Source organism: Segatella bryantii (assembly GCF_022024215.1).
GTDB lineage: Bacteria > Bacteroidota > Bacteroidia > Bacteroidales > Bacteroidaceae > Prevotella > Prevotella bryantii.
In genome coordinates this window covers 1,661,886-1,777,228 of the sequence record NZ_CP091798.1, presented here as the reverse complement: position 1 = coordinate 1,777,228, position 115,343 = coordinate 1,661,886, and the positions used below count along the sequence as shown (strand labels likewise).

The window sequence follows — 115,343 nt, the reverse complement described above, 5'->3', positions numbered from 1 at the left end:
GTACACGTGGACAGCGTTCGTGGCATCCTTCGTCCCACCAGCAGTTTTTAAAGGTAACCCGAAGCTTATCTGTATCTTCATTAGCATTCTTATCGCTGTTACCAATCAGGTTACAGTTACGATGGTCGTCAGAGCCACCTGAACCATTAGCCAAAGGCTCTATCAAATAGCGGAAACGTGTCCAAGATATACATACTTTATCTGCACCATTAACCACATCAAGATTACCGTCTACACCATCTTGAATGTCGCAATGGTCTATCCATACATTAGTGGCACCATCTACGGTAATATTGTCATTACCATCGATATCGTAAGCTCCTGCACTCTTAAATGTAAGATTGCGAAGGATGATATTGTTACCTTTTATAGTAAGAATTCCCGTTTTGCTCTTATCAGTTCTGTTCGTATTCACAAGAGCAGAACCTGGAAGTCCATAAATAGTCTTATTGCTTGTATTGAGAGAATATGATCCGCTAAAACTGATTTCCCCTTTTACGTAAATTGTCTTGTTTGTGGTAACTTTACAAGCATTTACAAATTCTGTATAATTTGTTACTGTTATTGGATTTTCATCATTGCTACCGGTTACACTAGCACCCCATCCTAAAGGCTTTCCGTCGTCATATGCATTTGATATGGTTTGCGCTTGAATATGCAAGGCACTAAAAAGAAGTGCCATAGCAGATAAAAGTAGTTTGTTCATCATCTAATTATTGTTTTCTATTTTTTTATCCTTGGTTGCAAAGTTACATGATTTTGTTGGGTTTTATATGATAAGAAAAGTTAAAAATAAATAGAGCCGAGTGATATTCGTTTTTTGTATTGATAGAGAAACTTCATGTTGGCTTGTGATAGGTATAAAAACAACGGCCTCTATTCCTGGTAGGAAGAGAAACCGTTGTGTAAATTGGTTATTAAGAGATTTAATTCGTCTATTCTAAATTTACTTCAAGATAGACTTCTTACCATTCTTAATGACTACACCCTTGAAGTCCTTAGAAACCTTTTGACCAGCAAGATTGTATGTTGGAGCATCTTTAGCAGCTGCTTCAGCCTTTACAGTAGAGATACCTGTCTTAACACCACCATTAATCTTTACGTTATGAATCAACATCTGTTTGTTATTAGAGATGCCATAAACATATACACGAACAGTGATACCGTATGCATCCTCTGGAACATTAGTTATTGGGATAGTAAAGTGGGTAACACAATTTTCACCATTAAATTTCTTTGAACCATCATTGCGATCTGGGCGATAACCCGCATCGTTTGTTGTAGCCCATGTTTCATCTGTTACACCATTCCAGTGACCACCTATACCTTCTGGGTTAGTACCGCCACCTTCGCCATCAACTGCATCAGCATTTTCAGGAGTGATTAACCATGTCGTAGCACCTAACTGAGGGTCATCGTTGTAAAAGACCGCTGCATTTACCATAGCACCATCTGTTCCTATTTTGGTTGCATCAAATTCAATACTCTCTACATCGAGAAGATCTTTAGTATTAACGGTTTCTGCATAGAAGTCTATGTACATTGCTTCTTCATCACTGGCAGCACTTGCCAAATTTCGATTAGCATCTGGAGTTACCATTTTACTGTCAGCTCCCGCAACTTGCGCATTGGTAGGTTGAATTTTGATGTAACCTGTAGAACCATCGCCGATCCAGTTTACATTGTTTCCCGTTTTGTCCTTGTGAGCTACATCTACTCCATTATACGAAAGACCTTTGCCTAGTACTGGAGCTTTGGTTTGAATACCGGCAGAAGTTACGATGGCATCGGGTACTGTTACAGCATCTTTAGCGGATACCATAGTCCATTCCACTTGTGCATTAGCCGTAAGGCTGGCAGCTAATAACGTTGCAAAAAGTAAACTTTTCTTCATAATTTTTGTGTTTTAACAGGTTAATAATTTATTTATTTGCCGCCACACATCAGTGGTGGCGGCATTTTTTTTGTTTTTAATCGGCTTTGTAACCAGGGTTCTGATCCTCGTTAGTTAAAGCGTCATTCAAATTGATTTCACCTACAGGGAATGGACGATACCATTTGTATTGGCCATCAGAACCAACAAAGTTATTTTTATCCAAACCATTGTATTCAACATTGTAGTTGATCAATCTCTTCGTACGACGGAGGTCAATCCAGCGATAGAACTCACCACAAAGTTCACGTGCACGTTCATCCAAGATAACATCCACAGGATCTAGATTGGTTACGTAAGGCACATTGTCTATACCACTACCAGTGTTGATAGAATTAGTAGTACCATCAGAATAATGACGTTTGTAAGAGGCAAAACTACTGAGAGTTTCAGCACCAGATCGTGCACGTACCACATTGACATATTCAAGAGCCTTAGACTCATTGCCAGCCATGTAGTAAGCTTCTGCACCAAGAAGATAGGTTTCGGTTAAGTGAGCCAAAACAATATCGTGGAATGATACTTTACTTGTTCCGTGACGTGTAGCTGTGTAGTCGTCAAATTTTCGAACGCAAAGAGAAGTTCCTGTGGTCGTGCGGCTAGTCTTATAACTTTGTGTACCTGTTTTATAAGTGATCTTGCCAGTTCTCTTGTTAACTGTAGCAGAAATAAAGACGCAAGGATCAGAAGAACTATATACCTTAGCCTGTGCATGGGTAGCATCTGAGTTGACATAGTTTTGAAGAGCAGCCTCGCTCAAGTCAGAATACCATGCTGGATAGTAACCATAAATGGTATCATTTGCAGCATTGTTAGTATAGAACTTCTTATATTCCATTCTCTGTTCAACCATGAATGTACCTTCAAAACGTTCGTCACCAGGTTCAAAGAGATAGAGCAGACGCTCACTTGCAGGATAAATACTGTTGGTATATTTGGTTAAACCTTTACCTCCATTACCGCTATCATCATTGTAGTAATTACTGAAGTAAGCATCCTGGCGGTTACCATCGGTTGTTTCATCTTGACCTGTAATGCCACGTGTATACTTGATTGCGAAGAGGATATCATTATTGTCTTCATTAGCTAAGTTCCACATGTTGCTAAAAGTCATTACTGGCTTCTGCCCGTTGATAGCCTTATCAGCATAGGCTGCTGCTTTCTCAAAGTAGCTCTTGTTGGTAACTTTTACATTAGAACCATCAGCATCAGCCGTTGTACCACAGTCCCAGCCCCATGCTAAGTATGTTTTAGCCAAAAGGTTGTAAACGAAGCGCATTGAAACTTTGCCTGTGTGATCATCTGTAGGGAGAATATTGTTTTTCTCAACTTCTTCAAGTAACCCCGTAATATACTGATAAGTAGAATCTATGCTTGCACGAGGAAAGCTGGTTTGAATACTAGCGATATATTTGTCAGAAATAGGGACACCACCAAACTGTTGAGACAACAAATAGTAATAGAAAGCTTTAAGCGCCTTAGCTTCTTCCAATCGCTTAGCTACATTTGTACCAGCAGCATTCGAATAATTAAGAACGGTGTTACATTGCTGGATACCATCATAGCAATGGCTGTAGAAACTTTGGCAATCACTATTCTCATCACTTAGGTCTTTGTAAAGGGACAGAGCTGTAGAAGCGTAGCCCGAACGGCCTTCTGTGTAAAGGTCTGTACCACTTAAGAATAGATTTTGGTCGCCATCAAAGATAGCACGAAGCTTGTAATAAGGGGCTGTTGCCAAATTCTCAAAACCATCGGCAGTAGAGAAGTATTTGTCAGCATCAATATTTGATTTGTTCTCTGCGTCAAGAAAATCTTTGCCACAACTTGTCAGCATCAAACCTCCTGCTATCGCGAGAACAGGTAATAATATATTCTTTTTCATGATTCTTTATCTCAATTAGATTAGAATTTAACACTTGCACCAAACTGGTAAGTAACAGTACTAGGGCCACCTGTTGACAAACTAGAACTTGCCCACTCTGGATCAAAGCCTTTATAATCTGAACCCCATACGAATGGGTTTGTGATATTGACATAGAGGCGTAAAGAGCGGATAACCTTAGACTTTTGGAGTACACTCTTAGGGAAAGTATAACCTAAGGAAATGTTTTTAACTTTCCAATAGCTGGCATCGACAATCTGATATGGTGTACCACTACTATTCGCTGTCTTCATACTGCTCATAGAAGATGTACCACTTTTCGCATTGCTACCCATTAAATATGTACCAGCTCCTGCATTAGTATCACTTTGATTAGTAGGGAATGGGAAACTACCATAGTGAGTTGTCTCTTGGTAAACTTCGTTGATACGATTGCCATCTTCATCGAAATCACAGCTTAGCAAAGTTCCTGCAGGGATGTAATAGTCAATGTTGATGTGCTGCATACCACGGTCACCATAGTTACAATACTGATTATAGAATGGAGAGTAAACCTGATAGTTCTGCTTGGTGTATATAGAGAACGAGAAATCCCAGTTCTTATAGCTTAACGTAGAACTAATGCTACCTGTCCATGACGGATTACTCTTGCCGACAATCGTCTTATCTTTAGAGCTGATAGCACCATCACCATTCAAATCATCAATGATAGGCATACCTTCACCCCAGCCATAGCAAGCATAGTAGTAATCGCGGCTAACTACACTTTGTCCCGGTGTAAAGCCTTTGTCTATAGCTATCTGAGTGTTAGGCACAGTCATCGTCTTATCGCTAACGATGCCACTCCATCTATAGTTATACAAGGCATTGATTGATTCTCCTACAAAGAAACTATTCTCTATATCATTCTCTTTTCCTCCATTCACCTCTAGAATCTTATTCTTGTTGGTTGAGAAATTAAATGATGTTGTCCAGTTCCAGTCCTTATTCTGAATATTAACGGTTGTCAAAGAAGCCTCGAAACCGGTATTTCGAACTTTACCACGGTTATCAATTACGGTTGCACCACCAGCTTCGTAAACCAACTGACGGCTCATCAACAAATCTTTAGATGTACGGTTATAGAAATCTAAGGTTCCTGATATTCTACCATTAAGAAAACCAAAGTCTAAACCAACATCAAATTCAGAGGTCTTTTCCCATGTCAAGTTTTTGTTGACGATAGCACTAGGATAATATACATTGTTACCTGTACCATCAGAGAATCCATAGAATGCAGAACCACCAGAAGCAACAACGTAGGTAGGGTAATTAGTACCTTGTGTATAATTGTTACCTGTTACACCATAACTTAAACGGAATTTCAAGTTATGCAACCAATTTTTGGTATTTTTCATCCAAGGCTCTTCTGAAATTCGCCAGCCAAAAGCAGCTGAAGGGAAAGTTCCCCAACGATGACCGTCTGCAAAGCGTGAAGAACCATCAGTACGGATAGTACCTGTGAAAAGGTATCTGTCTTTGTAACTATAGTTTAAACGAGCTGCAAATGACTGCATGGTCCATTCTGTATAGCCTGAAGTTGGAAGAACTACCGTTTCACTAGTGGCAGAGCCGAGGTTATACCAAAGTTCTTGTGCAGGAACTTTGTATACATTTGCGTCGTAAGTCTCTTGTGTAAACTTACTTGCACTGTATAGTCCCATTACACCGATTTTATGATCACCCCATGTATGGTTGTAGTCTATTTGATTATCCCATGTCCACTGGAATTTGTTCTTATTCTCGGCATATGCGTGGTTTTCTGTAGTTTCAGAAGTGCCTCTAACAGTAGAAGGAACACCTTCATATTTTCCATTGCGAGAGTGTGTGTAGCTTGGTGAGAATGTGGTCTTAAATGTAAGATCCTTGATCGGGTGAATTTGCAAGTAGAGGTTAGCCAGAACCTGATAAGTCTTGGTATTATAATTTGTATTCTCTAAGTCAAGCAATGGGTTTGCTGTAGAAGTAAACTGGTCACCACTTGTACCTAAGGCTGCAGCCATACCTGGGTTTACGATGATATCACCATTATCGTCGTAGGCTCTACACAATGTATTTAAACGGAAAGCCTGGCTGATAGCGTTGTCTGCAATCGTGTTGTTGTTCGTGTAGGCACCATTGAAATTAACACCAGCACTCAACCAATTATTAAGTTTTGAGTCAATAGCACCCTTTAGATTAAAACGTTCCATTTCATCCTTTTGGTAGATACCCTTTTCATTCTGGTAACCTCCACCAAAGTGATAACTTACATTTCCACTAGCACCACTAACAGATAGGAAGTGATTCTGCTGAGCACCAGTACGGAGGAATAGATCTCTCCAGTTGGTTTCTTGACCATTAGCGATAACACTCTTTACATATGACTCATCCATTGTTTGTCCGGTCAAGAAAGCTGTCTTATAATTACCGTCTGTGATGCTCCAATAATTTTGTGCGCCATAAGTACCTAAGGTAGTACCACCTTTTTCTGTCATGGCATTTTCATATCTAAGCATACGATATTGAGCAAATTCAGAACCAGACATGAAATCAGGCATACGTGTGGTCTTGGTTATACCATAGTATCCTTCATAACTTATAGTTGGCTTCAGATTCTTAGCACCTTCGCTCTGGGCACCCTTAGTTGTTACGATAACAACACCGTTAGTAGCACGTGATCCATAAATAGCTGTGGAAGAAGCATCTTTCAAAATATCAATACGCTCAATATCTTGAGGATTTAAAAAGTCGATGTTATCTGTAATGATACCGTCTACAACATAAAGAGGAGTTTTGTTACTACCTAAAGTTGACTTTCCACGAATCTCGATATCAAAACCTCCACCGGCACGGCTACTATTCTGGGTGATGTTTACACCAGGAGTTGCTCCTTGAAGGTTTTCGATAATTGAAGTGGCACCTTTAGCATTCAATTTCTCTGTACCAACAGATGAAATGGAACCTGTAAGGTCGCTTTTTTTCATGGTACCATAACCAACCACAACGACTTCATTTAAAGTCTCATTGTCTTCTTTTAATGTAAAAACAAAATTGGTCTGATTTCCTACTGTTACGGTTTGGTTTTTATAACCCACGTAACTTACGGTAATTTTGCTGGAAGGCTTTGCATTAGGAATGGAAAAGTTACCATCAATATCAGTAATGGCGGCAGGTTTACCGTCCATATTGATAGTTACACCAATCATTGGTTCGCCCTGTGCATCCTTGACAGTACCCTTAAGTGTGCTCTGTGCATAAGAAGCAACGCTTGCAATACTTAAACATAAAGCCATAGAGGCTCTTCTTTTGTTAAGATACATAAACGTTTGTTTTAGTTATTCTTGTTATTAAATTATTATAGTTCTGATTTCAAAGGTTTACTAGGATTTTTTTGATTGTCCTATATTGGATTAGATTATTTTTGTTAAGCAAATGTACCTATAATATTTATAATAAGGGATAATTTTCATTTTAAATTTATATATTTTAACACATTCGATTCTTTTTTCTTTAGATAAATGCTATAAAACATATAAATAACTTTGATTTTTGATTTTTTTGAGTGGTTAAGTGTATAAAAAACATTAAATGGACTATTCTAATGAGAATAATCCATTTAATGTTTTTATATCATAAAATTATTTACATGGAATCCACTTGGTATCTTGATGGAATACGTTTTCTAATGTGATAGCAGTAGCTTGTTTTTTGGTCAGTTGGCGAGACCATGTAGCTCTTGCTTTTGGATTTGCTCCTTCACCAAAATTGTTATATTCCTGATAGCGTGCTGTTGTTTCATTGGCTTTGTTGCTCCAATTATTCCAGCCAACAGGACGAATATGCTTACCTAATTCGCAATTCATAAATAGAGTGTATGCATAAGGTCTCCATGGTCTTCCCAAATAAACTTGGTCTACTCCTTCTGCAGCTATGAGCTTGCAGTGGTTAAAGATGTAGCCATAAGCCTGATCGGCTGGGGTAGAGGCTGCTGTAACATAACTATTAATCTTGCTTTTAATCGTACAGTTCTCGAACCATGCTGTGCTAGGACCAAAGATAAAGTCTGTAGTACCTTCTATATAGCAGTCTTTAAAATAAAGTCTAGTTCCTGCAACACCAGTATAAATAGTATCTTGGTGACCGAGGAAACGACAATTGGTAAATACCAAATAATCACCTTCTGTATGGAGAGAAACGGCTTGACCTAGTCGGGCTGAGTTATTCTCAATCGTTATATTCTTTAATGTAATGTGACTGCCTTCTATTTTGAGAGTATAGGTACGGAAAGTTCCCATTGGTTTACCTGTATCTAAACGCTTAATATTAGCATGGTCATCATAAGTAATAATCGTGTTTTCGGCATCTTCACCACAAATTTCGATATTTGTGAGCCATGAAGGAATAATTAGTTTTTCCTTGTATGTGCCTTTTTTAACATAAATTACTTTGTGATAATCCATGAATGCGCGACATACTTCGATAGCATCATCAATATTTCGGAATTCGCATGTTCCGTCTCTTGACACAAATAGTGTGTCGGGATTGTCATACTTGTTTGCTGCATGTAGCTGTAGGGTCGCTAAAGTAGCAACCATTAGTAGAAGTATTTTTTTCATTTGTTTGTATAGGTAAATTAGATAATTTTTTATTCTATCTGCTGCACTTCTTGAATACCATTAATTTTCTTCAAGTTATCTATGAGTATATTGACATCTTTACGGTCGTGCACACGAAGTTCTATCTTACCATCGAAAATCCCTTGGTCGCTATTGATGTTTAATTGATGAATGTTTACACCGAATCGGTTGCTGATAACCTGAGCAACATCTAATACCATACCGGTACGGTCGATACCCTTAATTTCGATAGTGGCATCAAAGAAGAGAATGCGATGCATGTCCCACTTAGCATCTATGATTCGCGGACCATAGCTGGCTTTGAGTTTTGCAGCTATGTGGCATGAGCGTTTATGAATTTCAATGTGGTTGCGATTGTCAATATATCCAAGAATGTCGTCTCCAGGAATAGCATGACAACAGCTAGGGGTGATAAATTGCTCAATATTGTCTTCGTTTATATATATTGGTTTCTTTTTATTGAAATTCTTTCCAACAGTGAATTGTTCCTTTTTGCGGACTATTGTATCGGTATTATTTTTTGTCTTAAGGAAAGGTACAAATTTCCTCCAGCCTTTAGAGTTGTTTCCTTCGTTTTGTGGTTTTCTCTTTAAAATCTTACTATCTTCTTGACCGAGAATGATGGTATGATTCCCTAAAGCCAGGAAGAATGCTTCAGGCTTTTGTATTTCGTGTAAATCGAGAAGCGTGTCGAGAATAGAACTGCTTAATTCTAAGTTTTCTTTTTTTATCCAGTCATTAAGAACCTGTTCTCCTTTTTTCTCGATTTCTTTGTTTTCGTGACGAAGAATAGATGCAATCTTGGTACGTGCTTTAGCTGTTGTTACAAAGTTAATCCATGAAGGTTGTACGTGCTGGCTGTTACTTGTGAGAATTTCAACTTGATCACCGCTATTCAATTTATGACTTAATGGTACCAACTTATGGTTTACCTTAGCTCCAATACAGTGACTTCCTAAGTCTGTGTGAATCGAGAAGGCAAAATCGAGTGCTGTACAACCTGCAGGCATTGTTTTGATTTCACCTTTTGGAGTAAATACAAATATTTCAGAAGCAAAAAGGTTGAGTTTGATAGAGTCGAGAAAATCCATAGCATCAGGCTGTGGATTATCGAGTATTTCGCGAATCGTATGGAGCCAGTCGTTTAACTCGCTCTCGTCTTCAGAATATTCTTCTCCCTCTTTATATTTCCAGTGAGCAGCCAAACCTTGCTCTGCCACTTCATCCATGCGGTCACTTCGTATCTGTACTTCTATCCATCGACCCTGTTTGCTCATTAAGGTACAATGTAGAGCTTGATAGCCGTTGGCTTTTGGATGGTTAAGCCAATCGCGAAGGCGGTCGGGATGGCTCTTATAAATCTTAGTTAGGGCTACATATATGTTGAAACATTCGTTTATTTCTTCAGTTCTTTTATTAGGCTCGAAGATTACACGAACTGCTAAAATGTCATATATTTCGTCGAAACTGATATGCTTGTTTTGCATCTTATTCCAAATGGAATAAGGACTCTTGACGCGCTCTTTGATGGAGTATTTTATACCCATTTGGTCGAGTTCGGTGCGGATAGGGTCTGTGAAACACTTAAACAGAAAATCACGTTGTTTTTCGGTGTCAGCTAGCTTCTTTTCGATATTGGCATATTCTTGGGGATGGTCGTATCGGAAGCTTAGGTCTTCCAATTCTGTCTTAATCTTGTTGAGACCAAGTCGATTAGCCAAAGGGGCATAAATATAAAGCGTTTCACCTGCAATCTTATATTGCTTGTTAGCGGGTTGAGATTCCAGAGTGCGCATATTGTGAAGACGATCACAGATTTTGATTAAAATCACACGAATGTCACTACTCATAGTAAGCAGTAACTTCTTGAAATTCTCAGCCTGAGCAGAAGCTTTATCTCCAAAAATACCACCGCTGATTTTAGTAAGTCCATCTACAATCATGGCTATTTTAGGACCAAAGATATTTTCCATATCCTCTACGGTGTAATCTGTATCCTCAACAACATCGTGAAGAAGAGCTGCCGAGATACTTGTAGAGCCTAATCCCATTTCTTCACAAGCAATTTGGGCAACAGCGATAGGATGCATAATATAAGGCTCCCCAGAAAGTCTTCTGACTCCCTTATGTGCTTGACGTGCAAAATTGAAAGCTTTTGTTATTACTTCTACTTTCTTACGGTGACGAGATGCTAGATAATTGTTTAATAATCGTTGAAAGGCATCGTTGATCATCTTATCATCAGCAGCTTCTCTTTCTTGTTCTGATAATTTCTGCTCATCCATATCTTGGTCCCTCCTGTAAATGCTTCTTGGTTAGTTAGATATTATTTTACTCTTATTTTCTTTCCTGCTCGAATGCTATTACCGCTTATTCCATTTAGTTTTTTCAATTTTTTGACGGTAGTTCCATTACGTTCTGCTATTTCGGAAAGGGTATCACCATTTTTGATAGTTACATTTTTGCTTCTATTCTTCTTGCTCTTTTTTTCAGATTTTCTAGAAGAACGATGCGACATTCTTTTATTTGATGAATAATGATTTCTAGTTCGATTTGTAGTGGCTTCTTCTTTGTCCTTTATATCTACTATATCGCGTTTGAGGAAAAGTTCATCTGCTTTATATGCAAAGATAGAGTCCTGTTTGTCGATAAATGTTCCAATAAGATTGCTTGGTAGTCGAATAGACATAGGCTCAGAATAGCCATTAATAACATCTTTTCGATATTGTGGATTAAGTGAGCGTAATTGATCTTCATCGATACCGAGAACATTTGAAATCTGCTCGAAATGTACATTTTGATTTACGACTACGGTATCTGTCTTAACAGGTAGATCTGTTAACATTGGACAGATGTTATGGTCGCAGTAATAGTTCATGATATAGTTGGCAGCAATGAATGCAGGAACATAACCTCTTGTTTCTTTAGGTAAATATGGGTAAATGCTCCAATAATCAGCTTTTCCACTGCGGTGGATGGCCTTGTTGATTTTGTCAGGTCCACAGTTATAGGCAGCAATAACTAGATTCCAATCATCAAAGATTTTATAGAGATCACTCAGATAATGAGCTGCAGCATACGATGCTTTAACAGGGTCACGTCGTTCATCAATCAGAGAGTTAATTTCCAAGCCATATCGTTTACCTGTCCCTATCATGAATTGCCATAAGCCAGTTGCTCCAACTCTTGACACTGCATTAGGATTAAGAGCTGATTCGATTACAGGAAGATATTTTAATTCCAAAGGTAGATTGTATGCTTCGAGAGCTTCTTCGAAAATAGGAATGTAGAAGTTGGATGCTCCTAACATATAGCTTACGCTTTTACGTAGATCGTTACTATATTTATCGATGAATTTCTGTACTACGTTGTTATATGGCATCTCAATAATGGTTGGCATTTTTTTCAACCTATCGATAAATACTTCTTGCGGAAATGATGGGTTATAGTTTTTCATTTGACAAGATGTATCTGGCTTTAAATAGGTCTTTACATTATAAACGTGTATAAGGCTATCCAAAGCTAAATCCATGCCCTCTGGCAGGTCTATATCTTCTTCGTCACCGTTTTGATTAGTAACGGTAATGTATTGTTTATTTTGATTTTCGGTCTGAGCATACATCACGCAGCTACTACCTACTAAAAGGATGACCATAAATAAAGCTAATCTTTTCATTCTTATTTCTCTTCTTCTTATTTTAAATATTAATGTTTAAAAATTAAGTGAACATGAAAATCCAAATCCAGAACTTTGAAATGGATTTCTGTATAATGAGTTGTTAATAACAGTAGGCTGAATGTGTAAACTAAGATCTTTAGAGATATCAAAGTCAGATAAAGAAGCGTCTACGTATGCATCAATAATAGATAAAGCATAGACTCCTATAAGTACGAATGTGCTCATATCTCTCCATCTACGATAACGATCTTTTCGTTTACGAAACAATTCTTGATATTGCGTTTTGTTGTTGTCGTCTATAGTTACACCAAGATGCAAAAATTGATTATAGCTTTCTGTATTAGGATCAGAATCCATAATATCCATGTAAGCTTTACTATAATCATCGTACATTTGGCCATTCCATGACATGGCATATATACAGCCAACTACGCCACCATAAAATATGGGTAATTTCCAATATTTACGGTTATATATTTGTCCTGCACCTGGCAAAACGATAGAAAGCCAAAGTGCGCGTTTTACATCTGGCTTCCAAGTATTCCAATCACGTTTGTTTTTGGATTTTTTTTCTAGATTTTGCAATTCAAGACTATCCTTATGGGTTAGGATAGAATTTGCTGGAATCATAGCAGTATCTTCCAGGATAGGATCTACTGATTCTACCTTGATATCTTGAGCATTTCCTACAAACGGGAAAAGACACAGAGATACGAATGCAATGATATGTGATAATTTCTTCACAGAATTAATTCTCTTTGAGTTTGTCAAAAACGTTCATCAGACGTTCCAAGTCATCTTCACTTTCAAATGGTATGCTAATTTTACCTTTTCCTTTAGCATTACAGGTCATATTGACTTTTGCATTTAAAAAGCTTGATAATCTTTTCTTTAGCATTATGAATTCTTCAGGCAACTGAGTCTTGCTGACAATCTTTTTTTTGCCACTTTCTATATCTTCACCGCTTTTTAGTTGCTGAACGAGTTCCTCAACCTTGCGTACAGAGTAACCGTTTTTTTGGATTTCTTTAAACAGTTTAATCTGAAGAGATGGACTCTCTAAAGCCAAAAGAGCACGAGCATGTCCCATGTCGATTTCTTTTTTCTGTAGCGCCATCTGTACCTGTGCAGGAAGTTTCAGTAAACGCAGATAATTTGCAATAGCTGCTCGGCTTTTGCCAACACGCTCTGCAACTTTCTCTTGGGTCATATTGCTATTCTCCAATAGGTGCTCGTATGCTAATGCTATCTCGATAGAGTTTAAATCTTCACGCTGAATGTTCTCTACAAGTGCCATTTCCATTACACCTTCATCGCTAATCGTGCGAATGTAAGCTGGAATGGCCTTTAGGCCAGCAAGCTGTGAAGCTCTCCAACGGCGTTCTCCTGCTATAATTTGAAAGCGGTTTTCTGCTACTTGGCGTAATGTAATCGGTTGGATAATTCCAATGGCTTTAATACTATCAGCTAATTCGATCAATGCATCCTGGTCAAATTCGCGTCGAGGTTGGTTAGGGTTATTCTCGATTTGTTCGATTGGAATTTCATTAATCGTAGAACTACCTTGAGTTCTTACGTTTTCGGTAGAAATTAGGGCATCAAGTCCCCTTCCTAAAGCATTATTTTTAGCTGTCGTATTATATTTCTTATGAACTGCCATTATTTTAAAAGAAAATTGAGATTGAATTATTTCCAATTAGAATTCTTGTTGATGATTTCTTTAGCCAGTGCAAGATGGTTTTTGCTACCAGTAGAATCTGCGTCGTATAAAATAACAGGAAGACCATGACTTGGACTTTCACTGAGCTTTACATTACGCTGAATGACACTCTTAAATACTAATTCTTGGAAATGGCGTTTTACCTCATCATAAATTTGATTAGCCAAACGAAGTCGACTATCGTACATGGTTAGCAGAAATCCTTCTATTTCTAATTTCGGATTTAATTTGCTCTTAATGATTTTGATGGTATTGAGCAATTTACTGATACCCTCAAGTGCAAAGTATTCGCACTGTACCGGAATGATGACGGAGTCTGCTGCTGTCAGACAGTTTACGGTAATCAAACCTAATGATGGTGAACAATCAATTAGTATATAGTCGTATTCATCGCGGATAGGGGCGAGTAATTTACGAATAACTTTTTCGCGGTCTTCAATATTAAGCATTTCAATTTCTGCACCAACAAGAGCAATATGACTTGGAATGATATCAAGTCCGTCTATATCGGTAGTATAAATGGCTTCGTGAACATCTGCATGGTCAATAATACATTCGTAAAGCGAACAGTCTACTTCTTTGATGTCGACACCTAGTCCACTAGAGGCATTTGCCTGAGGATCTGCATCAACAACAAGTACTGTCTTCTCTAATGTAGCTAGAGAAGCTGCTAAGTTAATCGTCGTAGTTGTTTTACCTACACCACCTTTTTGGTTAGCTAATGCTATAATTTTTCCCATTGATATAAGCTTTTGGTCCTGTTCGTAACAGGCTATTTGATGGCAAAGATACATATTTTAAACGAGAAAGGCTACGTTTAAACCATTTTTTAGTATTTTTGCACCGAAAAGATATTAAATTTATGAATAATCGACCTTTTATCTTAATTTCAAATGATGATGGTTATCATGCCAATGGTATAAAGACTCTTGTAAAAATTCTGTCGCCTATTGCTGATTTGTTAGTATGTGCTCCGGAAGCAGCTCGCTCTGGTTTTTCATGTGGTTTCTCAGCAACGGATTATTTGCGATTGAAGCGTCGTCATAATATGGGCGATATTGAGGTTTGGTCATGTACAGGAACACCGGTAGATTGCGTAAAAATTGCCCTTAGTGAGTTATGTAAGGACCGTTTGCCTGATCTCATTATTGGTGGTATCAATCATGGAGATAACTCGTCAACTAATAATCATTATTCAGGAACAATGGGTATAGCTAAAGAGGGATGTATGAAATATATACCTTCTATTGCTTTCTCAAGTTGTAACTATAATGAGAGTGCAGACTTAATGCCTTTGTCAGAATATATTATCAAAATTATTAATAAGGTTTTGAAGGAAGGTTTGCCAAAAGGTACATGCTTGAATGTAAATTTCCCATCGAATCCTCCTTTTAAGGGCGTGAAAGCTTGTCGTATGACTTGGGGGCGTTGGGTTAATGAAATTCAGAAAAATCATCATCCTCGTGGTTATGACTATTATTGGGTAGTAGGTGAGTATGTTAATGATGAACCTGAAGCTCAAGATTCTGATCAGTGGGCTGTGAACCATGGTTATGTCGCTATCACACCGACAAAAATAGATGTAACTGACTACGAATTTAAAGAACAGTTGGACAAGTGGAACTTATAATATGAAATATTATATCATTGTAGGTGAAGCAAGTGGCGACCTTCATGCATCACGCTTAATGCATTCATTGAAAGAATTTGATTCGCAAGCTGAATTCAGATTTTTTGGAGGTGACAAAATGTCATATGAAGGGGGGTATCGGGTAAAACATTATCGTGAACTTGCTTATATGGGATTTATACCTGTTTTGCTGCATCTGAAAACCATATTCAAAAATATGAGTATGTGTAAGAAGGATATTGTGGCTTGGAAACCAGATGTCGTTATCTTGGTAGATTATCCCGGTTTTAATCTGAATATTGCCAAGTTTGTACATAAAAACACTAAGATTCCTGTTTATTATTATATTTCACCTAAAATATGGGCCTGGAAAGAGTGGCGTATTCGCAGCATCAAACGCGATGTTAAGGAGATGTTTTCGATATTGCCTTTTGAAGTTCCTTTTTATGAAAAAAAATATAAGTATCCGATACATTATGTAGGTAATCCTACTGCTGAAGAAGTGGCTTATTTTCGAAATAATTATCATGATACATTCAAGATGTTTTGTGATAAATATAATTTGGATGCAACAAAACCTATAATCGCTTTATTGGCAGGTAGTAGATTGCAGGAAATCAAGGATAACTTGCCTGCAATGATAGAAGCTGCAGATCATTTTGAAGATTATCAGTTGGTTTTGGCAGGTGCTCCTTCTGTAGACGATAAGTATTATGAGTCTTTTCTGAAAGATTCAAGGGTAAAGTTGATAAAAAACCAAACTTATGCTTTGTTATCACATGCCAAGGCAGCTCTAGTTACGAGTGGTACTGCTACTTTGGAAACAGCTTTGTTTGATGTTCCGCAAGTTGTTTGTTATGAAACACCGGTCCCAAAAATAATTCGTTTTGCTTTTAATCACATCATTAAAGTGAAATATATATCTTTGGTGAATTTGATAGCTGACAGTGAAATTGTACAAGAACTTTTGGCTGATCGTTTTTCCGTAGATGATATCATCATGGAGTTGCGAAAAATCCTTCCTGGTCGTCCTGAAAGAGAAGTAATGTTGAAAGAGTATGAAGAAATTCATCGCAGGTTGGGTAATTCGGTTGCTCCAGAAAATGCAGCACGTATTATGACAGAGTTGTTGATGGGTAGTAATAACTCGAATATTCCTCAATAAGAAAAGGGTTGTCATCAGGAAAATGACAACCCTTTTCTTATTGAGGAATAATATTTTTAGAAAAGCTGTAGGGTATATAAATATACTACTGCAGCTGGAATAGCCATAAGAGAAGAATCGAATCGGTCTAACATTCCACCATGTCCAGGAAGAATATTACCGCTATCTTTAATACCTAAGGTCCGTTTAAATAAACTTTCTACTAAATCACCCCAAGTACCAAAGAAAACTACAATCAGCCCTAATCCCATCCATTCTAAAATATTTAGTGAATGCTGTAATTCTCCAAAGTTAGCATAATAGCCCAATATTCCTGCAGCTATCAGGACAAATATACCGCCGCCTATGCTGCCTTCCCAACTTTTAGCAGGACTTATTCGTGGAAAGAGTTTGTGCTTGCCAAAAAGTGAACCACTACAGTATGCACCTGTGTCGTTAATCCAAAGGAAGACAAAGATAGATAGTGGGAGTAATGTGTCGAAATGTACGCTGCCATCCTCATTTGTTTCGAATGCCACAATGTTAATCATAGCAAACGGAAGAGCTATATACATTTGTGATAGCATGGTGTAAGCCCAGTCATTAATGGCATCTTGGTTCTTGAAATACAATTCACTGATAAATAGATAAATGATAGTCAATAAATAGGGTACAAAGACAATAAAGTTATTGACCAAGCCAATTCTCCAACCTGCTACGGCTAAAAAGAAGTAAACGCCTGCTATTGTAGAGATAAATTGGTTAGTTGTTACACCATGTTTAGCATTTATCAGACCTGTAAATTCCCAAATTGTCATTCCTGTTATCAGTGCAAACAGTAAAATCATGGCTTGTGGATCTAAAAATCCACAAACCATAATGGCTACATAGAATACACCAGTGATAGCTCTTATAATGAGGTTCTTCTGTTTATCACTCATTGCTTTCTATTTTTATTACTCTTTATTAGCTTTATGTTCTTCAGTTTGATCTTCTGAACTTTGTTCGTTAGCAGACTGATTTTTTGTATTTTTTTCATGCTCTTCTATCGCTTTCTGAACTTCAGGAAGTTGTTTTACAGCATCATCAACTTCGGGAGTTTCATCTGCCATGATTTCTTGAGAACGGCTCAACCAAGGACGCTTTCCAAAGATGGCTTCTACATCTTCTGCCATAATGACTTCACGCTTGATAAGAAGTTCTGCCAACTGGTTATGTCCCTCTTTGTGCTCGGTCAGTATCTGTTTAGCACGCTGGTATTGCTCGTTAACCATTTTCATAACTTCTTCATCAATAATCTTGGCTGTCGTTTCAGAGTATGGTTTCTGAAATTGATATTCATTATTGTTATAATAACAAATATTTGGTAGCTTGTCGCTCATTCCGGCATAGGCAATCATACCATAAGCACTTTTGGTAGCGCGTTCCAAATCATTCATGGCGCCTGTAGAAATATGACCTGTGAATAACTCTTCCGCTGCACGACCACCCATAAGAGAGCACATTTCATCGAGCATTTGCTCTTTTGTGGTAATTTGACGTTCCTCAGGAAGATACCATGCGGCTCCAAGGGCTTGTCCACGTGGTACAATACTAACCTTTATCAATGGATTAGCATATTGACAGAACCATGATATTGTAGCATGTCCAGCTTCATGAAGTGCAATGGTTCGTTTTTCTTCTGCTGTCATAACTTTCGTCTTTTTCTCAAGACCTCCAATGATACGATCTACAGCATCAAGAAAATCTTGCTTGCCAACAAATTTATGGTCATGACGAGCTGCTATGAGGGCGGCTTCATTGCATACGTTAGCAATATCAGCTCCAGAGAAACCTGGTGTTTGGCGTGACAATAAGTCTATATCGACAGATTTATCAACTTTAATTGGTTTTAAATGTACATTGAATATTGCTTTACGCTCATTCAAGTCAGGAAGATCCACGTGAATTTCTCTGTCAAAGCGACCAGCGCGTAGCAGTGCCTTGTCAAGCATATCAACACGGTTTGTTGCTGCAAGAATAATGACACCACTATTTGTACCGAAACCATCCATTTCAGTGAGTAGGGCATTCAATGTATTTTCACGTTCATCATTTCCACCCATAGCTGGATTTTTGCTACGTGCGCGACCGACAGCATCAATTTCATCTATGAAAATGATGCAAGGTGCTTTCTCCTTAGCTTGACGGAATAGGTCTCTTACTCGACTAGCGCCAACACCTACAAACATTTCTACAAAGTCAGAACCACTCATAGAGAAGAATGGAACTCCAGCCTCGCCAGCTACGGCTTTAGCTAAAAGAGTTTTACCAGTTCCTGGAGGTCCTACTAAAAGTGCGCCTTTTGGAATTTTACCACCTAAATCCGTATATTTTTTTGGATTCTTGAGAAACTCAACAATTTCTTCGACTTCCTGTTTGGCACCTTCTTGTCCGGCTACATCTTTGAATGTGATGCCAAGGTCATTACCCTTTTCATACATTTTGGCTTTACTCTTACCTACGTTGAATACGCCGCCAGGACCGCCATTTCCGCTTCCGCCTCCCATTCTTCTTGCAAACCACCATATAAAGATGATAAAGAATATTAGTGGAGAGAAATTGAATAAGAAAGTCCAAATGTCGTTTCCTTTTTCATTTTTATAGGCAAAATCATGTAGCTTGCCAGCTTTCTGTTGTGTAGAAAGATATTTCTCTAGTTCATCAACTGAACCAAATTCGACACTGACGTATGGGTTTGTGCCAACTTGTTTGGCACTCATATTAAATACATCTCGAATATTTTTAGGATTGACAAACATTTTTAGAGTATTATCTTCCTTATTGATAATGACTCTACTTGCATATCCTTTTTCGATATATTGCTTAAATCGAGTATAGCCAGCTTCTTGAGTTGCACTGCCTCCGAGTGCGTTTCCGCCACCGGTCATGAATAAAGCAATGAGAGCAACTAAGATAATGCCATAGATCCAATTCATGTTGAATCTTGGCATTTTCGGCTGATTGTCGTTGTTTCCGTTGTTGTTCAGACTGTTATTGTCCATAAATTCAATTTTTTAATAGATATCTGGTATTCTTGTTAATTTGGCATCTTCCCAAAGGTCCTCCAGATTATAGAACTCCCGCGTTTCTGGCAAAAAGATGTGGACGAGTATATCCGCAAAGTCGATGGCTACCCATTGATTGGTACCGAGCCCTACGACGTTAATTGGCTTCTCGTTATTCTTATTGCGAGCAAATTCACCTACAGATTCTGCAATTGCCTCTACTTGTGAAGGAGAATTACCCTGACAGATTACGAAGTACTGAGCGATGCTTCCGTCAATATGAGATAAATCTGCAATAACTATGCCAGATCCTTTTTTTTCTTGGATACCTTCTACAATCGTGTTCACTAACTGTTGGGTAGATTCTTTTACTGTGTTCATTAAAAATTATTTCTTTTTAATTATAAATTACATTTTGTTGATAACGATGGCAAAGTTAGTGCAATTCGGGTGAAATACAAAATATATAAGGTACAAAAACCTGTGTAAATCGAGATAATTACATATTTTTTAGAAAAAAGCACAAAAATGTTTTGGTAGTTTCAAAAAATGTTGTACCTTTGCAAACGCAATTAAGGAAAGCTAAATTGCTCTTGAAATTGGGATATGGTGTAATGGTAACACTACAGATTCTGGTCCTGTCATTTCTGGTTCGAGTCCGGATATCCCAACTGTTTGATTCTATATGTATCAAATTTTCATAATAGAATACTAAAAGGGCTTATTTTCCGATTGTACGGAAGCCTTTTAAAAGGTAAATTTAATTGGGATATGGTGTAATGGTAACACTACAGATTCTGGTCCTGTCATTTCTGGTTCGAGTCCGGATATCCCAACATTTAGATGCAATTCGATATTCGAGTTGCATTTTTTTGTTTTTGTCTTTTTGGCATAAGATTTGCATATACTATTGACATGACAAATGGACAATTTTAAGTATTAATCAATAGATTAGATTTTATGGCAATTGGAAAATGGATAGGTGGTTTGCTAGGTTTTGCTTCTGGTGGTGTACTAGGAGCTTTGGCAGGCTTTGCCTTAGGTTCACTCTTTGATAGTGGTATTGATGCTGTTAATTCCGGTCAGCATTCCTCTTTTGATGGAGATCGCCAGGGAAGAGGGTATGGAGGTGATCATGGGCAAAGTCAGCGTTTCAGATCAAATTCATATCAACGTCAATATAATAGTTTTTATAATGAGGAACGTAATTCTTTTCTCTTTTCTTTGCTAGTTTTAGCTTCTTATATTATTAAGGCTGATGGCAAGGTAATGCATTCTGAAATGGAGTTTGTTCGAAAATTTTTGCGTTCCAATTTTGGAGAATCTGCCGTTGTTCAGGGGCAGGAGATTCTTTATAAACTCTTCGAAAAACAAAAGGAAATAGGTTGGGAAGAGTATCGAACGGTTATTCAAGATTCAGGTCGGCAAATTGCTTCATCGATGCCTTATGAACAGCGATTGCAATTACTTCATTTCTTAGCAATGATAGCTCAAGCAGATGGGATAGTTCATCCTAGCGAAGTGAGTTCACTTAAAGAAGTAGCGCAAGCTATGGAGATTCCTGTTTCCGAAATAGATGCTATGTTAAATTTGCGTGACGCAAGTTCTAATCTAGATGCAGCTTATAAAGTGATGGGTGTAAGTCCTTCGGCAACCGATGCAGAGGTAAAAGCTGCATATCGCAAACAAGCTCTACAAAATCATCCTGATAGGGTTGCTTCTTTGGGTGAGGATATACGTAAAGCAGCTGAAAAGAAATTTCAGGAAATTAATGCAGCTAAAGAAACAATATGGAAGGCTAGGGGATTGTCATAATTGCAACATGAATAGTTACTATATAAAATGAAGATGGGATGTGCATAAAATTGTACATCCCATCTTTATTTTATAGATCTTTATTGCTTATTTTTGTTTGTTTTGGGCATCGATAGCTTTGATTTTAGCCTTAACAAGATCCATCTCATCTTTTAATTTCTGAATTTTGCGATTCATTTCATCAATTAGACTGTTACCTTTTTTGCTAGACACATTCAAGAAACCTAAGTTATTTTCGTAGGTGTTTATTTCCTGTTTGAGTCCTTCGTAGCGGCGCATTAGTCGTCCGCGTTCGTTATCTAATGTGTTTAGACCGCGTTCAGCAGCATTTTGAATTTTATCCTTAAAGTTATCGAGACGGCGTTTAGCAATTGACACATGTAAATCTTTATATAGTTTATCCAAAATGTCATGATATGCTTTATAAATTTTATCCTTCTCTTTGAAAGGTACATGGCCAACGGTATTGTACTCTTCTACAAGCTTTTGTACAGTATCTTGAATATCTTCATCGGTTTTTTCGCTTAGAGCTTTTAACTTGGCGATTATTTTTTTCTTTTTGTTCAAGTTTTCATGCTCTTCGTTATGTACATCAGCATTTGCAGCTTTACGAGCTTCGAAGAAATGATTACAAGCTGTTGTAAATTCTTCCCATAGTTGATCGCCCAATTTCTTAGGAACGACACCGATATTTTTCCATTCTTTTTGAAGTTCAACCAATTTCTGAGAAGTCTTTTTCCATTCTTTACTGTCAGTTAGAGCCTTTGCTTGTTCTACCAAAGCCTTCTTTTTTTCAGTATTAACAGAATATGTTTCTTTGAGTTCTTTGAAGTATTCTGCTTTTTTAGTAAAGAATTGGTCACAGGCAGCACGGAAACGTTCGAAGATTTTTACATTCATCTTCTGAGGTGCAAAACCGATAGTTTTCCATTCTGTCTGGATATTTTTAATTTCCTCTGTTTGTTTTTCCCATTCTGATGCTTTTTTGTACTCAGCGTTAGCGATAGCCTCTGTTTTTTCGCAGAGAGCAGTCTTTTTTATCAAGTTATCTTCCTCTTTAGCTCTGAGATCCTCGAAATGCTGTTGATGCTTTTTATTGATTACTGTAGACGCTTGTTTGAAGCGAGTCCATATTTCATCGCGCAAATCTTTAGCAACAGGACCTGTTTCACGAAATTCTTGATGAAGTTCTTGTAATTGATGGAATGCGCTGATAATGTCCTCTTCGTTAGCTAAAGCTTCTGCTTTGACACAAATAGCTGTTTTGATTTCAAGATTTTTTTTGAAATCATACTCTCTGGACTCTCTGTTTAAGTTGAGCAAATCATAGAATTGTTCAACATAAAGCTGATAGTTGCGCCAAAGCTCATTATTTTTTTCAGCGGGAACAGCTTTGATTTCTTTCCAATCTTGCTGTAATTTTTTGAAGTCATTATATGATTTGTTGGCTTCATCAGGTGATGTAGCCATAGCTTTAATTTTCTCAATGATTTCAAGCTTTTTTTGGTAATTGGCCTCTTTTTCAGCTTCGATTTGTTCGTGAATCTTAGCTCGCTTCTCTTTGATAATCTGCATTTCAGCCTTGAAAATCTCCTCATCTTCATCTGGAAGAATCTGGTAATTCTCAGGTGCGCCACCATTTTCAAGATAAGCTTTCATATCAGCATCTCTTTCGGCTATATGAAGTTTATAGAACGAAGTCTTAAGATAATCTATTTCATCTTTTTTAGGATTTTCATCACTATGGGCAATTTCTTTTACTCTTGCGAGTATCTCCTTTTTGTCCTTGTAACTTTTATGAGTTGCCTTTTGGGAATTTTCGCTGCAAGTATCTTTGTCGGAAACTTTTTCAGCAGTATCGACTTGAGTGGTTGTCTCTTGGACAGCCTTCTCTTCTTCATTAATGCCCTGAGTAAGAGCGTTTTCTTGAGAGTCCATCATTTCACTATTTTTAGTTTATGATTCGGTTTTCCAACATGGTAGTAAGCAATGTTAGGTTAACAACCGGTTTATACTTCACTACCTTTTATAATTTTATAATTAAGTTGCAAACTTAAATAAATTTATTGTAAATACCTAATTTTAGAGGTTTTTTTTACGAATTAAACTTAAAGTAGTCGTTTAAATCTCAAAATAAACCATGTAACACCAGACACGAGGATAGAAATTACCAGTGCGATAATAAACCCAAAATTGTTATGCTCCATTCCATTTTCCAGATTCATACCAAATAGACTAGCTATAAGTGTCGGGAACATCATGATAATACTAATGGATGTTAAGGTACGCATGGTGGTGTTCATATTGTTATTGATGATGCTGGAGTAGGTATCCATAGTTGACTCGAGAATATCAGAGTAGATACTTGTTGTTTCTCTTGCCTGTGTCATCTCAATATTTACATCTTCGATCAAGTCTGCATCTAATTCATCTACTTGTAATTTAAATTTCAGCTTAGACAAAAGATTTTCATTGCCTCGGATAGAAGTGATGAAATAGGTAAGTGAGTCCTGAAGTCGGCTCAAGCCAATAAGACTTTCATTATTGACATCATGATCTAAATTACGTTTTGATTTATCAATAAGTGAATTTATTTGCTTCAAGCGTTTTAGATACCAAACTGCAGATGATAGAAATAATCTGAAAATCATATCGACATAGTCTGTAAATCCTTCGCCTCGTTTTTGCTGATAGCTTACAAAGTCTATCATCATATTGGTTTCATAGAAGCATACCGTAATTGTGATATCATGTTTGTGTATGATACCAAGAGGAACCGTTGTGTATGGAGTACGAGAACGAATTTCCTTAACATATGGGATACGGAGAATAATTAGCATCCATCCGTCATCGTATTCATAACGGGCACGCTCATCAGTATCGCTTATGTCGGAAAGGAAATAGTCAGGAATGTGATATTCGTCTTCAAGCATTCGCTGATCTTCTTCGGTTGGACAAGTGACTTGTATCCAGCAATTAGGTTCCCACTCCTTGAGGGGACTTAATTTTTTATTAATATTCCAAAATGTTTTCATTGTGCTAATCTCCAGCATTAAAAAAGGAATGGGGATTAGCATTAAGCTGAATCCTCACGCCTATAATGTGAATGTTTCCGCGTGATAATCGTCCATATTGGTTACTAAAACTTTGATTTCGCGTGCAAAAGTACGAAATATATTTGAAAAAATAGTGAATTAATTGTGTTTTTTTAGAGGCTATCAATAAATAAAGTTCTTCGGTAGACTAGTATTTTTACTATCACTGAAGAACTTTATTTATTGATAAGTATCTGGTTTATAAAGGATAAACCGATATTAAACTTCTATTAAGCGTTAGGAATTTCAGCAAGAACTTCTTTGATTAATTCCCAGAACAATGCTACGCTCGAGATGAGGCATCTTTCGTTTGTAGTGTGAGGGCTTCGAATAGTAGGGCCCATAGAAACAATGTCAAGTCCAGGGTATTTGTCAAGTATTACAGAACATTCCAGTCCTGCGTGGTCTACTTTGATTACTGGTTCTTCATTATTTTGTTTCTTATACAGTTTCTTTAGCAAGTTCAAAATCTCGCTATCGGTATTTGGATCCCAACCACCATAGCTGCCACTTAATGTAACCTTCATTCCTGCCATGCTAAAACAACTTTCAAGTGATGTCGCGATATAATCTTTCATGCTTTCAGATGATGAACGAGCTAGAATCTTGAAAGCCGCTTTACCATCTGCGATATTGACAATGGCAAGGTTAGATGAAGTCTCTACGACCTCTGGAATTGCTGGAATCATTCGTACTACCCCATTAGGGCATGCATAAATGGCATCAATCAGATTGTCTTGTATTTCGACAGGAGTGATGTTCGCAGGACATTCTACATCCTCGGCATAAAACTCAATAGAATTTTCTATACCTTGGTATTCGTGTTCAAATCTATTTTTCCACTCCTCAACTAATTCTATTAATTTGTTAGTTTTATCAGCAGGAAGAGTAAGGACAGTTTCTGCTTTAAAAGGAATCGCATTTCGCATATTGCCTCCATTCCATGTTGCAAGTCTTGCCTGGCACTCACTGATTGCTTCACGTACAAAGCGTACCATTAGTTTGTTGGCATTAGCTCTTCCTTCGTTAATTTCAAGACCAGAATGTCCTCCCTTCAAACCTTTTATGGTGAGTTTGATAGCCTTGTCACCTTCGTTAGTAGTAACCTCCTTATATCCCAATTCAGCTGTTACATCGATGCCACCAGCACTACCAATTACGAAATTACCCCAAGTCTCTGAGTCTAGATTGAGTAAAATGTGGCCTTTCAGTTCTCCTGTTGGTAAATCATTGGCACCAAACATACCAGTCTCTTCATCAGCGGTTATTAATGCTTCTATAGGGCCATGCTGTAATTCTTTACTCTCCATAATAGCCATTATAATAGCGACACCGAGGCCATCATCAGCGCCTAAAGTTGTATCTTTTGCTTTAACCCAATCGCCATCAATATAAGTTTGAATAGGATCTGTTTCAAAGTTATGTTTGCTTGTTGGAGCCTTCTGAGGAACCATATCCATGTGAGCTTGAAGAATAATTCCCTTCTTGTTTTCCATACCAGGAGTAGCTGGTTTATACATATAAATATTATTGCCAGCATCTTTATAGGCTTCTATGCCAATATTTTTGGCAAAATCAAGTAAAAACTGCTGAACTTTTTCCATATGTCCTGATGGACGAGGAATTTGAGTCAGTGCATCAAAGTTACGCCAGATTTCTTCTGGTTTTAAATTTTTAATCTCGCTCATAAACTTCTATGAATTAATTTATAGTTTTGATGAATGATAAATGGAGCCAACTGTATATGCCCAATACTGCGACTAGTAATGTTTGAACGCTATGTACAATGAGTACAAAATAAAGAGCATCTGTAGCTTGAATACCATATAATATTAGCATAGTCTTGACAGCAAAATGCCAAGGGCCAGCCCCATTAGGCGTAGGAACGATAACAGCAATACTTCCAACTATAAAGGTAACCATTGCGCACGAAATACTCAAGTGTGAAGTAGCTTCAAAACAAAAAAAGGTAAGGTAATAGTGCAGAAAATAACTGCCCCATATGGCCAAACTATAAAAAATAAAAAGTGGTACATTTCTAACACTCTTGAGTGATGTTATGCCTTGCCATATTCCGTTAAAAGTATTTTTTACTTTATTATAAATTGAGAGACGGCTGACTAGATAAAGTCCCATGATAATAACAGCTAATCCACAGATGGCTGTGACAATGTATCCTGTAGTAGTGAATTTGTTAAAAACACTGTCCATACTGGTTCCTGTTTTGTTAAAAAAAGTTTTGAAAACAGAAATCTCAGCAATGATTGTAATTGCTGTTAATAACATGACTATGAGAGAGTCGACACCTCGTTCGGTAACAACAGTTCCTATCGCTTTAGAGAAAGAAACATTATCTTTTTTCTTAAGAACGCCACAGCGAGCAAATTCTCCTATTCTAGGTATAATTAGACTTACAGCATAAGATAAGAAAATGGAATCAATACAAACCGAAGTGCGCGGTTGCTCATTGACAGGTTCCAGTGTTTGTTTCCATCGCCATCCTCGAAACATTTGGGCAAGAATTCCAAAAGGGAAAGAAAGTAGCATCCACGTCCAATTCATTTCATGGAAAAGTACCTGTTCCACCTTTTTAAAGTCAAAATCGCAGTACATCCAGTACAATATCGCTCCACCTAATAGAAGAGATAATGCAACTTTGAAAATATTGTTAGCTATATTTCTTGTATTCATGATTAATAGATGCAAAGGTATAGAAAAAAAATTATCTACTCCTATCTTTTTTATTCTTTTTTGAGTGTGTATCGCCAATATCTCATAAAAAAAGTGTATCTTTGCACACCGTTTGCGCTATATAGGAAATTGTACGCATAGACAAATAGTACGTAGAATTCAATTATGAAATAAGGTAAAAAGGTAATGAGACAGCTTAAAATCAGTAAGAGTATCACTAACCGTTCTAGTGAGGCTTTGGATAAGTATCTAGCGGAGATTAGTCATGAACCAATGATTAATATCGATCAAGAGATAGAACTTGCCCAGGCTATTCGTAAAGGTGGACGTGCCGGTGAGCGAGCAAAGGATAAACTTGTTAAGGCTAATCTTCGCTTCGTAGTTTCTGTAGCTAAGCAGTATCAGCATCAGGGTTTGTCATTGACAGACTTGATAGATGAAGGTAATATAGGATTGGTTAAGGCAGCCGAGAAATTTGATGAAACTCGTGGTTTCAAGTTCATCTCGTATGCAGTTTGGTGGATTCGTCAAAGTATCCTTCAGGCTATAGCTGAGCAAAGTCGCATCGTTCGACTTCCATTGAATCAAGTTGGAGCTTTGTCTAAGATCAACGCTACTATCAGTAAGTTTGAGCAAGATAATCAACGTCGTCCTAGTATTCAGGAAATTTCACGTCTTACTGGTATTGAAGAGGAAAAGATTGAGCAGAGTATTAAGGCAGATAATCATCATACCAGTATAGATGCTCCTTTCCAGGATGGTGAAGAGAATAGTATGGTGGATATTATGGCAAGTGGTGAGGATACACGTACTGACCGTCAGGTTGATCACGATAGTATGGCTCAGGAATTGCATTCTGTTCTCAAAAACGTTTTGAAGGATCGTGAAATTAAAATACTTTGCGAATGCTATGGTATTGGCTGTCATGAAAAAGGATTAGAAGAAATTGGTGATAGAATGGGACTTACCCGTGAGCGCGTTCGTCAAATCCGCGAAAAAAGTATCCTTAAACTTAGAGAAGCAGGTTGCTCTAAGGTGCTAATGAAGTATCTTGGTTAATAGTTGAATACTCATAAAACCTAAAGAGGCACATCTAAAAAGTTAGATGTGCCTCTTTGAGTTTATGATGCCTTATATTATATGAAAAGCATTCCGATTTGAAAGAATAGGGCAGAAATAATCCAGGCGAGACCTGTGGTATAACCTGCAGTGAAAAGCGCCCATTTCCATGAACCCGTTTCTGCTTTTATAGCCGCAATAGTAGCAAGACATGGGAAATAAAGCAATACAAATATCAGATAGCTATAGGCCGTAAGTGATGCTACTGATTCTGCTATTTCTGGAGAAGTTCCACTATTTTTAATATCGTTGACAATATGTTGATGTAACTTACTATATTTTTCGGAATCTCCACTATAACTGTCATCATCAGCGAAACTATCGTCGTCAGAATAGAGAACTCCCATGGTGCTTGCAACGATTTCTTTAGCACCGACACCAGCTACAAGTCCAACATCTAATTTCCAATTGAAATTTTGTGGTGAGAAAATCGGTTCTATTGCGTGACCAATCTGTCCGATATAGCTTTGTTCTTCCTGTTGCATTCTGCTAAGTTTGTCTTGGTGTGGAAAATACTCTAGGCACCATACAATGATACTCGCAACGAGAATGATACCACCCATTTTTTTAAGATATTGTTTACCTTTCTCCCAGGTATGTCTTCCAATAGCCTTCCATGTAGGGAAGCGATATGGTGGAAGTTCCATTACAAACGGAGTATCTTCTCCTTTCACAACAAACTTAGTAAATAGTTTACTCATGATAATCGCCAGCACGATGCCAATGGCATAAAGTGAAGCCATGACTAATGAGCGATACTGAATGGCAAAGAATGTACCAATGATCATAATGTAGATAGGAAGGCGTGCAGAGCAACTCATCATTGGTAATATAAGCATTGTCACGAGTCGTGATCGTCTGCTTTCTATTGTTCTGGTAGCCATTATAGCAGGTACATTACATCCGAATCCCATAATAAGAGGAATAAATGACTTGCCGTGCAGGCCCATCTTATGCATAAGTCGGTCCATCATAAAGGCTGCACGGGCCATATAGCCTGAATCTTCCATAAACGAGATAAAGAAGTATAGAATGAGGATTTGTGGTAGGAATACGATAACAGCTCCCACACCTCCAATAATTCCATCAACTAGCAACGCTTTTATCGGTCCTTCTGCCATGTTGGCAGATATCGTTTCGCCCAACCAAGCTACACCTGCATCAATCCAGTCCATTGGATATTGACCAAGCACGAAGGTAGCCTCAAACATGAGCCATATTAAAAAGAGAAATATCGGAAAACCTAAATATTTGTGAGTGATGATAGCATCAAGAAGATGAGTCATCTGATAGGTATCTTTTTTCTTTCCAGTCTCATACGCAGCTTCAGAAAGAGCACCATGTATGAATCCATATTTTGCATCCATGATAGCTGTTTCGCTGTCATCTCCGGTTTCCTCTTTCACTCGTTCTGCAGCTTCGTTTCTGTGAGTTAGAATTTCCTCGGCATCTGGAAGTTGTGATATGTATTGTTCTACTTCACGGTCTTTTTCTAGGAGTTTAATGGCCAGATATCGAGTAGAGTAACGATGTCTTAGATTGTCTTCTGCCTTGAGATGTTCCTGTATGTCTGCGATACCATTTTCAATTTCGTGACCATGATTAATATGGATATGTCGGTAGTGTGGATCAACACCTTCTTGCATCTCGTATGTCTTAATGACTTCGTGGAAAAGTTCTTCTACACCCATGCCTGAATGAAAGGAAGTTGGTACCATTGGTATCCCAAATAATTCTCCGAGTTTGTCTGCATTTACGATATCTCCGCGTTTTTCAACTTCATCATACATGTTTAGTGCGCATACCATACGGATGTGCATATCGATGAGTTGTGTCGTAAGGTACAGGTTTCTTTCAAGATTTGAAGTATCAATGACATTGATAACGATATCTGGAGTCTTTTCTACAAGCTGCTTACGAACATAAAGTTCTTCAGGACTGTAGGCTGATAAGGAATAGGTTCCCGGTAAATCAACTAAGTTGAAGGTATATCCTTCAAATTCTGCATGTGCAGTTTTGGCATCGACTGTAACACCGGAATAGTTGCCTACTCGTTCATGTGAACCTGAAGCATAATTAAACAGTGACGTCTTTCCACAGTTTGGATTTCCAACAAGGGCCACATTGATAATACGGTGACGTTTATCAGCTTCTTCAGCCATGAATTGATGTTCAGCCTGTAGTGGCTTCTCATCAGCATCATTAATATTATCCTCAATGCAACTTAGTTTTTCTTCTACGTCAGTTGCTCTTAAATTTTTAGCTTCTTCTAAAGATACTATTTCTATTAAGTCGGCTTCACTATGACGTAGTGAAACCTCATAACCCATAATTTTATATTTTACAGGATCTTTTAAAGGGGCATTAAGTAGAACTTCGATTTCTTTTCCTTTAATAAATCCCATCTCGATGATCCTTTTTCGGAAACCGCCATGTCCTAATACCTTAACGATAACACCTTTTTCTCCTGTTTTTAGTGCTGAAAGTTTCATTTTATTCTGTTTATTTTTTGCAAAGATACAAGAAATAAATGGCAACCGAGTTGCCAAATTTGCCTGTTTTTGCAAAATACCTAAATCTTATTAGCTGTTAGTGAATAATAATAAAATTATGTAAGAATACTCGTAATTCTGATACCTACAAATGATGATATGTACCAATAGATTAGCTATTCTTGTACCTTAAAATAAGAGGTTAATACTTCTTTAGCAGTTTCATCTGTATTATCAAAATCCTTGATGATAACGCCATGCTCCAAGAGTACAATTCGGTTACAGATATCAGTAGTATGCTGCAGATTATGGCTAGATACTAAAATGGTTGCATTTGTTCTGTAGCAATAATTCTTGAGCATCACTTTTAATAAGTTTTGACTTGATGGATCGAGAAAATTGAATGGCTCATCCAAAATCAGAATTTTAGGCAGGTTGAGCATGGCAGATAGAATTCCGATTTTTTGTTTATTGCCAGCAGAAAATTCACGGATGAGTTTGTTGGTTCCAAATATTTCTTCATTAGTGAATTTATCTTTGTATTCCTGTAAAAAGTCGGGCAGTATATATTTATGATTGCCTAGTTTACAGATAAATTCAAAAAGCTCTTCGGTAGTTAAAAAATCGATAAGAAATCCTTCGTCAATATAGGCTCCTATCCAATTTTTCCATTCCTCAGAAGTTGCAGGATTTATGGCATGATTTGACTCATCCATATAGCTGATATTGCCTTCATCTGCTGACAGTAAATCTAACATCAGACGAAATAATGTAGTCTTGCCTGCGCCATTATTTCCCACTAATCCTACGATTTGACCTTGGGGTATAGAAAATTCGGGGATATTGACAACTGTCTTATCCCCGAATTTCTTAATGAGATGATTTATGGTTATATTCATCTTCTTATTTTTTACTCTGCGATATTGCTACCGTGGCAATTTTTGAACTTCTTTCCGCTTCCACAAGGGCAGAGATCATTTGGACGTGGAGTCTTTTCTGCACGATAAGGAGTATGATTTATTTCATTAGCACCTTCTCGTGTGTCTTGGCTCATGGCAGCTTGCTGAGCTTCACGATTCAAGCGTTCCTGTTCCTCCTCAATATTTACTTTCTGCTCATTGTATCGCTGACTGTGTTCTTCTGGTGTAGCTTCCTGAACTTGATCAGCAGGCTGCATCTCAGGAATTTGGCCACGCATCAGAATAGTAGCAATTCGTGTATTCATTTCATCAATCATGGCATCCCATACCTTAACACTTTCGAGTTTAAAGATCAACAACGGATCTTTTTGTTCGTAAGATGCATTTTGTACAGAGTGTCTGAGTTCATCAAGTTTACGTAAGTTATCTTTCCACTCTTCATCGATAATATGAAGCATGATAACTTTTTCAAACTGTTTCACCACGCTCTTTGCTTCAGTGTCATAGGCTGTTTTTAGATGACATGGAATTTGGTACATACGTTTGCCATCTGTGATAGGCACCATGATTCTTTCATACAGTTGGCCTTGGTTTTCATAAACTTGTTTAATGATAGGCCAAGCTACGCTTTGAATACGGTCTGTCTTGCGTTTGAAATCAGCCATAGCAGCCTGGAACGCACGTTCGCAAAGGTCGTTCTTGCTGGTATTTTCAAATTCATTCTGATCAAATGGTATTTCCATTGAGAGAACCTTGTAGAACTCTTCTTTAGCACCAATGAAATCATTGTTAGTAACAATATTGAGTACACGGTCCCAAATGACGTTAGTAATATCCATACCAATACGTTCACCCATCAAAGCGTGGCGACGCTTCTCATAGATGATGGTACGCTGCTTATTCATAACGTCATCATATTCGAGCAGATGCTTGCGAATACCGAAGTTATTTTCTTCTACCTTCTTCTGTGCACGCTCTATACTCTTGCTAATCATAGGACTCTCGATACGTTCACCATCTTCAAAACCAAGGCGGTCCATCACTTTAGCAATACGATCACTTGCAAACAGACGCATAAGTTTATCTTCGAGAGATACATAGAATACAGAAGAACCTGGGTCACCCTGACGACCTGCACGACCACGAAGCTGTCGGTCAACACGACGACTTTCATGACGTTCTGTACCAATAATTGCCAAACCACCTGCAGCTTTCACTTCAGGGGTAAGTTTAATATCGGTACCACGACCAGCCATATTGGTAGCAATTGTTACTACACCCTTACCGTTAATGCAACGACCTGCTTCTGCTACAATCTGAGCCTCCTTTTGATGGAGTTTAGCATTCAATACGTTGTGAGGAATGTTTCTCATCTTCAACATCTTGCTCAACAACTCACTGATTTCTACAGAAGTTGTACCGACGAGAACTGGTCTTCCTGCATTTCGCATTAACTCTACTTCATCGATAACTGCTTTATACTTTTCGCGTTGTGTTTTGTAAACGCGGTCATCGAGGTCATGTCTGAGGATAGGGCGGTTTGTTGGAATTTCAACTACATCCAATTTATAGATATCCCAGAATTCACCGGCTTCTGTACTAGCTGTACCGGTCATACCTGAGAGCTTATGATACATACGGAAATAATTCTGTAATGTAATTGAAGCGAAAGTTTGGGTAGCAGCTTCTACCTTTACATGCTCTTTAGCCTCAATAGCCTGATGTAAACCATCGCTCCAGCGACGACCTTCCATGATACGTCCGGTTTGCTCGTCTACGATTTTGATTTCGCCATCCATCACGACATATTCATCATTGTTGGTGAACATGGTATAAGCCTTGAGTAACTGCTGCAAGGTATGGACACGTTCACTCTGAATAGCGTAGTGATTCAGTAAATCGTCTTTTTTATCTAAACGCTCTTGGTCAGAGAGAGTCTTATTTGCTTCCAAATCAGAAAGTTCTGATGTAATATCAGGCAATACGAATAATTCTTTGTCGTTTACCTGTTTTGCCAACCACTCTGTACCTTTATCGGTAAGGTCAGCACTATTCATCTTTTCATCTACAACGAAATACAGAGGTTCGATGGCTTTCGGCATCTCACGATTGTTATTAGCCATGTAGTATTCTTCCGTTTTGAGCATTCCTGCCTTGATTCCTTCCTCTGAAAGATATTTAATCAAAGGCTTGTTCTTTGGCAGTGCTTTGTACGAACGGTAAAGACTCAGGAATCCTTCTTCTAAGAGTTTCTGATTGTTATTCTTGGCACCTTCAGCAATCTTCTGTTTTGCTTCTGCCAAAAGCTCTGTTGCCTGCTTACGCTGTACTTCGTAAAGTCTTTCTACTAATGGCTGATATTCTTCAAACATCTGAACATCACCCTTTGGTACAGGACCAGAAATAATAAGTGGAGTACGCGCATCGTCAATCAATACAGAGTCAACCTCGTCGACAATGGCATAATTATGTTCTCTCTGTACCAGATCATCAGGGCTGATTGCCATGTTGTCACGAAGGTAGTCGAAACCAAACTCGTTGTTAGTACCGAATGTGATATCTGCCTGGTAGGCTTTACGACGTTCAGGTGAGTTAGGACGATGTTTATCAATGCAGTCTACAGAAAGACCATTGAATTCATAAAGAGGGCCCATCCATTCTGAGTCACGCTTTGCCAAATAGTCGTTAACGGTTACCATGTGCACACCATTGCCGGTTAGCGCATTCAGGAATACTGCTGTTGTAGCCACGAGGGTCTTACCTTCACCAGTTGCCATTTCGGCTATCTTACCCTGATGTAGTACCACACCACCGAAGAGCTGTACATCATAGTGAACCATTTCCCATTTTATTTTGTTGCCACCGGCAGTCCAAGTATTGTGGTAAATAGCTTTATCACCATCGATAGTTACAAAGTCTTTAGCTGGGTCGCTTGCTAGTTCACGGTCGAAATCTGTGGCTGTTACTACAGTCTCTTCATTCTCAGTGAAACGGCGTGCTGTATCTTTAACAATGCTGAATGCTACAGGTAAAACTTCATTGAGAGCATCCTCATATTTCTGTAATTCTTCTTCATGAAGTTTGTCAATCTGATTAAAGATAACTTCACGTTCATCAATAGGAGTATCTTCAATCTTAGCACGAAGTTCTGCTATTTGGTCGCGCTGCTCTTTACCAGCGTCTTGTACGTATTTTTGTATTTCTTTGGTCTTGGCACGTAATTCATCGTTGCTTAATTTCTGAATATCAGCGTATGCAGCTTTGACCTTTTCTACGATAGGTTGAATGGTTTTCATGTCTCGGCTTGACTTGTTGCCAAAGAGAGAGACGAGGAATTTATTAAAATTCATTTTATGTTATGTTTTATTTTTGTTCGTGATGATTAAATTGATTGCAAAAATACAAAAAAATATTGTATTCTTGGCTTGATTACCTATTTAAAAGCAAACATATTCCATTTGTGCTTGCTTTTATGCAGTAGGTCCACGAATAAAAATAGTATAGAAGTATCCTTTTTCACATTTTGCGTAGGAAGGAATTTCTATTTTTGCCGAAACTGAAACAAGTCTTGGCGAAGTGATATCGGTAAATATGCATGCATTACTGAAGGTTGTTTGTTTGATATGTTCCTCTTCTGATGCTTCTTTGATTGCTTTGATAACTGACAAAATGTCTTGTTCCAAAGCTTTGGCTTCTGGTTGTAGTAATGCTTCCTGAAAAGACATATCAGCCATCGCAAGTTTTAGCGCAGATTCGTATTTCTGTGCTTCCACTCCTGTTGCTGCTAAAACTACCAGCAGTACTGTGATATATCTATTCATCGGTTATATTTTAAATTAAATATAATTCTGAATAGCAAAGATAATGCCAAAATAATAATTCCTGGCTGGTAAGTTTGTATAAATGCGCCGATAAGCATCAATACAAGGCATATTCCGTAAAATATAGAATATCGAATAGCCCATTTACTCCATGCTCTTTTTTGTAATGATTTGATAACGGACCACCCAAATGCTAAAACAAGTGGATTGAACATCAATATCTGTAAATTACATTGTACCGTTGGATGTTTAGAGAAAAGCATGGCAAACAATACAATTCCTACAATTCCTGTGGCGAAATAGAAAAAAATATCCAGAGCCCATATTTTTTTACCAGTACGGTATTCATATAGGGAAATTACTACGGTGAAGATAAATAGTAGGGCGAAACAAACGGTTGGCGTTAGTATGTAGCCCGAATTTTCAGTTTTATCTTGTTTGGATATTAGCCAGGATGTAGATTCTACCAGGGGCATTTTCTGATTTTGTAGAGAATCAAAATGGCCTGTTAATTGTATGTGATTCCAGTCGTTGGATAGATTTTCCGGGAGAAATTGATATTCTGATTGTGAAATGTCAAAATCTGCAGAAACGCCAAGCAGTAAATCTTCACCAAACTGAGTCCATGGTGAGGATGCATTCCATTTATGAATCTCTTTACGATAAGTAGAAGGTATGTATGCCATACCTTTTACGTCTTCCTGTCTGTTAATGTGATCAAGTATGATATCCCTTGCCTTAGTAGTACAATTGTTGAAAAAAAAGTTATATCGGTAAGTGATATTTTCAGGTCTGCTATTTTCTTGTATAGCCTGTAATATTTCCCATTTTTCTTTACGAGACAACTGTAGTTTCTGTTGTTTTATCCATCTTCCTTCGTGTTGATACTGCCAAATGAAATCTGACATATCTTGTATCCCCATGGTATAGTCTGTCTGTCCCAGAATAAATCGTAAGATAAAGTTTGGCTGAGAAAACGAGAACATTCCATAGTTGATGGCGAGGTCTTGTTGGCGCGCTTTGTCATGGATACGAAGAGCTGTGTGTCCGAACATGGAATAACTTTCCTGTCCTGGTCCACATGTTAGCAGACAGATGTCTACGGAATCCATAGAGCCCAAATCATAGTCACTCTGAGCATTTACATGTGTTGTTACCGATAATGTAAATACCAGTAAAAAGGTTCTTAAAATATATTTAAAAAGTTTCACGATGCAAAAATAACTTATATTTCTGACTTAACGTGCACAAATCTCGTTTTTTTTCAATACTTTTGCAACTTGATATTTCGAAACCTATTAAATATGAAAAAAATAGCAGTTGCTGCTCTTTTTGCAGTGATGACAATGTCTGGTTATGCCCAGAGTGGTACAAACTCACCTTATAGTCAATACGGATTAGGTGTGCTTAGTGAACAATCTAATGGCTTCAATCGTGGTATGAACGGTTTAGCCCTCGGATTTCGTGAGCACAATCAAGTGAATTATCTCAATCCGGCTTCTTATTCAGCCATAGACTCTCTGTCTTTTATTTTTGACATGGGTGTTTCTGGTCAAATCACTAATTTTAAAGAGGGTAATACTAAGGTAAATGCCAATAATGCAGATTTTGAGTATGCTGTGGGTGGCTTTCGTGTAGCTCGTCATGTCGGAATGGCTTTTGGTATTGTTCCTTTTACTAATATAGGTTATAATTATGCTAGTACCAATAATTTAGTTACGTCCTCAGCTCCAACATCTTCTGCTGCAACTACATATACCAATACGTTGTCTGGTGACGGTGGTGTACATGAAGTGTTTTTAGGCGCAGGATGGCAACCTTTGAAAGGCTTTTCTTTTGGTGCTAATATTGGATATATATGGGGTAGTCTTAATCGGTCAGTTGTTACATCATATTCTGATGCTTATGTTAAGTCACTTGCGCGTTATTATACTGCAGATGTTCGTAGTGTTCACTTCAATGTAGGTGTGCAATATACACAGCATCTGAATAAAAAAGATGAGATGACATTAGGTCTTACCTATTCTTTAGGTAATAAGATGACAGGTGATGCGGTTATGCAGGATATTTCTACAGATCCTCAGAGTAGTCAGTCTGATACTACTTCTTATTCTATAGGTGATGCTTATCGTATTCCTCATATGTTTGGAGTTGGTATCATGTACAATCATGCTAACCAGTTGAAAGTGGGTGCTGATTATTCATTCCAGAAGTGGTCAGGTATCTTATATCCAACTTATGTTAGTAGTAACGGGCAGCGTGATTACGTTCTGCGTGATGGCGTATACCAGAATCGCCATAAGTTTACATTAGGTGGCGAGTATTGTTATGGTGAATACGATCGTCGTTTCCTTCGCCGTGTGAAGTATCGTTTGGGTGTTAGTTATGCAACACCTTATTATAAGATAAATGGTCAGGATGGTCCTAAGGAGTATTCTGTAAGTGCAGGTTTTGGTATTCCTATTATCAACAGTATCAATAATCGCTCTATTTTGAATATTAGTGGCCAGTTTGTTCGTACAGAAGCTACAGGCATGATTAAGGAAAATACTTTCCGTATCAATATAGGCTTGACATTTAATGAGCGTTGGTTTGCTAAGTGGAAAGTAGAATAATTGTTCTTAAAAACCATATATAAGGAATGAGAAAAATTGTTCTGGGATTATTTACTTTGGTTTTATTTGCCATGACAGCCTGTCAGGAGCAAGTGGAACATACGGCTCCGGCTATATTGCCAAGCGATTCTGCTGCGATGATGAGCTCTTATGGGGTTAATACTCTTATTTCCGATTCAGGAGTTATCAAGTATCGTATTGTCACAGAGGAATGGATTGTGAATACTAATCTTCATCCTTCTCGTTGGATATTCAACAAAGGATTGTTCCTGGAGCAATTTGATGAGAAATTTCATGTGAATTCGTATATTCAAGCCGATTCGGCCATGTATTATGATCAGGATAAGTTGTGGCATTTGCGTGGTCGAGTTAAAATCTTGACCAAGGATGGATTGAGGTTTGCTAGTGAAGAGTTATACTGGGATGAGATGAAGCATGAAATCTATTCTTATACTTTTTCACGTTTAGTTACGCCAGAACGCACCCTGCAGGGTACCTATTTTAGAAGTGACGAACGTATGACCAAATATACTGTGAGCAATTCTCGTGGCTCTTTCGAAAGAGGAGACATGGAAAACAGTGGTACAGACTCTGTACGCAGTGCACCAGATACAGTCAAAGAGCGTATTCGCCCTCAAGCATTGCCACAGCGTAAAAATGAATCTATACCTTTAACACGTTAAATGACAGACCCGATAGACATACCAATTATAATAGGTATATTATTAACTATGATATTGTCTGCATTCTTTAGTGGAATGGAGATAGCCTTTGTTTCGTCCAACCGAATGTTGGTCGAGATGGATAAAGAGAAGAATGGTTTTTCGCAAAAGATGCTTTCTATGTTTTATAAGCATCCTAATGGTTTTGTGTCAACCATGCTTGTTGGTAATAATATTGTTCTCGTATTATATGGTATCTTTTTCGCTCAAATATTTGATCAAACGTTATTTAGGTCTTTTACGCCAGAGACAAAAGTACTCTTAGATACAGTTTTTTCTACTTTGGTTATTTTGTTTACGGGCGAATTCGTACCCAAGACTTTGTTCAAAAGTAATCCTAATCGTCTGCTTACCGTGTTTGCCCCATTGGCCTATTTGTTTTATATCGTCTTGTGGCCACTCAGTAAATTTTCAACATTAATCAGTAAATGCCTTTTGCGTATATTAGGTATCAGGGTAGACGAGGGATATGATGAAGAAGAATTTTCGAAAGTCGATTTAGATTATCTGGTTCAATCAAGTATCGAGCATGCAAAAAGTGAGAGCGATATCGAAGATGAAGTAAAAATATTTCAGAATGCTCTTGAGTTTACTGACTGTAAAGTAAGAGATTGCATGGTTCCCCGTACAGAAGTGAATGCAGTGGTAGATACCTGTAGTCTAGACGACTTGCGTCAGAAATTTATAGAGAGTGGAAATAGTAAAATAATAGTTTATCATGATGATATAGATCATATTATAGGCTATATTCATTCTTCTGAATTGTTTCGTAACCCAGAGAATTGGGTAGATCATGTACGTACGATGCCATTTGTTCCTGAGACCATGGCAGCACAGAAACTGTTACATACTTTCTTGCAAAATAAGAAAACTCTGGGTGTTGTCGTTGATGAATTTGGAGGAACAAGCGGTATCGTTTCTTTGGAAGATATTGTTGAAGAAATTTTTGGAGACATTGAGGATGAGCACGATACATCTAACTTGATTGCTAAGAAGTTAAATGACCATGAATTCTTGTTATCTGCTCGTATGGAGATAGATAAAGTAAATGAAATGTTTAACTTAGATTTGCCCGAAAGTGACGATTATATGACGGTAGGTGGATTGATACTTGCAGTGTATAAAAGTTTCCCTAAGGTAAACGATGTCGTACGTGTAGGTCAGTACGAATTTAAAATCCTTAAGAATACCATGACAAAGATAGAGTTAGTGCGCTTGAATGTGGCCGTAAAAAACTAATTTTTAGTGTTTTAATGCACTAGTTTGATAAACTTTTAGTATTTTTGTAGCCGTTTAGTATGAAAAAACAAATAAAAATATAGAAAAACAACAAAAAATGGCAGCTTTAGGAACAATTAGAAAGAGAGGCGTCATTCTGATATGCATTATCGGTTTTGGCCTTTTTGCCTTCATCGCTGAAGAAGCTTTCCGTTCTTGTGAGTCTAGCAAGAATGACCAGCGCCAGCAGGTAGGTGAAGTGCTCGGTGAAAAAATTAGTGTTACTGATTTTCAGAAACTCGTTGACGAGTACACTGAGGTTATCAAAATGCAGCAGGGAACTGATAATCTTCCTGAGGAGCAGATGAATCAGGTGAAAGACATGGTATGGAATACATACGTACAGTCTAAGCTCGTAGAGAATGAGGCAAAAGAATTAGGTCTTACTGTTACTGATGGTGAGTTGCAGAACATTCTGAACGAGGGTACTAACCCAATGCTTTTGCAGACTCCATTTGTTAATCAGCAGACAGGTCGTTTCGATGCTAGTTCTTTGAAGAAATTCTTGGCAGATTATAAGTCTAATCAGAGTGCTCAGAATCCTCAGATGGCAGAGCAGTATCAGAAGATTTATAACTATTGGACATTTATTGAGAAGACACTTCGCCAGCAGACTCTTGCTCAGAAGTATCAGAATCTTTTGGCTCACTGCTTCATCTCTAATCCTGTAGAAGCTAAGATGGCTTTCAAGGAGGAAAATGAAGAGAGTTCTATTCAGTTGGCTTCTTTCCCTTACAGCGACATTCAGGATGCTAAGATAAAGGTAGAAGAGAGTGATATGAAGGCTAAGTATGAGGAGATGAAGGCTCGCTTTAAGCAGGCTATTGAGAGTCGTGATGTAAAATATATCGATGTTCAGGTTAAGGCTTCATCTTCAGATCGTCTAGCTCTTCAGAAGCAATTCGCTGATTTCCAGAAGAAACTTGCTGCTGCTGAAGATCCTACAGAGATTCTTCATAAGAGTGGTACTTCAGTTAACTATCTTGGTATTCCTGTTGCGAAAGATGCTTTCCCTACCGATATTGCAGCTCAGCTCGATTCTATGGCTGTAGGTTCTACATCAGCTGTTAAAGCTAATGCTCAGGACAACACTTTGAATATTATTAAGCTTATTGCAAAGCAGGAGTTACCAGATTCTATCCAGTTCCGTGCTATCCAGGTTTCAGGTGCTACTCCAGAAGCTGCTCACAAGACAGCAGACTCTATTTATACAGCACTTCAGGGTGGTGCAGAATTTGAAGCTTTGGCAAAGAAATATGGTCAGACAGGTGAAAAAACTTGGATGACAACCAAGCAGTATCAGTTTGCTCCAAGTATGGATAAGGATACGAAGACATATATTTCAGCTTTGAATAATGCAGCTGTAAACAGCTATGAGAATATTGCTCTTGGTCAGGGTAACGTTATCCTTCAGGTCGTTGATAAGAAAGGTATGATTAATAAGTATACTGCAGCAGTTATCAAGAAGACCATTGATTTCTCTCAGGATACTTATCGTGCAGCATATAACAAGATTTCTAGTTTTGTATCAGCAAACCAGAATGGTGAAGATTTGTTGAAGAATGCAGCTAAGAACGGTTATACCGTACAGGAAGCTAATGATATGACAACTTCACTTCATTATGTAGCTAATATCCATTCTACACGCGATGCTTTGAAGTGGGTATTTGATGCAGATGAAAAGGAAGAATCTCCACTTTACGAGTGTGGTGACAATGATCATCTCCTTGTCATGGTACTTAACAAGATTCATCGTGCCGGTTATCGTGATTTGAGCGATCCTCAGGTTCGTGAAATGGTTAAGGCTGAAGTTATCAAGGATAAGAAGGCAGAGCAGATTATAGCTAAGGTTAAGGGTGTGAAGAGCATTGCAGCAGCTAAAGCTAAGGGTGCTAAGGTAGCTCCTGTTAATCAGGTAACATTTGCAGCCCCAGTATTCATTGCTTCTGTAGGTGCAAGCGAACCAGCTCTTTCTGGTGCAGTCTCAGCTACTGCTAAGGGTAAATTCGTTAGCCATCCAGTAAAGGGTAATGCTGGTGTTTACCTCTTCCAAGTAACCAACAAGACAAACCGTCCTGTTAAGTTTGATGAGAAGGCTATGGAGCAGAAGCTTCGTCAGCGTGCTATGCAGTATGCTGGTAACTTTATGAACGAGCTTTATCTCAATGCTAAAGTTGTAGATAATCGTTATTTGTTCTTCTAATAGATTAGAACATTATACTAGATACACAAAAAATCCCTCGATGTAGTAAGCATCGGGGGATTTTTTTGTACCTTTGCAAAAACAAAAAGAAATGTATGAAGCTAGTCAAGCCTAAAAAAAATCTCGGTCAGCACTTTTTGACTGATCTTAATATTGCTAAGGCGATTGCAGACACCGTAGATGCCTGTCCTGATATTCCTGTTCTCGAGGTAGGTCCTGGAATGGGTGTACTTACTCAGTATCTTAAGACCAAAGACCGAAAGGTGCGTGTTGTTGAAATTGACTCTGAATCAGTAGCCTTCCTTCATGAGAATTTCTCATTTATGAGTGAGGATATTTTGGGAGAAGACTTCCTGCGTATGGACTTAAATAAGGTATTTGATGGTCAGCCTTTTGTACTTACCGGAAATTATCCTTATGATATCTCATCTCAGATCTTCTTTAAGATGCTCGATAATAAAGAACTCATACCATGCTGTACAGGTATGATTCAGCGAGAGGTGGCTCTGCGCATAGCCTCTCAGCCGGGTAATAAAGCTTATGGTATTCTCTCTGTATTGATACAGGCATGGTATAATGTGGAATATCTTTTCACGGTCGATGAAAACGTGTTCAATCCGCCACCAAAGGTCAAGAGCGCTGTTATTCGTATGACACGTAATGATGTCATGGACTTGGGGTGTGATGAGAAACTTTTCAAGCGTTTGGTTAAGACCGTGTTCAATCAGCGTCGTAAGATGCTTCGTGTGAGCATGAAGCAGATGTTTCCTGGAGTAAAGGCCAGTGAGGAATTTATGACAGGAGAGCTTATGACCAAGCGCCCTGAACAATTGTCAATTCAGCAATTTATAGAACTAACTAATCTGACTGAAGCAGAATTAATCAAAGTCGGACTTATACAGAAATAATGGAAACAAAATTAGAGAAATACAACCTCATGTTGAAACAGGCTACTGCTCTGATTGAAGGCGAAAGAGAGTTGTTGCCTATATTGTGTAATGTTAGTGCACTAATGGCACAGACATTTCCAGAAACATATTTTTGGGCAGGATTTTATCTTGTGAAGGGAGAGGAACTGCTTCTAGGTCCATTTCAAGGAACAGTAGCATGTGTACACATCAAGAAAGGCAAAGGTGTCTGTGGAACAGCTTGGGCTAAAGCAGAGACTATTATTGTGCCTGATGTAGAAGAATTCCCAGGTCATATCGCTTGTAGCAGCCTTTCTAGAAGTGAAATCGTTGTGCCTATTAAGGTAGACGGTAATGTAGTAGCTGTAATTGATATAGACAGTAAAGAACTGGAGTCTTTTGATCAAGAAGACCAGGCTGGGCTAGAGCAATTAGCAGATCTGCTGGCTGCTCAAATTAAAAAAGCAGAATTTTCTTGCTTATTTACAAATTAATCTATATTTTTGTATAATAGAAATTTTTAAAAAATTATGATAGACGTAAAACAGACATTAAAGGATGCTGAGAGCAAGATGCAGAAGGCATCTAACTTCTTGGCAGAAGAGTTGGCACGTGTTCGCGCAGGTCGTGCTAATGTAGCCATTCTTGACGGTGTAAGAGTAGAATCTTATGGACAGATGGTTCCTCTTAATCAAGTAGCTAACGTTCAGGTATCTGATGCCCGTACCATCACTATTCGTCCTTGGGATCGCAAGCAGATTCGTGATATCGAGAAAGGTATTATTGATTCTGAAGTTGGTGTAACACCAGAAAACAATGGCGAAATGGTTATTTTGCGCCTTCCACAGCCTACTGAGGAGCGTCGTAAAGAGCTTGTTAAGCAGTGTAACAAGATTGGTGAGCAGACCAAAGTACAGATTCGCAATATCCGTGCTGACATCAAAGACAAACTAAAGAAGGCTGTAAAAGATGGTCTTTCTGAGGATTTGGAAAAGGATGCAGAAACAGATTTGCAGAAGACTCATGATAAGTTTATCAAGGATGTTGATGCAATCCTCGCTGACAAACAGAAAGAAATCATGACAGTGTAATCTTTCAGCGTAGTGAAAGGACTTGTTATCAAAAATACCGGTAGTTGGTATACGGTAAAGGCTGACAACGGCAAGATTATCGAAAGTAAGATAAAAGGTAATTTCCGATTGAAAGGTATTCGTTCTACCAATCCCGTTGCTGTAGGCGATAGGGTTGAGTTGATTACTAATCAAGAGGGTACAGCCTTTATTTCTGCTATAGAAGACCGTAAGAATTATATTATTCGTAAGGCTTCTAACCTGTCTAAGCAAAGTCATATTTTGGCAGCTAATCTAGATCAGGCCTTTCTGATAGTTACCATCAGTCATCCGCAGACTTCTACAACATTTATTGATCGCTTTCTTGCAGGTGCTGAGGCTTATCGTATACCTGTAGTTTTGGTATTCAATAAGCATGATGTACTCGATGAAGATGAGGTCCGCTATGAGGGCATGATGGTTAATCTATATGAAACGATAGGTTATCAATGCAAAGTTATTTGTGCGAAAACGGGTGAAGGAGTCGACGAGTTGCGCCAAATGCTGCAAGGCAAAATAACCTTGTTTAGTGGTAATAGTGGGGTAGGAAAGTCTACGCTTATTAATCAACTGTTGCCTGATGCCCATCTGAGAACATCAGAAATTAGTGAAGCTCACGATGCAGGAATGCATACTACAACCTTTAGTGAGATGCTCGAATTTCCTGGAGGTGGGTATGTCATTGATACACCGGGTATCAAGGGGTTTGGAACTTTCGATATCGAAAAAGAAGAACTTACAAGTTATTTCAAAGAAATATTCGAATTTTCGAAAGATTGTAAATTCTCAAATTGCACCCATACTCATGAACCTGGTTGTGCTGTGATCAGGGCTGTAGAAGATCATTACATATCTGCTAGCCGGTATCAATCTTATCTCTCGATGTTGGAAGATAAAGACGAGAATAAATATAGAGAAGCTTTTTAAGGCTTCTCTTTTTTGTTTTTGTGATTGGGTTGTCTTCTGCAACATTCGGTACAGTTGTTTACCGAATAATATTTGGGATATAAGTAAAATATCTCAAATGAGATGACTTGTTTATTAGGTCATTTAGAATTTGGTAAAAAGCTAATCGATTCTTTGTCGTAATTTATATTATTTGTTTGATAAATGGCAGCGCTTAGCTTTTATGGAGTAAAGGGTATGTTTTTGTTCTGTAAAGAGTATACTTATGCTCACTAAAGAGTATACTTATGCTCACTAAAGAGTATACTTATGCTCAGTAACTAATCAAATAAAATGAAGAGATGTCTTTTTCCAAAGTTTTTTGGGCTGGCACTTCGCCTTCGTACACATCCATGGGCTTCTTGTTACCAATGTTCATGTGTGGCCGGACGTTGTTGTTGAAGTCAATCATTGAACCTATTTCGCATTCTGTTATGGAAGATGCTTCATCAGTTTGCTCACATACATACTGCGGGTTTATTAACCTTGAATATGGTCAAATACAGTTGATTTATTAAAATATGCGATAAAAGAAGGTGAAAAAGGCATATAACTTAACATACTTACCCTTATTTTGAAACATTTTATACCTTTTGTATAGGTTTTGTTTTCGTAATTTTGTCTTGTAAAACCGTAAACAATCTCTATAATAATCTCCTAACCGCTATACGGAAAGAAAAGACGAATTGACAAAGAGATACCATGAACGATAATTTTTAATAACTAAATTCTATGAAAAAAGCAATGCTAATTTTGATGGCAATGATATGGTCGTTTGCCTCAAGTCTTAGCGCTAAGACTGTTACCGGATCAGTCGTGTCAGCTTCGGACCACGAACCACTGATTGGAGCAACGGTTAAAGTGCAAGGAACGCAAGCCGGTACTGTCACCGATCTTGATGGTAATTTTTCTATTGAAGCTAATGATGGACAAACACTTATTGTCAGTTATATTGGCTTTGTCACTCGACACGTCAAAGTAACAGGCAATCATTTACGCATCGTTTTAGAGGATGAAGCAAACTCACTCGAAGGTGTGGTTGTTATTGGCTACGGTGTTCAGAAAAAGAAACTGGTTACTGGTGCCAATATTGATATCAAGGGTGATGACATCGCCAAGTTAAACACCTCTAATCCTCTCCAGGCACTTCAAGGTCAGACTCCAGGTATGAGTATTATTTCGCAATCTGGTCAGCCTGGAAGTGGATTAAAGGTAAATATCCGTGGTATGGGTACTATAGGTAACTCTGATCCATTATATATCGTTGATGGTATTCGAGGTGATATCGCCAGCTTGAATCCTTCCGATATCGAGAGTATCGATGTGCTTAAAGATGCTGCATCTGCAGCTATTTATGGTGCACAGTCTGCTAATGGTGTAGTGCTGATTACGACCAAAAGCGGTAAGGAAGGGCGTGCTGTCGTTAGCTTTGACGGTTATGTAGGATGGCAGAATAAGGCTCGTTCTATCGATATGCTTAATGCTCAAGAATATAAGGAGATTATGGACGAACAGGCTATCAACTCTGGAAAGAATCCATATGACTGGAGTAGTCTGGTAGATACCTATAATGATGATGGTAGTCTAAAACAATATGGAATATACGATACTGCTGGCAATCTTATCGATACAGACTGGGTGAACCAGATGTTTAAGAGCAATGCCAAAACTGAATCTTATAATGTTGGTGTAACGGGTGGTGTAGCCAATTCTGGAACCTATGCCGTATCTTTAGGCTATATGGACCAGGAAGGTATTGTAGGCGGTAAAGATGTAAGTAATTATGAGCGTTACAATTTCCGTGTTAACTCAGATTGGTTAGTAAAAAAATATCTCAGAGTAGGCGAGCAGATAAGTTATATTTATACCAAGACAAAGGGTATTATGGTGGGCAATGCCTATAATAATTCATTGAGAGCTGCATTTAACACCTCACCATTTACTCCAGTTTACAGTGATAATACTTACTATGATTCACCTTATAATGCGACTGACAAGAGTGCATGGATTAATTCTGATGGTAACCCTTATGGTTTGATGATGACCAATACTAATAATCAGACCAATGCCTCTCGCCTTACAGCTAATGCCTATGCCGAACTGGAATTGATTAAAAACTTGAAATTCCGCACTACCTTGGGTTATGAGAACTATACCTCTAATTATCGTAGTTTTACTCCTCTTTATCATTTCAGTATTTACAGTTTTAATGATACCAAAACGAGTGTAAGTCAGAATTCAAGCACGAACCAGCAAATTACTTGGACTAATACCTTAACCTATGACTGGAAATTAGGCGAGCACAGTTTTAATGCCCTTTTAGGTATGGAGAGCTGGCGTTTTGAAGGAGTCGGAGTTGGAGCAGGAAATGCTTATTTGAAGAGTGGTTTTGAAGATTGGACCCATGCTTATGTAAGCAATGGTACAGCTACCAATGCTGATGATGGTTTGAGTGCCAGTGGTTCTCCTTCCGTTAACCAGCGTACACTGTCTTATTTCGGTCGTCTTGGTTGGAACTATAAAGAGACTTACATGGTTAATGCTACTCTTCGTGCCGATTCTTCTTCACGTTTTGCCAAGGGGCATCGCACGGGTTGGTTCCCATCTATCAGTGCCGGTTGGATTTTGTCAAACGAGAAATTCTGGAAACCGATATCTTCTGTAGTCGATTACTTTAAATTCCGTGCAAGTTGGGGTCAGGTAGGTAACCAGAATATCGGTGAACTGATGTGGGTATCTCCGATTACTACCTCTGATGCCTATTATAATTTTGGCACAACCTTAGGCGCCGAAGGGCAATCTGCATATTATGGTGCCTACGAAAGCCGTCTGGCCAACCCAGAGATTAAGTGGGAAACCTCAGAACAGTGGGATTTGGGTTTTGATGCACAGCTTCTCAAGGGTAAGTTGAATGTTAATTTTGACTGGTATAACAAGACCACCAAAGACTGGCTTGTTATGGCTCCGATACTCGCCACAGCAGGTACTGGTGCTCCTTATATAAATGGAGGTGATGTAAAGAATACTGGTGTAGAACTCGGTTTGAGTTGGAATGATAATATTGGTAAAGATTTTCATTATTATGTAAATGTAAATGGTGCTTATAACCATAACGAAGTCGGTAATATTCCGACAGCAGACGGTATTATCCATGGTACAGATGGTAATGGACAACTCTATGATAATTCGACAGAATTCTATCGTGCAGAAAACGGACATGCTATCGGTTATTTCTGGGGCTATAAGACAGCTGGAATATTTCAGAATCAGCAAGATATCGATGATTGGATTGCTGCGGGAAATGGTGTTCTCCAAGGTTCATCAGTAGCGCCAGGTGATGTGAAATATTATGATGTAAACCATGATGGTAAGATCAATGATGAAGATAAGGTAGACTTGGGTAATGGTATGCCAGACTTTACTTATGGTTTTTCTTTAGGCTTTGACTGGAAGGGTCTCGATTTCTCCATTCAAGCTAATGGTATGGTAGGAAACGATATCGTACAGAGCTATCGTAATGTTGGTAATAAGACCTCGAATTATACTTCTGCCATTTTGCAGCGCTGGACAGGTGAGGGTACATCCAATAAGTATCCACGTGTAACCGAGAGCAATATTAACTGGCAATTCTCAGACCTCTTTATTCAGGATGGCAGTTTCCTGAGAATCAGCACCATTACGTTGGGCTATGATTTTGCAAAGCTGCTCCATCAGAAGTGGTTCTCTCAGGCTCGTCTCTACTTCCAAGTTCAGAATGCAGTTACCTTTACCAAGTATGACGGTATGGACCCTGAAATCGGATATGGCGTAAACAGCTGGGCATCAGGTGTAGACTTGGGTTATTATCCACGTCCACGTACTTGCCTTGTCGGTGTAAATCTTAAGTTCTAATATTAATGGAGGAAACCAAATGAAAACAAATCATATTATAATAGCTGCAATGGGATTTCTGTCTTTAGGTAGTCTCACTTCGTGCAGTGACAGTTGGCTGGATGTGGATTCCAAAACAGAGTCAAATTCTGGCAACTATTATAAATCACAGGAAGATGGTCTACGCGCTCTATATGCTTGCTATGATGGCTGGCAGCGTACTGTAAGTGACGGACCAACATTTACTCTATATCAGTTAACAGAAACCATGAGTGATGAGTGTTTTGGCGGAACAGGAAACAACGATGGTCGTAATACGCAGATTATCGATCGTTTTGACATGAACCAGTCACCATCGTATACGAATATGCACAATCAGTTATGGACTTCTTATTATACAGCTATATTCCGCTGTAATGAGCTGATTGATAAGTCAGAAGGTATAACATGGACTGATGAAAAACTCAGAGATCAATATTTAGGTGAGGCTTACGCTCTTCGAGCCTTTTGTTATTTCGATTTGCTGCGTATTTGGGAGAATGTACCACTTGTCATACATGCCACTAGTGAAAACGTGCCTCAGGCTACACCCGATTCGGTTTATGCTCAATGTATCAGCGATCTGAAGCAGGCTATCAGTATGATTCCTGCCAATGCATATCCAAAGTCTGAAGCTGCTACTAACGATGGTCATGTTACCAAATATGCGGCAGAGGCCATATTGGCACGTTTATATTTGTTCTATGATGGTTATTACAACAATAATCAGGGGGGTAGTGTAGTCGGCATGCTTACCAAGCAAGAGGCTCTTGCTGCTTGTGAGGATATTATTAACAGCGGTGAGTTTGCTTTGATACCTCGATTCAAGGATTTGTGGCCAGCTTCTAGTGATACCAAGAATTACGAAGGTAATTGGGTTAATACAGCAAGTACATACGCAGGTAATGGCAATGCTGAGACTGTACTCTCTATGAAATTCAATTATACAGCCGATTATAATGGTAATAATGACGGTAACCGTTTTATCGTAATGAGTGGCCTGCGTACCGGAAGTTGTGTATATGAGCGATACGGTCAGGGATGGGGAGCTATGACCGTGAATACCAAACTTGCTTCTGCTTATGGTCCAGGCGATTCGCGCCGACAGGCTTCTATCATAGACTGTGCGTCATTAGATGGCTATGAAGACAACTATATCAGCGACCAGCGTGAATACACAGGTTATGCGATCAAGAAGTATACACCGCTGAGTAAGTATCAGAATGGAAACCTTACGCACTATACAGATGGAGATGCTGCCGGTGATTTCCAGATTTCTCAGTATCAAGACTGGGTACTCGTGCGTTATGCTGATGTACTGCTGATGGCTGCAGAATTGGGCAGTACTAATGCCGAGACTTATTTTGACGAAGTACGTAAACGTGCCTATACAGACGATGAAGGTAATCTGAGCAGCAATTACATCGATCTCTCTGCTACTCGAGAAAATATCTGGAATGAACGAAAGAAAGAATTCGCTTTTGAGGGTATCCGATATTGGGATGAACTGCGCCAGGGACTTGAAACAGCAGCAAGTCAGATAGCAGAAAGCAATACGACTGTGCTCAGCGGTGGTGTAAAGGACAATATTGTTATCACTACCCAGAATGTCATTAAGAAGCGTGGCTTCTGTCAGATACCACTTGAGCAGATTACACTCAGTAATAATGTGCTGAAGCAAAATCAAGGTTGGTAATCATGACATCACGTAATAATCAAATACGATTTTAGAATCTAAGACAATGAAAATAACGAAATATATATATTCGCTCCTGGCCGTTGTCATGATGGCTTTCATGACAGGGTGTTCACCAGATGAATACGCATTGGGCGAAAAAGATTTATCATCAGATGATTTGGTTGAAGGTATTGCCTATACCATCACACACGATAGTAATAACCCGAACATTATCTATCTGAAGAGTTTGTTACCAAGTAACTATGCGGTTACCTTTGATACTCCTCAGGGACGATTCCAGGCTAATTCGGCTACGTTGAAGATTCCTTTTAATGGTGAGTATCAAGCTCGTATCGGTGTCACTACCCGTGGAGGTTTCCTTTGGGGGCCTTACGCCGATTTCACAGTGGAAGACTTTTGCTCTGAGTTTGTAGACGATCCGCTGTGGACTTATATCAGTGGTGGAGTAGGTGAGTCGAAGACGTGGAAACTCGATATAGATGCCAATGCTCTTACCAGGCATTCAGATCTTTGGGCAGGTCCGTTAGGTTTCTGGGGTGTAGATGATGACTGGAGCACCTGTTTCCTTGGTCAGACTGCAAGTGCTGGTGACCACTGGAACTGGACTCCTGATATTGCTGGTAACGGATGGGTAATGACAGCCATGGATTATGGTTATATGACCTTCGATCTTATTGGTGGTGCTCATGTCACAGTGCATAATAACGAGACTGGCGAAGAGTGGAGAGGTACCTATATGCTCGACACCGACAATCATACCATCACTTTGTCAGATGCAGAACTTCTTCACAACTCCGGTCATGATGGTGTTGTTACCAACTGGAGCAAGAGTCTGAAGCTGATGGGCTTGGATGATGACCGTCTGCAGATAGCTGCACTTCGTGATAATTCATCAGAAGGACCATGTCTGCTTTGTTACAATTTCTGTTCTCAGGATTACTGGGATAACTGGAAACCTGTTGTTGACGAGACACCAGTAACTCCTACTTTAATGGAAGGCTGGAGAAGTTTGATACAGAATCCTACCAATCGCGAGATAACCTTTAAGTTGGCAGAGGATGGCGATGAAGATGGTTTTGCCTTCGGCTATTGCAATCTGGATGGTAGTGTGAAAGACGCAACTCTTTCTGCAAACGATGGTATAGAAGATGCTACTTTAGTACTTTATTATGGTGGTACAGATGCTACCAATACTTATACCTACACGGCTCCTGATGGTAGTGCCATAACGGGTACTTACACTTTGGATGATAATGGTATCTTTACATTCAGCAATGGATTGGGCAATACAAGTCTTGGTGCTAACTATAATATGAGTACCAATGCTGATAATACACTACGTATCATGTCTGTAACCAAAGACGACTATACAGGGGCGCTCAAGAGCGTATGGTTAGGTAAGCAGTGTATTGATGACCAGGGTAACCTCTTCCAATATCAGGGCTATCACTGGAAAGCTCAGACTGCAGGAGCAGCCGTGAAGAAATATAAGGGTGTCTTAAACTATTTCAGTACAGGTTTTGCCGTTACTTTGACCAGTTCTGATGTCTTTATTACGGGAGATGGCGACTACACCTTCACCATCAATGGTGCAAACAGTGAGCCTTATGGTATTTATCTGGATATTGCCAAGCTCTATGCAGATAATAACAATTGCGATGTTATAATCAAGAGCATCAAGGTAGATGGTAATGAGATTTCATTTGATGATGCCACTATCGACCGTGGTACAGCCGACGGAGACCATTCTACAGTTCGTCGTTATATCGTTAATCCATGGGGTAAAACCGCCGATGAAGCATCGAAGTTTAGCTTTACAAGCAGTATCGAGGTAACAGTACATGTAACTTATGATACCGGTGAAAATAAGATGGAACCTACTGAGGCTGGTGCTAAACGTAATTAGTAATAACTTTAATATTCTGACATGATGAAATTTAGATATATAGCAGGTGGACTGCTTCTGGCAGGATGTACAATCACACTATCGGGTTGTAGTGATGATGATGAGTACAGTGCAGCCACGGGTAATATTATTACTACGATAGAAACAGGTGATGCTGTAGTCACAGCTGTTTCTGCAGAGTTAAAGGGAAAGGTGTTGGATCTTTCCAAGCAAAACTCTGATGCATATAGTGTAGGTGTGGTATATGGTGAAAATCCTGATCCTACTACAGCTGGCACCAAAACAGCTGGCAGTATTGATTCTACGGGTACAGTTACCACTCAGTTGAAGGGTCTTACCAAAGGTCATACCTACTATTATTCTACCTATGCCACATTGCAAGGCATAGTGACTAAGTATGGTGAGGTGAAGAGTTTTGTGGCGACAGATGCCAAGATAGCGACCATTGGTGCTACTGATATTACTGCGACCAAAGCTACACTTGGTGCTCAGACCCAGGGACTTGACGGTATCATGATAGAAGGCGAGAGTGAGATGAACTATGGTTTTAAGATTTCTACAGATAAGGCTCATCTAAGCGATGGATATGATTATCCTATCGTAGCCTCTTCTAATCATGTCAGTAAGTCTGTACAGGGTTTGTTGCCAGGCACAACCTATTATTATACATCCTACTTCCAGTTGGGCGATGGTTATGTATATGGTGATACCCTGAGCTTTACCACAGCTCAACAAGAGATGCCTTATGTAGATTTAGGGTTATCTGTACTTTGGGCGCAGTATAACTTAGGTGCTGAGGCTGAAGAAGAGTCAGGTGCACACCTTGGTTATGGCGATTTAACTGGCAGCAATGTCAGTACCTATCTTACAGACTATTCTGTAGCCACTGATATAGCAGGAACAGACCAGGACATTCTGCATCAGATAGATATTGATGGAGATGCACTCATGCAGAGTGCACTTCCTACCCAAGAACAGATGGCAGAACTCGTATCAGGAACCACTCAGAAGGAAGAAACGGTAAATGGTGTTAACGGTGTTCGTTTCACGTCAAAGTCTAACGGCAACAGTATCTTTATCCCTTATGGTGGTTATCGTGACGGACAGTCTATAGTAGGAGAGGGTGCTCAGGGCTTGTTATGGTCGGGCTCTATTTATGCTCCTGCTACTGATTACAGTCAGACTCTTAACATTACCAATGGGGCAGCATCAACAGGAGTTTCCAAGCGTTCTTTGGGCTTGGCTATCCGTTCAGTCCGCAGGTCTCCAGAGTTATCGGTCGATAATAGCAAACTGGTTATTGGCGATTTGGAGAATAATGGCAGAATTCGTGTCGAAATTTATAATCAGTATGGTAGTACCGCTAATCATCCAGGTATTACTCCTTCTATGATTAAGTTTTCTAAGAACATGGCTATTACTTTCACCATCAAGGGTCTTCATGATAACTATAAGAATGGTACTAATGATGGTCATAGCAATATTGCGGGTTTGGAATACGCTTCAGCAAGCTGGAGCCCAAGCCGTTGGAGTAGCTTGACGGGTGACAAGTATGATGCAAATGTTACAGGTGATGGAACTTATACCGTATGGATGGAAACGAGTTCTGCTGCAGAAGGAGCTGCTGTATTCTGTGTAGACATCAATAATCTGGCAAACGACGTGGCAGATGTTTCTAAGGTGAGTGTTGAGATTAATAGCATTAAGTTTGATATAGATCCACTTTATGTTATGGACTATTCGAATACGGTATTTGTTAACAAGGATAATGATAACACTAATGGTCGTATTGAAATATACAACGAATATGGTTCAACAAAGAGTGCCGGTGTAAATGCTTCTTCACTGTCTTTTGAAGGCAATATGATAGTAAACTTTACGATTACAGGTATTGATGGTAATCTCAAGCCAAATGCTTCAAACGCATATCGTACAGAACTCTCTTATGCAGCAGCAAGCTGGAGCCCTTCTTACTGGGGTGGCTCTGAGTTTGGACGTGCTACCGTTACAGGCGATGGAACCTACGAAGTGTTTGCTACACTCAATGCGCATGCAGAAGGAGCAGTGGTATGGACCATCGAACTCTATGATCTCTGGAAAGATCTCATCGATCCAACTCAGGTTAGTGTTAAGATTAATAGCGTTACTTGCCCAGGTATAAGCAAGTAGCGATGAAAGAAAGGGAAGTATGATGAAAAAAAGATTATCTATAGTATCTATGCTAGTCATGGTTTTTACCATGATTAGCTTGGTATCATGTTCAAAAGAAGAGACGATAAGTGGCGGAGGTATTTCGACTTCGTTTCAAGTGTCTAAGTCTGCTCTGCAATTTTCAAAAACAGGCGGAGAGACGTATCTATATGTTGAATCGCCTACGCAGCCAGTCGTATTATCCGATCAGAGTTGGCTTGTGGTTTCGCAGGATTTATCTAATTCTGCCCGTGTGTATAAGTATAAGGTTGCTGCTGCTGCCAATACTGATACAAATGATCGCACGGCATCTATCAGTGTATCATCAGGTAGTGAACAGATTACAGTTCCTGTCAACCAAGTATCTACCGAGGGGTTAATTATCGAGACAGCCAGTTTTGAAGTTTCTGCTGATGGCGGATCTATCACGGTTAAACTCAAGGCCAATGGAGGATATGATGTAACTACACCTTCGTGGATAGCTCAGGCTGATAATTCTACGCGTGCCAATATGCAGGATTATGAAGAGGTATTTACGATAGAGGCTAATATATCACCTTTGGCGCGTACAGCCCAGATATCATTTACAAGAGGTGATATTGTAGAGTCTGTTACTGTAAACCAGGCTGCAGGGCAGGTAGAGGCCAATATGGACCGCACAGCCAAAGAGTTGGCCAAGGCCATGTATCCAGGATGGAATCTTGGTAATACCATGGAAGCTGGTGATGTGGCCAATAATTTCACCAATGCAGGTGGATTAGGGGCTGAAACGGCATGGCAGTCTACCCAGACTACGAAAGCCTTAATCGATTTTGTTAAAGCTCAAGGGTTTAAGAGTGTTCGTATTCCTACCTCTTGGGTAATGGGTCATATTACTGATGCTGAAAATATGACGATAGACCCCGCATGGCTTGCCCGTGTCAAGGAAATTGTAGATTATTGTATCTCTGATGGTCTTTATGTATTTATCAATGATCACTGGGATGGTGGCTGGATCGAGGTAGAGGGTTTCAGTAAGACAAGTAGTTCTTATGAAGCTGTTGATGAGACGATTATTGCAGATAAAGTGAATAAGCTCAAGAAGTTGTGGACCAATATTGCCACATATTTTAAAGATTATAATGAGTATCTCATGTTTGCCGGTCTTAACGAACCTTTCCAGGAATATAGTTTGTTTAGTACTCGTCATAGTGAGCTGACTCCAATTTTGGAGCGTTATAATCAGGCCTTTGTAGATGCTGTCCGTGCTACGGGTGGTAATAATGCCAAGCGTGTACTTATCGTTCAAGGACCTTCTACTAATATCAGTTCTACCGTAAACTATTTTAATATGCCAACGGATACAGAGAATGGTAAACTAATGGTAGAGGTACATTATTATGAACCATGGGATTTTTGTGGTAGTAATGCTACTAAAGACTGGAATGCCGATGCTTCAGTGAAGACGTCTTTTGAGAGTTTGAAGACGAAGTTTGTAGATCATAATATTCCAGTAGTTATCGGTGAATACGGTGCTAACTGGCAGGAAAATACCGAAAGTCATAATGATGCAATTCGTCGTTACTTTAAGTCTGTAGTAGAGAATGCTGGTAATTGTGGTATCGTTCCGTTTGCATGGGATATTAATGTAGTCAGTTACCCTAATATGTCTATTATTAACCGTACCGGATTGTCTGTGTGGAATACGCCTGCAATGACTGGTATTACAGAGGGTGTTGCTGCAGCTCAGTGGCCCTATTAATCGGGAAGATATCAGGTAGAAATATTCCGACGATTCAAGTATAGGATAAATTAGAAAAAGCTGTGAGAGGGTATACTACTTTTTCACAGCTTTCGTTATGTATATAATAGTTTTTGCTATGTAACGTTCCTCAAGAATATGAAGATGTACAATGTATATAAATTTCTTCTAAGTAGTGTTATTTTTTGGTGGCTTTATCGTGCAGTCACCCTAATCGCCCCGTATTAAAGTCTGATTATCAGCCTTCTTCCACAGATACGATTGTTACTCATCAGACTTGTCCGGTGGAAGCCTTTCATGGGGTATCAGTCAGTCATGTATCGACAGTAGATATAGAGGTTGGTCCGGCATGCGATGTACAAGTAGAAGGAATTCAGTCGGTGGTTAATCAGAATAGTAGTCAGGTAACCGATGGTGTACTACATATAGGCTATCTGCAGCAGAACGATAAACAGCGTAGACAGATGCACGTCAGAATCAAAGCTCCTGCATTGGATGAAATTTGTGTATGTGATGCAGGACAAGTGTTGGTGCATGGCAAACCTCTCGTTGGTAAATCACTTCGAGTAAACCTGTCTAGTGTGAATGTAGCCCATTTGAATGCCTGTATGCAAATGCACGAGATCGTTGGTGATGTTAACGATGTCATGTTTACCAATTTACATGTAGATTGTCATCGGCTATTTTTATCAGCAAAGCGCGCAGAACATATTCAGTTGAGAGGGAAAACTCACTATTATCATTTCGATGGTGATCATAAGCGAGTTGACACCCAACAGTTGCATCAATCCTAACTACCATGGTTTAAAATTGTATAGTTTTATTTTTTTGTTTAATATATTTATTTTATTTTTGTAGAGAAAAATATTTTCATTGCATCTTGAAGAAGTAACCAGGAATAACCATGAATAAACGTTTAAGAATTTTTCTTATTATAGTATGGATGATTTTGCAGAATATGCCAGTATGCGCTCTTTTGCAGGATATGCAGTTTCATACCTTGGAAAGTCGTGATGGATTGAGTAATTCTCAGGTTAATGATATATTGAAAGATCACAATGGGTTTATGTGGTTTGCCACTCAGTCTGGTTTAGACCGTTATGACGGTTTTCGATTTAAGAACTTCTTTTTTGACAGCAACGACAAAAGATCTCTTCCTAATAACTTTGTAGACGGTATTCAGCAAGATGCAGAAGATAATTTATGGGTGCATACCTCTATGGGATATTGTATCTATGATTACATGACAGAGACCTTTGATGTTCATATCGATGTTTGGATGCAGAAGCATGGTATGAAGAAGGATTATCCTGACAAAGTATATATCGACAGTCAGAAGAATATGTGGTTTTCTATCTACGGCAAAGGGGTATATTTCTATCATGCCAAGACGGGTAAACATGTTTATTTCTCCCAGGGAGGTTCTGGCGTAAGAGTGATACCCAAAGGAGAAATAACCAGTATGCAAGATGTGAACGGCAGACTGATAGCCGTTTATAAGGACGGAACATTGATGTCTATTGATGGTTTGCTTGGGCGAGTCAAGTGGATTAAGCGTTATCCAAGTCTGCATCTCAAGAATCATGCGGGATATAAATTAATCGTAGACAAGCATAGCAATTATTGGGTAATAGCAGACGATATCACCTTTGTCTATAGTGCTCAGGATAAAAAGTGGTATGAAGGATGCAATACATACCTGATATCCAAAGGCATCAAGATAGGCCGTGAGAATATTTTAGTGCACGATGTACAAGAAGATGATTATGGACGTACCTGGATTGCAACAGACCATCAGGGCTTATTTGTTATCGACTGGAAAACATCTACCTTCTCTAATTATACTTACCAGAGAAACCAGCAGGGTTGTGTACCTGATAACACATTACATAAGATTTATATAGATAATTTAGGTTCTGTATGGTTGGGAGCCTATAAGAATGGTGTCGGTTTTTATTCACCACATTCATCCTTATTCTCTACAATTTATTTAGGTGATATCTGCACGATATGTGAGGATAAAAATGGAGTGTTATGGTGTGGAACCAATGATAAAGGTATTGTGGCTTACAATCGAGTAACGGGTACAGTTCAGAATTTTTCTTCTTCGATTACCGGTTTGGGTTCTGAAGTAATCGTCAGTTCTTTGATGGCTTCAGACGGTTCTATGTATTTTGGCACTTATAATGGTGGTATGGTGAGATATAGCCATGGACAGTGGAAAGTATTTCGTTCACGGAAGGGGAGTGGTGGATTATCAAACGATAATGTGTGGTGTTTAGAAGAAGACCAGCGCGGAAATGTTATTATCGGAACATTGGGTGGAGGTGTGCAGGTATATAACCCGAAGACAGACCAGTTTACTACTTATAATACCGACAATAGTGAACTTCCATCAAACTATGTTTTTGATCTTTGCCTCATGCAAAATGGGCAGATACTTATAGGCCATTCCCTTCATTATTCGATATTTAACGTAGCCAAAGGAAAGTTTACGAATATCAAGAGTACATCAGATGGTCGCTCATTCTTGAGTCCCTCTGTTACAAGTATTATCGAGGATAGTCGTGGTATGATATGGATGGCTACTCCGTCGGGCGTTACGATGTATCATCCTCTTCATAATCAGCTCGAAGTAGTCAATGGAAAGAGTAATCATCATGGTACAGGTTGTTCGGTTATAGAAGATTTACAGCATCGTGTCTGGGTGGTCTATGATCATCAGATTACTTGTGTTACCCCATCAGCAGGTCGTCATGGTTATGAATTATCCAGCATATCGTATAGCTCGTTAGATGGTTTACAGACCCGACAGTTTAATGAGCGCTCGGTACTGATTACTCGTAATGGAGAGATTGTTGTGGGTGGCCAGGATGGTATCAATATCATTCAACCAAAGAGAATCAATTCTAAAAAAAGTAACCCTAAGGTTATCTTTAGCGGACTTATTCTTTTGGGGCATCCGTTGTCGGTTGGTGAAAAATTTAATGGGCGTGTTGTCTTGAGCGAAATACTTGATAAGTCGCGTAAGGTAGAGTTGCAGAGCAATGAGAGCGACTTTACTATTCTCTTGGCATCCAACGAAGTGACTTTGCCATCGCGTAGCCGATTCTTATATCGTCTGAATAAGGGGGCAGAGGAATGGTTGATGACACCAGAAGATAAGCCAAGTATTACCTTTACGAACCTATCTTATGGGCACTATATCCTTGAGATAAAGGTGGTCAATGCTGATGGTACCATCAGCGATAACGTGAGCCAACTGGAGATTGTAGTAGAGCCTCCGTTCTATCTTTCTATCTGGGCTATTCTGTGTTATGTCGTCTTGTTGATTTTAGGATTCCTCTATTATCGTAATCATGAACGAAGCGTACAACAGGCTGCCTTTAGAGAACGTCGTTTAGAGGAAAATGCACTCAAGGATAAGCAGTTGAACGAGCTGAAACTTAATTTCTTTACCAATATCAGCCATGAACTTCGTACTCCGTTGACTCTGATAATATCGCCATTGGCTTCTATGATCAAGAAGGAGGAAGATGAAGACAAGCGCTATAAGCTAAAGCTCATTCATCGTAATGCTGAGCGACTGCTTACCCTGGTGAATCAGATATTAGACTTCCGTAAGTTGGATAAGAATAAGGAAACATTAAATTTGCTCAGTGGCGATATCGTTTCGTTTATTAAGAATATCTGCGATTCTTTCGACTCACTGGGCAATGACAGTATCCAGTTGTCTTTTTACTCTGCCGAACCGCAGCTTATCATGGAATTTGATTCCGATAAGATTAATAAATCTATCAATAATTTATTGAGTAACGCTTATAAATTTACCCCTGACGGAGGTCTTGTATCAGTTCAGCTTCATGTTATGAAGCGTGGCGATGGCGAACAGGATACTCTAGAAATTCGTGTATCCGACACCGGTAAAGGTATCAGCGACGAGGATAAAAACAAGATATTCAATAGTTTCTATCAAGTGAATGGAACAGAGATGAAACCTACCGGTGGAAGTGGTATCGGTCTGAATATTACCAAGCGCTACGTTGAGATGCACGATGGTACTATTCATGTAGAAGATAATCCGGTAGGTGGTTCTATCTTTGTCATCCAGTTGCCTGTACGCTTGCCCGAAGACATGTCAGACAGTTTGCAAGATACGATGATATCGAGTGTGGCAGAGCCTGTGGAACATATCAAGGTAGAAACTCCTCAGGTGCAGTTATCCCATAAGCCCGTAGTATTACTTGTTGATGACAGTGACGATTTCCGGGAATTTATGCGTGAGGAATTGTCAGATCATTATGAAGTCGTAGAGGCTGAGAATGGTAAGGTAGCTTTGGAAAAGATAGCAGAGCATAGACCGCATATTATCCTCAGTGATGTCATGATGCCTGTTATGGACGGTAATGAGTTCTGTCGACTGTTGAAGGGTAATCCTGCAACCGCTAATATCCCCGTTATTATGTTGACAGCCCGACTCACGATGCTACAGAAAATAGAAGGCTTGGAGCATGGTGCAGATGATTATATCACCAAACCATTCAGCATGGATTTGCTCAGACTCCGTATGGCTAATCTCATGACGTGGGCCAGTCGTCAGAATCATCATACTAAGGGAAATGGCGATATGGAAGCGATAGGAGCAGATGCGATATCGACACCTTGTATCTCTGAATCAGATCGTAAACTTCTGACCAAAGTAGACCGATATATTCATGACCATCTGGATGATCCGGATTTATCCGTAGAAGTATTGAGTCAGGAAGTGGCGATGTCTCGTGTACAGTTGTATAAGCGAATGGTACCTCTTACGGGTAGTACTCCTTCAGAATACATTAGAGCCAAACGATTGGAAGCTGCAGAAAAACTCTTGTTAAAGGGAGAACTTACCGTTAGCGAAATAGCATATCATACAGGGTTTAATAATCCACGATATTTTTCGAAATATTTTGCCGAAGCCTACGGACAGACTCCTTCACAGTACAAGAAACACCGCGGAAATTAACATTTCATACCTTTATTGGAAACATATTATCATACTATAAATTACAATTAGTAGTACCTTTGTACCGCTAATATTTTAATGAAAACAATGAAAATAACCCGAACAATCTTATCTACCATTTTATCTATGAGTGCATCAGCTGCCTTGGCTGCAGGCTACACTCAGAATGGTAATTTTATCACAGTACAATTACAGCATCATGTAGACCATGGCCCCTCTTTCGTTCGTCTTCAGGTTGTAAGCGACCATATTATCAGGGTAGAGTCTACAGCAGAGCAAGCATTTCCACAGAAGAATAGTCTGATGATCGTTCCTCAGCGTCCGTTTACCCATTATCAGGTATCAGAAGAGAATGGTATCGTTATGGTGAAAACAGATAAAGTACTTGCCAAGTTGGACGAGGCTACCGGTAGGGTAGCTTTCTACAGTGCTGATGGAACGAAACAGTATCTTGCAGAAGATGCTAAGCAGGGTAAGTCCTTTACTCCTTTTACAGTACCGGAGCGTGAGATAGGTGTGGGTAAACTGACTGAAGCGCAGCGAAATGGATGGACGTGGCAGGCTGTCTTCGATAGTCCTAAGGATGAGGCCTTCTATGGTTTAGGTCAGCATCAGAGTGAAGAGCTCAATATGAAAGGCAAGAACGAAGACCTATTTCAGTATAATACCAAGATTAGTGTTCCGTTTGTTGTGAGCAATAAGAATTACGGTATACTATGGGATAGTTACAGTTATTGTCGTTTTGGTAATCCGAATGATTATCTGCAGCTTCATCGTGCCTTTACGCTATATAATAAAGATGGAGTAAAGGGTAGTCTTACGGGTACCTATACCGATAGCGAAGGTAAGACGCTGGTACGACAGGAAGACAGTATCTATTTTGAAAATTCAGAGACGATAGGCCATCTTCCTCAAGGTTTCAAACTGAAAGGAGCTCATGTTACCTATGAAGGCTACTTAGAATCGCCGGTCGATAACTTATACCGCTTTATCCTTTACTATGCGGGTTATATGAAGGTATATATTGATGGTAAGGAAGTGGTAGCAGAGCGTTGGCGTACAGCCTGGAACCCTAACTCTTTCAAGTTTGAGGCTCCATTAAAGCAGGGTAAACGTTCCAAGATACTCATCGATTGGTATCCTGACGGTGATGTGTCTTATTGTGGACTTCGTGCTGCTGTGCCTCAGAGTGAAGAGGAACAGAGCAAACTGCGTATTTGGAGTGAGATGAGTCGTGATATGGATTATTACTTTATTGCCGGTGATAATCTCGACCAAGTCATCTCTGGATATCGTACCCTTACGGGCAAAGCCCAAGTCTATCCTAAGTGGGCTTTAGGCTACTGGCAGAGTCGTGAGCGGTATAAGACATCGGGCGAAATGGAGGATGTATTGAGTGAATTCCGCAAGCGCCATATCCCGATAGACAATATCGTACAAGACTGGAATTATTGGAAACTTGACAGTTGGGGGTCTCATGAGTTTGAGAAAAGTCGCTATCCTCATCCTCAGGCGATGCTCGATAGTATTCATGCCATGCACGGCCGTTTTATGATCAGTGTATGGCCTAAGTTCTATTGTTCTACCAAGAACTATCAAGAGCTCGATGCTCATGGTTGGATATATCATCAGGCTGTAAAAGACAGCATCTATGACTGGCTCGGCTTTATGGGTTCTTTCTATGATGCCTATGCACCGGGTGCCCGTAAGATGTTCTGGCGCCAGATGGATGAAAATCTTTACACGAAATATCATTATGGTGTAGACTCCTGGTGGATGGATGCCTCAGAGCCAAATGTGCGCGACTGTACTCCGATGTGGTATCGCAAGGCTCTTAGCGGCCCTACTTATTTAGGCTCTTCTACAGAATATTTTAATGCATATAGTATCGTTAATGCCGATGCCATCTATCATGGACAGCGTAGTGTTAAGCCTGATACCCGTGTATTCCTGCTTACCCGAAGTGGTTTTGCTGGTCTTCAGCGTTATAGTACAGCTTCGTGGAGTGGAGATATCGCTTGCCGATGGGAGGATATGCGTGCTCAGATGACGGCCGGACTTAACTACTGTCTTGCCGGTCTGCCGATCTGGGGTATGGACCAGGGCGGTTTTACACCAGAAGACCGTTATGGGGCAGTGTGGTACTCCGGTCAGAAGGATGATAGCAAGAATGCAGACCTGAAAGAGTGGCGTGAACTGCAGACCCGCTGGAGCCAGTTTGGTGCCTTTGTACCTTTGTATCGTGCCCACGGACAAGTGCTCTATCGTGAACCTTGGAACATAGCGCCCGACAATCATCCTGCTTACAAGTCTATCGTATACTATGACCGATTGCGTTATCGCCTGATGCCGTATATCTACAGTCTCAATGGAGCCATCCATTTCAAAGATTATACGATGATGCGTGCCTTGGTTATGGATTATGGTCAGGATACTCAGGTACTGGATATCAAAGACCAGTGGATGTTTGGTCCAGCCCTGATGGCATGCCCAGTCAGTCAGTATGGTGCTCGTAGTCGCCAGGTATATCTGCCAAAGCAAAACGGCTGGTATGATCTTTATACCAACACGTATTATGATGGTGGACAGACGATTACAGCCGATGCTCCATACGAGCGTATCCCTGTCTTTGTACCGGCAGGTGCCATTTTGCCATACGGTCCACAGATGGAATGGTCTGACCAGAAGAAGGCTTCAGAGATTACCCTCTATGTCTATGCCGGTAAAAACGGTCAGTTTACCCTCTATGAAGATGAAGGTACCAACTATAACTATGAGAAGGGCAAGTATGCCACTATCGATTTCAGCTACGATGATGCAGCCAAGCAGCTTACGATAAGTGACCGCAAGGGCGATTTCTACGGTATGTTGAAGAATCGTACCTTTAAGATAGTATACTGTGTGCCAGGCCAGAAAGTTGCTTTCAACTTGGATAAAGCCATCGGTAAGGTCGTTAAGTATACAGGCAAAACAGTAACGGTCAAGTTATAATATCCTTTTTCCTATGACCGAATGATCAGTCTTGTTACCAGGCTACGGCTCTTATTACCACAGTCTGGTAACAGCATTACCACATACTGGTAATAACATTACCACATACTGGTAATAACATTACCACATACAGGTAACAAGCATTACCACACCGAAAAAACAGGCAAGTATGAAGAAAGCATTCTTATCTATCATCATGTCCCTGGTCGTATCTTCAGAGTTACAGGCACGGACATGCCAGCTGTTTGATAACGACTGGCTTTTTGTTTTGGGCGATTCAGTCCAGATGTCGCAAACCGGTTATCACGATGGCTATTGGCGTAAACTCGCCTTGCCACACGACTGGGCGATAGAAGGCGATTTCCATGCCGAAAACAAGTCGGGTGCCAGTGGCGGAGCCTTACCGGGTGGAGTGGGATGGTATCGTAAGCATTTCAGTATACCGGCGGTAGGCACGCAGCGATATTTTCTGGAGTTTGACGGTGTCTATATGAATTCCACCGTATGGATAAATGGTCATCAGATGGGAACCCGTCCGTATGGTTACAGCTCTTTCGAATACGATATCACACCTTATCTCAATAGGGGTGGCGATAATGTAGTGGCTGTGCGTGTAGACAACAGCGACCAGCCCAATAGCCGATGGTACAGCGGTTGTGGCATCTACCGCCATGTATGGCTTAGGTCCACTTCCTCTTTGCATATTTCACATTGGGGGGTGCATGTGCAGACCACGCCCAAGGGAGAGGTCGTCGTAGATGTCAGCGTAGCAGACGAAGCCCGTGAGGGAGTACGTCCGGTTATCCGCCATGTCATCTATGATGCTTCGGGTAAAGTCGTGACTCAACAAGAACAGAAAGCCACTACCCAGAAGTTAAGAGTAAAGCATCCACATCTCTGGTCTATAGACCATCCATACCTCTATCAGGTAAAATCACAACTTATCGTAGGCAGGCAAGTGATAGACGAGGTGACCACACAGACAGGCTTCCGCGATAGCAAGTTTGATGCCAAGACCGGCTACTGGCTTAACGGCAAGAACATCAAGATCAATGGTGTCTGCCTGCATCATGATTTAGGGTGTCTGGGAGCAGCCCTAAATGAAGACGCCCTGCATCGTGAATTGCAGAAGATGAAGCGTATGGGAGCCAATGCCATACGATGCAGTCATAATCCCCCTTCGCCAGAACTCTTAGCCATGTGCGACAGTATGGGACTACTGGTAGCAGATGAGAGCTTTGATATGTGGCGTCGCAAGAAGACCAAGAACGATTATGCCCGTTTCTTTGATGACTGGCATGAGCGAGATTTGGCAGATATGGTGAAGCGCGACCGTAATCACCCTTGTATTATCATGTGGAGTATCGGCAATGAAGTACTCGAACAGTGGTCGTCGGCCGATGCCGATACACTCACCTTGGAGCAAGCTAATCTTATACTCAATGCCGGTCACGACCAGTCGCTTCTGGCCAATGGCAAAGAGATGACCCCCAATGCCCTCCTTACGCAGCATTTAGCGAATATCGTACGCCGACTGGATACTACACGGCCGATAACAGCAGGATGTAATGAGCCGGCGCCCAATAACCACCTCTTTAAGAGCGGAGCCCTCGATATTATCGGTTTCAATTACCACCATCAATGGATCAAAGATGTACCTAAGCATTTTCCGGGAAAGCCCTTCCTCTTGAGTGAGAGTGTCAGTGCATTGCAGTCGCGCGATTATTACATGATGCCGTCCGACAGTATCTATCAGGCACCGGTAGAGTGGTGGCTGCCTTATACCGACCCCTCGTTTATGTGCAGTGCATACGATAACATGCATGCATCGTGGAGCTCTACCCATGAGCAGACTTGGGATATCGTGAAGCATACCCCTTATGTATCCGGACAGTTTATATGGACCGGTTTCGACTATATCGGCGAACCTACTCCGTATGGTTTTCCTGCCCGCAGCAGTTATTTCGGCATCGTAGACCTGGCAGGTTTCCCGAAGGATGTATATTATATGTATCAGAGTGAGTGGACCGACAAGCCTGTGCTCCATCTGTTTCCTTATTGGAACTGGATAGAAGGCCAGACGATAGATATGTGGTGCTATTACAATCAGGCCGATGAGGTAGAACTCTTTGTGAATGGCAAAAGCCAGGGTATAAGAAACAAGGCCGAACACGAATATCATGCGATGTGGCGAGTAGTGTACGAACCTGGCGAAGTGAAGGTAGTAGCCCGAAAGAATGGTAAAGTGATAGGTCAGGAGACACATAACACTCCGGGCTTGCCAAGTGAGATAAGACTCAAGGTAGATTATGACGGCCGAAAGGAGAACGCACGTGCCTCTGGCGATGTAAAGCATCTCGTATATGTTGAGGCTGATATCACCGACGCCCAGGGCACGGTGGTAACCAATGCAGACCGTCTCATCTATTTCGAGGCACAAGGAGCAGAAATCGTAGGAGTAGACAATGGTCAGCAAACCTCTATGGAGCGATTTAAAGACACCAAGCGAACCACCTTTCATGGCAAATGTATCGTGGTGTTGCAACCTAAGTCAGCCCAATTCAGCCTTCAGGCTAAAGCCGTAGGACTAAAGGGAACCCGTTTATGACAGGTTCCTTTTTTTTTGGCGATGTCCCCATAAGTATAAAATCCATATTTTATTAATAAATAATTTATTTGTCAGAACCGAAAAAAATAGCTACCTTCGCAACCGAAAATTAAAAGCAATCTTAAAAGTGCATATCGTAATTGCAGGAAATATCGGCAGTGGCAAGACGACACTGACCAAACTTCTGGCTCAACATTATGGTTGGACGCCACGTTTCGAATCAGTCGAAAACAATCCTTATCTCTCAGATTATTATAAGGATATTCCCCGTTGGTCTTTCAATATGGAAATATTCTTTTTGAAGCAACGTTTCCGTGATCTTTTGGCTATCAACCGTTCCGACAAGACCATTGTCCAAGACCGCAGTATCTATGAAGGCGTGCATGTCTTTGCAACGACCAACAAGGAAATGGGGCACATGAGTGATCGTGATTTTGAAACGTATATCGGTCTTTTTGAATCGATGATGATGATTGCTAAACAACCCGACCTGATGATTTATCTTCGTGCTTCTGTACCTCATCTGGTTGCTAATATCGAGAAGCGCGGCCGAGACTATGAGCAGGCTATGCCTTTAGAATACCTCCAGAATCTTAATGATCGCTATGAGGATTTTGTATTCCATAAATATAAGGGTGATGCACTTATCGTAGATGTAGACCACATCGACTTCCTCAAAAACAAAAAAGATTTGGGTGATATCATCGACAAAATAGATGCCCGCCTCTTTGGCTTATTTAATAATAATAAGAAATAAGATTTTCAACATTAAATAGAAAAAAAACAACAAGATATCTATCATGCATATAGCTATAGCTGGAAATATCGGTAGTGGCAAAACTACCCTGACTAAGATGCTCGCCAAGCGTTTCGGCTGGCAGCCACATTTCGAACCAGTTGCCAATAATCCTTACCTCGATGATTTTTATGGTGATATGAATCGTTGGTCATTCAACCTTCAGATCTATTTTCTCAATCAGCGATTTAAGGATGTGGTAGAGATTTCAAAGTCTAAGGATACCATTATCCAAGACCGAACCATCTTTGAGGATGCCTGCATATTTGCACCTAATCTTCACGATATGGGTATGATGAGCGATCGTGACTTTGCCAACTATAGTGATCTCTTCGACTTAATGATATCATTGGTTAATCTGCCCGATCTCATGATTTATATTCGTAGTAGTATTCCTACCTTAATAGGTCATATCGAGAAGCGTGGGCGCGACTTCGAACAGAGCATGCGTATCGATTACCTGAAGGGTCTTAACGACAGATATGAAAATTGGATTAAGGGGTATAAGGGAAAGCTGCTTATCATAGATGGTGATAACATAGATTTCGAAAGTAACCCGAAAGATTTTAATACCATAGCAGACAGTATAGACAGTGAGCTCTATGGTCTCTTCCCAATGAGCGAGGAAGAAAAATAAAGGAAAAAATATAAGAGGTCATATCTTTTTTTGATATGACCTCCTTTTTTTCTATATAATATCTTGATACTCAAGCTTATTCACCGATAGTGATGGTATATTCACTCATGAAACTTGCGCCTGGAAGCAACTGATTCATCAGATATTTATCTTTGAATTCGCCATCATACTCAGCCCAGTCGTGAATACCATACCAAGGCTCGATGCAAATAAATGGAGCATGCTTGCCTGTAGGGCTCCAAAGACCTACTGCTGGTGTCTTGATGTCGAGCGTTACAGCAGGCTTGTCGTTTTCGTCAAGAAGTTCGATATGGTTCAGCTGACTGTGATCAAAGATAACAGCATCGTCGGCAAAACTGTCTTCGGTAAATTCCCAAATGCCATCTTTAGTTTCTACATCGTGATAGCCTGGAGTGATACAACCACCTACATTGCCATACAGACGCTTAGGGGTAGCATCGTTAAAGCGCAGCTTACCCTTTAATTCTTCACCCTTCTTGGCACCAGGTACGAGGAATGCAGGGTGACCACCAATCTGGAAATAGATAGTCTTGCTGTCAGTATTTTCTACATGCCATACGACGTGTATCTTGTTAGCTTCCAGACGATAGCTGATAGCCAGGTTAAAGTGATATGGATAATCTTTGAATGTCTCTTCGTTATCATGGAGAGCGTAAGTTACGCGATCAGCGCCCTGAGCTACTAAGGTAAAGTCGGTATCGCGGGCAAAACCATGACGACCTAAGTTAAACTCCTTACCATTAATGCGATAAGTGTCTTTCCATAGACCACACACGATAGGGAAAAGGATAGGAGAGTGACGATTCCAATACTTCTCATCGCCATCCCAAAGATATTCTTTGCCATTAGCATCTTTGATACTCTGCAGTTCTGCTCCATGAGGAGCAACGGTAACAGTCAGTTTGTCGTTTTTAATTTGTTCCATAGTTGTTTTATAAAAGTATAAAGCAAATGTACGACTTTTTTCTGAGACGAGAGGCTCAAAAAATGATTATTTTGTCGGGCCACTATCATTATGTCGAAAAGAATTTATACTTTTGCATGTCCTATTAAGAATGAGAACAGCTTCTTAGCAAGAAACAGCTTTTTAGCAGGAAACAGCTTCTTGAAGAGATGGGATAACTTTTTTAAGAGAGAACAACTCCTTTTTTAAGGAGAGAGAATAACTTTTATAATATGAATTCTACAGTAAAAGGTTTTATAGCAGGCATACTGGCAGCCATATTTTATGGTACCAATCCGTTGGGAACACTTCCTTTGTACGAATCCGGTATTAATTCGGGTAGTGTCTTGTTTTATCGTTATGGTTTTGCCTCTATCCTTTTTGCCTTATGGATGATCATGAGCAAGGAGAGCTTTGCTATCAAGCGGGGATATGCTATCAAGCTGGCAGTACTTGGTGTTATGTTTGCTTTTTCCTCTATCGCCCTCTATTTGAGTTTTCTCTATATGGATGCCGGAGTAGCTTCCACGATACTCTTCTCTTATCCCATCATGACGGCAGTGCTCATGGTGCTCTTTTATCACGAGCGCCTATCGTGGACCACAATGCTCTCTATCACGCTTGCCGTCAGCGGTATAGCCTTGCTTTATCGGGGTGGCAACGGCGTAACGCTGAGTGCTGCAGGCATGACGCTGGTCTTACTCTCGTCGCTCTTGTATGCGATATACATCGTATCCGTTAATCAGCTCAAGATTAGTCTGTCGCCATTAAAGTTTACCTTTTATGTCGTCTTGTTCGGGTGGTTATCCGTTATCGCCTTTATGTTATTGGGAGGCTATCCCTTGCAACTGCTCCATGGTCCTTTGCAGTGGGCATGTGGCATCCAGTTGGGCTTATTGCCTACCGTGTTGAGCCTTTTCTTTATGACCATTGCCATTAAGAACATCGGCAGTACACCGTCGGCCATCATGGGAGCATTGGAGCCCGTTACAGCAGTCGTTATCAGTGTATCGCTCTTTCACGAGGTTTTCACCCTTCGCCTTGCTATCGGCATCGTTTTGATACTCTCTGCCGTAATCCTGGTTATCCTCAGAAAAAGTTGAGGCTATAGATTATAGCGTGATTTCGCCAGAACCATAGCAGCGATGATGTTGCTCATCGTATATCACGCAGAATTGGCCTGGAGCCACACCGTGTATCTTCTCGTCACTATGAATGGTAAAGGTACCATCGCCGTTTACCTCTACCGAAGCAGGGTGATATTCCGGAGTATGGCGAATCTTGAAGGTTACCCGTGCAGGTAACTCCGTGATACCCTCTGTGAGGAAGTCGAAATCGTGTATCTTGAAGTCCTGTTTGTAAGCCGTCTCAGGGTCGTATCCATGACTTACGTAGAGTATATTTTTCTCGATATCCTTCTTCACCACAAACCACGGACCACCGCCTAAGCCAAGTCCCTTACGCTGTCCGATGGTATGAAACCATAAGCCCTTGTGCTCACCTATCTTCTTACCCGTTTCGAGCTCGATAACGTTACCTTTCTTTTCGCCCAGATATCGGCGCACATACTCATTATAGTCGATATTGCCCAAGAAGCAGATACCCTGACTATCCTTACGCTTGGCATTGATAAGATGCTCACGCTCAGCGATTTCTCGTATCTCGTCCTTGATATGATGACCGATAGGGAAAATTGCTTTCTTGAGCTGCCATTGGTATATCTGTGCCAGGAAGTCGGTCTGGTCTTTTACCGGGTCAGGACTAGTAACGAGCCACTTCTTACCGTCGATCATCTCGGTCTGGGCATAGTGGCCCGTAGCGATAAGATCATAGTTGTGCCCCATCTTCTCGTCGAAGGCACCAAACTTGATGAGTCTGTTGCACATCACGTCAGGATTAGGGGTAAAGCCCGATTTGACTTTATCCATCGTATATTTGGTAACCTGATTCCAGTATTCTTTGTGGCAGTCGATAACTTGCAGTTTACACCCGAAGCGAGCAGCCACGGCAGTAGCCATTTCCAAGTCTTCTTCCGAATTGCAGTCCCATTCCTCCTGTTCCTCCGGACCTATCTTAATATAAAAGCAGTCAGGATGCAGCCCATGGCTTGCGAATTCGTAAACTACAACTGAACTATCGACACCACCAGAGAGCAGTACCGCTATCTTTTTATCTTTTAATTCCTCGTAATTAATCATATATGGCTGCAAAGATACAAAGATTTTTGGGTATGGTGCTTCATAATTTATATTTATTTACTATCTTTGACCCATGGTTAATATATCTTAGGCTAATGGCTAAACTATTTTAGGCCAAAGTCTTCATTCATTTTGGCAAATGGCTTAATAGTCTTAGACCAAGCTTGAGAATATACAGAGGGCAAAAGAGGATACTAATGAGACCTATAAAAGGTAGGCTGAAAGTGTTTATGTAATAGCCTAATGGATTACAAAATATCTGCAAGCCTATATAATAGTCAAATACTTCTATGAACTAATCCGCTGGCTTCTATAATAATCCAACGAATCTCATGAAAAAAAAAGTCTAATGTTTTATATATAAAAAGCGAAAAAAATGAATACTTCTACGAACGAAACGACAGCTAACAACAAGTACAACCGCCTGTTTCAAGGCATAGCCTTACTTATCTTTCTCTGGATGTTTGTGTCTTACCTTTACGACCACACCACCGACGAAGTACCCGCCGGAGCCATCCTGATGCAGGAACATTATCATCCGGCACCAGCCTATATGCTCTGGGTGTTTGCAGGTGTTGGCACGTTAACCTCAGTCTTGCTGCTCAGCTTAGCCCGCCATCCGCAGCCCCACTTACACATCGGTTTGCTATCCTATGACAAGATGAACGCAGAACAGAAGCGAATAACGGCCGATTCACTTTACGTGATTAATCATCTTATCGTGTTCCTCTTCGCTTCTGTCAGTCTGCTTATGGTACCACAAGTGTTACCTCAGTGGATATCGTTAATCATCTTGATAGCCTTTATTATCGCTATACTCTTTTATTCCGCATATCTCTCTATCCGCGTACACAAGGCTAGTGTGCAAAAAACTGTGTGAAAGCCTTCACCGTATAGATATGGTCGGCCACGCTCCCCGTTTCCCGACAACTGTGCATGGCTAGTATCGCATTACCCATATCCACACCTCTCAGCGGTATAGACGATGCCAGAATATTGCCCAGCGTACTGCCGCCCGGCACATCAGAATGGTTTACGAATCGCTGACATGGCACGCCCGCCTCGTCGCAGATCTGAGCAAAGACTGCAGCCGACACGGCATCGCTCGCATACTTCTGGGCTGCATTAAACTTGATAACCGGTCCGCCGCCCAGTACAGGGTGGTTGGTAGGGTCGTACTTCTCGCTATAGTTAGGGTGCCAGGCGTGCGCATTGTCGGCAGAAACCATGAAAGCACGCTCCACGGCCTGATAGAAAGCCTCCTCAGTACCACTCTGCGCCATAGCGATACGCTTGAGCATCATCGCCAGGAAAGGACTTGCAGCACCCTGTTTGGTCTGCGACCCCGTCTCCTCATTATCGAAGATAGCCAGCACTTTGGTCGTATCAGTCGTATCGGTATTAATCATAGCCTCAAGCCCCGCATAACACATCGACAAGTCATCGAGTCTGCCCGATGATATCAGTTCATCGTGTGCACCGAAAGTACAGGCAGGGGTAGCATCAGCCAGATAGAGATCGAAGTCGAGTATATCCTGCGCCACGATACCCAGTTCGCTGCAGATAACCTGGAGCAGCATATTCCCCCGTTCCAGTTCATCGGTAACGATACCCAGAATAGGCAACATATCCTTCTGCCGGCTCAGTTTTACGCCATCGTTCACCTGTCGGTTAAAGTGTATGGCCAGATTACTGATTTGCAGCAGTGGTCGCTTCACATGGAGCAGCAGCGTCTTCGGGCTGAACGCATCATCACCCTTGACAATGACCCTGCCGGCGATAGTCAGCGGACGGTCGAACCAGGTAGCCATAATCGGCCCCCCATACACCTCCGTATTCAGTTTCACGATACCGCCCTCGCAGAGCATCTCGGCATTCGGTTTGATACGGAAAGTAGGCGAATCGCAATGCGCACAAATCATACGAAAGCCCGCATCAGCCATCGTTTTACGTCCGATATGAAACGCATAAACCGAAGAATCGTTTTTAGTAACAAAGAGTTTATCGCCCGGCTTAACCTCACCGATAGCCTCACACGGATTGATACGGCGATAACCCGCCTTTTCGAGCGAAGAAGCGATGTTGCTTGCTGCCAGAAAGTTAACTGGCGAAGCATCTAAAAAGTGTAATAATCTTGTAATCATAGTGCAAAGGTACACAATTATGTTTTTAAAGCTTCATATCAGCCGCACTATATGTATATACATGATGTTCTTATAGTCTAATATTACAGCTTAATATATTACTATTTCTACATATTAAGGGAAAAATAAACATTTGTAATATTTCTAATTATCAGCTAATTATGTTTTGTTTTTAATATTATCTTTTTTTAACAGATGTGGGTAGATTAATTTTTCAATAATACTATTGTTCGATTGATTTATTTTTGGTACCTTTGCTATGTTGTGAAAAAAAATAAAAAAAACAAAAGAAAATTTTATGAATTCAATTTTTACATAACAGATTTTTGAAACCACAATATGTGTTTGTGAGCTGTTCAGAAGCTTCACAATAAGAGATTTTTTACAATATTATTAATTTAATGTAATTTTTTTGGAGGGAGGGAAATAAAATCATATGCAATATTCTACAGCAGTAGACAAGGATTATGATACTCTTAAAATGCTTATCGAAGAGGCAGGAAATTTTGAAAAAGAAAACGTACTCCATGCTGTTAGTACCAAATTATATACGGTAGAAGATGTAAAAGCTTTAACTTTTCATATTCGAGAAAATCAGTATAAATTAGAGAAGGAAGTGCTTGCGCTGGAAGTATTCTCAAAGAAATTTCCATTTACTTACGCTACGAAAAACAATAAATGCTTTGATATAGTAACTATCCTGCTTAATAAAATGCGACAGAATATTTCGGGCACTAAAAAACTATATAAGCGATTTTGTTTAACAAATAGGAAACATGAGCCTGTAAAAGATGGAAAAAGGGTTAAACCTTCGGCTTTTGCACATTCACAACTTAATCATAAATTGCAAATCCATCAGTTATTCGGAATGGAAGTGTATGATGATTGTGTTTCAGAACTGTGTGACGCCATGGAAGATTTCTTTTCTTGTTTGCATAGGGGTTTGCTCGCTTCTTATGATGCGATAAAGCAAGAAAATATGGTACGTAATGATGATGTGATGTTAAAGTATATTTACGATGCAGATCGAGATAAAGCAACACAAAATTTACCTAAAGATCTATTCAAATTAATTTCTAATGATATCCTTAACAAGGATGAACTTGCAAAAAGTAAGGCTCATGCGAAATCGCTACAAGAATTTATCCGTGCTAATTACCATACTGTTGATGAAGAAAGTTTTAAGATTCATGCTATTGTGACCGCTATTTCAGAGGGACGTCAGGATGGCTTGACAGGTATTGAAACTCTGCTTTGGGGAGATAATCCTGAATTCGTAAAAAAAGTCCGTTTCTTGATTGCTCATTTTGATGAGTTAAATCCTGGTGGGTATTTAGATAATAATAAGAAAAAGAAAAAACTTAAAGCGAAATATGTAGCCATGTTTATGAAGTGGTGCAGGATTACGGCTACCGGTAAAGAAAAAAAATTTATAGAAGAATATTTTAATGTGGAGTATCATGGTAATTATAAATGTGTAGGATCTAGTTCAGTGAATAGTGCAAAAAATAATTTCTCGGATGAGGAATATAAAGATTTTCAAGCGTCGTTGAATAGAATATATATGGCGGTAGATGGTACCAAAATACAACCACATCCGCAACATCATCAAACTTCTGTTGCTATCTGATATCAACATTTGGAAATTTTTATCAAATCTTATATAACATATGGATTGGCTATGGTAGGCCAATCTTTTTTTTATGCCAAATCTAACCATGTTGTTACAAATGTTTCTATCTTTTGTTACAAATGTTTATAACTTTTGGAATGAAGTATAGGTATCGTTCCAAATCTTGTGTAACCTTTTGGATTTGCAGTTTATTTGTAATCTAAATGTTGAGCTAATCTGTTACAAATCAGTCATTTTAGCAGCTCTATAGCCCTTTTTTTTGTTCCAAATTTTTTCTTTGTCGCTTATCGATTTGTTTATACCTTTGAATTCGAAAGGTAGCTAAGTATCGTTCGTCGTACCCATGCTTACCCGCGGTGCAGATGTCTCATTCTGACAATGAAGCTTGAGAACTTGAGCTCTGCATCCAAAACCGCTTCACAGACGATAAGACTTATTATTAATTAAAAACGAAAATGAATAATTTTCAGTTTTATAAAGCACCCGCACAGACGGTGCGGAGTGCTAAGGTGATGGATATAGCAGAGGTGTACAGCTATATTACCCTTAACAAAAAAGCTATGGCCTGTACGCAGGCTTTACGAGAAATTATCGCTAACGTGAAGCGGGGCACAGCTACGGATAAAGATGTGCGTCAGTATAAAGCCAGCCATTTCGACTTTGTTACCTTTTCGGGTACATTCAATTATCGCAGCGACGACTGTCTGGTGGAGCATAGCGGTCTGCTTTGTCTCGATTTCGACCATGTAGGCTGTAGTGAGGAGGGTAAACAGAGCTATGGACATGCCGATAGCTTGGCGTTGCAAAAGCTAAAGCAGCAACTGATAACCGACAGGCATTTTACTACCTGGCTGCTCTTTACATCGCCAAGTGGAGAAGGACTCAAGTGGGTTATCGAGATAAGTCTCGCTATGTGCGACCATAAGACTTGGTTTAAATCGGTGCAAAAATATGTGCGTGATACCTATCAGCTCGAAGTTGACGACAAGTGTATCAATGTATCGCGTGCCTGCTTTCTGCCACACGATAGCCTCTGTTATGTGAATCCTACTATTTTTACTAATCATCCGGACATTTGTCCCTTTTAATTTTTATGAAAATGAAAGAAATTAAAACAGTGAAAACACAAAATAATATGACAGAAAATTTTCCAAATGCGAATATGGAAACCTTTCAGACAAGTGCTTTGGATAGTCGGACAACAGCTTCGAATACTCAATCAACTGCTTCGAACAATCAAATAACTGATTTGAATAGTCAAGCAAGAGCTTTGGATACTCAATCAACTGCTTCGAATACTCAAGCAAGAGCTTGGGATACTCAATCAACTGCTTCGAATACTCAATCAACTGAATTGGATAATCAAGCAAGTGTTTCGAGTAGTCAAGCAAGTGCTTCGAACAATCAAATAACTGATTTGAATAGTCAAGCAAGAGCTTGGGATACTCAAGCAAGTGCTTTGAATAGTCAAGCAAGAGCTTTGGATACTCAATCAACTGCTTCGAACAATCAAATAACTGCTTCGAGTAGTCAATCAACTGCTTCGAATACTCAATCAGCTGCTTCGAATACTCAATCAACTAATTTAAAAAATTCAATAAAAGAAATGAATCAGATAAATATAAATTTTTCAGCTGAGGCTTTCGACCCAATATATTGGGCTAATAAAGCCGATGAGGTAAGTAAATCGATTACGCCACGTTCTTCGGTAAATTCGTTCTCAAAATCTACGGCTGCTTATAACTGTGATGAGGTTGACAGGCAGGCTGAAATACAAGAAGTGGCCCGACAGCTCGTAGACCGGGGAATCGATATCACCGCCGGTTATAATAACTGGCTCAAACTGGGGTTTGCCCTGGCCGATGGTCTGGGCGAAGACGGTCGGGAAATCTATCATCAACTCAGTCGGCTTAATGACGAATACGATACCGCCGAGTGCGACAGGCAGTATACCAACTGTCTGCATGGGCGTGGCCAGGGTATAACCGTCAATACCTTCTTCCAGATGGCTAAAGAGGCTGGCATCGACCTGAGTCAAGTGGCGCGAGAACAGATGAAAACACATCAGGTTAATGCCATTAGCGCCAATGTGCCAAGTGCCAAAAGGATGGGAAAAGTAGAAAAAAGTACTATTTTAGGTACTTTAGAAGAGCAAGTGCCACGTGGCACGATGGCGCAAGTGGCGCAAACTCATGCGAAGACTCCTATCGGTTTTACCTTCTCAGACAAGTTGAAGCGTGATAATTTAGACGATATCACCGGCGCCATTTACGACCTGCATCATGACGAACCCGAGAAATGCGATGCCATGATATTAGGTGCGCTTAATGTAGTCAGTGGATTGATGGGTGGTGCCAACGGCACGCCCGAACATCGTAGTGGAGTATATGGCATTTACGACGGTCACCGCGTCTATGCACCGCTCTATAATATTATCTATTCGGGCGCCGGCAACGGCAAGGGTAATCTGATGTTTAACAAGGAACTGGCCTATCAGGTGAAAAAGGAGATGCGCAGTGCGTATGATGCCGAAAAAAGCAAGTATGACCAGGCGATGGCTGAATGGGAGAGCAAGAGTAAGAAAGACCGTGGCGATGCTCCCCGCGAACCGGTGTATAGAGACCCGTTCGTTCCGGGCAACAGCAGTTCTTCGGCTGTGTATCGTGCTCTGGATGCCAACGGCGGTTGGGGCCTGATGTTCGAAACCGAGGCCGATACCGTATCGAGTATGATAGACAGTGATTATGGTAACTATTCCGACCTGATGCGAAAGGCTCATCATCACGAGACTCTGTCTATGAACCGTGTAACCGAAAAGTTGCATATCGATATCGACGAACCGAGACTAAGCATCTTTCTTACCTGCACGCCAGGACAGTTGCCATCGCTCTTCCCTTCGTTTGAGAACGGTTTAGGCTCCCGTTTCCTCTTCTATAATCTGCCCGATGAAGAGGTAAGTTTTCACGATGTGTTTGCCCTGCGCGAATCGCCGTTAGAGGATACCTATAAGCAGTTGGGCGATAAGCTTCTGCCTTTATACCATGCCCTGCAGAGTCGGGCAGACCATCCTATCCAGTTTATGCTAAGTGCTGCTCAGCAGAGAGATTTCCTTCGCAACTATCAGACCTTGCTTGTAGAGCAGTATGGCATGCAGGGTAAGGGTATTCGCGCTTTCGTATTTCGTATTGCGCTGGAGAGTTTCCGCTATGCCATGATTCTCACCACGCTTCGTCGATTATCAGAGTGGGAAGCCAGTTTTGGCCCTTCTACCGACCATGAAATTTTCCGTGACGACGAGAATGCGCTGATATGCGATAATCGCGATTTTCGCACGGTCAAGACTATCGTGGAATGTCTTGTCAACCATACGGCCCGAGTATATGCCGTCATGGCCAAGGAGGATGACAATCCGTTTGCACTGCATGGCAAGAAGTTATCGGCTGACGAACTGCGATTATACAAGGCACTGCCTGAAGGAGATTTTTCTACGGCTGACGCGATCGATACGGCTAAGCATTTACAGATATCTCAGCGTACAGCCCAGCGTATGCTGAGCAAATTCTGCAATGTATACCGTATCATTGATCCCGTTAAGCGAGGCGTCTATAACAAGCCGGCAGTGAGCGATAACGATAATACTAACGATGACTAACTATGATGGATATGAACTGTAAACATGATACTAATTTCGCCGTAAGAGCATACGGCAAGAGTGAGCTGGCACTGCTCTATTTTCCCGATGCCAGCAGTGGACACATCGCCCTGAACCATCTCATGGCCTGGATTACCCGCTGTAAGGAGCTTCGGTCGAAACTCGAGGCTGGCGGATATGTAAAGACGGCCAAGTATTTTACACCTAAAGAGGTGGCGATGATCACGGATTACTTAGGCGAACCGTAACGTTTCTCGCTATAAGCTCCGCTATCGGTTAGCATCGTATGGTTTCGTATGTCTGTACTCTGCCGATGTCGTATCTTTGCCTATGTAAATCAGAGTGGTTTATACGATGCGGCTGGCGCCCCGAAGACAGGCTTCCTGGCAATAGCTTAATCGGCAATGTTTTATCTATAAATATATAAGTGATGATAAAGTATATTCTTAAGCAAAACAAGAACAAGAAGAGTTCAGCATTCGGTAAGTACTATGCTTATCCGGTAGTAGAGGAGACCATGGACCTGGCAGCTCTGGCCAAGCATATGGAGCAGCACAACAGTGGTTTTTCAGAGGCGATGTGCCTGGGTGTGCTCAAGTCTATGGTGAAGTGTATCAAGGAGCAGATATTGGCTGGCAAGAACGTGAAAATCGACGATTTGGCCATCTTCTCATGTGGCATCAAGAATCGTGAGGGTTCGGCTAAGGAGGAGGATTTCTCTGCTGCCAACAATATCGCTAATGTAAAGCTCAGAGCGCGTGCCACGGGCGATCTTCGTAATTCGAGTCTTACGCTCGATGCCACCGTTCGCCGGGCAAGTATGGTAGTGAGCAGTCTGGCTGCAGGTGGCGCGCAGAGTGGCAATACGCATGCGGGCGGCGGCTCAACCGCAGGTGGTTCTACTGCTGGTGGTAATGCAGGTGGTTCAACTGGTGGCTCAACTGGCGGAAGCTCTTCAAACGACGATGGTAAGGAGTTCTGATCTGCGCTTCGAAATCAATCCATGCGAATGAAGAAGCTGTAGGCCTTGAGAAGCCAATCTAATAATGAAGCCATGAGAGAGCGGGGGAGTAGTAAAATACTCAAGCCGTAAAAATGAGAAGCCATGAAAAAAGGGAAGAAGCAATCTTTTAATGATATAGATTGCTTCTTTTTTGTTTATTCGCACTTTTCGCACTAACGTACTAGTGTAGGTTGACGGTTGCTATCGGGCGTGCAGAGAAGTTACAACATAGGTTTTTTAGTCATTGTAAAATGATAGAGTGTTATTTACTATATATATAGCATATACACTCCGATATATCCTATAATATACAGTTAGAGCCCTATTATTTAGGGCTCTAATATTGGCAATAACATAGAAGTTGACCCAACTTTTTAATAATTCCTTGGAATCCTCGTGATTTCGAGGAATTATTTTTGTATTAGTTTTTGGTCATATATCTGACATATCCATTTTTACTTTGTAAAAATGATACCTTTACATTGTCCATTTATATGTATAAGAACAAACACTTGGTACTTGAAAAATCCTATATTTGTATTATAGTTTAATAAAAAACTCCAAGTGTTATGATAGATTTCAAAAAGTTCAACAGCGTTATCTCACTCACCTCGTATTTCACATCTGACGAGAAGTGCAAGCAAGCCATCATCCAGTCACGTTGGTCTGATGGTGACGTTGTATGCCCCTATTGTGGTGGTCATCATTGCGTTGTTCGCAAGGACGGTAAGTTCCGTTGCAAGACTTGCAGAAGGAACTTCTCTTGCCTTGTTGGTACTATCTTCGAGAATACCAAGTTGCCACTCATCAAGTGGTTTTTGGCTATGTACTTTATATCTTCTCATAAGAAGGGTATTTCATCATATCAGCTTGCAATGAACATTGAAATGACTCAGAACACAGCTTGGTATATGTTGCAGAAGGTGCGTCTTCTCTACCCTCAGAGTGATGCAGAGGTATTTGATGGTACTGTAGAGTGTGATGAGGTATACATCGGTGGTAAGGAAAAGTGGAAGCACAAGTCAATGCGCACACCCAAGACACAAGGTCGCTCAACAAAGACCAAGACACCTGTCTTCGGTATGATGGAGTGTAGCACCTTTGAGAATGAGAAGGGTGAAATTGAGAACATCACCTATGTTCACGCATTCGTTGTGGAGAACACGAATAGGGCTACATTGCAGCCCATTATTCAGCAATTCGTTGCTGATGGTTCAAGAGTCATCACAGATGAACTTTCAGCCTATAATGGTCTTGCAGAGTTAGGTTATACTCACGCTGTGGTTGCTCACGGTGCTGAGGAATATGCCAATGGTGACATATTCACCAACAGCATTGAGGGTTTTTGGAGTCACTTCAGACGTATGATTGTGGGTTGCTATCACGATGTATCTGATGAGCATTTACAGCAGTATATTGACGAGGCTGTGTATCGTTGGAACACAAGAAAAATGAGCGAATCAGCAAGATTCGCCCATATGTTTGATAAGTCCATTGGACTTGTTATGAAATGGTCTGAGATTAGAGTTGGACTGATGGCTGCTTAATTTTCTAAAGTATGTAAATGTGTTTGAATCATACTAATATACCTTTGAATTATTTGTCTATCAGGGTCGTTTCTAGGTATTTTGTTCAGAACCATTATCCCAAGTTCATCAAATTCTTGTTGTAATTTGTTTTGATAATACATCCATTCTTCTTGAGGGTCTTCACTACTAAATTCAACTCCTTCTTTAATCACTCTATTCACAGATTCCTTCACTATTCTATGAAGGTCTGATTCTGTTAATCTAATCATTTTCTTATTCATATTATAATACGTATTAATTCGTTATTTTTCTAACAAATATCACGAAGATTTGTTTTTATCAGTTTTTTTATGTATATTTTACGCAAATAAGGATATTTATTGTAGAATTATAAAGATAGAATCATATGGGTAAGAAAGTACACTTGATTAATAAAGAAGGTAAAACTAAGGTTGTTGAGCATAGTGAATTTATGGATTCTCAATTGCTAACTGAAAATAAGTTTTCTGATTATGAGGTAGACGTTAATTGGTATCTATCAAATGGCTACATGACATTGGAAGACATGAGGAAATCAATAGAAGGTAATGGTAATAGTTAGTGATGATGTTAGAAATGTAGTCAATAGAATATTCCTGATTGGTATTGCATACAAAGGACGTATACCAAATATGTATGGACAAATAATAAGTGCATTTGAAAAATTAGAAAGTTCAGTAGCAAACGTCAATGCCTCATCTGTAAATTCAGCACCATTTGCTTGGAGAAGAGACAAAATGTTGGTTTTAAGAGTTGGCTCGTTAATGTTCTCATATACCAAGACAATTCAACAGAATGGAGAAACACTTGTTATAGTCCATGAGGCAATGGAAAATGGCCGAATAGTCACAGAACAAGAAAAGAAGATAAAAGCCATTATAAGAGAAACAATAAAACAATATCTGAAACAGAATTTGATATAATGAAATGAGCAACCGTGATGATTGGCTGCTCATTTTTTTTTAGATATTTGGGTCAACTTCTATGTTATTGCCCTAATATTTTTATAATCCTTTCATGGTGAGGCTGATGCGATGTCTGCGCAAGTCTACTTCGAGCACTTTTACGCGTACATGCTGATGCAGCTTTACCACCTCGGCAGGGTCTGAGATATACTTATCGGCCAGTTGACTGATGTGAACCAGTCCGTCCTGGTGTACACCTACATCGACGAAGGCACCAAAATTGGTAATGTTGGTCACGATACCAGGCAGTTCCATGCCCGGGATAAGGTCTTCCGGGGTATGCACATTCTTATCAAATTCGAATACCTCTATCTTATCACGTGGGTCGAGTCCCGGTTTTTCCAGCTCCTTCATGATATCCAGCAGGGTAGGCATACCCACGCTATCGGTAACATATCGCCTGATATCAATCTTCTTGCGCAAGTCGGCATTCTTCATCAGGTCGATAACCTTGCAGCCGCAGTCTTTGGCCATCTGCTCTACCACCTTGTAACTCTCCGGATGCACAGCCGAGTTATCGAGCGGGTTCTTAGCCTCAGGTATACGGAGGAATCCGGCACACTGCTCATAAGCCGACGGACCGAGGCGAGGCACCTTCTTCAGTTGGGCACGAGAGGTAAAGGCACCATTCTCCTTACGATAATTCACGATATTCTGGGCTAACGCAGGACCGAGACCGCTGACATACGTAAGCAGGTGCTTGCTGGCTGTATTCAGGTTGACACCTACCGAGTTTACACAGAGCTCCACGGTCGTGTCGAGCGATTTCTTGAGCGCACTCTGGTCTACATCGTGCTGATACTGTCCCACACCGATACTCTTAGGGTCAATTTTCACCAGTTCGGCCAGCGGGTCCATCAGTCGTCGGGCGATACTCACGGCACCACGCACCGTAACATCCTGGTCGGGAAACTCCTCACGGGCAGTCTCCGAGGCTGAATACACCGAAGCACCATCTTCAGACACCACAAAGATCTGCACCTCGTGGTCGAAATGCAGTCCATGTATAAAGTCAGACGCCTCGCGCGAATACGTTCCGTTACCGATAGCGATAGCCTCGAGCTTATAGTCGTTGACAAGCTTGACGAGCTGTCGTTCGGCCGTGTCGCGCTGGTTGGCGATATGAGCCACCTCATGATGGAGCAGATTGCCCTGAGCATCGATACATACTATCTTGCAGCCCGTACGGATACCCGGGTCTACACCCAGCACACGCTTTTGACCCAGCGGAGCGGCAAGGAGTAGCTGTCGAAGGTTCTCCGTAAACACATGGATAGCTTCCTCATCGGCCTTCTCTTTGCTCAGACCGGCAAATTCGGTCTCCATGGAAGGCTTGATGAGCCGCTTAAAGGCGTCGTCGATAGCCTCGTTAATATACTTATTATATTGATAGTTTCGCTTGATACGATTGGTACATTCTTCATCATCGGCAGCGATAGTAACGCGCAGAATACCTTCGTTTTCACCTCGGCGCATAGCGAGCAGTCGATGAGAGGTACAGCGTTTCAGCGGTTCGCTCCAGTCGAAGTAATCGCTGTACTTCTGGGCTTTCTCGTCGTCCTTCATCTTGGCGACAACCTTAGACGTAATCGTCGCTTCACGTCGATAAACAGAGCGCACATTCTGTCGAACCCGTTCGTCTTCGCTGACCATTTCGGCGATGATATCCTCAGCCCCCTTAATGGCATCATCTACGCTCTTTACGTCGCCCTTGACAAATCGCAGGGCAGACCCTTCCACGTCTCTTACCTGATTAAGCATAATCATCATAGCGAGCGGTTCAAGTCCCAGTTCTCGGGCAATCTGGGCACGCGTTCTGCGCTTAGGCTTGTAAGGGAGATAGATATCTTCGAGCTCACTCGATTCCCAAGTAGCATCAATACGCTTCTTCAGTTCATCGGTAAGTTTACCCTGATCGTCTATCGATTTCAGAATCGTCTCCTTGCGCTTAGCCAGCTCCTTCAGTTTGGCGAGCATTTCGGCGATGTGAGCTATCTGCACCTCGTCCATATTCCCCGTGCGCTCCTTACGGTATCGGGAAATAAACGGTATGGTGCAACCTTCGTCGAGCAGTGCGATAGTATTATCTACGCCCTGAGCGGCTAATCCCAGTTCACGGGCGATTTTGTCTGTAAATAGATTTTTTTCCATCGTGTATTTATACTTGCTGATAATTCCATAAATGAGATTTGTTCATTTTCTGAGTAATTCTGCATCCTGAACGTAGCCCTTTCCGCCATGTTACATATCCTCCATAGATAAGCCTCTCTTTGTGACTTCTTTGCCACGGAATAAGTGTCGTTTCATTTCAGTGACTTTTTCTTCCAGTCGGGCAGGGGAGTACTTCTTTGGATTACGTTTCACTTCATAGGCTTCAACGTTGCCATCAAGCGTTTCGGCCACAATGTCAATCTCGAAGTCATCCTTGTCGCCCTTGGAGTTGACGCCTTTCGGCTGCCACCAACCGCCAATCTGCTTGTATCGACAACTCTCCATCATCTTCTGACGGAACCAGCGTTCCAGGGCTATGCCAGAGAAAGTGGTATAGTCGTCGGTCATAATGCGCTCCAATGCTGGCATGTTCTGTAGTTCGATGAGAGCAGCGTATCTATTGATGTAGCGAAACCAGAAACGGAAGAAGTTGTCCTGTATCTCATAGCGCACCGTCTGGCTGCCTTCTTTAGCGCCTATCGGTCGTTTTTTCTTGATTATACCGTATTTCTCCTCCAGGATTTTCATCTGTCCGCCGAGGCTTTTCATCCCAAGTGCCCCCTCAATCTCGCTTTGTGTAACATCGCCGTGAGCTATCTGGTCGAGGATGCTGAAATACGTGCCATACTGCTTGCCGAACTCCTGGATGAGTATCTTCTTGCCTTCATCCACAAAGTAGCTGTCGCCACTTGAACAGACGTAGTGAATCATCTTCTTCACATTTGTGCAACCGTTGTTCATAAGCAACTCAATATAGCGAGCCACACCGCCAGTGATGGTCCAGAGAGCCAGAAGGTCTTCCGAAGTGTAGTCAGGCTTGTAGTCACCAAGTATTTCTTTGATGGTCTCTGTATTGAAAGGCTTTAGCTTGATAGTGCAGTCATCTCTGCCAAAGAGCGGCTGCTCTTCGTCTTTGAAAATCTTCTCCATCATGCGGAAGATAGAGCCAGACACGATCAGGCATACATTGGTCTGCTTCTTGTATGCGTCCCATAATTCTTGTATGTCGCTGAAGACGCCAGCATTGATGTTGTCAAACTCCTGAAACTCATCGATAAAAAGAGTGAAATGTCTGCGTTTTCCTATCTCCAGTATCATCTGAAAGAGTTCACGAAACGAACTCATCCCATCAGGAACAAACTCGCCGAGTTTTTCGCGCACCTCCTGCACAAAGGTTCTGACAAGAACGGTTTCCGTCTTTCTGCCAACGAAGAAATACAGTCCTGGCGCATCATCCTGTGTCTCACTCATTAGTCGATACACAAGACTGGTCTTACCCACGCGTCTTCTGCCCGTGAGTACCACAAATCGTGAATAATCGTTGTACGCCTGGCGTTGCAATTCCCTAAGCTCGTTCATTTCGCGTACTCTATCATAGAATTTCTTCATAATTTTATGGCTGTAAATTTTATGGCTGTAACATTTCGACACAAAGGTAGATGATTTTATTTAATATCACAAACGTTTTGGCTAAAATCAGCATTTCATATGAATTGATTAGGGTAAAATTCCGATAAAATGTACTTGAAATTTTATGGCTGTAAAATTTACGGCTGTAAAATTTCGCTGTAAATGATGATTTGTATAGCCTGCGTGCAGGCTGTCACGGCTAATGATCCTGCTTAGGCAGGAGGATATATCCGCTATTGACGAATAGTAAAAAATCAAATAAAGATGGCAAAAAGGTCACCATCGGTGGTATATACCGTTGTGTTCTGTCGCCCATTGCAGTGCGTTGGAAGGGGATGAAATAAAAGTATTTTGGCAATCAAAAAAAAGTGCAAAGTTGCTGTTATGCATACCTTGCACCTCTTGATACAGTATTTATTTTCCTGCTGCAGCCATAAGCTTGCTCCAGTGCAGGGATAGTTCGGATATCTTTTGGAAAAGAATGTTGGCACCCTCACGTAGAAGTACCTCGTCGGCCAGCGGACCACTGTTGATGGCTATCGTGAAGATATCAGCAGCCACACCCGCACGTACACCGAGTGGAGCATTCTCTACTACGATACCTTCCCACGGTTTTAGGTTGCCCGCCTTGGCCAGTCCCATCTGGTAAGGGTCGGGATACGGTTTGCCCCGTTGCACATCGTAAGCTGTAACGATATGGTCTTCATCCAGAAATTCGCCGAAGTTATCGAGCAGTCGCTTGATAAGCGGACGCTGACCACTGCCCGTGACAATGCCGATCGTAAGTCCGGAAGCCTTAATTTGGCGCATCAGGTCGTATACACCGTCAAAGATAGGCGCTGTAGGCATCTCGTGGAAATAGCGTGTTTTCAGGTCGTACATCTCCTGCGCCTTCTCCATGCTAATCTCCTGATGCTTCTGCTGTTTTACCATGTAGCGTATCGTATCGACACCGCGCGCACCCTCGGTGGCATAGGCATCGTCGGCCGTCATGTGGATACCATAGTCGGTCATCGATTTCTGCCAGGCTACGGCATGATTAGGCATGCTGTTATAGAGCACACCATCCATATCAAAAAGAACGGCCTTGGGGGTAAATGCCTCAAAGCCGTGTCTTTCTATGTAAGTTTTAATTTCTTTTTCAAACATTATTTTTCTTGTGCTAAACGCTCCTGAATGGCTTTACTGTCAGCCTCGTAACCAGGTTTGTTGAGGAGTGCGAACATATTCTTCTTGTAAGCTTCTACACCAGGCTGGTTGAAGGCGTTAACCTCGAGCAACTGACCGCTGATACCACAAGCCTTTTCGAAGAAATAGATAAGCTGACCCAGATAATACTCGTTGAGTTCAGGCATGCTGATACGGATGTTAGGTACGCCACCATCGACATGAGCCAAGCGAGTACCGAGTTCGGCCATCTTGTTAACTTCGTCTACACGCTTGCCTTCGAGGAAGTTCAAGCCATCGAGATTTTCATCATCGTGAGGGAAGAGAAGTTTCTTGTTAGGCTGCTCTACAGAGATTACCGTCTCGAAGATAGAGCGTTCGCCCTGCTGAATCCACTGACCCATAGAGTGGAGGTCGGTCGTAAAATCGCAAGCTGCAGGGAAGATACCTTTATTATCCTTACCTTCGCTTTCGCCGAAGAGCTGTTTCCACCATTCAGCCATGAAGTGTAACTTAGGCTGGAAGTTGGCTACAATCTCTATCTTCTTGCCAGCTTCAGCATAGAGGCCATTACGTACGGCAGCATACAGTGCAGAGATATTCTGCTCGAAAGGTACATCTACAGCGGTAGCTTTCTCCATATCGGCAGCACCCTTAACAAGTGCCTTGATATCAAAGCCTGCTACAGCGATAGGGAGCAGACCTACAGGAGTAAGTACAGAGAATCGGCCACCTACATTATCAGGAATAACGAAGGTCTTGTAGCCTTCTTTATCGGCAGCTGCACGAGCAGCACCCTTAGTAGCATCGGTAACAGCCACGATAACCTCTTTAGCTGCTTCCTTGCCTATCTGGTCTTCACACTGCTTCTTAAGCAGACGGAATGTTAATGCAGTCTCGGTAGTAGTACCAGATTTAGAGATATTGATAACACCAAACTTCTTGTCCTTGAGGTAATCGGTAAGTTCAGCGAGATAATCCTCACCGATGTTATTACCAGCAAACACGATAGTAGGATTTTTCTTATCATTAACTAACCAGGCAAATGAGTTGCCCAAGGCCTCGATAACGGCACGTGCACCGAGGTAGCTACCACCGATACCAGCCACAACGACTACCTCGCACTTTTCGCGAAGCACCTTAGCTGTAGCTTCTACCTCATCGAGGAATGCTTCTGTTGTCTCTGATGGAAGGTGAATCCATCCGAGGAAATCGTTACCAGGGCAGGTGCCGTTTTCTAGAGCTTCCTGTGCTGCTTTTACCTTTGACTCATAAGCCTTTACTGCGCCTTCACTGAGGAATTGTGCAGCCTTTGTAATGTCTAAGTTGATATTTTGCATATTATTTACGGTTTTATCAGCGGAACGAGTCCGTTAGAAGTTTTATCTCTATTTGTGGGTTTATACGTTCGTATAATATATTGTATACGGCGTCAAGTATGGGCATATTAACGTGCATGTGCCGATTAATCTCCTTCATGCACTTGGTGCCGAAGTATCCCTCTGCTATCATTTCCATCTCTATCTGCGCACTTTTCACGGAGTATCCTTTGCCTATCATGGTACCAAAGGTACGGTTACGGCTAAAGTTGCTATAGCCCGTTACGAGCAGGTCGCCCAGATATACGCTATCATAGATGTTGCGCTCTTTAAGGTCGTATACCGTATTGAGGAATCGGTTCATTTCCTGTACGGCATTACTGATGAGCACTGCCTGGAAGTTGTCGCCATATTTCAGACCATTACAGATACCGGCTGCTATGGCGTATACATTCTTCAATACAGAGGAATACTCGATACCTACCACGTCTGCCGATGTCTTCGTCTTGATATATTCGCTGGCCAATACACGGGTGAAGGCTTTGGCCTTCTCTTGGTCCTGACATCCCACGGTGAGGTAAGAGAGTCGTTCAAGAGCTACTTCCTCAGCGTGAGACGGACCGCCTATGCAGGCTATATTATCATAAGGTATATCGTAAACCTGATGAAAATACTCGGAGCATACCAAGTTTTCATCTGGCACGATACCTTTGATGGCCGTCACGATAAACTTGTCTTGCAGGCGAGTTTTAAGACGGCGCAGATGATTCTTCAGATAAGGCGAAGGAGTAACGAATACTAAGGTATCATAGGCCTCGGCTATCGTGTTGATATCAGAAGAGAAATATATCTCGTCTATATTAAAGCGTGCACCCAACAGATAAGCTGGGTTATGGCCCAGACGCTTAAAGTCTTCTATACGGTCGTCACGACGCATATACCAACCGATATGGTGAGTATGCCCCACTATTATCTTGGCTATGGCGGTTGCCCAACTGCCACCTCCGATAATCGCTATTTTTCCTACGTCAAACACTACTACTGATTTTAGTTTGTAGCTTTATTTTGCAGCCTGGTCTATCCATTTCTGGATATCATCAACACTAGGTTTGTCGTAACCCAGTTTATATTTCTTGTTGATTTCGCCTATCTTCTGCTGCAGACCCTGAGCTTTTTCGTCCTTAATATCACTGATAAGGTTGAAACCTGCCTTACGCAATACGTAAACCCAGTTTTCTGAAACACCGAGCTCAGCCCATTCCTTAATAGAACTCTGAGGTATCTTAGCCTCTGGCTTCATCTGTGGGAAGAGCATTACTTCCTGAATGTACTCCTTACCTGTCATGAGCATCGTCAAGCGGTCGATACCGATACCGATACCTGATGTAGGAGGCATACCATACTGTAAAGCACGGAGGAAGTCCTGGTCGATGATCATTGCTTCATCGTCACCCTTGTCGGCAAGCTTCATCTGCTCGATGAAACGCTCTTCCTGGTCGATAGGGTCGTTCAGCTCAGAGTAAGCATTAGCACACTCCTTACCATTGATCATAAGCTCGAAACGCTCGGTAAGACCTGGCTTAGAACGATGCATCTTCGTAAGAGGAGACATCTCTACTGGGTAGTCGGTAATGAATGTAGGCTGAATGAAGGTGCCCTCGCAGAACTCACCGAAGAGCTCGTCGATAAGTTTACCCTTACCGAAGGTCTCATCTACTTCCATGCCCTTAGACAGGCAGAACTCGCGAATCTCTTCTTCGGTCTTGCCGTTGCAGTCGAAACCGGTCTTCTCCTGAATAGCTTCGAGGATAGGAAGACGGCGGAAAGGTGCCTTATAGCTGATAACCTTACCGTCAGGATACTCTACTTCTGGTTTGCCGTTGACAGCCACACAGATAGTTTCGAGCAACTTTTCGGTGAAGCTCATCATCCAGTTATAGTCTTTGTATGGCACATAAAGCTCCATACAAGTAAATTCAGGGTTGTGGTTCTTGTCCATACCCTCATTTCTGAAGTTTTTACCGATTTCGTATACACCATCGAAACCGCCTACGATAAGACGCTTCAGATAAAGCTCGGTAGCGATACGCATGTACATATCGATGTTGAGCGCATTAAAATGAGTGATGAATGGACGGGCACTGGCACCACCGGCGATAGACTGCAGGATAGGGGTCTCAACCTCTGTGTAGCCCTGAGCATCGAAGAAGGCACGCATGGTGCGAAGTACAACAGCACGCTTGAGGAAAGTATCCTTTACACCATCGTTAACCACGAGGTCTACATAACGCTGGCGTGCGCGCATCTCTGGGTCGTCAAATTTGTCATAAGCGACACCATCTTTATATTTTACGATTGGGAGTGGCTTTAAGCTCTTGGAAAGGAGCGTAATCTCCTGAGCATGTACCGAAATCTCACCAGTCTGAGTCTTGAAAACGAAACCCTTGATACCGATGAAGTCACCAATATCGAGTAGTTTCTTGAAAACCTTATTATATAAGTCTTTATCCTCACCCGGACAAATGTCATCACGGGTAACGTATACCTGGATTCTACCCTCAGAATCCTGAAGCTCTACGAAACTGGCCTTACCCATTACACGGCGAGACATCATACGACCAGCGATAATTACTTCGCGCTTCTCGTCTTCCTTGAATTCGTCACGAATTTCAGTACTATGTGCATTAACTGGGAATTCTGCTGCAGGATAAGGGTTGATGCCCATATCACGCAACTCCTGTAGGCTTTGGCGACGGCCAATTTCCTGTTCACTTAACTCTAAAATGTTCATATCTAATTTTCGAAAATTTTCAAATACACCGCAAAGGTAATAAATTAAATCGAAAGCCGTATCCTTTTATCTTAATTTTATGATATATGTCAATCAAAAGAGATTCTCACTTTTTTGAACAATTATTTTGTATTTATTGAAAATATATATACCTTTGTGTCTTGAATTTATTAAGAGAGAACCAAAACATCAACTTATTTATAGTTAATCACAACAATATGAAAAAAAATTTTTTAGGCGTTGCCTTTGTTTTTGCCGCTTTGGCTGCAAATGCACAGACAACATTGAAACCAGCTGTAGATAAGGCCAATATGGACTTGTCGGTTAAGGCTGGTGATGACTTTTATCGCTATTCTGTAGGTGGATGGCTCAAATCTCATCCACTTGACGCTGTGCACCCGGAGAATGGTGCTTTCATGGATTTGGAAGAACAGAACAATGATCGTATTCGCGACTTGGTCAAGGAGTATGCTGCCAAAAAGATGGAGAAGGGTACTGTAGGTCAGAAGATCGGTGCTTTGTATCGTCTCTATATGGACAGTGTGGCTCGTAACAAAATGGGCTATGAGCCTATTGTTCCGGCGCTGAATAAGGTGAAGGCTATCAAGAACCGTAAGCAGTATCTGCAGACTACTTATGAGTTGGCTGCTAAGGGGTATGGTGGCTTAATGTTTAGTTATTATCTTGGTCAGGATTCTGAAAACTCTTCTAAATATATGTTCGGTGTAACGCAGGGGGGTATCAGTCTTGAACCTGAATATTATACTCAGCCTAACGAGCAGCAGAAGGCTGTCGTAGCAGCACAAAAGAGTATGGTAAAAGACTTCTTCAAGATGGTAGGTAATGACGAGGCTACTGCTGAGAAGAAGATGCAGGCTGTATGGGCTATCGAGAATCAGATCGCTAAGGTAAGTTATGACCAGAATAAGGTGCGCGACCCTAAGGCCAATATCCACAAGATGTCTTATGCACAGTTGCAGAAAGAGTTTGCCGGTATAGACTGGAAGGCTATCGGCCAGGCTTATGGTTATCCTGCTGATATCGATACCGTCGATGTAGGTCAGCCTGAACCTATACACGAAGTGGAGAAAATCTTGGCTAAGGCCGACTTGTTCTCACTGAAGGCTTATCTCGAGTCTCGTGTTATCCGTTCTTCTGCTGGTGTCTTGTCTGATGCTTTCAATGACCGTAGCTTCGAGTTCCTTAAAACAGTCTATGGTGTACAGCAACAGCAGCCTCGCTGGAAGCGTGGTGTAGCCTTTATACAGGGTTTGATGGGAGAGTCTATCGGAAAACTTTATGTAGCTAAATACTTCCCAGAGAGCAGTAAGCAGCGTGCATTGGAGTTGGTTAAGAATCTTCAGAAGGCTTTTGCTCAGCGTATCGAGGAAAACACCTGGATGACTGCTGCTACAAAGGTTAAGGCGCTCGAAAAGCTCAATAGCATGATCATTAATATCGGCTATCCTGATAAGTGGCAGAATATGGACGAATATGTGCAGATCGATGAGAGTAAGAGCATCCGTGCCAACTATGATGAGGTGATTCCGGCCTTGCGTAAGCGTGAGTTGGAGAAGCACTGGCATAAGGATGTTGATAAGCACGAAATGGCTTGTGACCCTCAGGTGGTTAATGCATTCTATGACCCATCACGTAACAGTATCAACTTCCCAGCTGCTATCTTACAGGCTCCATTCTTTGATGCTGACGCAGAAGATGCTGCTAACTATGGTGGTATCGGTTCTGTTATCGGTCATGAGATGAGTCATGGTTTTGATGATCAGGGTTGTCAGTATGATAAGGATGGTAATCTGGCCAACTGGTGGACCGAAGAGGATAAGAAGAATTATGATGGTCGTACTCAGGTTCTCGTAGACTGGTTTAGTGCACAGGAGGCTCTTCCTGGTCTGAAGGTTGATGGTAAGAAGACGCTTGGTGAAAATATCGGTGATAACGGTGGTATCAATGTAGCTTATCGTGCTTATATGAACACCTTGAAGAATACACCTGCACAGGATATCGATGGTTTCACACCAGCACAGCGCTTCTTCTTGTCATATGGTCGTGTATGGGCCAGCAATATCGCTCCTCAGTTTGTAGCTTATATTGTTAATAGTGATGTACACTCACCTAACGAGCAGCGTGTTAATGCAGCTCTGCCTATGATCGATGCATGGTATGATGCATTCGGTATTAAGGCCGGTGATAAACTGTATGTGCCAAAAGAAAAGCGTGCACATATTTGGTAAGAGAGAAAAAAATAAAGTATATGATGGCCCCATTGCAGAGTATTTTCTGGAGTGGGGCTTTTTTGTGTTCATCAGAAAATTAGTATCTTTGCATCTGTTTCATGAAAAGTGTTCGTTTTCAGGTTTGATCATTTAATATAACAGAAAGATGAAAAAAGGTAAGATAACTGTATTATTTATATGTCTCGGCAATATCTGTCGTTCTCCTGCAGCCAATGCGGTGTTGCAGAAAATGGTAGACGACGCCGGACTGACCGATCGTTTCTTGATAGACTCTGCAGCTGTAGGTCCTTGGCATATAGGCGATTTGCCGGATAAGCGTATGCGTCAGGCCGGTGCTCAGCGCGGATGGGATATTTCGCATATCGCCCGCCAGTTTGATGCCTCATCAGATTTTGACCGTTTCGATTATATCGTCGTCATGGATGAGGAAAACTATAAGAATATTACCCGTCAGGCTCATCATGAGAAAGAGCGTAACCAGGTAATACGTATGGCTGATTATTTCGAGCATCACCCTACTTACAGCACTGTGCCTGATCCTTATTATGGCGGAATGGCAGATTTTGAACTTGCCCTCGACCTCATAGAAGACGGTTGCCAGGGTTTGATGAAACAGCTCTTTATAGGAAAATGAAGTTCGTGAATACTGGACCTTACAACACCATGAAGGTACAGGTCTGTTTTTTTAGTCTTAAAATTTGGTAGATTCAGTGGAATTTCCTAATTTTGGCCAAAAAGGAGGTAACGCCATGGAAAAAATAACTCAAGAAAACTTTGAAGATCGCTATACAGATCCAATAGAAAGACAAGAAATAGATAAATTTGTATGTAAAGAGATGGATCGCCAGATTCATCGCTACATTAAGGGTATGCGTGGTACTAAACGGGCTATGGATTGCTTTATCGAGCAGTTGAATAGCCTGAAGACCATACCGGAGCGTGAAAAGGCAATAGCCCGCTATATAGACTTTAACCGTAAGGCCATAAGTGGGCTCGATTTTCGGGTCGTGTTGGCACGAGCTATCGCTAATTATTGCGATACTTATCGGTATATGGTAGATTTTATCAAGAATACACGTAAAGTAGCATTTTATCTCAATCGCATTAAGCATACGTATATCCAGTTTCATCAACTTTTCGAGGAAAACGGAAAATTCGGACTTAAAGACCATGAAGGTAAGGTGCTCATACCTGCCGAATATGACTTCTTGCGTACCTGCTATGTCTATGTAGACGACTTGTCGCTTATGCCTGTTATTGTGGAAAAAGGCGGAAAATTAGGTTTGGTTTTGCCCGATGGTAAAAACTCTGTAGTGGCAGATTTCGTTTACGATGATATAGAACTACGTGATGAGTATCCCTATTTCGAAGCTACGATAAACAAGAAAGTTGTAGGATATCTTGATAACAAAGGCAATCTGATACACGAATAATTTTTTCATGTTCTTGTTTTTTGTTATCTTTGCATAAAAGAAGACATTTGCAATGGATATAGAAAAACAAAAAGAGATAGTAAACAGTACTCCGGGGTTGTCTCGTACCCTCGGTATGGAGTTTATTTCAACTCCAGAACCTGATACTGTTATGGCCAAAATGGAGGTAAACGACAGTAATAAGCAGCCTTTTGGCTTTTTAAGTGGTGGTGCTTCGCTCGCTTTGGCAGAGAATGTCGCAGGTATCGGAAGTTTGGCCCTCTGTCCTGGTAAAATATCTGTGGGCATTCATGTGGCTGGTAGTCATGTTAAAGCCGTAACTTATGGTGGTACCGTTACAGCTTTGGCTCGTTTGCAGCATAAAGGCAGAACACTGCATGAGTGGCAGGTAGAAATACGTGACGAAGAGGGTGATCTTATCTCTACCGTGCATGTAACTAATTATGTGTTAACTCCAAGACATGATAAATAAAGGGTAGGCGATGGCTCAATACGCGTTATATCGTTTACCCCACCAAGACAGTTATACCTATCTTGCTCAGACGCAGGGTACGCCTCTTATCATCCCTTCTGTTGAAGCTCTCGATGGAAGGGAGGGTTTCGTTTTTGCTCCTTTTTCTCCTTCGGAAGAATGTCCTATTCTGTTGATGCAGCCAGATGTCGTCAAGGTGATGAGGCTGCCAGCTGCAGCGGGTTCTTCTTGTCATCATGCAGAGACTGCTGTATGTCGGACTGCTGATAGCACTATGCCCTCTTGGGATAGTGACGCTGAATGGGAAGATTATGCGAAAGACTTTGCCTGTTTTCATCATGAGTTAACTGAAGGGCATTTTGACAAAATCGTCCTGGCTCGAAAAAGTAAGGTGGTTGGCGAGCATGCTGATGCTGAACAGATGTTTATGGAAGCATGTCATCGTTATCCCCATCTGTTTGTGGCACTCGTTAGCATGGAGCAGTCGGGTACCTGGCTTATGGCTACACCGGAGATATTGCTCGAGGGTGGTAAACAGGAATGGAAAACGATGGCTCTTGCTGGTACGATGGCGGCTCAAAGTATGTCGCAATCGAAAGAGGCGGCAGATGATACCCCTATAGACTATTGGTCGGCTAAGAATATCGAAGAGCAGCAGATCGTGACTTCGTATATAGAGCATATACTGCGTCCTTGCAGTGATGACTTTCAGATGAAAGGTCCGTATACAGTGCATGCCAACAATCTGGTGCATCTTCGTACAGATTTTCATTTCCATCTGTCGTCCAATCATTCTTTCGGAAGTGTGCTCAGTCAGTTGTTTCCTACACCAGCCGTGTGTGGTATGCCGAAGGAAAAAGCCCTGCAGTTTATCCTTGCTCACGAACATACGCCTAGAAAATATTATAGCGGCTTTGTCGGTCCGCTACATCCCGAAGGACATACGCATCTCTATGTAACCCTTCGCTGTATGCAGATTAGTGATGGCGCTTGCGAACTCTATGCAGGAGGGGGATTGCTGAAAGAGAGTACGGATATGAAGGAATTTGAAGAGACCAAACAAAAGATGCAGACCATGTTTGCACTCTTACGATAAAAGATATAGTAAGAAATATGTATAGTAGTAAAGTAAGTGTTAATATATTAACTTCGTTGCTGATTAAAGCAGGTGTCGAGCATGCTGTGGTTTGTCCTGGCAGCAGAAATTCGCCTATTGTACACAATCTGAACGAATGTGACGAGATACAGTGTTATCCGGTTACCGATGAGCGAAGTGCAGGCTTTTTTGCTATGGGTATTTGTCAGCAGGTACAGCAGCCTGTAGTGCTCTGTGTTACATCGGGTACCGCCTTGCTGAATACTTGTCCGGCAGTAGCCGAAGCTTATTATCAGCATCTGCCTCTTATCGTAATCAGTGCTGACAGACCGGCTATGTGGATAGATCAGCTTGACGGACAGACTTTACCACAGCCAGATGCGTTGGGTAAGTTGGTGAAGAAGGCGGTAAATCTGCCTGAACCCCACACCGATGACGAACACTGGTACTGTAATCGACTTATCAACGAGGCTTTGCAAGCGTGTCGTCTTCGTGAGGGTGGACCTGTACATATCAATGTGCCTTTATCAGAACCGCTCTATGAATATACCGTGGAGCAGTTGCCCGATGAGCATATTATCAATAGTATTTTTGCACAGGGAAATCAGACTGCTTTAACAGAATGGGCTAATCACTTTACTACGGCGAACCGTCCGATGGTCGTTATCGGTCAGCTGCCTAAGGAAGCCTTACAGGGAATAGATCTACAGCTTCTAAGTAAGTCTGTCGTGATTCTGAAAGAGTCGTTGAGTCCTGGTCGTATTGCCAATAGCCACTTTGAAAAAGTGCTGGCTATGGTGGGAGAACAAGAGGAGTTACGCCCCGATAAGGTCATTTACGTGGGCGACTGCCTGGTTAGTAAGCGTCTGAAAAAGTTATTGCGTTCTACTAAGAATGCCGAAATATGGACCGCTAATGCAGAGGGTGCAATACACGATACCTTTATGCATCTTGATGGCGTTATCGAGGCTACTGCTGCAGAAGTGCTCGGTGAATTGGTTCATGCTTTTGAGAAGCTCGGTACAATAGAGAGTAGCGAGTCGTCATCGCCATCGGCTATAGAGAGAAAGAATTATCACGAGATGTGGCATCATGCCCTGCAACTCGCATCATCGTGCACACTTAACTATCAACCAAGATATTCTTCAACAGCCACTGTGAAATATCTGCACGAACAGCTTGAAGATATGATGTACGATTATAAGTTGCAATATGGCAATAGTTCTGCCATTCGTCTGGCTAATATCTATGCAGACGACTATGTATATTGCAATAGAGGGGTGAATGGTATCGAGGGGTCGCTCTCTACCGCAGCAGGTATGTCGGCAGCTACTGACGATATCGTATTCTGTGTATTGGGCGATTTGAGTTTCTTCTATGATCAGAATGCGCTGTGGAATCAGAATCTGAAAGGTAATCTGCGTGTAATCATACTCAATAATCACTGTGGTGGTATCTTCGGCAAGTTTGATGGCTTGCGTAAGAGCGCAGCTCGTGACCGTATGGTGATGGGATACCATCATAGCGAAGCCAAGGGAATCTGTACCCAGAACGACTGTGGCTATCTGAAAGCTACCAATATGGAAGAGATGCAGCTCGGCATCGTACAGCTGCTCACCATGCAGACGAATCGCCCCGTAGTACTCGAAGTCTTTACGCAGGAAGATACAGATGTAGAAGCGCTCAAAGCGTATTTTAGCTTATAATTCCAACGGAGACTACAGATAATAACATATATCTTTAATCAGAAATATAATAAAAAAATATACAATGAGAGAATGGAAAAAAATAGAGGGATTCGACTTTAAGGAAATCCTCTTTGAAGAGTACAATCACATTGCGAAAATTACGATCAATCGTCCTCGTTATCGTAATGCTTTCACACCTCTGACAGTGAAAGAGATGAGCGATGCCTTCTTGTATTGTCGTGAGTGTCTTGATATTCGGGTAGTGCTGCTAACCGGTGCTGGTGACAAGGCTTTCTGCTCAGGTGGAGATATGCATGTAAAGGGCCGTGGCGGTTATGTAGGCGGCGATGGTGTGCCTCGTCTGAATGTACTTGATGTACAGATGCAGATTAGACGTTTGCCAAAGCCTGTTATCGCTATGGTTAACGGTTATGCTATCGGTGGAGGTCATGTGCTCCACGTGGTTTGCGACCTGACTATTGCAAGCGAGAATGCTATCTTTGGCCAGACGGGTCCTAAGGTAGGTAGTTTTGATGCCGGTTTGGGAGCTTCTTATCTGGCTCGCTTAGTAGGACAGAAAAAGGCTCGCGAGATATGGTATCTATGCAAGCAATACTCGGCAAAAGAAGCTGAGCAGATGGGTATGGTGAATAAAGTAGTACCATTTGACAAACTTGAGGATGAATGTGTAGAGTGGGCTGAAACCATGATGGAGCGCTCACCGTTGGCTCTCCGTATGATGAAAGCTGGCTTTAATGCTGAACTTGATGGTCAGGCTGGTATCCAAGAATTGGCAGGTGATGCTACCTTATTATATTACACCATGGATGAGGCTCAAGAGGGTGGACGTGCATTCCTGGAGAAACGTAAACCAGACTTTGATAAATATCCTAAATTCCCATAAATATTAATTATTCGTTTTCGAGAATATGGGAAAATTTCATATTGATATAACCGATAGGGTGCTCCATTTCAAGCATCCTGCCGGTACTTCTCGTGGCGTCTATACTACTCGCCATAGTTATTTTCTTACCCTTACATCTGATAGCAAACCGGGGGTAAAGGGTATAGGTGAATGTGCGACATTACCCGATTTGAGTTGCGATACACTGGGATCGGATTATGCCTATGCGCGTACACTCCGTTCTCTTTGTGACCTTTTTTGCGCTACGGGTCAGATTAATTATGATATGTGGCGTCCTTATCCAAGTATGCTCTTCGGTTTAGAAACAGCACTGGCTCAGTGGAATGCGAATGGTTCAAGCCAACTCTTTGATACTCCTTTTGGAAGAGGTGAAGAGGGTATTACAATAAATGGTTTGGTGTGGATGGGCAGTTTTGATGAAATGTATGCCCGTTTACAAGAAAAACTAGATAAAGGCTTTCGATGTGTTAAGTTGAAAATCGGTGCTATTGATTTTGATCAGGAACTCGATTTGATTAAGCATATTCGTGCGTGTTTCAGCAAGGAGCAAGTGGAACTGCGTGTCGATGCTAATGGCGGTTTTACCCCTGAAAATGCGATGAGTCGTCTGCATGCACTTGCTAAATATGATATTCATAGTATAGAACAGCCGATAAAACAACATCAATGGCGTAAAATGGCTCAGATTTGTGCAGCCAGTCCTATTCCTGTAGCTCTTGACGAGGAGTTGATAGGTGTCAATATGCCGGGGATGAAGGCTGAAATGCTTGATACGATCCGTCCACAGTATATTATTCTGAAACCAAGTTTGCATGGAGCTATGTTTGGCAGTGAAGAATGGATTCGTTTGGCCACAGAACGGGGCATCGGCAGTTGGATAACGAGTGCTCTTGAAAGTAATATTGGCTTGAACGCCATTGCACATTTTTGTGCTAAGACGTATGGTCCAGCTGTTACTATGCCACAGGGGTTAGGTACGGGACAACTATTTACTGATAATATAGATATGCCACTGCACATAGAAGGAGATCAGTTGTGGTATCGTGAATAAAAATCATCGGGATTTATCCGAAATATAGCAATGACGTTAGAAGATTTTTTGAAAGAGTGGTATGCTCCCGAGGATGTGCTTTTGGTACATACTTCGGGTTCGACGGGAAAACCTAAACCCATGTATGTGGAAAAGCAAAAAATGCTGAATTCTGCTCGTATCACTTGTAACTTTCTAGGACTTCAAAAGGGGGATAGAGCACTATTGTGTATGCCGCTTGACTATATAGCCGGAAAAATGGTTGTGGTACGAAGTATTGAACGTAAACTGCAACTGATTTCGGTTCGTCCCAGTGGGCATCCTTTAGCTTCGCTTTCTGAAGAAGACCAGAAAAAACCTATTGATTTTGCAGCAATGGTACCGATGCAAGTGTATAACTCCTTGCAAGTAGATGAGGAAAGAGCTAAACTTCGTGAAATACGTCATCTGATTATCGGAGGTGGAGCTATTGATGATGCTTTACAAGCAGAATTGTCCGATTTCCCGAATGCTGTATGGAGTACCTATGGTATGACCGAAACACTGTCGCATATAGCCCTTCGAAGACTAAATGGGTCGGAAGCAAGTGATTGGTATCGTCCGTTTGAGTCTGTACATGTACGTACGAATGCTGATGGATGTCTAGTGATAGATGCGCCACAAGTGCATGCTGGTGAGTTGGAAACACATGATCGGGTGGAATTGAGGACGTGCGATGGTCATACTGAATTCAGAATATTGGGACGAATAGATAATGTCATCGATTCGGGAGGCATAAAAATTCAGATAGAAGAGGTGGAAAGTAAGTTAGCTCCACATCTTGTTCAGCCTTATATCATCACAAAGAAGACTGACGGGAAATTCGGAGAGATTGTGGTGCTCTTGACGGAAGATACGGATATAGAGCATGTAAAGACCGTATGCGAAGCCGTTTTGCCTAAATATTGGCAGCCTCGCCTTTATAGGCATATCCATAAAGTGCCATTGACAGAAACGGGAAAGCCTGCTAGAGGTGAAGCACTTCGTTTCGTGAAAGGCTTATGATCCATATATTTGGTGTTAATAGCAAAATTTCCATGGTAAAACTCTGCCGTAGTTGAAGCTAGAAGCGGCTACAGCTGATTAAATTATCAATAATTGATATATATAGGTTACTTGAACAATACCAGAGACGAGCAACAGGCCCCCGGACAAATAGTATACCGTTACATGGTAATAAGTAAGACATAACAAAAAAGCCCGTACAACAGTACGAGCGAAAAAGTATATATAATAAAAAATATGTGCTATATCATAATATTTCGTCATCATAATGTACTTTTATTATAGCAATTATTAAAGGTAATAATAAAATCCAAGGTGAAGAAATATTACAAAGTAAAATTATAAAAAAAATTGCCCAAATAAATAATACTATTGTCATGATATCATAGTTTATTGGTTATTGTAATAATGCAAATATACAAATTTAATTAGAAAATAAGTTAGGACTAACAAAAAAAATGGAGGACTGCGGGGTAAAATTGTATGTACATAGGTGGCAGCACCTAATATAACATAACACCAAGAACAGGTCTTAAAGCGAGAATCTAGTGTATATTCGGTTGAAGTTCTCCTTTATAACATGCAAAAAGGAAGTTAAGAACTAAACTTGTTTGGTTAAAAGCAAGATAAAAAAGTTCTTAACTCCCTTAGTATGATGAAATCAAAATATTGCAATATTAGCCTTCTCTAAAAAAATCAAGACATTCTTTGATTTCTTCAGTGGTAGCAGTTTGGTTAATCTTGATATTCCCAATATCACCAAGAAGAGTGAAATTAATAGTACCTGCAGTGTTCTTCTTATCATGAGTCATTAATTCGATAAGTTCATCATAATCATCACACGTAATATTTATAGAACCGAAATTATCTTGGATAAAGGAAACCGTTTGACGCATCTTATCTGTAGGGAACCCAGTCTTCATGCAGCTCATATAGAGTTCACAGATCAAACCATAAGCGACAGCATATCCATGCAGTATAGGTGTACGCTTCATGCAGAAGCTTTCGAAAGCATGTCCGAACGTATGTCCTAAGTTGAGAGCCTTGCGAATGCCCTTTTCATGCGGATCTTGTTTTACTATATGCTCTTTTACATTGACAGATTCAGCAACCATACGCTGCAAAGTGTCTAACTCTGGGTGTTGCAGATCAAAATTGACCAGATCTGCCCACATCTTATTGGTACTGATAAGACCATGTTTCAGCATCTCTGCATAGCCAGAACAAATATTTTCCTGATCTAAAGTCTTGAGAAATGTTGTATTAAGAATAACGAATTTAGAATCATTAAATACACCAATTTCATTCTTGAGACCATTAAAGTTGATACCAGTCTTGCCACCGACCGAAGCATCTACCATGGCCAGCAGAGTAGTAGGTATATTGATAAAGTCTATGCCTCGTTTGAATGTGGATGCTGCGAAACCACCTAAGTCAGTAACCATACCTCCACCAAGATTAATCATGCAAGAGTGACGAGTTGCACCTTGTTGGCCTAATGCTTCCCAAACGCTCATCACAGATTCAATGGTTTTGTGATTATCAGAAGCTGGAATAGTAATCAGTTTTGCTTTCTTCAGGCTGAAGAATTTATTGATTACAGGCCAGCATAGTTCTTCTGTTGTCTTATCAGATAAGACAAAGATTTTATCGTGCTCGCATTCAGAAATAGCTGCAGCAAGCTCTTCTTTTAAATTCTTCGATATGATTACCCTCTGTTCCATATTACTAACGTATTTAAGATTTTTGCGAATATCAGTTTGTTATTGTTATTTCGCTCTTTGTGCAAATATACTTGAAAAGCTGCAATTTTCAAAGATTTTTGACATAAAATCTATCAAATCGCTAATTTTTTACTTTCCTTTTAAACCTAATCTGTTTTTTTGCGTCTTATAATTGTGCAGTGTAGCACATAGCAATAAGAAACTAAAGATTTATTATTAATAACAATGAAAAAGCATCTACTCGTGTTATTGATGCTGATAGTATCAACAACAACCTTTGCTCAAACTAGACTGATCTCAGGTGAGATTTTTGACAAATCAACGCAGGACCCTATTATGCAGGCTACTGTGCAATTATTGAAGAAAGATAGTACCTTTATTATAGGAGCCATATCCAATGAGGATGGTCTCTTTACCATTACTGCCCCTGATAATGGTGATTATCTCCTTAAAATTTCTAGTATCGGTTATAAGTCACTTGTTCGTAAAATTAAAGTGGTAGCCGATAAAAACTTATCCATGGGAAAAATTCCTATGACGGGTGATTCGCATATGCTTAAAGGCGTAACGGTAACGGGTCAGGCTGCTAAAGTGGTACTCAAGGAGGATACTTTTGTTTATAATTCTTCGGCGTATCGTACTCCTGAAGGTTCTACGGTAGAAGAATTGGTGAAACGTCTTCCTGGTGCAGAGGTAAGCGATGATGGTACCATCACCATTAATGGTAAAACGGTAAAAAAGATATTGGTAGATGGTAAGGAATTTATGACAGGTGATACAAAGACTGCCCTTAAGAATCTGCCAACTTCTATCGTTGATAAAATTAAGGCTTATGATGAAAAAAGTGATTTGGCCCGTATCACAGGTATTGATGATGGCGAAGAGTCTACGGTGCTCGACTTCGGTATGAAGAAGGGTATGAACAAGGGTATGATATCAAATATAGATTTGTCTCTGGGTACAGATAGTCGTTATTCTGAAAAATTAATGGCAGGTATTTTCCAGGATAATAATCGGTTCATGCTTTTCGGAAGTGCCAATAATGTAAATGATATGGGTTTCCCTGGTGGTGGAGGCCGTGGTCGTTTTGGTAGTGGTCGAGATGGTTTAACAGCAACCAAGATGATAGGTGCGAACTATAATTATGAACTGAAAAATAAGTTGAAGCTTGATGCCAGTTTAAGATGGAACCACTCTGATGGCGATGCTTATACAAAGTCTGCTATTGAAAATTTCGTAGGTTCTTCTGCTTATGAGAATAAAATTGCTCAGAATTACACGCGTAGTAATAGCTGGAATGGTAATATGCGATTGGAGTGGAAACCAGACTCGATGACTAATATCATGTTCCGACCATCGTTTAGTTGGTCTACAAGTGATAGTAGAAGTCATTCTTTCTCAGCTGCTTTTCTTTCTAATCCATACCTTAAGGTAGCTGATCCTCTTTCTACTGAGAGCATTATTAGTTTGGCTAAGGATAGTGCTATCGTTAATACACAAGAGGATAACTCTATTTCTTACTCTAAGACTAATAATGTTAAGGGAATGCTGCAGTACAACCGTAAACTTAATAACATGGGGCGTAACTTTACGTTGCGTGCAGATGCAAGTTATGGCAAGACTGACAGTGAAAGCCTTTCTACAAATGCTGCTCATTTATATTTAGTACAGGCAGCAGACGGTTTAGACTCTACCTACCAGACCAATCGATATAATGTAACACCTTCCAAAAATTATAGTTATTCGCTCCAAGCTACTTATAGCGAGCCATTATGGCGTGCCACTTTCTTACAGTTTAGTTATAAGTTTACTTATAATCTTAACAAGAGTGATCGTTCTACCTATGATTTTAGTAATTTGGGCGAAAATTTCTTTGCCGATGTAACTCCAGCGTATCGTGGATGGGATAGTTACTTGTCTAAGTTGGCTAATCCTTATACCAGTTACTTGGATGACGAGTTAAGTCGTTCTGCTGAGTATAAGAACTATATTCACGAGATTAATGTGATGATGCGTTTGATTCGTCAGAAATATCAACTCAATTTTGGTGTGATGGTTCAGCCTCAGTCTACTAAGTTTACTCAAGATTATCAAGGAGTACATGTAGATACGGTACGTACAGTTACTAATTTCTCACCAACTTTTGATTTCCGTTATCGTTTCTCTAAGGTAAGTAACCTGCGCATTAATTATCGTGGAACTACCTCACAACCAAGTATGACCGACCTGCTCGATATTACTGATGATAGTAATCCTCTTAATATCACAAAAGGTAATCCTGGTTTGAAGCCATCATTCACCAATAAATTCCGTCTGTTCTATAATAATTATATTCAGGCACATCAGCGTGCAATAATGGCTAATGTGAACTTTAGTACCACCCGTAACAGTATAAGCAGTAAGGTAACTTATGATGCACTCACTGGAGGTAGAACAACTCAGCCTGAGAATATTAATGGTAACTGGGATGCAAATGGTGTGTTTATGTTTAACACAGCCATAGACTCTACTGGTTTCTGGAATGTGAATACATTTACGAATGTAGGCTATAATAATTATGTAGGCTATTTGACCTTGGATCAGACCAGTGATTCTCAAAAGAATACTACACGTACACTTACACTCAATGAGCGTTTAGCGGGAAGTTATCGTAATGAATGGCTCGAAATAGAGCTTGATGGTTCTGTTAGGTATACCCATGCACGTAACAAGTTGCAGAGTAGTAGTGATCTCGATACTTGGCAGTTTGCTTATGGAGCTACTGTAAACATTACCTTGCCTTGGGGAATGAGTCTTTCTACAGATCTTCATGAGAATAGTCGTAGAGGTTATGATGATGCTTCTATGAATACGAACGAATTGGTTTGGAATGCACAGTTAGCCCAGAGTTTCCTCAAGGGTAAACCTTTATCGGTGACATTACAGTTCTATGATATTTTAAAACAGCAAAGTAATTTAAGTCGTACGATTAATGCTACTCGCAGATCGGATGTAGAATATAATAGTATCAATAGTTATGCGATGCTCCATGTCATCTACAGAATGAATCTTTTTGGTTCTAAAGAAGCAAGAAATGCCATGAATAGAGGTGAAAGAGAAGGTAGACCAGATTTTGGTGATAAAAACTTCCAAGGTGGTCGCCCACGTGGTAACTTTGGTGGAAATGGTGGCGGCGGTTTCGGCGGTCCGAGATAAAGTCTGATGCAATAATAAAGCGTTTATTATATATTTAAATTTTAGTAAGGTATGTAAAAAGGGGGAAATAATCAATATGATATTTCCCCCTTAATGATATGATGCTACATTGAGAATTAGTCTTCATCGTCATCTTCATCGTCATCCCAACCAAACATGACAGGATCGACAAAGGCATCGATAGCACGACGGTCTTTTTTGGTTGGACGTCCTGTACCTCTGGCACGGTCAATAAAACCGCTGATTCGACTCATTTCAAGTAATTCATACTGTTTTGGATCAGTAACGTTCTCATATACATTGATGAGCAGTTTGGCACCTACACGCTTTTCAATACAATCTAAAACACGAAAAGAATAGGTAATAGGTGGTTTCTTTACATGAATAATTTCACCACGTTTAATCATGTGACTTGGTTTTACATTGCTTCCATTAATGGTAACACGACTATTTTTACAAGCATCGGCAGCAATAGATCGCGTCTTGAAGATGCGAGCTGCCCATAGCCATTTGTCTATTCTTGCTGTATCTGCCATAACTGAATATATTAATTACTTCTTTCCAAGTTTGTTGAATTGGTTCATGGTGTTGTCAATACCACTGAGAACGAAACTCTTGATGATTTCGCCACCAAGATCTATAGCTGGCTGTAGCAGCTTCATATCATCCTCACTGTAATGTCCAAGCACCCAGTCTACTTGTCTGCCACGTGGATAGTCGTTGCCGATACCCATACGTAAGCGTGCATAGTTTTGACCGATAAGCTGTTGAATATGTCCCAGTCCGTTATGCCCACCATTGCTGCCACTAGCTTTTAAGCGGAAAGCACCTAGAGGGAGAGCTACATCGTCACTGATAACGAGTAGATGGCTTTGGTCGATATTCTCTTTGTTAAGCCAGTAGCGAACGGCATTACCACTAAGGTTCATAAATGTTGTAGGCTTCAGAAGAAAGACTTTGCGTCCTTTAATAGAAGTCTCAGCAACAAATCCATATCGCTTATCCTCAAAAACAATATTGGACGCTTTTGCAAAAGCGTCCAATACCATGAAACCTGTATTATGGCGGGTATCCTCATATTCGCTACCAGGATTACCCAAACCACAAATTAAATATTTGTCCATTCAGAACAGTTCGAATTATTCTTCAGTCTGAGCAGCCTGTGCAGCAGCACGAGTCATCTTGATAGAGCAAACTACAACTTCCTTAGGAGTAGCGAGCTCAAGACCCTCGAATGAAAGTTCACCTACCTTAATGCTCTTACCAATCTTCAAAGCAGTAACGTCGATATCGAGGTGCTCTGGAATCTGCTGGTATGGAGCAGTAACGTTGATCTTACGGATAGAAAGGTTCATACGACCACCATCGCGTACACCCTGTGCAAGACCGTTCAACTTAACTGGGATACCAATTGTAATAGGCTTCTGATCGTTAACCTCGTAGAAGTCTACGTGCAATGGAGCGTCTGTTGTAGGGTGGAACTGAATCTCCTTCATGATAGCTGTGTGGCTCTCACCGTCGATAATCAAGTTGATTACATATACGTGAGGAGTGTAGATAATCTTACGGAGTTCCTTAAAAGATACAGCGAAAGAGAAAGCTACTGGAGCACCATTCTCATCTTTCTTCTCACCATACAAGTTACAAGGAACGAAACCTTCCTTACGCAATGCCTTAGAAGCTTTCTTACCAAGGTTCTCACGCTTCTGACCTGTTACATCAATTTCTTTCATAATGTGTTACTCTAAATTAAGTTTAATAATACCGCCTTAATTCGCCATCACACGGATAAGCTCAAAAAAGCTGTGCAAAGGTATACATTTTTTGTGATTCTAACAAATATTCTGGATAAAAACTATAATTTACTGCTTGTTTTCTTGCATATATAGGATAAATACATTACTTTTGCATCGTAATATTACACATTAACAATAAAAAAGTAATCCAAAAATTATTAGAGAATGATTAATAGGGAACTTATAAGAATTAAGATAGTCCAGTTAACCTACGCATACTATCAAAACGGCAACAATAATATGGATAACGCCGAGAAAGAACTGCTTTTCAGTCTTTCTAAGTCATATGATTTGTATAACAATCTCCTCTCTCTTATCGTAGCCATTACTAAAGAAGCTCGTCATCGTGTAGATGTAAATACTGCCCGTGCTCAGCGTGAGGGTACACCTGCACCTTCTGCAAAATTCGCTTACAATAAATTTGCTGTTCAGCTTGAAGAAAACAAGATGCTGAATGAATTTATTGAAAACAAAAAGCAGAATTGGGATGAAGATATTGAATTCGTTCGTCGACTACTCAGTCAAATTGAGCAGAGCGAAGATTATATTACATATATGAATGCCGGTGATTCAGATTACGATACCGATCGTGAATTGTGGCGTAGACTTTATAAACTCTTTATTCAGCGTAATGATGAGCTGGATGGTATTCTTGAAGAGAAAAGCTTATATTGGAATGATGATAAGGAAATCGTAGATACTTTTGTCATCAAAACTATTAAGCGCTTTGAACAGGCTAATAAGGCTGATCAGGAATTGCTTCCAGAATATAAGGATGAAGAGGATCTTGATTTCGCTCGTAAGCTCTTCCGTTCTACCATTCTCAATGCCGACCAATATCAGCGTTATATGAGTGATGCTAGTCGTAACTGGGATTTTAGTCGTCTGGCTTACATGGATGTTGTGATTATGCAGATTGCTATAGCAGAACTTTGTACATTCCCTAATATACCTGCATCAGTTACAATCAACGAGTATGTAAATCTTGCTAAATTATATAGTACTCCTCATAGTGGAGGTTATGTAAACGGTATGCTTGATGGTATAGCTCGTTTCTTGAATGATGAAGGAATCATTGCTAAGCCAATGCCAGAGCGCTCACAGCGTCCTCGACAGGAGCATCCTCAGCGCCCACAGCGTCAGCAGCGTCCACAACAGCAGCGTAGTCCTCGTCCTACATTCCGTAGACGTCGTGAGTATTAATTTTTGGAAATAGACAATAAAAAATTTAACGATAATACATATATGATGAACATGATTTTAGCAGCTCAGGCTGCAGCTGGTGGTAATAACTACAGCTTCCTTATTATGATGATAGCTGTATTTGCATTGATGTGGTTCTTTTTTATCCGTCCTCAGCAGAAACAGCAGAAGAAAATTCGTCAGTTCCAGAATTCTCTTCAAGAAGGTACAAAAGTTGTCATTGGTGGTGGTATCTATGGTACCGTGAAACATATTGATGATTCTAGTAATAAAGTAAGCGTAGAAATTGCTCGTGGCGTTGTAGTGGAAGTAGAGCGTTCTTACGTTTTTGCTGATGCTCGTCAGCAACAGCCTAATGCTTAAACGAATATTACATATTTTCAGAAACTTTCTATTCGGAACAGCCAATAGAGAGTTTCTGATTTTTTTGTTCTTTCTTGCATTGAGTGGAGCCTTTTGGCTAACGATTTCACTTAATGACACCTATGAACAAGATATTGCTGTGCCCGTACGCTTAGTGGGTGTTCCTCGTCAGGTTGTGATCACGGATGATTTGCCGGATACTATAAAGGTGACAGTACGTGATAAGGGTTTTACGATGCTGACTTATTTGTATGGTAATGAGATTCGTCCTATTCAGTTCAAGTATTCTAGCTATGCGAATGAGCAGACCATGAAGGGTGTCGTTCCTGTGGCAGATTTGCAAAAGGCACTTTATGCGCAACTGTATAACTCGAGTAAGATTGTTGCAATTAAGACAGATGGATTAGAATTCGGATTCAATTATGGTCAACATAAGAGAGTGCCAATCCGTTTGAATGGTGATATCAAGTTTAATCGTTCGTTTTATTTGGCGCATAGTAGATTCTGGCCGGAATATGTCACGGTGTATGGTTCGAAAAAGCAACTTGACAGTATCCAGTATGTTACTACACAGTATCTTAAGATGTCTAATCTTGAAGATACAGTATATCAGATTGTGAACTTGAAAAAGATTAGGGGTGTCAAGATTAAGCCAATGCAGGTAAAGGTAGGACTTTACCCTGATATCATGACAGAGGAGTCTATGGAGGTCAAGATAGAAGCGATTAATATGCCGGTAGGTAAAATGCTTCGCACATTCCCTTCTAAAGTCAAGGTCAGTTTCGTAGTAGGGGCTAGTCAATATAGAAATATACATCCAGAAGACTTTAAAGTTGTCGCTGATTACAACGATTTTGGAAATACCCCTTCTGATAAGTGTACTATTTATATTAAAAAGGCTCCGAAGTATATTAGACATTTGCGTCTGTCAATTGATCAAGTGGATTATCTAATAGAAGAAAACGGATGAAAATAGCTATAACGGGTGGCATTGGTTCGGGCAAATCTGTGATCTGTCAGCGATTAGCCAAAAGAGGTATACAGGTATACGATTGCGATTCTGCTGCCAAGCGGTTGATGCGTACTGATAATCTTTTGCAAAAGCAACTGTGTGAATTAGTAGGTGACGACTGCTATAAGGATGGAGTGTTGCAGAAGAAAATCTTAGCTCAATTTCTTTTGGAGAGTGAAGCTAATAAACAGGCTATAAACGAAATCGTACATCCTGCAGTAGCTCGTGATTTTGAAAATAGTGGATATGATTGGATAGAAAGTGCTATTCTTTTCGAATCTCAGTTTCAGAAGCGTACTCATATAGATAAGGTTGTATGTGTAGTTGCACCTATAGACCTCAGGATAGAGCGCATTATGGTTCGTGATAACATCTCACGAGAGAAAGCGCAGGCATGGATTGATACACAGATACCTCAGGAAGAGGTAAAACAAAGAAGTAATTATGTACTTGTATCTGGGCAAGAGGATATAGAACAGCAGATAGATGCCATGCTGGATAAGATGAAGGCAGATGGTGTATGCTATTCCAAGGGTCCGGAGCAACAAATAGAATAAACATAAAAATAAAGTAATAGAAATGGAAACAATTTTAGCAATTGCAGGTAAACCAGGTCTTTATAAACTGGTAAGTCGTGGTAAGATGAATCTTATCGTTGAAGCTATCGACGCTACACATAAGCGTATGCCAGCTTTCGCGTCTGATCGTGTAACAAGTCTCGCAGACATCGCTATGTATACAGACGAGGAAGATATCGCATTATGGCAGGTATTCGAGAACGCATGTAAGAAAGAGGGTGGTAAGCCAGCTTCTATCAACTATAAGAAGGTAAGCAGCAAGGAACTTCGCGACTATTTCGCAGAAGTATTGCCAAACTTTGATCAGGATCGCGTTCACGATAGTGATATTAAGAAATTCTTGCAGTGGTACAATATTCTCGTTAACAATGGCATTACAAATTTTAAGGAGATAATGGCTCCTACAGAGGGTGACAATGTTGACGATCGTCTTGAGAACAGTGCTGAATAAGTCGTGCCTAAACTGAGACATCATTTACTGGCAGCCCTTGTTGTTTTTATTTGGGGAGTTACCTTTGTAAATAGCAAGGTGCTGTTGCAGCATGGATTGGAAGCGCATGAGATTTTTACTCTTCGCTTCCTTTTTGCTTATATTTGCATTTGGTTTATTTCGCCACGTCGTATTTGGGCTGATACTTGGAAAGAAGAGTTACAGTTCTTCTTGTTGGGTATAACGGGTGGTTCTTTGTATTTTGTTACAGAGAATTTGGCAGTCAAGATAGATTATGTTAATAATGTATCTTTTATCGTCTGTACGGCTCCTTTGCTCACAACTATTCTAGCCATTCTGTTTCTCAAGGATGTGCATGCCACTCGTCCATTAATATCTGGATCAGTTATTGCTACATTAGGAGTGGCTTTGGTTGTTTTTAATGGGCATTTTATTTTGAAACTGCATCCGCTTGGTGATTTGCTGGCGTTTTTAGCAGCATTATGTTGGGCGATATACAGTATTCAGTTGCGGAGCATTGGCAGAAAATATGGGGCCATATTTATTACACGCAAAGTGTTTTTCTATGGTTTGTTAACCATACTTCCCATGTTTATATTTCAACCTTGGTCGTTCTCTTTACGAGTACTTCTACAGCCTGTTGTATGGGGAAATTTACTTTTTTTAGGTGTGGTGGCAAGTTTCAGTTGTTTTCTGCTCTGGAGTTGGGTAAGTAAAAAATTGGGAGCCTTGGTAGCAAGTAATTATATTTATCTGAATCCGGTAAGTACAGTTGTAGCTTCTGCCTTAGTACTTGATGAGCCGATGACCTGGTTAGCATATTTAGGATCAGCGTTGATTCTTATAGGTGTTTATTTTTCTAATAAGTAATAATAAAAGATAGCGTATCTATGAATACCTTATTATTAAGTTTTGCCACTAGCATGACATGGCTTAATGTCATATTGCTGATAGCAGGAGTTGTAATCGTTCTTAAAGGTGCAGACTGGCTTACGGATGGAGCTGTTGGTATAGCTGAAAAAATGGGTATACCTCAGTTGGTGATTGGTCTAACGATTGTGGCTATGGGAACCTCTATGCCGGAATTGTGCGTCAGTTTGGTATCAGCACTCAAAAATACACCAGATCTTGCCGTTGGTAATGTGGTTGGTTCTAATACATTTAACACACTTTTAATAGTAGGTTGTGCAGCAATGGTGGCTCCGATAACCGTGCTTCATTCTACGGTGAAGAAGGATATCCCATTTACATTTATTGCTTCTATGTTTCTGTTTATTATGTGCGTAGATGGAAAAATATCTCGTTTGGATGCAGCTATTTTGCTCATCTTTTTCATTCTCTTTATGGTATTAACCTTGCGTACAGCAAAACAGACACCATCAGATGTTGAATTATCAAACAAAAAGCCAATAGCTACAGGTAAGGCGATACTTTTGCTAATTATTGGTATGGCAGGGTTAGTGTTGGGTAGTAATGTATTTGTAGACAATGCTTCTTTTGTTGCAGCTCAACTTGGTGTAAGCGATGCTATAATTGGTTTAACCATTGTAGCTGGAGGAACCTCAATGCCTGAACTTGCTACAAGTATTGTTTCAGCTCGTAAGGGTGACAGTGGTATTGCCATTGGTAATGTGTTGGGTAGTAATGTATTTAATATTCTAATGATATTGGGTGTTACTGGCATTATTTCACCGATGACGATTCAAGGTATTACCACACTTGACCTTTCTATGCTCATTATCAGCATGACCATGTTTTGGTTGTTCTCGTTTACAAAGTATCGGGTAGAGCGATGGGAGGGGCTTGTTCTTTCACTTACTTATATAGGATATTTGAGCTATCTGATCATTAACTTATAATTTATCTTTCTGTTTGAAGATAAGTCAATAATAAAGGGAGAAATTGAAATGTCATTTTCAGTTTCTCCCTATATTATTGGTAGTATTCAGAATATGATTTGTCTTTTGAAAAGTGCAATAAAGTAGCAACAAATATATCTGTTATTATTTTCCAAAGGTTTCGTCCATGAAAGTGTAGAATGCTGGATCTTCGCCAACTATAGTCTTAACAATCTTTCCGTCAGGTCCCACGAGAATTTTGGTAGGGAAGCCTTGGATAGCATAATCACGGAGCACTTTGTTATCACTACTTCTTGGATTATATACATGTAGCCAGTTTAGATTGTATTTCTCTACAGCAGCTTTCCACTTATCTTCCTTATCATTGCAGTCGATACCTAAGATTTCGAATTTGCCTTTGTATTTTTCGTAATATTCCTTCATTTTTGGCATACCCTTAATACACCAGATGCACCATGACCCCCAAAAGTCGAGAAGAACATATTTGCCACGTAGGTTAGAAAGTGATAAAGGTTTGCCATTGATATCGTTTAAAGTGAAATCAGGAGCAATAACTCCTGCAGCTTGTGCCTTTGCAGCAGCAGCTTCCGCTTCCTGTTGTGCTTTAATGCGCATCTTGTTTTGTGCAATGAGAGCTGTATAGTATTCTTTCATACGACCATTTTTTACTCGGTCTGAAAGCATAGTTACAGCATTGTCCATTTCCTCTGGAGTTAATAAATTAGGAATGATGGCAGCACTTGCTTCATAATCAGGATGCAACTTGATAAAGTTCTTAATTGCATCGGAATACTTCTGATTGTCCTCTGTTTTCATGGCTTCTTCCATCATCAAGTCAGCCTCATGATACTGACTGTAAAACTTAGAACCATTTACATCAAAACGGCTGGCGATGTCTCCTTTAAGTTCCATTTTCTCATTAGGAACAGCAATCATCGTGAAAGCATTTCTGTTTTCGCCGCGAAGAGCACCACTATTTGCAAACATGATGTCTGTTGGCTTTTGGAGGTTAAGGGTAAACGCAAATTTGTTATTCTTTACCAAAACGGTATCGATAGGCTTGTTTTGATTGTTGAGGATGATGATAGTATCACCCATACCTTTCATTTCACCCTTAATTTGGAGTTTCCCAGATTGTGCATTTATTGCTTGAGCAGAAAGCAATAGAGTTAAGCCGAATAAAATCTTTTTCATCTTATTTCTTCTTTATATTTGTGTTTCTGTTTAAAATATTGTTCCCTTCTAAATACTTAGAAATGTTCGCATTTTATTTAAATTATCTTGCA

Annotated in this window: 87 protein-coding genes and 2 tRNA genes (1 of these 89 only partly in view); 52 read left to right on the top strand and 37 right to left on the bottom strand. The window is 40.6% G+C overall.

Features of this window, described 5'->3' with window-relative positions; translation table 11 throughout:
- The 10 genes from L6471_RS11505 to L6471_RS11460 form a co-directional block, all read right to left on the bottom strand.
- Nucleotides 1–709, bottom strand: partial view of a pectate lyase family protein gene (locus tag L6471_RS11505; protein WP_237797369.1) — the 5' portion only. Its footprint begins 503 nt before the window's first position; 709 of the gene's 1,212 nt are visible here — the first part of the coding sequence; the start codon lies at nucleotides 707–709; the stop codon falls past the left edge of the window.
- Nucleotides 710–946: 237 nt separating this feature from the next.
- Nucleotides 947–1,894: a hypothetical protein gene (locus L6471_RS11500; protein ID WP_237797368.1), complete on the bottom strand. Its 948-nt coding sequence runs from the start codon at nucleotides 1,892–1,894 to the stop codon at nucleotides 947–949.
- Between the two features lie 76 nt (nucleotides 1,895–1,970).
- On the bottom strand, nucleotides 1,971–3,818 hold the full coding sequence (locus tag L6471_RS11495; protein ID WP_094448166.1) for a RagB/SusD family nutrient uptake outer membrane protein: 1,848 nt from the start codon (nucleotides 3,816–3,818) through the stop codon (nucleotides 1,971–1,973).
- A gap of 20 nt (nucleotides 3,819–3,838) precedes the next feature.
- On the bottom strand, nucleotides 3,839–7,132 hold the full coding sequence (locus L6471_RS11490; RefSeq protein WP_237797367.1) for a SusC/RagA family TonB-linked outer membrane protein: 3,294 nt from the start codon (nucleotides 7,130–7,132) through the stop codon (nucleotides 3,839–3,841).
- Nucleotides 7,133–7,477: 345 nt separating this feature from the next.
- Nucleotides 7,478–8,455, bottom strand: coding sequence for a pectinesterase family protein (locus L6471_RS11485; protein ID WP_006281205.1), 978 nt, complete (start codon nucleotides 8,453–8,455; stop codon nucleotides 7,478–7,480).
- A gap of 29 nt (nucleotides 8,456–8,484) precedes the next feature.
- Nucleotides 8,485–10,761, bottom strand: coding sequence for a RelA/SpoT family protein (locus tag L6471_RS11480; RefSeq protein ID WP_237797366.1), 2,277 nt, complete (start codon nucleotides 10,759–10,761; stop codon nucleotides 8,485–8,487).
- Nucleotides 10,762–10,802: 41 nt separating this feature from the next.
- Entirely contained in the window at nucleotides 10,803–12,152 is a 1,350-nt protein-coding gene (locus tag L6471_RS11475) for a lytic transglycosylase domain-containing protein (protein WP_006281207.1), read from the bottom strand.
- A gap of 36 nt (nucleotides 12,153–12,188) precedes the next feature.
- Nucleotides 12,189–12,899: a DUF5683 domain-containing protein gene (locus L6471_RS11470; protein ID WP_006281208.1), complete on the bottom strand. Its 711-nt coding sequence runs from the start codon at nucleotides 12,897–12,899 to the stop codon at nucleotides 12,189–12,191.
- Nucleotides 12,900–12,903: 4 nt separating this feature from the next.
- The gene (locus tag L6471_RS11465; protein ID WP_006281209.1) at nucleotides 12,904–13,815 is read right to left on the bottom strand and encodes a ParB/RepB/Spo0J family partition protein; all 912 of its coding nucleotides are present in this window, start codon (nucleotides 13,813–13,815) and stop codon (nucleotides 12,904–12,906) included.
- Between the two features lie 26 nt (nucleotides 13,816–13,841).
- Nucleotides 13,842–14,615, bottom strand: coding sequence for a ParA family protein (locus tag L6471_RS11460; protein WP_006281210.1), 774 nt, complete (start codon nucleotides 14,613–14,615; stop codon nucleotides 13,842–13,844).
- 122 nt (nucleotides 14,616–14,737) lie between these two features.
- Between L6471_RS11460 and surE the strand changes: the two genes are divergently transcribed.
- Together surE and lpxB are read left to right on the top strand one after the other, a co-directional pair.
- Nucleotides 14,738–15,505: a 5'/3'-nucleotidase SurE gene (gene surE, locus L6471_RS11455; protein ID WP_006281211.1), complete on the top strand. Its 768-nt coding sequence runs from the start codon at nucleotides 14,738–14,740 to the stop codon at nucleotides 15,503–15,505.
- Nucleotide 15,506: 1 nt separating this feature from the next.
- The gene (gene lpxB, locus L6471_RS11450; RefSeq protein WP_006281212.1) at nucleotides 15,507–16,670 is read left to right on the top strand and encodes a lipid-A-disaccharide synthase; all 1,164 of its coding nucleotides are present in this window, start codon (nucleotides 15,507–15,509) and stop codon (nucleotides 16,668–16,670) included.
- Between the two features lie 56 nt (nucleotides 16,671–16,726).
- On the opposite strand, the gene L6471_RS11445 is transcribed toward lpxB, so the two are convergent.
- The 3 genes from L6471_RS11445 to rsfS are packed head-to-tail and all read right to left on the bottom strand — an operon-like array spanning nucleotide 16,727 to nucleotide 20,077.
- A complete protein-coding gene (locus tag L6471_RS11445) occupies nucleotides 16,727–17,590 on the bottom strand; it encodes a phosphatidate cytidylyltransferase (RefSeq protein WP_006281213.1) in 864 nt (287 codons plus the stop codon).
- A gap of 15 nt (nucleotides 17,591–17,605) precedes the next feature.
- The gene (ftsH, locus tag L6471_RS11440) at nucleotides 17,606–19,693 is read right to left on the bottom strand and encodes an ATP-dependent zinc metalloprotease FtsH (RefSeq protein ID WP_006281214.1); all 2,088 of its coding nucleotides are present in this window, start codon (nucleotides 19,691–19,693) and stop codon (nucleotides 17,606–17,608) included.
- Between the two features lie 12 nt (nucleotides 19,694–19,705).
- On the bottom strand, nucleotides 19,706–20,077 hold the full coding sequence (gene rsfS, locus L6471_RS11435; protein ID WP_027453035.1) for a ribosome silencing factor: 372 nt from the start codon (nucleotides 20,075–20,077) through the stop codon (nucleotides 19,706–19,708).
- Between the two features lie 219 nt (nucleotides 20,078–20,296).
- Here rsfS and L6471_RS11430 point away from each other — a divergent pair.
- From L6471_RS11430 to L6471_RS11420, 3 genes are all read left to right on the top strand, one after another.
- Nucleotides 20,297–20,367: transfer RNA gene (locus L6471_RS11430), tRNA-Gln, on the top strand.
- A gap of 94 nt (nucleotides 20,368–20,461) precedes the next feature.
- A tRNA-Gln gene (locus tag L6471_RS11425) sits at nucleotides 20,462–20,532 on the top strand.
- Nucleotides 20,533–20,656: 124 nt separating this feature from the next.
- Nucleotides 20,657–21,511: a DnaJ domain-containing protein gene (locus L6471_RS11420; protein WP_074549646.1), complete on the top strand. Its 855-nt coding sequence runs from the start codon at nucleotides 20,657–20,659 to the stop codon at nucleotides 21,509–21,511.
- A gap of 87 nt (nucleotides 21,512–21,598) precedes the next feature.
- Here the strand turns inward: L6471_RS11420 and L6471_RS11415 are convergent, their stop codons facing one another.
- The 4 genes from L6471_RS11415 to L6471_RS11400 form a co-directional block, all read right to left on the bottom strand.
- Nucleotides 21,599–23,452, bottom strand: coding sequence for a DUF349 domain-containing protein (locus tag L6471_RS11415; RefSeq protein ID WP_006281217.1), 1,854 nt, complete (start codon nucleotides 23,450–23,452; stop codon nucleotides 21,599–21,601).
- Nucleotides 23,453–23,619: 167 nt separating this feature from the next.
- Nucleotides 23,620–24,546, bottom strand: coding sequence for a magnesium transporter CorA family protein (locus L6471_RS11410; protein WP_006281218.1), 927 nt, complete (start codon nucleotides 24,544–24,546; stop codon nucleotides 23,620–23,622).
- Nucleotides 24,547–24,836: 290 nt separating this feature from the next.
- Nucleotides 24,837–26,294 carry an aminoacyl-histidine dipeptidase gene (locus tag L6471_RS11405; protein WP_006281219.1) on the bottom strand — a complete coding sequence of 486 codons (1,458 nt, stop codon included), beginning with the start codon at nucleotides 26,292–26,294 and terminating at the stop codon, nucleotides 24,837–24,839.
- Nucleotides 26,295–26,307: 13 nt separating this feature from the next.
- Nucleotides 26,308–27,297, bottom strand: a complete 990-nt coding sequence (locus L6471_RS11400; RefSeq protein WP_006281220.1) for a lysylphosphatidylglycerol synthase transmembrane domain-containing protein — start codon at nucleotides 27,295–27,297, stop codon at nucleotides 26,308–26,310.
- Nucleotides 27,298–27,483: 186 nt separating this feature from the next.
- Between L6471_RS11400 and L6471_RS11395 the strand changes: the two genes are divergently transcribed.
- A complete protein-coding gene (locus L6471_RS11395; RefSeq protein ID WP_006281221.1) occupies nucleotides 27,484–28,356 on the top strand; it encodes a sigma-70 family RNA polymerase sigma factor in 873 nt (290 codons plus the stop codon).
- Nucleotides 28,357–28,433: 77 nt separating this feature from the next.
- On the opposite strand, the gene feoB is transcribed toward L6471_RS11395, so the two are convergent.
- The 5 genes from feoB to L6471_RS11370 all read right to left on the bottom strand — a co-directional run bounded on the left by feoB (nucleotide 28,434) and on the right by L6471_RS11370 (nucleotide 36,860).
- Nucleotides 28,434–30,908 carry a ferrous iron transport protein B gene (gene feoB / locus L6471_RS11390; protein ID WP_006281222.1) on the bottom strand — a complete coding sequence of 825 codons (2,475 nt, stop codon included), beginning with the start codon at nucleotides 30,906–30,908 and terminating at the stop codon, nucleotides 28,434–28,436.
- A 176-nt stretch (nucleotides 30,909–31,084) separates the two neighbouring features.
- Nucleotides 31,085–31,807 carry an ABC transporter ATP-binding protein gene (locus L6471_RS11385; protein WP_027453030.1) on the bottom strand — a complete coding sequence of 241 codons (723 nt, stop codon included), beginning with the start codon at nucleotides 31,805–31,807 and terminating at the stop codon, nucleotides 31,085–31,087.
- Between the two features lie 11 nt (nucleotides 31,808–31,818).
- Nucleotides 31,819–35,178: a preprotein translocase subunit SecA gene (secA, locus tag L6471_RS11380; RefSeq protein ID WP_006281224.1), complete on the bottom strand. Its 3,360-nt coding sequence runs from the start codon at nucleotides 35,176–35,178 to the stop codon at nucleotides 31,819–31,821.
- Nucleotides 35,179–35,298: 120 nt separating this feature from the next.
- Nucleotides 35,299–35,649, bottom strand: a complete 351-nt coding sequence (locus L6471_RS11375) for a hypothetical protein (protein WP_223918683.1) — start codon at nucleotides 35,647–35,649, stop codon at nucleotides 35,299–35,301.
- Nucleotides 35,646–36,860 (bottom strand): Lnb N-terminal periplasmic domain-containing protein, encoded by a 1,215-nt coding sequence (locus L6471_RS11370; RefSeq protein ID WP_074549638.1) that lies wholly within the window; start codon nucleotides 36,858–36,860, stop codon nucleotides 35,646–35,648. The genes L6471_RS11375 and L6471_RS11370 overlap by 4 nt, the downstream gene beginning before the upstream one ends.
- Nucleotides 36,861–36,953: 93 nt before the next feature.
- On the opposite strand from L6471_RS11370, the gene L6471_RS11365 reads away from it, so the two are divergent.
- The 19 genes from L6471_RS11365 (at nucleotide 36,954) to L6471_RS11275 (ending at nucleotide 68,911) form a co-directional block, all read left to right on the top strand.
- The gene (locus L6471_RS11365) at nucleotides 36,954–38,264 is read left to right on the top strand and encodes a membrane protein (RefSeq protein ID WP_027453027.1); all 1,311 of its coding nucleotides are present in this window, start codon (nucleotides 36,954–36,956) and stop codon (nucleotides 38,262–38,264) included.
- A 26-nt stretch (nucleotides 38,265–38,290) separates the two neighbouring features.
- Nucleotides 38,291–38,947, top strand: coding sequence for an LptA/OstA family protein (locus L6471_RS11360; RefSeq protein WP_006283561.1), 657 nt, complete (start codon nucleotides 38,291–38,293; stop codon nucleotides 38,945–38,947).
- Nucleotides 38,948–40,225 carry a hemolysin family protein gene (locus L6471_RS11355; protein ID WP_006283562.1) on the top strand — a complete coding sequence of 426 codons (1,278 nt, stop codon included), beginning with the start codon at nucleotides 38,948–38,950 and terminating at the stop codon, nucleotides 40,223–40,225. It abuts the gene before it with no gap.
- Nucleotides 40,226–40,322: 97 nt separating this feature from the next.
- Entirely contained in the window at nucleotides 40,323–42,467 is a 2,145-nt protein-coding gene (locus tag L6471_RS11350; protein WP_237797365.1) for a peptidylprolyl isomerase, read from the top strand.
- Between the two features lie 95 nt (nucleotides 42,468–42,562).
- Nucleotides 42,563–43,375 (top strand): 16S rRNA (adenine(1518)-N(6)/adenine(1519)-N(6))-dimethyltransferase RsmA, encoded by an 813-nt coding sequence (gene rsmA, locus L6471_RS11345; RefSeq protein WP_237797364.1) that lies wholly within the window; start codon nucleotides 42,563–42,565, stop codon nucleotides 43,373–43,375.
- Nucleotides 43,375–43,869, top strand: a complete 495-nt coding sequence (locus tag L6471_RS11340; RefSeq protein ID WP_237797363.1) for a GAF domain-containing protein — start codon at nucleotides 43,375–43,377, stop codon at nucleotides 43,867–43,869. The genes rsmA and L6471_RS11340 overlap by 1 nt, the downstream gene beginning before the upstream one ends.
- A 36-nt stretch (nucleotides 43,870–43,905) precedes the next feature.
- Nucleotides 43,906–44,466 carry a ribosome recycling factor gene (frr, locus tag L6471_RS11335; protein WP_006283566.1) on the top strand — a complete coding sequence of 187 codons (561 nt, stop codon included), beginning with the start codon at nucleotides 43,906–43,908 and terminating at the stop codon, nucleotides 44,464–44,466.
- 12 nt (nucleotides 44,467–44,478) lie between these two features.
- Entirely contained in the window at nucleotides 44,479–45,411 is a 933-nt protein-coding gene (gene rsgA, locus L6471_RS11330; RefSeq protein ID WP_074549634.1) for a ribosome small subunit-dependent GTPase A, read from the top strand.
- A gap of 750 nt (nucleotides 45,412–46,161) precedes the next feature.
- Entirely contained in the window at nucleotides 46,162–49,320 is a 3,159-nt protein-coding gene (locus L6471_RS11325) for a SusC/RagA family TonB-linked outer membrane protein (RefSeq protein ID WP_237797362.1), read from the top strand.
- Between the two features lie 19 nt (nucleotides 49,321–49,339).
- Nucleotides 49,340–51,034, top strand: coding sequence for a RagB/SusD family nutrient uptake outer membrane protein (locus L6471_RS11320; RefSeq protein WP_074613842.1), 1,695 nt, complete (start codon nucleotides 49,340–49,342; stop codon nucleotides 51,032–51,034).
- A gap of 46 nt (nucleotides 51,035–51,080) precedes the next feature.
- On the top strand, nucleotides 51,081–52,943 hold the full coding sequence (locus L6471_RS11315) for a hypothetical protein (protein ID WP_237797361.1): 1,863 nt from the start codon (nucleotides 51,081–51,083) through the stop codon (nucleotides 52,941–52,943).
- A gap of 21 nt (nucleotides 52,944–52,964) precedes the next feature.
- On the top strand, nucleotides 52,965–55,112 hold the full coding sequence (locus L6471_RS11310) for a hypothetical protein (RefSeq protein WP_237797360.1): 2,148 nt from the start codon (nucleotides 52,965–52,967) through the stop codon (nucleotides 55,110–55,112).
- A 19-nt stretch (nucleotides 55,113–55,131) separates the two neighbouring features.
- Nucleotides 55,132–56,874 (top strand): cellulase family glycosylhydrolase, encoded by a 1,743-nt coding sequence (locus L6471_RS11305; RefSeq protein WP_237797359.1) that lies wholly within the window; start codon nucleotides 55,132–55,134, stop codon nucleotides 56,872–56,874.
- Between the two features lie 188 nt (nucleotides 56,875–57,062).
- A complete protein-coding gene (locus L6471_RS11300; protein ID WP_237797358.1) occupies nucleotides 57,063–57,668 on the top strand; it encodes a GIN domain-containing protein in 606 nt (201 codons plus the stop codon).
- 110 nt (nucleotides 57,669–57,778) lie between these two features.
- Nucleotides 57,779–61,879 (top strand): hybrid sensor histidine kinase/response regulator transcription factor, encoded by a 4,101-nt coding sequence (locus L6471_RS11295; protein WP_237797357.1) that lies wholly within the window; start codon nucleotides 57,779–57,781, stop codon nucleotides 61,877–61,879.
- Between the two features lie 87 nt (nucleotides 61,880–61,966).
- Nucleotides 61,967–64,870, top strand: coding sequence for a TIM-barrel domain-containing protein (locus tag L6471_RS11290; protein WP_237797738.1), 2,904 nt, complete (start codon nucleotides 61,967–61,969; stop codon nucleotides 64,868–64,870).
- 169 nt (nucleotides 64,871–65,039) lie between these two features.
- A complete protein-coding gene (locus tag L6471_RS11285) occupies nucleotides 65,040–67,478 on the top strand; it encodes a glycoside hydrolase family 2 TIM barrel-domain containing protein (protein ID WP_237797356.1) in 2,439 nt (812 codons plus the stop codon).
- Nucleotides 67,479–67,605: 127 nt separating this feature from the next.
- Nucleotides 67,606–68,235 (top strand): deoxynucleoside kinase, encoded by a 630-nt coding sequence (locus L6471_RS11280; RefSeq protein WP_237797355.1) that lies wholly within the window; start codon nucleotides 67,606–67,608, stop codon nucleotides 68,233–68,235.
- A 43-nt stretch (nucleotides 68,236–68,278) separates the two neighbouring features.
- Entirely contained in the window at nucleotides 68,279–68,911 is a 633-nt protein-coding gene (locus tag L6471_RS11275) for a deoxynucleoside kinase (RefSeq protein ID WP_006282253.1), read from the top strand.
- Nucleotides 68,912–68,987: 76 nt separating this feature from the next.
- Here the strand turns inward: L6471_RS11275 and L6471_RS11270 are convergent, their stop codons facing one another.
- Nucleotides 68,988–69,857: an aldose 1-epimerase family protein gene (locus tag L6471_RS11270; RefSeq protein ID WP_006282254.1), complete on the bottom strand. Its 870-nt coding sequence runs from the start codon at nucleotides 69,855–69,857 to the stop codon at nucleotides 68,988–68,990.
- Between the two features lie 251 nt (nucleotides 69,858–70,108).
- Here L6471_RS11270 and L6471_RS11265 point away from each other — a divergent pair, with 251 nt between their 5' ends.
- Complete coding sequence (locus L6471_RS11265) at nucleotides 70,109–70,978, top strand: DMT family transporter (protein WP_237797354.1); 870 nt, start codon at nucleotides 70,109–70,111, stop codon at nucleotides 70,976–70,978.
- A 9-nt stretch (nucleotides 70,979–70,987) separates the two neighbouring features.
- Here the strand turns inward: L6471_RS11265 and mnmA are convergent, their stop codons facing one another.
- Nucleotides 70,988–72,070, bottom strand: a complete 1,083-nt coding sequence (gene mnmA, locus L6471_RS11260) for a tRNA 2-thiouridine(34) synthase MnmA (RefSeq protein WP_237797737.1) — start codon at nucleotides 72,068–72,070, stop codon at nucleotides 70,988–70,990.
- Between the two features lie 523 nt (nucleotides 72,071–72,593).
- On the opposite strand from mnmA, the gene L6471_RS11255 reads away from it, so the two are divergent.
- On the top strand, nucleotides 72,594–72,953 hold the full coding sequence (locus tag L6471_RS11255) for a hypothetical protein (protein WP_237797353.1): 360 nt from the start codon (nucleotides 72,594–72,596) through the stop codon (nucleotides 72,951–72,953).
- Here the strand turns inward: L6471_RS11255 and L6471_RS11250 are convergent.
- Complete coding sequence (locus tag L6471_RS11250; RefSeq protein WP_006282258.1) at nucleotides 72,931–74,217, bottom strand: M18 family aminopeptidase; 1,287 nt, start codon at nucleotides 74,215–74,217, stop codon at nucleotides 72,931–72,933. The two genes, L6471_RS11255 and L6471_RS11250, sit on opposite strands and share 23 nt — an antisense overlap.
- A gap of 436 nt (nucleotides 74,218–74,653) precedes the next feature.
- Between L6471_RS11250 and L6471_RS11245 the strand changes: the two genes are divergently transcribed.
- The 6 genes from L6471_RS11245 (at nucleotide 74,654) to L6471_RS11220 (ending at nucleotide 82,052) form a co-directional block, all read left to right on the top strand.
- Nucleotides 74,654–75,847: a hypothetical protein gene (locus L6471_RS11245; protein WP_237797352.1), complete on the top strand. Its 1,194-nt coding sequence runs from the start codon at nucleotides 74,654–74,656 to the stop codon at nucleotides 75,845–75,847.
- A 458-nt stretch (nucleotides 75,848–76,305) separates the two neighbouring features.
- Nucleotides 76,306–76,938 carry a BT4734/BF3469 family protein gene (locus tag L6471_RS11240; RefSeq protein WP_237797351.1) on the top strand — a complete coding sequence of 211 codons (633 nt, stop codon included), beginning with the start codon at nucleotides 76,306–76,308 and terminating at the stop codon, nucleotides 76,936–76,938.
- Between the two features lie 11 nt (nucleotides 76,939–76,949).
- On the top strand, nucleotides 76,950–79,502 hold the full coding sequence (locus L6471_RS11235) for a DUF3987 domain-containing protein (protein ID WP_237797350.1): 2,553 nt from the start codon (nucleotides 76,950–76,952) through the stop codon (nucleotides 79,500–79,502).
- A 2-nt stretch (nucleotides 79,503–79,504) separates the two neighbouring features.
- Entirely contained in the window at nucleotides 79,505–79,750 is a 246-nt protein-coding gene (locus L6471_RS11230) for a DUF4248 domain-containing protein (RefSeq protein ID WP_237797349.1), read from the top strand.
- A 182-nt stretch (nucleotides 79,751–79,932) separates the two neighbouring features.
- The gene (locus tag L6471_RS11225) at nucleotides 79,933–80,484 is read left to right on the top strand and encodes an HU family DNA-binding protein (protein WP_237797348.1); all 552 of its coding nucleotides are present in this window, start codon (nucleotides 79,933–79,935) and stop codon (nucleotides 80,482–80,484) included.
- Between the two features lie 590 nt (nucleotides 80,485–81,074).
- Complete coding sequence (locus L6471_RS11220; RefSeq protein WP_237797347.1) at nucleotides 81,075–82,052, top strand: IS1595 family transposase; 978 nt, start codon at nucleotides 81,075–81,077, stop codon at nucleotides 82,050–82,052.
- Here L6471_RS11220 and L6471_RS11215 read toward each other — a convergent pair.
- Complete coding sequence (locus L6471_RS11215) at nucleotides 82,049–82,315, bottom strand: hypothetical protein (RefSeq protein ID WP_237797346.1); 267 nt, start codon at nucleotides 82,313–82,315, stop codon at nucleotides 82,049–82,051. The two genes, L6471_RS11220 and L6471_RS11215, sit on opposite strands and share 4 nt — an antisense overlap.
- Before the next feature lie 125 nt (nucleotides 82,316–82,440).
- On the opposite strand from L6471_RS11215, the gene L6471_RS11210 reads away from it, so the two are divergent.
- Both L6471_RS11210 and L6471_RS11205 read left to right on the top strand, forming a co-directional pair.
- The gene (locus L6471_RS11210; protein WP_027453627.1) at nucleotides 82,441–82,635 is read left to right on the top strand and encodes a hypothetical protein; all 195 of its coding nucleotides are present in this window, start codon (nucleotides 82,441–82,443) and stop codon (nucleotides 82,633–82,635) included.
- Complete coding sequence (locus L6471_RS11205; RefSeq protein ID WP_237797345.1) at nucleotides 82,622–82,996, top strand: hypothetical protein; 375 nt, start codon at nucleotides 82,622–82,624, stop codon at nucleotides 82,994–82,996. The genes L6471_RS11210 and L6471_RS11205 overlap by 14 nt, the downstream gene beginning before the upstream one ends.
- Nucleotides 82,997–83,077: 81 nt before the next feature.
- Here the strand turns inward: L6471_RS11205 and L6471_RS11200 are convergent, their stop codons facing one another.
- The 6 genes from L6471_RS11200 to lysS form a co-directional block, all read right to left on the bottom strand.
- A complete protein-coding gene (locus L6471_RS11200) occupies nucleotides 83,078–85,189 on the bottom strand; it encodes a Tex family protein (protein ID WP_237797344.1) in 2,112 nt (703 codons plus the stop codon).
- Between the two features lie 90 nt (nucleotides 85,190–85,279).
- Nucleotides 85,280–86,638 carry an ATP-binding protein gene (locus L6471_RS11195; protein ID WP_074549600.1) on the bottom strand — a complete coding sequence of 453 codons (1,359 nt, stop codon included), beginning with the start codon at nucleotides 86,636–86,638 and terminating at the stop codon, nucleotides 85,280–85,282.
- Nucleotides 86,639–87,073: 435 nt separating this feature from the next.
- Nucleotides 87,074–87,808: an HAD family hydrolase gene (locus tag L6471_RS11190; RefSeq protein WP_006282267.1), complete on the bottom strand. Its 735-nt coding sequence runs from the start codon at nucleotides 87,806–87,808 to the stop codon at nucleotides 87,074–87,076.
- Nucleotides 87,808–89,166 carry a glucose-6-phosphate isomerase gene (locus tag L6471_RS11185; RefSeq protein ID WP_006282268.1) on the bottom strand — a complete coding sequence of 453 codons (1,359 nt, stop codon included), beginning with the start codon at nucleotides 89,164–89,166 and terminating at the stop codon, nucleotides 87,808–87,810. The genes L6471_RS11190 and L6471_RS11185 overlap by 1 nt, the downstream gene beginning before the upstream one ends.
- A 16-nt stretch (nucleotides 89,167–89,182) precedes the next feature.
- Nucleotides 89,183–90,181 carry an NAD(P)H-dependent glycerol-3-phosphate dehydrogenase gene (locus L6471_RS11180; protein WP_074549598.1) on the bottom strand — a complete coding sequence of 333 codons (999 nt, stop codon included), beginning with the start codon at nucleotides 90,179–90,181 and terminating at the stop codon, nucleotides 89,183–89,185.
- Nucleotides 90,182–90,205: 24 nt separating this feature from the next.
- Nucleotides 90,206–91,936 (bottom strand): lysine--tRNA ligase, encoded by a 1,731-nt coding sequence (lysS, locus tag L6471_RS11175; RefSeq protein ID WP_006282270.1) that lies wholly within the window; start codon nucleotides 91,934–91,936, stop codon nucleotides 90,206–90,208.
- A 218-nt stretch (nucleotides 91,937–92,154) separates the two neighbouring features.
- Here lysS and L6471_RS11170 point away from each other — a divergent pair, with 218 nt between their 5' ends.
- The 9 genes from L6471_RS11170 to L6471_RS11130 all read left to right on the top strand — a co-directional run bounded on the left by L6471_RS11170 (nucleotide 92,155) and on the right by L6471_RS11130 (nucleotide 101,876).
- The gene (locus L6471_RS11170; RefSeq protein WP_237797343.1) at nucleotides 92,155–94,185 is read left to right on the top strand and encodes a M13 family metallopeptidase; all 2,031 of its coding nucleotides are present in this window, start codon (nucleotides 92,155–92,157) and stop codon (nucleotides 94,183–94,185) included.
- 148 nt (nucleotides 94,186–94,333) lie between these two features.
- A complete protein-coding gene (locus tag L6471_RS11165) occupies nucleotides 94,334–94,822 on the top strand; it encodes a low molecular weight protein-tyrosine-phosphatase (protein ID WP_074549594.1) in 489 nt (162 codons plus the stop codon).
- 115 nt (nucleotides 94,823–94,937) lie between these two features.
- The gene (locus tag L6471_RS11160; RefSeq protein ID WP_237797342.1) at nucleotides 94,938–95,621 is read left to right on the top strand and encodes a hypothetical protein; all 684 of its coding nucleotides are present in this window, start codon (nucleotides 94,938–94,940) and stop codon (nucleotides 95,619–95,621) included.
- Between the two features lie 52 nt (nucleotides 95,622–95,673).
- Nucleotides 95,674–96,093 (top strand): PaaI family thioesterase, encoded by a 420-nt coding sequence (locus L6471_RS11155; protein WP_094448144.1) that lies wholly within the window; start codon nucleotides 95,674–95,676, stop codon nucleotides 96,091–96,093.
- A 10-nt stretch (nucleotides 96,094–96,103) separates the two neighbouring features.
- The gene (locus L6471_RS11150; RefSeq protein WP_237797341.1) at nucleotides 96,104–97,189 is read left to right on the top strand and encodes an isochorismate synthase; all 1,086 of its coding nucleotides are present in this window, start codon (nucleotides 96,104–96,106) and stop codon (nucleotides 97,187–97,189) included.
- 17 nt (nucleotides 97,190–97,206) lie between these two features.
- On the top strand, nucleotides 97,207–98,895 hold the full coding sequence (gene menD, locus L6471_RS11145) for a 2-succinyl-5-enolpyruvyl-6-hydroxy-3-cyclohexene-1-carboxylic-acid synthase (RefSeq protein ID WP_237797340.1): 1,689 nt from the start codon (nucleotides 97,207–97,209) through the stop codon (nucleotides 98,893–98,895).
- A gap of 64 nt (nucleotides 98,896–98,959) precedes the next feature.
- Nucleotides 98,960–99,781 carry a 1,4-dihydroxy-2-naphthoyl-CoA synthase gene (gene menB, locus L6471_RS11140; RefSeq protein ID WP_006282277.1) on the top strand — a complete coding sequence of 274 codons (822 nt, stop codon included), beginning with the start codon at nucleotides 98,960–98,962 and terminating at the stop codon, nucleotides 99,779–99,781.
- Between the two features lie 25 nt (nucleotides 99,782–99,806).
- Nucleotides 99,807–100,853, top strand: a complete 1,047-nt coding sequence (locus L6471_RS11135) for an o-succinylbenzoate synthase (protein WP_006282278.1) — start codon at nucleotides 99,807–99,809, stop codon at nucleotides 100,851–100,853.
- Nucleotides 100,854–100,883: 30 nt separating this feature from the next.
- Entirely contained in the window at nucleotides 100,884–101,876 is a 993-nt protein-coding gene (locus L6471_RS11130) for an AMP-binding protein (RefSeq protein ID WP_237797339.1), read from the top strand.
- Between the two features lie 677 nt (nucleotides 101,877–102,553).
- On the opposite strand, the gene aroB is transcribed toward L6471_RS11130, so the two are convergent.
- Nucleotides 102,554–103,600 carry a 3-dehydroquinate synthase gene (aroB, locus tag L6471_RS11125; protein ID WP_237797338.1) on the bottom strand — a complete coding sequence of 349 codons (1,047 nt, stop codon included), beginning with the start codon at nucleotides 103,598–103,600 and terminating at the stop codon, nucleotides 102,554–102,556.
- A gap of 225 nt (nucleotides 103,601–103,825) precedes the next feature.
- Here aroB and L6471_RS11120 point away from each other — a divergent pair, with 225 nt between their 5' ends.
- The gene (locus L6471_RS11120; RefSeq protein ID WP_237797337.1) at nucleotides 103,826–106,795 is read left to right on the top strand and encodes a TonB-dependent receptor; all 2,970 of its coding nucleotides are present in this window, start codon (nucleotides 103,826–103,828) and stop codon (nucleotides 106,793–106,795) included.
- A gap of 116 nt (nucleotides 106,796–106,911) precedes the next feature.
- Here L6471_RS11120 and L6471_RS11115 read toward each other — a convergent pair whose 3' ends face one another.
- Genes L6471_RS11115 through L6471_RS11105 form a run of 3 tightly spaced genes read right to left on the bottom strand, consistent with a single transcriptional unit; the run spans nucleotide 106,912 to nucleotide 108,528 of the window.
- A complete protein-coding gene (locus L6471_RS11115; RefSeq protein ID WP_006281751.1) occupies nucleotides 106,912–107,331 on the bottom strand; it encodes an RNA-binding S4 domain-containing protein in 420 nt (139 codons plus the stop codon).
- Nucleotides 107,332–107,346: 15 nt separating this feature from the next.
- Complete coding sequence (gene pth, locus L6471_RS11110) at nucleotides 107,347–107,919, bottom strand: aminoacyl-tRNA hydrolase (protein WP_006281752.1); 573 nt, start codon at nucleotides 107,917–107,919, stop codon at nucleotides 107,347–107,349.
- A gap of 15 nt (nucleotides 107,920–107,934) precedes the next feature.
- Nucleotides 107,935–108,528 (bottom strand): 50S ribosomal protein L25/general stress protein Ctc, encoded by a 594-nt coding sequence (locus tag L6471_RS11105; protein WP_006281753.1) that lies wholly within the window; start codon nucleotides 108,526–108,528, stop codon nucleotides 107,935–107,937.
- Nucleotides 108,529–108,756: 228 nt separating this feature from the next.
- Here L6471_RS11105 and nusB point away from each other — a divergent pair, with 228 nt between their 5' ends.
- The 7 genes from nusB to L6471_RS11070 are packed head-to-tail and all read left to right on the top strand — an operon-like array spanning nucleotide 108,757 to nucleotide 114,057.
- Entirely contained in the window at nucleotides 108,757–109,794 is a 1,038-nt protein-coding gene (gene nusB, locus L6471_RS11100; RefSeq protein WP_237797336.1) for a transcription antitermination factor NusB, read from the top strand.
- A gap of 42 nt (nucleotides 109,795–109,836) precedes the next feature.
- The gene (gene yajC, locus L6471_RS11095; protein ID WP_027452993.1) at nucleotides 109,837–110,157 is read left to right on the top strand and encodes a preprotein translocase subunit YajC; all 321 of its coding nucleotides are present in this window, start codon (nucleotides 109,837–109,839) and stop codon (nucleotides 110,155–110,157) included.
- Nucleotides 110,150–111,127: a CdaR family protein gene (locus tag L6471_RS11090; RefSeq protein WP_173652152.1), complete on the top strand. Its 978-nt coding sequence runs from the start codon at nucleotides 110,150–110,152 to the stop codon at nucleotides 111,125–111,127. Before yajC ends, L6471_RS11090 begins: the two co-directional genes overlap by 8 nt.
- Nucleotides 111,124–111,726: a dephospho-CoA kinase gene (gene coaE, locus L6471_RS11085; RefSeq protein ID WP_074613820.1), complete on the top strand. Its 603-nt coding sequence runs from the start codon at nucleotides 111,124–111,126 to the stop codon at nucleotides 111,724–111,726. Before L6471_RS11090 ends, coaE begins: the two co-directional genes overlap by 4 nt.
- A 22-nt stretch (nucleotides 111,727–111,748) precedes the next feature.
- Nucleotides 111,749–112,198 (top strand): DUF5606 family protein, encoded by a 450-nt coding sequence (locus L6471_RS11080; protein WP_006281758.1) that lies wholly within the window; start codon nucleotides 111,749–111,751, stop codon nucleotides 112,196–112,198.
- A 3-nt stretch (nucleotides 112,199–112,201) separates the two neighbouring features.
- Nucleotides 112,202–113,068, top strand: a complete 867-nt coding sequence (locus L6471_RS11075; RefSeq protein WP_006281759.1) for a DMT family transporter — start codon at nucleotides 112,202–112,204, stop codon at nucleotides 113,066–113,068.
- Nucleotides 113,069–113,088: 20 nt separating this feature from the next.
- The gene (locus L6471_RS11070; RefSeq protein ID WP_237797335.1) at nucleotides 113,089–114,057 is read left to right on the top strand and encodes a calcium/sodium antiporter; all 969 of its coding nucleotides are present in this window, start codon (nucleotides 113,089–113,091) and stop codon (nucleotides 114,055–114,057) included.
- A gap of 144 nt (nucleotides 114,058–114,201) precedes the next feature.
- Here the strand turns inward: L6471_RS11070 and L6471_RS11065 are convergent, their stop codons facing one another.
- The gene (locus tag L6471_RS11065) at nucleotides 114,202–115,251 is read right to left on the bottom strand and encodes a TlpA disulfide reductase family protein (protein ID WP_237797334.1); all 1,050 of its coding nucleotides are present in this window, start codon (nucleotides 115,249–115,251) and stop codon (nucleotides 114,202–114,204) included.
- Nucleotides 115,252–115,343 lie beyond the last annotated feature (92 nt).

Excerpts from the sequence above, each read along its gene's own strand:
- L6471_RS11475 (WP_006281207.1), bottom strand. The coding sequence starts at position 12,152 with ATGAAAAGATTAGCTTTATTTATGGTCATCCTTTTAGTAGGTAGTAGC.
- L6471_RS11385 (WP_027453030.1), bottom strand. The coding sequence starts at position 31,807 with ATGAATATAACCATAAATCATCTCATTAAGAAATTCGGGGATAAGACA.
- frr (WP_006283566.1), top strand. The coding sequence starts at position 43,906 with ATGATAGACGTAAAACAGACATTAAAGGATGCTGAGAGCAAGATGCAG.
- L6471_RS11290 (WP_237797738.1), top strand. The coding sequence starts at position 61,967 with ATGAAAATAACCCGAACAATCTTATCTACCATTTTATCTATGAGTGCA.
- L6471_RS11215 (WP_237797346.1), bottom strand. The coding sequence starts at position 82,315 with ATGAATAAGAAAATGATTAGATTAACAGAATCAGACCTTCATAGAATA.
- L6471_RS11105 (WP_006281753.1), bottom strand. The coding sequence starts at position 108,528 with ATGAAAGAAATTGATGTAACAGGTCAGAAGCGTGAGAACCTTGGTAAG.
- L6471_RS11090 (WP_173652152.1), top strand. The coding sequence starts at position 110,150 with ATGCTTAAACGAATATTACATATTTTCAGAAACTTTCTATTCGGAACA.
- L6471_RS11270 (WP_006282254.1), bottom strand. The coding sequence starts at position 69,857 with ATGGAACAAATTAAAAACGACAAACTGACTGTTACCGTTGCTCCTCAT.
- L6471_RS11460 (WP_006281210.1), bottom strand. The coding sequence starts at position 14,615 with ATGGGAAAAATTATAGCATTAGCTAACCAAAAAGGTGGTGTAGGTAAA.
- L6471_RS11225 (WP_237797348.1), top strand. The coding sequence starts at position 79,933 with ATGATAAAGTATATTCTTAAGCAAAACAAGAACAAGAAGAGTTCAGCA.
- L6471_RS11445 (WP_006281213.1), bottom strand. The coding sequence starts at position 17,590 with ATGAGTGATAAACAGAAGAACCTCATTATAAGAGCTATCACTGGTGTA.
- L6471_RS11200 (WP_237797344.1), bottom strand. The coding sequence starts at position 85,189 with ATGGAAAAAAATCTATTTACAGACAAAATCGCCCGTGAACTGGGATTA.
- L6471_RS11350 (WP_237797365.1), top strand. The coding sequence starts at position 40,323 with ATGGCAGCTTTAGGAACAATTAGAAAGAGAGGCGTCATTCTGATATGC.
- lysS (WP_006282270.1), bottom strand. The coding sequence starts at position 91,936 with ATGAACATTTTAGAGTTAAGTGAACAGGAAATTGGCCGTCGCCAAAGC.
- L6471_RS11405 (WP_006281219.1), bottom strand. The coding sequence starts at position 26,294 with ATGAGCGAGATTAAAAATTTAAAACCAGAAGAAATCTGGCGTAACTTT.
- L6471_RS11070 (WP_237797335.1), top strand. The coding sequence starts at position 113,089 with ATGAATACCTTATTATTAAGTTTTGCCACTAGCATGACATGGCTTAAT.
- L6471_RS11235 (WP_237797350.1), top strand. The coding sequence starts at position 76,950 with ATGAAAGAAATTAAAACAGTGAAAACACAAAATAATATGACAGAAAAT.
- L6471_RS11240 (WP_237797351.1), top strand. The coding sequence starts at position 76,306 with ATGAATAATTTTCAGTTTTATAAAGCACCCGCACAGACGGTGCGGAGT.
- L6471_RS11375 (WP_223918683.1), bottom strand. The coding sequence starts at position 35,649 with ATGAATAGATATATCACAGTACTGCTGGTAGTTTTAGCAGCAACAGGA.
- L6471_RS11130 (WP_237797339.1), top strand. The coding sequence starts at position 100,884 with ATGACGTTAGAAGATTTTTTGAAAGAGTGGTATGCTCCCGAGGATGTG.
- L6471_RS11165 (WP_074549594.1), top strand. The coding sequence starts at position 94,334 with ATGAAAAAAGGTAAGATAACTGTATTATTTATATGTCTCGGCAATATC.
- L6471_RS11210 (WP_027453627.1), top strand. The coding sequence starts at position 82,441 with ATGGGTAAGAAAGTACACTTGATTAATAAAGAAGGTAAAACTAAGGTT.
- L6471_RS11170 (WP_237797343.1), top strand. The coding sequence starts at position 92,155 with ATGAAAAAAAATTTTTTAGGCGTTGCCTTTGTTTTTGCCGCTTTGGCT.
- rsfS (WP_027453035.1), bottom strand. The coding sequence starts at position 20,077 with ATGAACACAGTAAAAGAATCTACCCAACAGTTAGTGAACACGATTGTA.
- L6471_RS11185 (WP_006282268.1), bottom strand. The coding sequence starts at position 89,166 with ATGCAAAATATCAACTTAGACATTACAAAGGCTGCACAATTCCTCAGT.
- L6471_RS11485 (WP_006281205.1), bottom strand. The coding sequence starts at position 8,455 with ATGAAAAAAATACTTCTACTAATGGTTGCTACTTTAGCGACCCTACAG.
- L6471_RS11250 (WP_006282258.1), bottom strand. The coding sequence starts at position 74,217 with ATGATTACAAGATTATTACACTTTTTAGATGCTTCGCCAGTTAACTTT.
- L6471_RS11115 (WP_006281751.1), bottom strand. The coding sequence starts at position 107,331 with ATGGCAGATACAGCAAGAATAGACAAATGGCTATGGGCAGCTCGCATC.
- L6471_RS11275 (WP_006282253.1), top strand. The coding sequence starts at position 68,279 with ATGCATATAGCTATAGCTGGAAATATCGGTAGTGGCAAAACTACCCTG.
- L6471_RS11160 (WP_237797342.1), top strand. The coding sequence starts at position 94,938 with ATGGAAAAAATAACTCAAGAAAACTTTGAAGATCGCTATACAGATCCA.
- L6471_RS11190 (WP_006282267.1), bottom strand. The coding sequence starts at position 87,808 with ATGTTTGAAAAAGAAATTAAAACTTACATAGAAAGACACGGCTTTGAG.
- L6471_RS11135 (WP_006282278.1), top strand. The coding sequence starts at position 99,807 with ATGGGAAAATTTCATATTGATATAACCGATAGGGTGCTCCATTTCAAG.
- lpxB (WP_006281212.1), top strand. The coding sequence starts at position 15,507 with ATGAAATATTATATCATTGTAGGTGAAGCAAGTGGCGACCTTCATGCA.
- ftsH (WP_006281214.1), bottom strand. The coding sequence starts at position 19,693 with ATGGACAATAACAGTCTGAACAACAACGGAAACAACGACAATCAGCCG.
- L6471_RS11255 (WP_237797353.1), top strand. The coding sequence starts at position 72,594 with ATGCAGGAACATTATCATCCGGCACCAGCCTATATGCTCTGGGTGTTT.
- L6471_RS11315 (WP_237797361.1), top strand. The coding sequence starts at position 51,081 with ATGAAAATAACGAAATATATATATTCGCTCCTGGCCGTTGTCATGATG.
- L6471_RS11500 (WP_237797368.1), bottom strand. The coding sequence starts at position 1,894 with ATGAAGAAAAGTTTACTTTTTGCAACGTTATTAGCTGCCAGCCTTACG.
- feoB (WP_006281222.1), bottom strand. The coding sequence starts at position 30,908 with ATGAAACTTTCAGCACTAAAAACAGGAGAAAAAGGTGTTATCGTTAAG.
- aroB (WP_237797338.1), bottom strand. The coding sequence starts at position 103,600 with ATGGAACAGAGGGTAATCATATCGAAGAATTTAAAAGAAGAGCTTGCT.
- L6471_RS11205 (WP_237797345.1), top strand. The coding sequence starts at position 82,622 with ATGGTAATAGTTAGTGATGATGTTAGAAATGTAGTCAATAGAATATTC.
- L6471_RS11295 (WP_237797357.1), top strand. The coding sequence starts at position 57,779 with ATGAATAAACGTTTAAGAATTTTTCTTATTATAGTATGGATGATTTTG.
- L6471_RS11320 (WP_074613842.1), top strand. The coding sequence starts at position 49,340 with ATGAAAACAAATCATATTATAATAGCTGCAATGGGATTTCTGTCTTTA.
- yajC (WP_027452993.1), top strand. The coding sequence starts at position 109,837 with ATGATGAACATGATTTTAGCAGCTCAGGCTGCAGCTGGTGGTAATAAC.
- menB (WP_006282277.1), top strand. The coding sequence starts at position 98,960 with ATGAGAGAATGGAAAAAAATAGAGGGATTCGACTTTAAGGAAATCCTC.
- L6471_RS11080 (WP_006281758.1), top strand. The coding sequence starts at position 111,749 with ATGGAAACAATTTTAGCAATTGCAGGTAAACCAGGTCTTTATAAACTG.
- L6471_RS11410 (WP_006281218.1), bottom strand. The coding sequence starts at position 24,546 with ATGAAAACATTTTGGAATATTAATAAAAAATTAAGTCCCCTCAAGGAG.
- L6471_RS11355 (WP_006283562.1), top strand. The coding sequence starts at position 38,948 with ATGACAGACCCGATAGACATACCAATTATAATAGGTATATTATTAACT.
- L6471_RS11065 (WP_237797334.1), bottom strand. The coding sequence starts at position 115,251 with ATGAAAAAGATTTTATTCGGCTTAACTCTATTGCTTTCTGCTCAAGCA.
- L6471_RS11420 (WP_074549646.1), top strand. The coding sequence starts at position 20,657 with ATGGCAATTGGAAAATGGATAGGTGGTTTGCTAGGTTTTGCTTCTGGT.
- L6471_RS11220 (WP_237797347.1), top strand. The coding sequence starts at position 81,075 with ATGATAGATTTCAAAAAGTTCAACAGCGTTATCTCACTCACCTCGTAT.
- L6471_RS11490 (WP_237797367.1), bottom strand. The coding sequence starts at position 7,132 with ATGGCTTTATGTTTAAGTATTGCAAGCGTTGCTTCTTATGCACAGAGC.
- L6471_RS11155 (WP_094448144.1), top strand. The coding sequence starts at position 95,674 with ATGGATATAGAAAAACAAAAAGAGATAGTAAACAGTACTCCGGGGTTG.
- L6471_RS11495 (WP_094448166.1), bottom strand. The coding sequence starts at position 3,818 with ATGAAAAAGAATATATTATTACCTGTTCTCGCGATAGCAGGAGGTTTG.
- coaE (WP_074613820.1), top strand. The coding sequence starts at position 111,124 with ATGAAAATAGCTATAACGGGTGGCATTGGTTCGGGCAAATCTGTGATC.
- L6471_RS11480 (WP_237797366.1), bottom strand. The coding sequence starts at position 10,761 with ATGGATGAGCAGAAATTATCAGAACAAGAAAGAGAAGCTGCTGATGAT.
- L6471_RS11285 (WP_237797356.1), top strand. The coding sequence starts at position 65,040 with ATGAAGAAAGCATTCTTATCTATCATCATGTCCCTGGTCGTATCTTCA.
- menD (WP_237797340.1), top strand. The coding sequence starts at position 97,207 with ATGTATAGTAGTAAAGTAAGTGTTAATATATTAACTTCGTTGCTGATT.
- L6471_RS11265 (WP_237797354.1), top strand. The coding sequence starts at position 70,109 with ATGAATTCTACAGTAAAAGGTTTTATAGCAGGCATACTGGCAGCCATA.
- rsmA (WP_237797364.1), top strand. The coding sequence starts at position 42,563 with ATGAAGCTAGTCAAGCCTAAAAAAAATCTCGGTCAGCACTTTTTGACT.
- L6471_RS11230 (WP_237797349.1), top strand. The coding sequence starts at position 79,505 with ATGATGGATATGAACTGTAAACATGATACTAATTTCGCCGTAAGAGCA.
- L6471_RS11340 (WP_237797363.1), top strand. The coding sequence starts at position 43,375 with ATGGAAACAAAATTAGAGAAATACAACCTCATGTTGAAACAGGCTACT.
- L6471_RS11325 (WP_237797362.1), top strand. The coding sequence starts at position 46,162 with ATGAAAAAAGCAATGCTAATTTTGATGGCAATGATATGGTCGTTTGCC.
- L6471_RS11415 (WP_006281217.1), bottom strand. The coding sequence starts at position 23,452 with ATGATGGACTCTCAAGAAAACGCTCTTACTCAGGGCATTAATGAAGAA.
- L6471_RS11360 (WP_006283561.1), top strand. The coding sequence starts at position 38,291 with ATGAGAAAAATTGTTCTGGGATTATTTACTTTGGTTTTATTTGCCATG.
- L6471_RS11365 (WP_027453027.1), top strand. The coding sequence starts at position 36,954 with ATGAAAAAAATAGCAGTTGCTGCTCTTTTTGCAGTGATGACAATGTCT.
- L6471_RS11195 (WP_074549600.1), bottom strand. The coding sequence starts at position 86,638 with ATGAAGAAATTCTATGATAGAGTACGCGAAATGAACGAGCTTAGGGAA.
- nusB (WP_237797336.1), top strand. The coding sequence starts at position 108,757 with ATGATTAATAGGGAACTTATAAGAATTAAGATAGTCCAGTTAACCTAC.
- surE (WP_006281211.1), top strand. The coding sequence starts at position 14,738 with ATGAATAATCGACCTTTTATCTTAATTTCAAATGATGATGGTTATCAT.
- pth (WP_006281752.1), bottom strand. The coding sequence starts at position 107,919 with ATGGACAAATATTTAATTTGTGGTTTGGGTAATCCTGGTAGCGAATAT.
- L6471_RS11465 (WP_006281209.1), bottom strand. The coding sequence starts at position 13,815 with ATGGCAGTTCATAAGAAATATAATACGACAGCTAAAAATAATGCTTTA.
- L6471_RS11120 (WP_237797337.1), top strand. The coding sequence starts at position 103,826 with ATGAAAAAGCATCTACTCGTGTTATTGATGCTGATAGTATCAACAACA.
- L6471_RS11400 (WP_006281220.1), bottom strand. The coding sequence starts at position 27,297 with ATGAATACAAGAAATATAGCTAACAATATTTTCAAAGTTGCATTATCT.
- L6471_RS11245 (WP_237797352.1), top strand. The coding sequence starts at position 74,654 with ATGCAATATTCTACAGCAGTAGACAAGGATTATGATACTCTTAAAATG.
- L6471_RS11305 (WP_237797359.1), top strand. The coding sequence starts at position 55,132 with ATGATGAAAAAAAGATTATCTATAGTATCTATGCTAGTCATGGTTTTT.
- L6471_RS11395 (WP_006281221.1), top strand. The coding sequence starts at position 27,484 with ATGAGACAGCTTAAAATCAGTAAGAGTATCACTAACCGTTCTAGTGAG.
- L6471_RS11150 (WP_237797341.1), top strand. The coding sequence starts at position 96,104 with ATGGCTCAATACGCGTTATATCGTTTACCCCACCAAGACAGTTATACC.
- L6471_RS11310 (WP_237797360.1), top strand. The coding sequence starts at position 52,965 with ATGATGAAATTTAGATATATAGCAGGTGGACTGCTTCTGGCAGGATGT.
- secA (WP_006281224.1), bottom strand. The coding sequence starts at position 35,178 with ATGAATTTTAATAAATTCCTCGTCTCTCTCTTTGGCAACAAGTCAAGC.